The organism is Pseudonocardia sp. DR1-2, assembly GCF_023717215.1.
Classification (GTDB): Bacteria; Actinomycetota; Actinomycetes; order Mycobacteriales; family Pseudonocardiaceae; genus Pseudonocardia; species Pseudonocardia alni.
The window spans coordinates 279838-394307 of record NZ_JAMQOF010000002.1 but is presented as its reverse complement, the minus strand read 5'-3'; the positions used below and the strand labels follow the sequence as shown (position 1 = coordinate 394307).

Sequence of the window (114470 nt, the reverse complement as noted above, 5' to 3'; positions counted from 1 at the left end):
CCAGGAAGCGTCCGGGCTGGTCGACGGCGATGCGGTAGTGGCCGTCGCCGTCGGTCGTGGTGCGACCGACCTGGTCGCCGGACAGCCGGGTGACGGTGACGACCGCCCCGGTGACCGGCGTGCCGGTGCCGCCCTGGACCCGTCCGGTGACGGCCGGGCCGTCGCCGCCCGCGGAGTGCAGGTGGTCCAGGCCCGCGGCCGCGGCGGCGTCACCGACGGTGCCGTTGTGCGGCCGCGACTGGGGCTTCGGCCGGGGCGCCGGGTGCGGCGGCTCCTGCCGGGCGACGACGGGCAGCGGCGTGGTGGGCGGCGCGATGTCCGCTCCGCGCCCACCGCCGTCGACCCGCCCGGCCGGGGCGGGGGCCGGGGCGACCGTCCCGAGCGCCTCGGTCGGGACCGACGCGGCGGCGGCACCCTCGCCCGCGGCCTCGGCCCGGGCGGCCTGCGCACCGGACATGGTGCGCAGCGGCAGCTCCTTGACGAACAGCACCAGGACGAAGGCCACCGCGATCACGCAGGCCGCGATGAGGAACGCCAGCGTCATCGCGCTGGTGAAGCCCTCCTGGAACGGTGCGGCCAGCCGCGGGTCGATCCGCTGCAGGAACGAGGAGTCGGCCAGCACCGAGGTGGACAGGCCGCCGGCCTGACCGGACTGCAGCGCCCCGACGACCTGTGCGTTGGCCGGGTCGGCCGCGACGGCGGGGTCGGTCAGCGCGGCCCGGAAGGAGCTCGTGCCGAGCGCGGCGCGGATGGCGTCGGCGATCTTGTCGCCGGCGGTGGAGAACACCACCGACAGGAAGATCGCGGTGCCCAGCGTGCCGCCCATCTGCCGGAAGAACGTCACCGAGGAGGTGGTGACACCCATGTCGCGGGCGGGCATCGCGTTCTGCACGGCGAGCACGAGGGTCTGCATGCACAGACCCAGGCCGAGACCCAGCAGGGCCATGGTCAGGTCGAGCTGCCAGATCGGGATCGACGGCGTGACGGTCTGCCACAGCAGCACCATCGCGATCGTGATGAACGCGGTGCCGATCACCGGGAAGATCTTGTAGCGGCCGGTGCGCGAGGTCAGCTGGCCGGAGAGGATCGAGGCGACCATGATCCCGCCGACCAGCGGCAGCATCATGAAGCCGGCCTCGATGGGCGTCGCGCCGTGCACGATCTGCAGGAACTGCGGCAGCAGCGCGATGCCGCCGAACATCGCCATACCGATGAGCAGGTTGAGCACCGCGGACAGCGAGAAGATGCCGGTGCGGAACAGCCGCAGCGGCAGCAGCGCGGCGTCGCCGTAGGCACGCTCGGCCAGCAGGAACAGCAGCAGGCCGACACCACCGATGACGTAGCAGACGATCGACGAGGTGGAACCCCAGCCCCACTCGCGGCCCTGCTCGGCCACGATCAGCAGCGGCACCAGGCACAGCGCCAGCGCCAGCGCGCCGGGCCAGTCGATCCGTGCGGGCCGCGGGACGTGCGGGATGTTCAGCACCCGGTAGACGACGACCAGCGCGACGAGCCCGATGGGCACGTTGACCAGGAAGATCCAGCGCCACCCGTCGATGCCGGCGATGGTGTCCACACCGGACAGCAGGCCGCCGATGACCGGGCCGATCACGCTCGAGGTGCCGAACACGGCCAGGAAGAAGCCCTGGTAGCGGGCACGCTCACGCGGCGGGACGATGTCGCCGAGGATCGTCAGCGCCAGCGACATCAGGCCGCCGGCGCCGAGGCCCTGCAGCGCGCGGAACGCGGCCAGGGAGTACATCGACCAGGCCAGGGTGCAGGCCACGGACCCGATCAGGAAGATCGTGATCGCGGTCATGAACAGCGGCTTGCGGCCGAAGATGTCGGAGAGCTTGCCGTACAGCGGCGTGGTGATGGTGCTGGTGATGAGGAAGGCCGTCGTCGCCCACGCCTGCAGGTTGAGGCCCGACAGGTCGTCGGCGATGGTGCGGATCGCGGTCGAGACGACCGTCTGGTCCAGGGCGGCCAGGAACATGCCCAGCATCAGTCCACCCAGGACGGTCAGGATCTGCCGGTGCGTCAGCTCGCCGTCGCCGGAGGTGGCGGCGGGGCGCTGCGCACTGGCGGCAGCGGTGGACATTCTCAGGACTCCTGTGCTTCGAAGGTCTGGTAGTCGTCGAGGAAGCGGCCGAGCAGGCCGGTGAGGGCCTGCCGGTCGTCGGGGCTCCACGCGGCCAGCACGGTGGCGATGACGTGCGCGCGACGACGTCGCTCGGTCTCGATCACGCGGACGCCCTCGTCCGTCGCGGCGAGGAGGGAGGCGCGGCCGTCGCCGGGGTCGGCGCGCCGCTCGATGAGACCCGCCTTGACCAGGCCGGACACCTGACGGCTGATCGTGGAGGGGTCGGAGTGGAAGGTGGCGGCGACCTCGCCGGCCCGTTGCGGGCCGCCGAAGTGGAGATGGGCCAGCACGTGGTACGCGGCCATGTCGACGATCATCTCGGGGCGGTGCCGTTCACCTGACCGCTTCACCTGGCGGACCAGCAGGAACAGCTCCCGGACGATCGAGTCGGCGAGCTCCAGGTCGGCGTCGGCGGGCTCGGCGGTGGCAGCCTGAGCGGTGCTCATCGCGGACCCCCTCTCGGTAGTGCATGTATCACGCAACTAGTTGACTCGCGCAAGCGTGCGCCGATGCGTTGCGCAATGCAAAGCGATTGGCCGTGAGCTGCGCCACCTGATTACGGTGCGGATCGTGAGCACTCCACAGCGGATCCGGCTGCGTCGCACGAAGGGGTGGCGCAAACCGGACGGCGCGGTGCTCGTCACCCGGCCCGGACCGTGGGGCAACCCCTTCGACGTGCGCGAGATGGGGCGGGCACCGGCCATCGCCGCGCACCGCCGCTGGCTGCTCGACGAGCGCCCCGACCTGGTCGAACGGGCCCGGACCGAGCTAGCAGGCAAGGACCTGTGCTGCTGGTGCGCCGAGGACGTGCCCTGCCACGCGGACACGCTGATCGAGGTGGCGAACCGGTGAGCCGCCCCGATGGGGTCGACCCGGTCGGGATCGACACCGATGTGTTCGACCCGCGCGTGTTCGCCCGCGGGGTGCCGCACGATGCGCTGCGGCTGCTGCGCGACGCGGCGCCCGTCTCCTGGCAGGACGAGCACGCCGTCGGCCCGTGGCCGGCCGGACCCGGGTTCTGGGCCGTCACCCGCTACGACGACGTGCGGCACGTCCTGCGCAGCCCGGCCGACTACTCGTCGTCGCTCGGGGCGACGCAGATCCGCGACCCCGACCCGGCCGACCTGCCGTTCCTGCGCCGGATGGTGCTCAACATGGACCCGCCGGAGCAGGTCCGGCTGCGGACGCTGGTCACCGGGGCGTTCACGCGTCGCCGGCTGGAGGGGTTCGCCGCCGCGGTGCAGCGCCGCGCCGACGCGCTCCTGGACGCCGTGCGCGACGACGGCAGCTGCGAGCTCGTCGGGCGGGTCACCGACGAGTTCCCGCTGCAGAACCTGTCCGACCTGCTCGGCGTGCCGGTCGAGGACCGCCCGATGCTGCTGCACTGGACGAACCGGGTGATCGGCTACCAGGACCCGGACCACGCGGCCGAGGGTCCACCGGTGAACCCGCGCTCCCCGGCCGCGCTGGCCGACATGTTCGGCTACGCCGACGCCCTCGCCGAGCGCAAGCGCGCCGAGCCCGGCGACGACGTCATGACCGCACTGGTGCACGCCGAGGTCGACGGTCGCGCACTCACCGGACCCGAGCTGCACATGTTCTTCTTCCTGCTGGTCATCGCGGGCAACGACACGGTGCGCAGCGCGTTGCCGGGCGGGGTGCTCGCGCTCGTCGGGCACCCCGACGCCTACGCCCGCCTGCGCGCGGAACCGGGGCTGCTGCCGTCGGCGATCGAGGAGATCCTGCGCTGGCACCCGCCGGTGCTGACGTTCCGCCGGACCGCCACCCGTGACCACGTCCTGAACGGGGCGGAGATCGCGGCGGGGGACAAGGTCGTCGTCTACCACTGCTCGGCGCACCGCGACGAGCGCCGCTTCGCCGACCCGGACACCTTCGACATCACCCGCTCCCCGAACGAGCACCTGGCGTTCGGGCAGGGGCCGCACCTGTGCCTGGGCGCGCACTTCGCCCGGATGCAGATGCGGGCCTTCCTCACCGCGTTCCTGCGCCTGCCGCCGGCCCGGCTCGACGGGGAGGTGCGCCGCCTGACCTCCAACTTCATCAACGGGACGACCCGGCTGCCGCTCGCGTGGTGATCGGCCACTAGCGTGCGGTGCGATCACGCATCGCGCCCGGAGGGACACCGCCCGTGCCGCTCGCCCGTCACCTTCTCGGACCGGCCCTGCTGGTCGCGACCGCCGCCCTGCTCGCGGGGTGTGCCCAGCCGGGGCAGCTCGGCCACGAGTCCGACGCCGCACCCTCCGACGGGACGACCGTCGAGATCCTCCCGGCCGACCGGTCCGCGGCGCCGACCACATCCGCGGCCGGTGGCTCCGAGGTTCCCGGCGCGACCGCGGCCCAGGCGGGTTCCGACGCGGTGGGGCGCCTCGACCGCCCCGTCGACATCTCCACGCCCGGCCCCGCCGAGCTGCTCGTGCGCACCGAGGTGCTGCAGCCGGGCCAGGCGAGCGGCTGGGTCCGCCACCCCGGCACGGTGATCACCGTCGTGCGGTCCGGCACGGTGACCGTGCAGCGCGCCGACTCCTGCGAGCCGCGCCCGTTCGGCCCGGGGGAGGCGTTCTTCCTGGAGGACGGCAGGCCCAACGAGCTGCGCAACGACGGCCCGGACCCGGTCGTGCTGACCCGCTCGGAGCTGCTGGCCCCCGGCGCCCCGGAACGCGAGCCCGCCGAGCCCGCCTGCTGACCCACCGCAGCGCCCTCCCCGGGCCGGCTCTCGTGTCCGTCCGAGCGGGCCGTTCGCACGAAAGGTTCGTACGGGCGGCCCGTTCGTGGGGGACGGGGGATCGCGACGCGGCGGCGGGCGCGTGAGGTCTCGGATCTGTCGGTGGCCTGTGGGAACATCGTGGGCGGTACCGGGGCAGGGGAGCGGACACCTTGACGACGAAGACGGTCATCGCGGCGGACTACCGCGAATGGCAGGTGAGCCGGCGGATCGAGTGGACCACGCCGGCGGTCGGTGACGAGTTCGAGCACGACGTCGACGCGGGTAACGGCGCGGTCGTGCTGATCCTCGGCACGCTGGTGTTCTTCTGGCTGGTCCTCGTCGTCTGGGTGCCCGGCGGAGTGGTCTTCCCCTGGTTCTACTGGCTCGTCGTCATCGTCGGACTGGGTTTCTTCCCGTTCCGCTGGCTGCTGCGCAGGCCGTTCACGATCACCGCGAAGACCCAGGGCGGCTACGACCTGCCCCCGGAGAAGTGGACGGGCATGGTGCGCGGGCTCGCCACCGCACGCGAGGAGACCAAGGTGGTCGTGCGCAGCCTCAAGAACCGCTCGACGCCCGGCCACGCGGACAGCCCGCTGCAGCCGATCAACTAGGAGTCGCGGTGCCCGAACTGCCCGAGGTGGAGGCCCTGGCCCACCACCTGCGTGAGCACGCCGTGTACCGCCCGGTGGCCCGGGTGGACCTGGCCTCGATGAGCGCACTGAAGACGTTCGACCCACCGGTGTCGGCGCTGGTGGGCCGGGTGGTGACCGGGGCGTCGCGGTTCGGGAAGTTCCTGTCGGTCGACTTCGACGACCGCCCCGACTCCGGCCCGCTGCACCTGGTCACGCACCTGTCCCGGGCCGGCTGGCTGCGCTGGCACACCACCGCGGGCGTCACCCCGCCCAAGCCGGGCCGCGGCCCGTTGCAGCTGCGGGTGCACCTCGACCAGGTCGGCGGGCCGGGCTTCGACCTCACCGAGCAGGGCACCCAGAAGCGGCTCGCCGTGTACCTGGTGGACGACCCGGCGCAGGTCCCGGGCATCGCGAAGCTGGGTCCGGACGCGCTGGAGCTGGGCCGGGCCGGTCTCGACGAGCTGCTCGACGGCGACAACCGCAGACTCAAGACGCTGCTGGCCGACCAGTCCACGCTCGCCGGCATCGGCAACGCCTACTCCGACGAGATCCTGCACACCGCGCGCCTGTCGCCCTACGCCACGGCGTCCCGGCTCGACGCCGCGGCCCGGGACACCCTGTTCGAGTCGCTGCACGCCGTGCTGTCCGACGCGGTGGCCCGCTCGGTCGGCCAGGGCGCCGCGGAGCTCAAGGGGGAGAAGCGTTCCGGGCTGCGGGTGCACGCCCGCACCGGGCTGCCCTGCCCGGTCTGCGGCGACACCGTGCGCGAGGTGTCGTTCGCGGAGAGATCGTTCCAGTACTGTCCGACCTGCCAGACCGGGGGGAAACCGCTCGCCGACCGCCGCCTGTCCCGGTTGGTGCGCTAGTGGCGGGCGCGGGAACGGGGGTGCTCGCAGTCGTGGACGGATCCACCACGCTCACCCCGTCCATGGCGCTGCTGCTCGTGGTGGCGGTCGTCGTCGGCGTGGTCGCGGTGTTCTTCTTCCTGTGGCAGCGCAACCGGCGCAACACGATGGTCTCGCCGCTGGCCAAGGCCACGTTCTCCGCGCTGCACACGATCGCGCTGGCCGCGCCGGTGCTGCGCGAGGGGCTGTCGTCGCGCTCGGCGTCGCAGGCGCTGCCGTACCTGCGCCAGCTGCTGGAGACCACGGCGATGGCGATGACCGACTCCCGCGGGACGGTCCTGGGCTGGGACGGCACCGCCGACCAGCACCAGCAGGACGTGCAGACGCTCGCCGACACGGTCGTCCGGACCGGCCGGATGGAGCTGATGAGCCACACCTCCATCAAGTGCAACCAGCCCGGCTGCGAGGTGCGGGGGATCGTCGTCGTCCCGCTGGAGAGCGACGGGAACATCATCGGCACGCTCGCCGCGCTGACCCCGTCGACGGCGGGCCCGCCGGTGCTGCGGGCCACCGGTGAGGTCGCGCGCTACGTCTCCAGCCAGCTGGAGCTCGCCGAGCTCGACGACTCCCGGGCCCGGCTCAACCGCGCCGAGGTCCGCGCCCTGCGTGCCCAGATCTCCCCGCACTTCGTCTACAACGCACTGACCACGATCGCCTCGTTCATCCGCACCGACCCGGCGCGGGCCCGTGAGCTGCTGATCGAATTCGCCGACTTCACCCGGTACTCGTTCCGCTCGGCCGGCGAGTACACGACGCTGCTCGACGAGCTGAACAACATCGAGCGCTACGTCCGGCTGGAGAAGGCCCGCTTCGGGAACCGGCTCAACATCAAGCTCCAGATCGACCAGGAGGTGCAGAACGTCGTCCTGCCCTTCCTCGCGCTGCAGCCGCTGGTGGAGAACGCGGTCCGGCACGGGTTGTCCGGCAAACCCAACGGCGGCACCGTCACCATCCGGGCGGAGAACGCCGGGTCGGAGTGCGTGATCGTCGTCGAGGACGACGGCGTCGGCATGGACCCGGCCCGGCTCAACGAGGACCTCGACGACGCCCACCTCTCCGGCGCGCACGTCGGCCTCGGCAACGTCGACGACCGCATGCGCTCGGCCTTCGGCGACAACTTCGGCCTCGTCGTCGACACCAACATCGGCGCCGGTATGAAGATCACGCTGCGGGTGCCGAAGTTCCGGGCGGGCATCCGGGCCTGACCGGCGGGCATCCGTGGGACCCTCCGGCGATCGGCTGGGCCGTACGGGTGAATCTAGTGGTCGCGAGCTGTGCCGATCCGGTCACACCACGTCACCCTGTGCTCGCGCGTACGGTGGGACGGCATGGACGTCCTGCGTATTCCCGCGGCGGTGACCTCCCGTCTGCCCGGAAGGCTGGGTGAGTCGGTCGGCCCTCCGGTGGTGTCGGTCGTGCGGATGCAGGGCGTCATCAGCGCTCAGGCCGCGCCGGTACCGCGGCAGGTGCTGAGCATCTCGTCGATGGAGAAGGTGCTGGAACGGGCGTTCGCGCCCGAGCGGCTCGCCGCCGTCGCGCTGGTGATCAACTCCCCGGGCGGCTCGCCGACCCAGTCCCAGCTGATCGGGGACCGCATCCGCTCGCTGGCGGCGGAGAAGGACGTGCCGGTGCTCGCGTTCTGCGAGGATGTCGCCGCGTCCGGTGGCTACTGGCTGGCCTGTGCCGCCGACGAGATCTACGCCTGCTCCACCTCGATCGTCGGCTCGATCGGCGTGATCAGCGCCGGGTTCGGGCTCGACCGCCTGATCGAGCGATGGGGTGTCTCCCGGCGGCTGCACACCGCGGGCGGGTCGAAGTCGCGGCTGGACCCGTTCCTGCCCGAGCGGTCCGAGGACGTCGCCTGGCTCACCGGCCTGCAGGAACAGCTGCACGACCGGTTCACCGGATGGGTGCGTGAGCGGCGTGGCGACCGGCTCGCGACCGACACCGAGCTGTTCGACGGCGAGGTGTGGCTGGGTGAGCGGGCCCGCGAGCTGGGCCTGGTGGACGGCATCGGCAGCGCCCACGACGTCCTGACCGAACGTTTCCCCGACGCCGAGCAGCGCCCGGTGGAGCAGCGCAGGCCGCTGCTCGCCCGCCTCGGCGCCGGCGGGTCCGCGGCCCAGGCCGGCCTCTCCGGCGGCATCGCCGGGGCCGGGCACGAGCTGCTCTCCGCCCTCGAGACGCGGGCGGCGTGGGCCCGTTACGGGCTGTGACACCGGTGACCGTGCGTACCACGGCCGAGCTGCACCCCGTGTCCGGACGGTCACCGATCCGGTTCGTGCCCTGGCATCACGCGCGTCGGCACGTCACCATGGTCGCGGCGCCGGGCGATCATCGAGCGGATGGGCTTCCCGGCGCAGGCCCGGAAGCAGGATGAGGAGATCGTGGACAGCAACGACACCACTCGCGGACTGGTCGTTCTCGCGGTGGACGACGAGCAGCCCGCGCTCGAGGAGATGGCCTACCTGCTCGACGAGGACCCGCGCGTCGCGACGGTCCTCAAGGCCGGCGAGTCCACCGAGGCCCTGCGCATCCTGAACGGCCGCCGGGCCGGGGCGGCCGCGGGAGCCGGCGCGGGGGGCGGCGCGGACGTCGCCGAGCAGACCGACATCGACGCCGTGTTCCTCGACATCCGCATGCCCGGTCTCGACGGCCTGGAGCTGGCCCGGGTGCTGCAGAACATGGCCGTGCAGCCGGCGATCGTCTTCGTCACCGCGCACGACGACCGCGCGGTCGACGCCTACGACGTCGGTGCCATCGACTACCTCCTCAAGCCGCTGCGCACCGAGCGCCTCTCCGCCGCGCTCGACCGGATCCTGTCGACCCGTCGCAGCGGGCCGGTCGAGACCGTGCGTGAGGAGACCGGCGGCGACGACGAGGTCATCCCCGTCGAGCTGGCCGGCACCACCAAGCTGGTACCGCGGTCCGCCGTGCGCTACGTCGAGGCGCAGGGCGACTACGCCCGGCTGCACACCACCGAGGGCAGCCACCTCGTCCGGATCCCGCTGTCGGTGCTCGAGGACCGCTGGCGCGACGCCGGCTTCGTGCGCATCCACCGCTCGTTCCTGGTGGCGCTGCCGCTGGTCACCGAGCTGCGGCTGGCCGGGTCCGGCTACGTCGTGCGCATCGGATCCGGCCCGGAGACCGCGGAGCTGCCGGTCAGCCGTCGGCACACCCGTGAACTGAAGGACCGCCTCGTCCGCGCGACCAAGCAGGCGTGGAGCCAGAGGTGAGCAGGTCCACCGGCGGCGTCTCGCCGTCGGTGCGTCCGCAGTCCGACCGGGCCGCGGACGATCTCGACGGGTCCGACCGGCCCGGCACCGAGCCCGACGCGACGGCCGCCGGGGCCCGGGCGGACCAGGGCCCCGCCGCGCCCGAGGAGCGTCCGGACCCCGCACGGTCGCGCCCGTACCCCGACGGCGCCGTCGCCGGTCTCGACGCCTGGAACCCGGCGCTCGAGCACCGCAACCGCCGCGTCGCCCTCGCGCCGGAGCCGTCCGGGAACGCCATCCCGGCGCAGCCGCGTGGCTCGTTCGCGTCCGGTCCGCACCCGCGGCCGGCCGGTGGCTACGGCGCGCCCGGCACCGGGGGAGCGCCCGCCGCCGCGTTGCCGCACGGCCCGGTGCCGGGGCCCGGTGCGCCCGACGACCGTGGGCGGCCCGCGCCAGCCCGGCCGGTCGGCGGTGCGTCCGGTCCCGAGCGATCGGGCCCCGAGCGGTCCGGGTCCGCCCGCGCCGGTGGCGGCTCCGTGCCGGGCACCGGCCCCCGGCCGAGCCCCCGCCCGGAACCGACCGCCGGTACGGGACCGGGACCCGAGGCGGCCGGTGCACGCACCGGTGGTGCTGCTCCGGCCGCGCCTGCACCCGCGGTCGGCCCGACGTCCGGCGGCCCGACGCCCGACAGCGCCGCGCCCGGTGACACCGCCCCTGCCCCCGGCACCCGGGCGCCCGGCACCCACGGACCGGGCAGCCAGGGTCCGGGCAGCCAGGGACCCGGCGCCCAGGGGCCCGGTGACCCGGGCTCCGGCGACCGGGACGCGACCGCGGCGACCGGGGGCCGCGCGGCCCGCCGGGCCCGCCGTGCGGTCGAGGAACCCGCCGACGACAGCGGCGCCGGCTGGCTCCAGGCCGAGATCGCCCGTCGCGTCGCGGACCGGGCCGGGGGGACCGGCCGGCACGCCCGCGTCGACCCGGGCGGGACGCGGCCGCGGGACGGCGGGCAGCCCGACCACCACGACGCTCCCGCCCCCGATCCCGACCAGGCCGACCCGCCCCGCGGTGCGGCCGCCCGTGGCGTCGCGAACCCGGCCGGGACCGCTGCGGCCGCCGCGCCGTCGCGCACCGCCCCCGCGCCGGCCGCCCCCCGCACGCAGGACGACCCCCGCCCGCAGGACGACACCCGGCGCGACGGCGTCCCGCGCGACGGCGTCCGCACCCCCGACGTCCGCGACCCGGATGCCCGCGACTCCGACGACCCCGACGCGCGTGAGAGCTACGCCCGGCCGGTCCACCCCACCCGCTCCCGGCCGGCCCGGACCCGCGCGAACCTCGTGCCGGACCCCTACGCCCCGGAGGGTGTGCGCCCCGGCGACGGCTGGCCGTCCGCCCCGGGCGTGACCCCGGCCCCGGACGTCGCCGACAGCGGGAAGCAGTGGCCCCCCTCGAGCGGCGGCTCCGGCCTGCCCCAGCGCGTCCCGGGCGCGACCTCCTGGTCGAACACCTGGTCCCCCGACCGCAGCGCGCTCCTGGCGGGCACCACCGACACGACCGGCGCCCCCGGGACCGCGGGCGCGACCGGCACGGCAGGCGCCGCGGACAGCGCGGCCGGCACCGACACGGCCCGCCGCCCGGACACGGCCGACACCCACGGCACGGACGGCGCCGGGATCCCGCCCCGGACCGGGACCGCGGACACGACCGTCGTCGCACCGGCCGAGCGGCCGCGTCCCGAGGAGTCCCCCGAGACCCGTCCGGTCCCCACCCGCTGGTCCGCGGCGGGACGCCGCGGCCCCGTCGCACCGGCGCCGTACCGCCCCGCGGACCCCGACGACCGCCTCGGCGTCGAGGCCGCCGACCGTGCCGACGACGACCTCCCCGACGAGGACGAGCTCGACGAGGAGCTCGACGAGCTGCGCGGCGGCCCCCTCGAACGCACCGAGGTCATCTGGCGCGCCCCCGAGGTCGACGTCGTCGCCCCGGCTCCCGAACCCTCGGTCGAGCCCGCGCCGGAGCCGTTCGCCCCGGCCGCCGCGGCGCCCTACACCGGGGCCCGCCCGCGCCCGTTCTCCGCCGAGCCGACCGACCCGCCCGCGGCCGTCGAGGAGCTCGACGACGCCGACGGCGAGGGGCCCGGCGCCGGGCGCGTCCGCGTCGTGCTCTCCGAACGCCGCTCGACCGCGCAGTCCTCGCGCGGGCTGTCCGACGTGCAGGACCCCGGCGCCGTCGGCACCCTGCTGCGCAACTCGCTGGTCCGCACCCAGCTGCTGCTCGCGCTGCGGGTCAGCGTCGTCGCGCTGATCGGGCTGGGCGTGCTGCCCGCGCTGTTCATCGCGGTCCCGGTGATCGGTCAGGTCGAGGTGCTCGGCATCCGGCTGCCCTGGCTGCTGCTCGGCGTGCTCGTCTACCCGTTCCTGCTCGGCCTGGGCTGGTGGTACGTGAGCTCCGCGGAGGCGGCGGAACAGGACTTCGCCGACGACGTGGCCGATCGATGAGCCTGACCGCGATCCTGTCGCTGGTCGCGATCGTCCTGGTGGCGGTCGCGTCCGCCGTGATCGGCTCCGTCGCCCACCGGACCCGGCTGACCTCGGACTTCCTCGTCGCGTCCCGGTCGGTCCCGTCACGGCTCAACGCCGGCGCGATCTCCGGCGAGTACCTGTCCGCGGCGTCGTTCCTCGGCATCGCGGGGCTGATCCTCGTCCAGGGCGTCGACGCGCTCTGGTACGCCGTCGGCTACACCGCCGGCTACCTGTTCCTGCTGCTGTTCGTCGCCGCGCCGCTGCGCCGGTCGGGCGCCTACACCGTCCCCGACTTCGCCGACGCCCGGCTCGCCTCGCCGATGCTGCGCAAGGTGTGCGCGGCCGTCGTCATCGTCATCTGCTGGCTCTACCTGCTGCCGCAGCTGCAGGGCGCCGGGCTGACCGTCGGCATCGTCACCGGTCTGCCCGACTGGATCGGCTCCGGAGCGGCCGGGGTGATCGTGGTCGCCACCGTCGCGCTCGGCGGGATGCGGTCGGTGACGTTCGTGCAGGCGTTCCAGTACTGGTTCAAGCTGACCGCGCTCGCCGTGCCCGCCGTGATCGGCCTGGCCGTGTGGCTCGGCGACGGCCACACCTTCGCCCGCGACGAGCCGCCGGAGTTCCGCGAGCCCACGACCGTCTCGGTCGCCACACCGGTGACGCTGGAGGCGCGGCTGGCCGTCGACGTCGTCGCCCGCGGCACCGTCGACGGGCAGGCCGTCGACGGTCCGCTGCGCTGGGTCGCCGGGTCCACCCACGAGGTCACCGCCGGGACCGAGCTGCGCTTCGCGGCGGGCGACCCGGTACCGGTCACCCGCGGCGCCCCCACCGACGACGAGAGCTGGCTGCGCCCGTTCACCGGCTCCGAGCAGCACCAGCTGCTCGCGACCTACTCGCTGATCCTCGCCACGTTCCTCGGGACCATGGGCCTGCCGCACGTGCTCGGCCGCTTCTACACCAACTCCGACGGCCGGGCGGCCCGGCGCAGCGCCGTGCTCGTCCTGGCGATGCTGGGCGGCTTCTACGTGCTGGTGACCCTGCTCGGCGTGCTGTCGCGGGTCTACACCCCGCAGCTGCTGGTCACCGGCCGCACCGACGCCGCGGTGCTGCTGCTCCCGACCGCGATCCTGGGCAGCGGGCTGCTCGGTGCGCTGGTGGGCGGCCTCGTCGCGGCGGGGGCGTGGGCCGCGTTCCTGTCGACGGCGTCGGGCCTGCTGGTCAGCCTGGCCAGCGTCGTCTCCACCGACGTGCTGCCCCGCCACGGCCGGATGACCCGGCGCTTCCCGCTGGCGACGGTGCTCGCCGGGGTGCCGCCGACCGTCGTCGCGCTCGTGCCGACCGGCCTGAACTTCGCCGAGGCCGTCGCGCTCGTGTTCGCCGTCGCCGCGTCCACGTTCTGCCCGCTGCTGGTGCTGGGCATCTGGTGGCGCGGGCTGACCGACGTCGGCGCGATCGCCGGGGTCGTCGTCGGCGGGGTGGTGTCGGCCGGGGCGGTCGTCGCCGCGCTGGCCGGCGCCGACGTCTCCGGGCTCGGCCCGTCGGCCGGCTGGATCGGGGTCCTGCTGTACCGGCCGGCGATCGTCAGCGTGCCGCTGGCGTTCGCGACGATGGCGCTGGTCTCCAGGTTCACCCGCGCGCGCCGCCCCGCCGACGCCGGCCAGGTGCTGCTGCGCCTGCACGCACCCGAACGACTGGGTCTCATGCGGGACCGATTGGACGACAGAGCCTGACGGGTCTCCCCCGAACGGATCTACACAGCGTCACCGTTCGGACGGGTCGGTTCGTCCGGACCGGGGTTCTTCGTCGGTAACGGCACGCAACGACGTTCCCCGATGCGATACCCGGTCGTTGTTCCGGGTGAAGTGTGTCCCCCGGGGGCGCGCCGCGGTCCCCCGGCCACGACGCGGCCCGGCTCCCCGCAGCACGACCCGAAAGGAACCGGCGCCATGAGCAGCCCCGCAGAGCGCTCGGCCGGCACGATCTACCAGCAGGTCCAGGCGAGTCCCGAGTTCCGGGCGTACCGCAGCCGTCTCCGGCGCTACGTGTTCCCGATGACCGCGATCTTCCTCGCCTGGTACCTCGCGTACGTCGGTCTCGCCAGCTACGCCCCCGAGTTCATGTCCATCCGGGTCGTCGGGACGATCACGGTCGGGCTGCTCGTCGGCCTCGGCCAGTTCGTCTCCACCTTCCTGATCACGACCCTGTACGTCCGGTTCGCCGAGCGTGAGATCGACGGCCCGACCGCCGAGCTGCGCGCCCGGGTCGAGCAGGCGGAGGTGCGCGCATGACCACGTCGGTACTGGCCCAGGCCGAGTCGGTCGGCTCGGTCACCGCGAACCTCGGGTTCTTCCTGCTGTTCGTGATCGTGACCCTGATGATCGTGCTGCGGGTCAGCCGCACGAACGCCACGCGCGCCGACTACTACACCGGCGGCCACGCGTTCACCGGCCCGCAGAACGGCACCGCGATCGCCGGTGACTTCCTGTCCGCGGCCTCGTTCCTCGGCATCGCCGGGGCCATCGCGCTCTACGGCTACGACGGCTTCCTCTACTCCATCGGCTTCCTCGTCGGCTGGCTGATGGCGCTCCTGCTCGTCGCGGAGCTGCTGCGCAACACCGGCCGCTTCACGATGGGCGACGTCCTGGCGTTCCGGATGCGCCAGCGCCCGGTCCGCGCGGCCGCAGCGACCTCGACGCTGGTCGTCTCGCTCTTCTACCTGATCGCGCAGATGGCCGGGGCCGGCGGGCTGATCTCGCTGCTGCTGCAGATCCCGAAGACCGACACGCTGTCGCAGGCGCTGGTGATCGTCGTCGTCGGCGGCCTGATGGTCGTCTACGTGCTGTTCGGCGGCATGAAGGGCACCACCTGGGTGCAGATCATCAAGGCCGGTCTGCTGCTCACCGGTGCCGCCGTGCTCACCACCTGGGTGCTCGGCCGCTACGGGTTCAACCTGTCCGCGGTGCTGGAGCAGGCCACCCAGAACTCCGAGCGCGGCGAGGCGATCCTCAACCCGGGCCTGCAGTACACGAACAAGATCGACTTCATCTCGCTGGGGCTCGCGCTGGTGCTCGGCACGGCGGGTCTGCCGCACATCCTGATGCGCTTCTACACCGTGCCCTCGGCCAAGGAGGCCCGGCGCTCGGTGGTCTGGGCGATCTGGCTGATCGGCATCTTCTACCTGTTCACGCTGGTGCTCGGCTACGGCGCGACGGCGCTGCTGCCGCCGGGGACGATCACCCGCGCCAACCAGAACGACGCCGCGCCGCTGCTGGCCTACGCCCTCGGCGGCGAGATCATGCTCGGCCTCATCTCGGCGGTGGCGTTCGCGACGATCCTCGCGGTCGTCGCGGGTCTGACGATCACCGCGTCGGCCTCGTTCGCCCACGACGTCTACGCCAACGTGCTCCGCCGCGGCAACGCGACGCCGGAGGCCGAGGTGAAGGTCGCCCGGACGACCGCGCTGGTCATCGGCCTGGTCGCGATCGGCGGCGGGATCGTCGCCAACGGCCAGAACGTCGCCTTCCTGGTGGCGCTGGCGTTCGCCGTCGCCGCGTCGGCGAACCTGCCGACCATCCTGTTCTCGCTGTTCTGGAAGCGGTTCAACACGACCGGCGCGCTGTGCAGCATCTACGGCGGCGTGATCGTCTGCGTGGGTCTCATCGTGATCTCCCCGGCCGTGTCCGGGTCCCCGACCTCGATGGTGCCGAACGCGGACTTCGCGTTCTTCCCGCTGTCCAACCCCGGTCTGGTGTCGATCCCGGTGTCCTTCGCCCTGGGGATCATCGGCACCTTCCTCGGCGGCCGCGAACGGTTCAACGCCGCCCGCTACGCCGAGATGGAGGTCCGCTCGCTCACCGGTGCCGGTGCGGTGCGCGCGACCACCGCGCCGAAGGAGGCGCCGAAGCCGACCGCCGTGCCGGCCGAGGACCTCATCGGGATCCCCCGGCGCGAGGCCGAGGGATCCGGCCGGCACCGCTCGCAGCCGCGTCCGCAGCCCCGGCCGAACCCGGGGCAGCAGCGGCCGCAGACCAGCCGCCAGGCCGGCGAGCTGTTCGGCAACACGGGGCTGACCGGCACCCAGCCCGCGGTCGGGGCCGACGGGCGTCCGGACCGGTTCGGGACCGGGCGCAGGCCCGGGCCGCAGGGCACCGGCGGGTACCGCCCCGCGCAGGCCACCGGCGGATACCGGGCCGTCCAGCCGCCGCTGGACCCGAACGAGGTGACGATCCCGCACGGGTCGCTCTACCGCGACGACGGCCGCTGACCCGCGCCGCTCACGGCGGGTTGACGGGGCGGCGTGGCAGGATGGCGCCATGTCCGACCCGGTTCCCGCCGTGAGCGTGTCCGATCTCCCCGCCGACGCCCCGATGCTGGACGTCCGCGAGCTCGACGAGTGGACCGCAGGGCACGCCCCGCACGCCCGTCACCTGCCCATGTCCGAGCTGGCCGGCCGGATGGGCGAGGTCCCCGCCGACGACCCGCTCTACGTCGTCTGCCGCTCCGGTGGCCGGTCGGCCCGGGTCGTCGCCTACCTGGCCCAGCAGGGCTTCCCGGCGGTGAACGTCGAGGGCGGCATGCAGGACTGGGCCGCCCAGGGCCGCACGGTCGTGACCGACGACGGCAGCGCCCCCCGGATCGCCTGACCCGTGTCCGCGCCGGCGTCCCGACGGCCGGGCCCGCCGTGCCCGCGCTGCGGCCGGACGGCGCCCCCCGGCGGGGGTGCGTTCTGCCCGTGGTGCGGCCGGTACCTGGCCGCGCTGGACTGGGTGGCGACGACGCCCGGTGGGCCGGCCGCCGAGCCCACGGCCCGGCGGGACCGCTACGCCGGCCCGCCCCGCTACCGCGCCGTCCCGCGCTGGGGTCTCCCGGTGGGGCCCTGGCGGATCGCGCCGGTCCCCGGTGAGGGCCCGCTCCGGCCGGTCGACCGGGCCCGCGCGCTGGCCGCGCAGCTCGTGCCCGTGCTGTGGGTGGTCGTCGTCGTGTCGGGGGTCGCTGCGGTCGCCGAGGTGTGGCGGTACGTGCTCCTGCTGTTCAGCCGGTCCGACGCGTTGTCCCCGGAGGCCGTCGGGGTCTCCGACGCGCTGGTGTGGTTCGGCGGCTGGTCCTCGGTGGTGGCGACGATCGCCGCCGGGGTGTTGATGATCTCGTGGAGCCTGTGGACCTACCGGGCCGCCGCGGACCGCGCGGGAACGCGCGCCTGGCGAAGCCGCCGATGGGTCGTCGCGGGCTGGGTGGTGCCCGGCTGGAACCTGGTCGCGCCCGGTTCGCTGCTGGCCGAGACCGAGCACGCCGCGCTGGACCTGCCGCCGGAACGGCGGCCGTCGCCGTCGCGGGAGCTGCTGGTCTGGTGGGCGCTGTGGGCGGCGTGCGTGGTCCTCGGCGCGGTCGTCGGGGTCTGGCGGTTCCGCACCGGCACCCAGGCGCTGGCCGACGGGGTCGTCCTGCACGCCTGGGCGGACGTGCTCGCCGCGGTCACGGCGTGGCGCACGATCCGGGTCGTCCGCCTGCTCACCGCTCTGCTGGCGACGCGGCCGCAGGGTCCCCGGCAGCTGCTGGTGTCGGCGACGGCGGGTACGGCCGGCGCGGAGCCGGCGGCCCCGGCGGGAGCGGCGTCCCCGCGGGCAGTGCCGACGGCGGCACCGGTCCCGACCACGGCGGCGGACCGGGCGGGCTGAACCCGGGCGGAGCCGGCACCCGGGGGGCGTCCGGCCGCACCACCGGTGGGGGTGCCGGTGCGGGTGTCGGGGGGGGCGGCGGCGGCGCGGGAGCGACGGGCGTGGCCGCCCAGCCCGCCGAGCCGGGGCGGACCGCCGTCGACGGGCCCGCGGTTAGCGCGGCGTCGGAGACCTCCTCCAGCAGCTTGCGGACCCGCCGCACGGCCCGGTCGGGACCGCGCACGACCACCGACAGGGCCAGCCGCCCGCCGTGCGGGTCGGCGACGGTGCGCAGCACGTGCCGGTCGGGTCCCGCCTCCAGGACGAGCCCGAGCCGCCCGCCCGCGTGCGGGGCGAGGGCCAGCGCGATCCGGACGAGCTCGGCGTGCGCCGCGCCGCGGACCTCGTCGCGGTGGTCGTGGGCCGCGGGGACGCCCCGGCCCGTCCGCCCGACGGCGGTGTCGGGCCCGCAGACGTCGAGGACCATTCCGCTGTCCACGTCGAGCAGGGCCGCCGAGCGGATCCGCGGGTCGAAGAACAGCGGCCCCAGTACGGCGGCCAGCCCGTCGGTGCGTACGGCGACGGCGTGCCGGTGACGTCCCATCGGTCGTGTGGGTCGCGGGGGCCTCAGCGCTGCTGGGCGGGGAAGAACGCCTGGCCCTGCTGCTGCGGCGCACCGGCCTGCGGCGAGGTCATCGCGAACTGCTGCTCGATGACGCGCAGGTCGCGGCGGGCCATCGCCAGGTTGGCCTGGGCGCGGTTGAGCACGAGGTAGAAGAACAGCTGCTCGTCGGTGCCGCGGATGATCCGGATCAGGTGGTACTGGCTGTCGAGGGTGATCAGGATGTCCTCGATGTTCTCGCGCAGCCCGAGCTTCTGCATGACCTCGAGCTTGGTCCGGACGACCTCGGAGTTCCCGGGCGCGGCGACGTCGAGGTCGAACTCGGGGCTGCCCCCACGCGACCCCAGGGTCATGCCGCTGTCGAAGTCGACGATCGCGACCGCGAACGCGCCCTTGATGTTGGCGGCCATGTCCAGGGAACGATCGATGTTGTTCATCTCAGGAGCCTTCCGCGCGGCAGTCGCCGCGACGATCTCGGGGAGCCCGCGCCACGATCCCTTTCCGCATTCCGCGGAAAATGATCTCAGTGCTTTCCGGCGCCGGGGCGGACAACGATAACGCGCAATTCCGGAGCGTCAACATCCTGTCGTGGACGACGGATCGAGGCGGCGCAGCGCGGCGAGGATCCGGGCCATGGTGCCCAGGTCGTCGGCCCACCGGCCGCCCTCGGGGACGGCTCCGGCGTGCGCGTCGTCACCGTCGGCCGCGGCAGGGGGCTCCGCCGGCTCGGAGGGCTCGGTGGGGCCGGGCGCGCGCCGGGGGAGCGGGACGGCCGGTCCCGGGGTGCGCTCGGCGTCCGGCACCGGCGACGGCCTCGGCACCGCGATCGTCGCCGGTGCGGTGTCCGCGGGCCCGGGCGGCGACACCACGGGCGCGGCCGGGCGGGCCCGCATCACCGGACGTGCCGGGGCCTCGGCCGGATCGACAGGAGGCGCCGTGACCTGCGAATCCGTGCGTGCCGGGGCTGTTGCGGATGGGCGCAGTGCCCGCCGGAGGAGCGCGACCGGGCTGCCGGACCTGTCGAGGTGGGCGTAGGCGAGCAGCGGGGCCGCGCCGTCGCGGGGCAGCGCCCGCAGGAGGTGGTGGTCGCCCTCCCGGGTGGTGATCACCGCGTCCTCGAACACCGGTCCCTCGGCGACGACCTGCGCCGCGCCCCAGCCGAGCACCTCGGCGAGGCCGGGCACGGCACGCCCGCCGGCGTCCGCGACGAGCTCGCCGGTGACGGGGTCGGCGACGCAGGTGTACCCCGTCCCCGGCACGCCGAGAACGGTCCGCAGCAGTTCCGACCACGATTCCATCGTCGTCGATTCCACCACGTCGCCCGAGGGTCGTCGACGTCGGTTCCGGTCGTTCCTGCCGTCCCTTTTCCGTCGCTGATTGCGCGGCGCCGTCGACAATTCGCCGACGGCTCCCGGGAATGGGCCGTTCGGCTCTCGGATCATTGCGGCATTCGGTTCATCGGACGGTGTGGACGGTCAGCCGCAGCTCCGCCCAGCCGCGCATGACGAACCGTGGCCGCCGGACCGGCATGCCGTCGACGACGGCGTCGGGCAGGCGTTCCAGCAGTGCGCGCAGCACCTCGGCGATCTCCAGCCGGGCCAGCGGGGCGCCCAGGCAGTAGTGCACCCCGGCCCCGAAGCCCAGGTGGGGGTTGGGGGAGCGGCCGACGTCGAGGCGGTCGGCGTCGTCGCCGAAGACGGACGGGTCGCGCCCGGCCGCGCCGAGCAGCGTCGCGATCCGGGTGCCCGCCGGGACCGGGTGGCCGGCCACCGTGGTGTCGACGACGGCGGTCCGCTCGAACAGCTGCAGCGGGGCGTCGAAGCGGATCAGCTCCTCGACGGCCGTTCCGACCAGTCCGGGGTCGTCGAGCAGCCGCTGCCACTGGTCCGGGTGCCGTAGCAGGGCGTGCACGCCGTTCCCGACGACGTTCACCGTCGCCTCGTGCCCGGCCATCAGGAGCAGCACCGCGGTGCCGACGAGCTCGTCCTCGTCGAGCCGGACGGACGGCGACCCGGCGTCCCGGACGGCGAGCAGGTCGGTGATCAGGTCCGGTCCCGCGCCGGTGTCCCCGGCGGGGGCGGCGTGGCCGGACCGGCGCTCGTCGACCAGCTCCCGCAGCAGCGCCGTGAAGTCGGCCGACGCCCGCTCGGCCGCGCGACGGCCGTCGTCGCCGGGGTCGGGCTCGTACATCCGCACGATCGCGTCGGACCAGTCCCGCAGCGGCGCCCGGCGGTCCTCCGGCACGCCGAGCAGGTCGGCGATCACGGCGACCGGCAGCGGTGCGGCGACGAGCTCCACCAGGTCGGCGGGGACGCCGTCGCGGATGCGGGCCACCAGGTCGTCCACCAGGGCCCCGGCCCGCGCCCGTACCAGCGGGGCCAGCCGCTCGGTGTGGCCACGGGCGAACGCCGAGGCCACCAGGCGTCGCAGCCGGGTGTGCGGCTCGCCCTCACGCTCCAGCAGCGAGTTGCGGTGCAGCAGGTTGAACGCGGCCAGCTCGGCCGCGGGCTCGGCGTCGGACCAGATGCGGCCCAGGCCGCGGTCGCGCAGCACGGCCGAGCAGGCCGCGTGCGTCACCGCGACCGGGACGCCCAGACCGGGGTGGTCGTGGACCGGCCCGGCGGCGCGCAGGGCCGCGTAGGCGGGGTAGGGGTCGGCGAGGAAACCGGGGTCGGCCGGATCGAAGACATGCACGACCCGCTACCTTGCCCGGCGATGGGTAAGAAGACGCGCAACCGTGCCAGCACCGCCGACGCGGGGGACAACCCGCGCCGGCCGTGCCCCTGCGGCTCCGGCAAGCGGTACAAGGCCTGCCACGGCGCCGGTGACGACGTGATCGTCATCCGGCCGTTCGAGGGCCTCGCGGCGGAGCCCGACCTCGTCGCCATGCGGGAGTTCCTCCCCTCGGCGACGGCGGCCCTCCCGGTCCGCTCCGGCGGTCCGGTCACGCTGGCCTCGGTGCTGCCGGGTGCGTCCGCCGCGATCGTGCGCGACAACGGCGAGGTCCTGCTCGGCATGCAGGTCCAGACCCGCTCCGGGGACCTCTCGGCCGACCTGGCCGGGGCGCTCGCCTGGGCGCGCTCCGCCGAGCCGGGGTCGTCGCTGCCGGTGGTCGGCGCCGGGCGGCACACCGGCGAGCGGCTGCAGGACGTACTGGAGCCCGGTACGCCGCTGGAGCCGACGGTGCACGCCGACTTCGCGTGGTGGCTGCCGTCGGAGAGCCCGGACCCCGAGGCCCAGGCGATGCTGGAGCGTGCCAACTCGGTGATCATGCCGACCGAGGCGGTCACCGCCGACGGCGTGCGCGGCGCGTACTGGGTCGACACCGGATCCAAGGCGCACGTGCGCTGGGTGCGGACCGAGGACGAGACGACGTTGATGGCGGCGCTGGCGCGGCTGTCCGGCCAGGGCGGCCTGGAGCTGGGCGAGGGTTCCCGCTACGCCGGGTCGTTCCGGGCGCACGGGCTGCTCGTGCCGGTCTGGGACGTCGACCGGGAGATGCACTCCTCGGAGTGGGCGGCTCCCGCCGCGGAGTTCGCGAAGCGGCTCGACGAGGCGGTGGCCGGGCTGGACGGCACGCCGCTGACCGAGTCCGAGCACCGGGCGCGCGACGTGCTCGCGGGCAAGCAGATCACCCTGCGCTAGACGGCCGCGGGCCCGGCGCTCCTGCGAGGGAGCGCCGGGACCCGGGCCGGACCGACGAGGGGGTCCTACAGGGCGCCGCCCGCGGCGGCCGGGGCGGTCGCGTCGGCGGCGTCGCCGCGCGCGAGCTCGCGGGCCACGAAGTCCTCCACGTGGAACAGGTCGTCGCCGGCGCGGCGGACGATGGTGAGCAGCGTCGTCATCGAGGCGACCTCCTCCACCTGCTCCTTCAGGAACCACTGCAGGAACTGCTCGCCGAGGTAGTCGTCCTCGTCGCGGGCGGTGCGGGCCAGCGTGGTGATCTGCTCGGTGACCTGCTTCTCCTGGGTCAGCGCGAGCTGCACGAGCTCCTCGACCGAGGCGAAGTCGTTCTGCACCTCGCCGACCGAGGGGATGGTCGCCGTGAGGTCGTTGTCCAGCTGGTACCGGACCATCATCATCGCGTGGTTGCGCTCCTCGACGGCCTGCGCGTAGAAGTGCGCGGCCAGCTGCGGGAGGTCGGCGTCGTCGAGCCAGACGGCGATCGCGAGGTACTGCTGGGCGGCGGTGAACTCGCTCCGGACCTGGTCGCGGAGCAGGGCGTGGAACTTGGACTCGTCGGTCATGTCGACCAGGCTAGCGACGATCGGACTTTTCTGGAACTTCTCCAGAACTGGTGTCGGTCTCAGTTGGACAGGGTCACCTTTCCCCTGGTGAGGGGCACTTCGCCGGTCAGAAGGGGAGGCTCCTGCCGAGCACGGCGTAGCCGACGAACGCGACCACGTCGATCAGCAGGTGGGCGCCGACGAGCGGCCACAGCCGGTTCGTCCGCTGCCAGTAGCGGGCGAACACCAGGCCCATGACGAGGTTGCCGACGAACGCGCCGATCCCCTGGTAGAGGTGGTAGCACCCGCGCAGGACCGCGGCCGCGAACGCCGACCGGTTCTCCGACCAGCCGAGCCGCCGCAGCCGGGTGAGCAGGTAGCCGATCATGACGACCTCCTCAGCCCAGGAGTTCGCCGCCGCGGACAGCACCAGCACCGGGATCCGCCACCACTGGTCGGTCAGCGTGCTGGGCGCGACGTCCGGGGTGATCCCGGCGAGCCGTCCGACCAGGTAGAGCCCCAGCCCGGGGAGGCCGATCAGCGCGGCCAGGCCCGCGGAGTGCGCCGCGTCGCGCCACGGCCGCCGCCCGTCGAGCCCGACCCGGCGCAGCGCGATGCCCGCCCGCAGCAGCAGGAAGGCGGCCAGGGCGCCCCATCCGGCCAGCTGCAGCGCGCGGACCAGCTGGAACGCGAGGTCGATCCAGGCGTCGGTGGACGCGGGCGCGTTCAGGGTGACCTGCTGGTCGGCCAGCGGGGCGGGGTTCAGCAGGGCCTCGAGCAGCGACAGCGCGCTGCGCACCGCGGAGAGGCCCAGCGTCACGGTCAGGACGACGGCGATCTCCAGGCCGATCAGCCGTCGCTCGCGGGGGTCGGTGGCGACGCCCGGGAACGACGGGGGCGCCGGGCTCAGCCAGTCCCGCAGGGCCCCACGCGGTCGTGCCGGGACCGGTCCGCTCGTCATGGGCCGATCATCGCACCGGGTGCCGGAGGGCCCCGCGGGCCGAGTCGCGGGGTTGCCGGTGGGGCCTGGGCAGCCGATCCGTACCGCGCGCTCATCCGTGCCGCGCTGATCGGCATCGCGCTGATCGGCATCGCGCGCGCTGATCCGCGGCTTGCGCGCGTACGGACACGCGCGGTCCGCGGATCACCGCGCGGACCGAGGATCACCGCTGGGAGCCGACCGGGTGGGCGAGACGGCCGGAGGGGGTCCATCGGGCTGGCGAGGGAGCGCCGGGGACCACCGGACGGGCGAGTGACCGAGCGCTCGTCGGGGCCCGGCCGTGGCCACGCCGGGGTGCGTACCCTGGTCGGCGTGATGCGGCTGCTGCTGTCCCCGAGGTGGATGGTCTGGCACGTCCTCACACTCGGCGCGATGGTCGCTTGCACCTGGCTGGCCGTCTGGCAGTGGGGACGGGCGGGATCGGCGATGGGCTCGGCCCTCAACGTGGGCTACGGCCTGCAGTGGCCCCTGTTCGCCGTCTTCTTCGGCGTCATGTGGTGGCGCTTCCTGAGCATGGAGATCGCCGACCTGAAGGCGGCGGGCGCGGCCGGACCCGGCGGGACCGCGGGGACGCCGGACAGGGCGCCGTCGGCTGCGGAGGCACCCGTCGCCGGGTCGGGGACGGCGGTCGCGGGGACCGTGCCGTCCGCGGCCCCGGCCACTGCGCCGGCCTCGGAGTCGGCCGCTGCGTCAGCCTCGGAGCCGGCCGCTGCGTCGGCCTCGATGTCGACCCCCGAGCCCGCCGTCCCGGCGCCCCCGGCCGGGCCGTCGCCGTTCACGTCCCGCCCGGCGAACGCCGCCCCGCCCCGCAGCACCGACCCGCAGCTGCGGGCCTACAACGAGGAGCTGGCCCGCCTGGCGGCCCGGCACCGGGAGGAGTCCACCCCGTGACCGTCGCGACCGCTCTGAAGGCCTACCGGATCTCCGCCTGGGTCACCGGCGTCGGCCTGCTGCTGCTGACCTTCTACGCGATGCCGGCGAAGTACCTGTTCGGCGACCCGCGGCCGGTCGCGCTGATCGGGATGGTGCACGGCTTCCTGTACATGATCTACATCGTGTGCACGCTGATCCTGGCCGAGCGCTGCCGGTGGAAGCCGGTGTTCGCCGTGGTCATCCTGGCCGCGGGAACCATCCCGGTCGCGTCGTTCGTCGCCGAGCGGAAGGTGACCCGGAAGGTGCAGGCCGAGCACCTGGCACCCGCCGGTCCCTGACCCGGCTCAGCGGCCCCCGGCCGCCGGGCAGCCCACCAGCTCGGCGAACCGGCGCTGCAGCTCCTCGGGCGTGTCCGCGGGCGCGGAGAACGCCAGCCGCACGTCCTGGGTGCCGGTCGCGGTGGGCACCCGCACGCGGAGCCCGAAGCGGTCCACGCCGACCGGGCGGACCCGGCCGCCGGTGAACCCCAGCCCGTCGGGCAGGTGGCGGCGCAGCGCGCACAGCATCTCCGGGTGCGCCCGGTCCAGATGCTCCAGCCACACCTGCTCGACCCGGCAGAACGGGTCGGGCTCGGCGGCCGCGAGCTCGGTCGGCGAGACCGGCGCGCAGCCCTCGGCGTCGGAGTAGACCGCCGACGACGGGTGCAGCCGCAGCAGGGTGGCGCCGCGCCCGGCGTCGAGGAGGTTGGGGTGCGGGGCCTTCTCGGCGAGCCGCAGCGCCCGCTCCCGGCCGGTGACCGGGTCGGGCTCGTCCAGCGTCCCGACCAGCCACAGCAGCTCCCGGACCGGCTCGTCGAGCGGCACCGGTGTGCTGCCGGTCAGCTCGAGCATCACCGGGAGCCCGCCGAGGGTGAGCCGGGCGCGTTCGCGGAGCACGTGGTCGTCGGGCAGCAGCAGGTCGGTCGTGCCGTCCGGCCAGGTGTGGTGCATCAGCGGCGCACACGGTTCCGGCTCGCCGGTGCCGACGAGTGCCGCGCGGCCACCACGGGTGACGAGGCTGCGGGCTCGCTCGGCGACGGCGGGCGTCGGGGGGCGGCGCACTCGGGTCGTTCCCACTCTCACCTCCGATTAGGTAACCCTTACCTAAGCAGCCGGAGGTATCGCCTGTCCAGTGGCTGCGGACACAGGGGGCAACCCCCGTTGATGGGCCGCCGTGACCCGACCGTTAGCGTCTGTCGACGTGATGACCGTGCCCTCGGGTTCCTCAGCCGACCCGTGGCCGATCCGTCCGCTGCTCGCCGCGCTGGTCGACGACACCAGCCTGCTGCAGCCGAGGACCGTCGCACCGGGCGTCGACGCCGTCGTGTCGCGCTATCTCGCCGCCCGCGACGGCCACTACGGAGGCCTCGTCGGACGGCTGGTCTGCCCCGCGTCGCAGCTGCCCGCCGTCGTCACCGAGCTCGCCCGTTCCGCGCCGAGCCGGCCGGCGGAGCTGGCCCTCGTCGTCGACACCGGGCTGGGTGCGGTGCCGAAGGCGCTGTCGACCGTGTTCTCCCGCTCCAGCCTGCTCACCCCGAGCACCGTCGAGTGCGCCGCACCGCCGGACGTCGACGGCATCTGGCTCGAGCGCGTCTCGGAGTTCGTGCCGGACGAGGTGACCCCGGTCGTGGAGCCGCGCCGCCCCGTCGAGGGGGACGCCGACGGCACGCTCGCCTGGCTCGCCGCCGTCCGCAAGGTCGCCGAGCACGGCTGCACCCCGAAGATCCGCCTCGGCGGGCCCCGCGCCTCCGACGTGCCGGAGATCGTGGACGTGCACAAGTTCCTGCTGGCCGGCATGGAGAGCGGCACCGGCGGGATCTCGGCCCAGGGCATCGACCGGATCGTCCGCGAGGACCCGTCCGCGTCGACGCCCCGCGGCCGCCACGGCCTGCTGAACCTGATCGCCGCCGTCGCGCGGATGACCGGGGTCAGCGCCTCGCCCGACCCGGCCGAGGATGCCCTGGCCTGCACCGACGGCGAGAAGCTGGCCCGGGAGCTCGACGAGCTGCCCGAGGCCGCCGTCGAGCAGGTCCGCACCGTCCTGCCGCGCTGCGGCGTCGACCCGGAGCCGGTCCCGATCGCCGACCTCGTCGCCCTCGGGCTGCTGGACTGATCAGGACGGATCGGATGCGGATCGGATTCCTGGGGCCGCACGCCACGTTCACCGAGCAGGCCCTGCTGACCCTGCCCGAGTCGCGTGGCGCGGAGCTCGTGCCGCTGCCCGGCGCCCCCGCGGTGCTGGCGGCCGTCCGCGACGGGTCCGTCGACGCCGGCTGCGTGCCGATCGAGAACACCGTCGAGGGCGCCGTCCCGCCGGTGCTCGACGGGCTCGTCGCCGACCCGCCGCTGGTGATCGCCCGTGAGGCCCGGATCGCGGTCCGGTTCTGCCTGATGGGCCGCCCGGGCACCACGCATGACGCGATCCGCTCGGTCGCCTCCCACGGCCACGGCATCGCCCAGACCCGCGGCTGGCTCGCCGAGCACCTGCCGGCCGCCGAGGTCCGGGTCAGCTCCTCCACCGCGGAGGCCGCGGCCCAGGCCGCCCGGGGCGAGGTCGACGCCGCCGTCGCCGCCCCGCTCGCCGCCACGCAGCACGGCCTGGAGGTGCTGGCCGACGACATCGCCGACAACGCGGGCGCCGTCACCCGCTTCGTGCTGCTGACCCGCCCCGGCCCGCCGCCGGCGCCGACCGGCTGGGACCGCACCACCCTCGCCGCGACGACGACGAACCGCCCCGGCACCCTGCTCGGCCTGCTCACCGAGATCGCCGTCCGCGGCATCGACCTGACCCGGATCGAGTCCCGCCCGGTGAAGGACCGCCACGCCGAGTACTGGTTCCATCTCGACTGCTCGGGTCACGTCGCCGACCCGGCGATGGGGGAGGCCCTGGCCGCACTGCACCGTCGCTGCGACCGGCTGATCTACCTCGGGTCGTTCCCGCGATCCGATCCCGCACCGGACGCCCCGGCGGCCGGTGTGGGGAGCCCGGTGGCGGCGCTCGGTGTCGCCACCGCCGACGACTACGCCGCGTCCGAGCGCTGGCTCGCCGCGGTCCGACGGGGAGCCGACACGTGAGCCACCAGACCGACGACGAGCACGACGGCGCCGCCTCCTTCGCGGCCGTCGGCACCGGCGACCGGGCCGCGCAGGTCCCGCCGGACGACGGCGCGCTGCGCCTGGTGCTGGTCCGGCACGGCCGCACCCCGTCGAACGTGCGGCACCGCCTCGACACCGCGCTGCCGGGCCCCGGGCTGGACGAGCTGGGTCACGCGCAGGCCGGGGAGGTCGCCGGGCTGCTCGCCGGGTGGCCCGTGCGGGGCCTGTACGCGTCACGGGCGACCCGGGCACAGGAGACCGCCGCCCCGATCGGCCGCGCGCTCGGACGCGGGGTGGAGCTGCTCCAGGGCCTGCACGAGGTGTTCGTCGGGGACCTCGAGGGCCAGGAGGGCGACGACGCCCGCGCCGCGTTCGACGAGGTCTTCGAGGCCTGGTGGGACGGCGACGTCGACCGCGCGATGCCCGGCGGCGAGTCCGCCCGCGACGTCTGGGACCGGGCGCTGCCCGACCTCGCCGCGGTGACCTCCGGCGTGGCGGAGGGGGCGGTCGTCGTCGTCAGCCACGGCGCGGCGATCCGGATCCTGTCGCTGGCGCTGCTCGGCGGGCACGACGGCTCCGGACCCGGCCACCCCGACGTCACCTACGGCCGCGAGCGCCCGGTCCCCAACACCGGCCGGGTCGTGCTGCGTCGCGACCCCGGCGGCTGGGTCCCGGAGCTGTGGGACGCGATGCCCGGTGGGCGGCGCGCCACCCACCGGTAGGGGTCAGCCCCAGCCGAGTTCGTGCAGCTTCTCCTCGGAGATGCCGAAGTGGTGCGCGATCTCGTGGACGACGGTGATCGCGACCTCGTCGACGACCTGCTCCTCGTCCTCGCAGAAGTCGAGGACGGCGTCGCGGTACACGGTGATCCGGTCCGGCAGCTCGCCCGCGTAGTCCGCCGTGCGCTCGGTCAGCGCGACGCCCTCGTAGAGCCCGAGCAGGTCCGGCTCGTCGGGGTGGCGCGGCTCGACCAGCACGACGACGTTGTCCATCGCCGCGGCGAGCTCGGCGGGCACGAGGTCGAGCGCCTCGCCGACCAGCTCGTCGAACCGGTCGGCGGGCATCGCCACCGGCACGTCAGTTGCCCGAGAGCCCGGGCAGGCCGGGCGGGATGTCGAGTTCCGGCTGTCCGGCTCCGCCGTCGGGGGCGGCGGGCTGCTCGCCGTCGGGCTGCTCGACCGGGGCCTGCGAGCCGGGGGCCGCGGGGGCCGACCCGTCGGCCGGGGCACCGTCCGGACCGGCGGGCGCACCGGGCGCGGACGGTGCCGGGGCGGCGGGCTGCCCGGAGACGACCAGGTTCCCCTTCACCGAGCCGGTGATCGAGGCGAAGCCGCTGTTGTCCGGCAGCAGGGTGCCGATGTTGCAGTTGACCTTGCGGCTGCCGGCCTTCCAGGACTCCTCGGAGAGGTTGCCCCAGTAGACGGTGAGGCCCTTGGCGCCGATCACCTGGTCGTTGCCGGCGAAGGTGTTGGCGGCCTCGGTGCAGGCGGGCTGGAGGAACTTGTCCTGGTCCTCGACGGCCGGCCAGTCCCCCGTGAACTCGGTGCCCAGGTCGACCAGCCCGACGGCCTCGACGGCGTGCGGCCCGGCGCAGTCGGTCGGGTCGCCGACGGTGCGGCCGTCGATGCCGAGGCAGGTGCCCACCGGCTGGACCGCGGACTGGTCCTGCGCGGCGACCTTGCCGGTGATCGGGAACATCTCCCCGCTGCGCGAGGCCATCTGCAGGCCGCAGCGCATGCCCTTGTCGCCGCCGTCCCAGCGCTGCTGCGACGGCTTGAGCGCGCCCACCCGGAACTTCCCGTCCGGGTCGAACTTGCCGTTCAGGTACTTCGTGACCACCGGGGTGCAGCGGTCGGCGACGAGCTTCTGCCAGGCCCCGTCGGCCGGGAACGTCGGCTGGTCGGTCAGCGCGACCCGCCCCGCCTGCTCGAACAGGTGCGGCCGGGCGCAGTCGACGGCGGCGGTGTCGGTCGCGTCGGAGCGGGTCCAGTTCAGGCAGGTGCCCGCGGTGTCCGGCGGGGGCGGCAGCGGCGGGGGCTCGTCCACCTTCGGCACCCCGGAGGACGCGAACGAGCCCAGCACCGGCACCTCGGCGCCGAGCAGCGAGTCCACCGACGCGACGGTCAGCATCAGCAGTGCGCCGACGAGGATCCCGACGCCGACCCGGCGGGCCCCGAGGAGCCCGCCCCGCCCCGCGCCCGCCCGTCCGGAGGTCTCCGACGACCGTCGCCGACGGGTCGGGACGACCGGGGTGGCCGACGGCCGGGACAGCACCGAGGTCGTGCCCTGCCCGCCGTGGACGGCGGTGCGGCCGGTCGCGTCGGGCCGGTCGGAGCCGGCGGGGGAGCGGGAATCCATGACGTCCCCCATCATGCAGCCGGGGTCGGCGCGGCTTCACCCGGCCGGTGCCCCGGCGCGGCGGTCGGTCGGCCGGATGCTGTGAACGTGCAGGTCCGCCCGGTGCGACGGGGAGCCGGGACCACTCGTCCGGGCGGACGTGGGTGAAACGCAGCCGAATCGTCATCCGGGAACGGCCGGTGGTCGTCGGCCGCTCCCGGTACGGTGCGCGCGGGGGACGGGAGTGACGATGGGGGATCAGCGATGACCGACGGACCGCGCGCCGGCGGCGGCCCGGACGACAGCACGCCGCCCGCCGGTACGCCGAGGGCGACACCGGGCGGCGCGACACCGGAGCCGCAGCCGACGACGCCGACACCGCAGACCGACGGACCGGCGACGGCGCCGTGGGCGAACGCGCCCGCCGAGCAGCCCGCCGAGGCCCCGCGCGGCCGGATCCGGCAGCAGGACGGCAGCACCACGCCCCGCGAGCCCACGCTCGCCGAGAAGCGGGCCCGCGAGCAGAAGCTGCGCGCGGACCGCGAGGCGGTGCGGCTCAAGGAGGCCCGCTCGAAGACCACGAAGCGGGTGCTGATCGGCGCCGGCGCGACCGTCGGCGTCGTCGCCCTGATCGCGGCCGTGTACGCCGGGTCCGGCGGCGGCAGCGAGTCGGTCGAGGCGCGCTGCGTCGACGACCAGGGCGTCGTCGTGCCGGACGACAACTGCAGCGGCCCGGAGAGTCAGGGCCAGGTCTCCAACGGGGGCGGCGGCTTCGCCTTCGTGCCGATCTTCCTGGGCGGCGGCGGCCGGCAGTACCACTACAACTACGGCGGCAGCGGCGGCGTCGGCCAGGTCGCGACCGGCGGGAACGTGTCCCCGCCGCCGAGCGGCACCACGGTCCGCAGCGGCACGACCGGTTCGACCATCGGCTCGGCGAACCGCAGCGGCACGATCTCCCGGGGCGGTCTCGGCGTCGGCGGCGGGTCGTCGTCGTCCTCGGGCGGGTCCGGCTCGTCCAGCGGGAGCTGAGGCGTGCGACGCGAACGCGGCACCCCCCGTCCGGACTGGCAGCGCACCGTCGCCGAGCAGGGCCTCGCCTTCGGCACCCCCGGCCGGGACGGTTCGGGCAACGAGCGGCCCTACTGGGACGAGTCGGTGCACTACGTCTTCGAGATGGACGAGGTCCTGTCCCTCGAGGCCGACGTCGAGGTGCTCCAGTCGATGTGCCTGTCGGCGGTCGACCACGTGGTCACCACCGAGCGGTTCCGGGACTTCGCGCTGCCCGAGTGGTGCTGGGAGCAGGTCGCGCAGTCCTGGCGTCGCTCCGACCCGCACCTCTACGGCCGCTTCGACCTCCGCTACGACGGCTCCGGCCCGGCCAAGCTGCTCGAGTACAACGCGGACACCCCCACCTCGCTGCTGGAGGCCTCGATCCTGCAGTGGCACTGGCTGTCCGACGTCCACCCCGGCGACGACCAGTGGAACTCCCTGCACGAGAAGCTCGTCGAACGCTGGGGCGAGATCAAGGGTCTGCTGCCGTCGTCGGAGGTGCACGTCACCTGGTCCGGCGCCGAGTCCACCGGCGAGGACCACATCACCGTCGGCTACCTGCAGGAGACCGCCGCCGAGGCGGGCCTCGACACCGTCGGACTGTCCATCGAGGACATCGGCTGGGACTCCGCACTGGACCGCTTCGTCGACCTCGAGGAAGCTCCGATGTCGACGGTGTTCAAGCTCTACCCGTGGGAGTGGATGCTGTCCGACGAGTTCGGCAAGCACGTCACCCGCAGCCTGCCCGAGACGCTGTGGCTCGAACCGCTGTGGAAGACCCTGCTGTCGAACAAGGCGCTGCTCGCGGTGCTCTGGGAGATGTACCCCGGGCACCCGAACCTGCTGCCCGCCTCGCTCGGCAACCCCGGCATCCTCACCGAGTACGTCCGCAAGCCCCTGCTGGGCCGCGAGGGCGCCAACATCCAGATCGTCGCCCCCGGCCACGAGACCGCCACCGGCGGCGTCTACGGCGACGAGGGCTTCGTCTACCAGATGTTCGACCCGCTGCCCGAGTTCGACGGGTTCCGTCCCTGCCTGGGCGCCTGGCTGGTCGGTGACACCGCCGCCGGGCTCGGCATCCGCGAGACCGCCGGCCTGATCACCGACGACGGCGCGGCCTTCGTGCCGCACCGCATCCCCGAGTCCTGACCCCCGTTCCCGCACCAGTTCCTGCACACCCCCGCTCCCCGGAGGTACCTCCCGTGATCCTCGCCCAGGCGTTCGACGCCACGTACTGGGGCTTCCTCGGCCGCGGTGTCGGCGCGATCCTGCTCTACGCCGTGATCGGCACCCTGCTCATGCTGGTCGGCTTCTGGGCCATCGACCTCACCACGCCCGGCAAGCTCCCGGCGATGGTCCGCGGCGGCCTGCCGAACGCGGTCACGATCACCTCGGCCGGGATGCTGTCGATGGCGTTCATCATCGTCACCGCGATCTACGGCTCGTACGGCTCGCTGCTGCAGGGCGTCGTGTCGTCGCTGGTGTTCGGCCTGATCGGGATCATCGCCCAGGTCGCTGCGGTGCGGCTGCTGGAGTGGGTGACCGGCATCGACATCGGCGAGGTCATCCAGTCCGACGAGCCGCGGGCGGTGGCGAAGGTCGTCGCGGCCGCGCACGTCGCGCTCGGCCTGATCGTCGCGGTCGCCGTCTTCTAGACCCTCGGTCCCGGCGCCGCTCAGGCCAGGGCGGTCAGCACCTCGACCCTGGCCTGCGGCGTCGGCATCGCGGCGATCTCGGCGCGGACGTCGCGGGCGGCGGCCGCGAGCTCGCCGTCGTGCAGCAGCCTGCGCAGGGTGTCGGCGGTGAACGGGCCGCCCAGCCCCGCGCCGCGGGCGGCGACCAGCTCGGCGTTGTGCCGCCGGTCGCCGGGCCCGGGCAGCGCGAGCTGCGGGACGCCCGCGGCGAGCGCGGCCAGCACGTGCGCGGCGCTGCCGTCGTGCAGCACCGCCGCGCAGGCCGGCAGCAGCTCGTCCAGCGGGACCCGCCCGACGGTGCGCACCCCCGGCCCGTGGTGGTGCAGCAGCCGCGCCGGGGGACGGACGAGCACGAGCTCGCAGTCCGTGCCGTCGGCGCGGACGCCCGGCAGCGCACGCACCGCGGAGGACTGCAGGTCCCCGCGCACCGGTCCGCCGCCGCGCAGCACCAGCACCCGCGGGCGGACCGAGGGGCCGCTCAGCCAGGCGGGCAGCGAGGACCGGCCGGGGCCGCGGGCCCGGCCCGGCCGCACGGCCAGCGCGTCGCGCGCCCCGACCAGGCTCGACGGGGCGATGGTCAGCGCGATCGCCGGTGGCGGGACCCCGCGCAGCCCGTGCCGCAGCCGGGCACGCTGCAGCGGGCGGGAGTCCAGCAGCGTGCGGACCAGCGCGAACCCGTCGAGCAGACCGTTCTCGTGCAGCACCGCCGGGACGTCGTGCCGGGCGGCCGCGAGCGCCCCCGCGACCGCCAGGGGCTCGTACACCACGACGTCGGGCCGCCACTGCTCGGCGACGGTCACCAGCGCGTCGGTCAGCTCCTCGTTCACCGGGCCGAACAGCGAGCGCACCCCGGCGTCGCCGCCGCGCCCGGCCAGCTCGGCCCGCGCGATCACCGGGTGCGCGACGAGCGAACGCGCGGCCAGCCTGCCCACGCGCAGGCTGCGGGCGACGTCGATGAACGGCAGCGGGTCCGTCCCGGGGAGCGGGTGCGCGTCGCCGCCGCCGGCGAGCAGCACCTCGTGCCCGGAGTCCCAGAGCGCGTGGGCGAGCGGCAACAGCGGTGTCAGGTGTCCCGACAGCGGGGCCGCCACCACCAGAACGCGCACCGTTCGAGGGTAACCGCCACGCGGTCGTCCGGGGGCGGTCTCCGCGCGGTTCCGTACGCTCTGGGTGTGATCGTCGAGAACGCGCCCCGGCTCGTCGCCACCGACGTCGACGGGACCCTCCTCGACGACGGCGGCGCGGTCACCCCGCGCACCGTCGCCGTGCTGGAGCGGGCGGTCGCCGCCGGCGCCGGCTTCGTGCTGGTCACCGGCCGCCCGCCGCGCTGGATCCCGCCGGTGCTCGCGCGGCTGCCCGAGGGACTGGTGCGGCTGTGCGTGTGCGCGAACGGCGCGGTGCTCTACGACGCCGCCGACGACGTCGTGCTCGGCGCGCACACCCTGGAGCCCGCCACGATCCGCGAGCTCGCCGGCCTCGCCGCGGAGCTGTTCCCCGGCTGCGGGTTCGGCGTCGAGCGCGTCGGGAACGCCGAGGGCGACGACGGCGTGCGGGGCGTCGTCGACGAGTTCCTCACCGACCCCGGCTACGTACACGCCTGGGGCGAGCACGACGGCGGCTCCACCAGCCGCGAGGACCTGCTCGGCCGCCCGGCGACGAAGGTGCTGATCCGCTCCCCGGAGCTGACCAGCGAGCAGATGATGGACGCGCTCGCACCGAAGGCCGGCGGGCTGGCCGACCTGACGTTCTCGCACTCGTCGGGGCTGCTGGAGGCCTCCGCCCCCGGGGTCACCAAGGCGACCGGCCTGGCCGAGGTCGCCCGTCGTCTCGGGGTGACCGCGGCGGACACCGTGGCGTTCGGCGACATGCCCAACGACCGGGAGATGCTGCGCTGGGCCGGGCTCGGCGTCGCGATGGGCAACGCCCACCCGGACCTGGTCGGGCTCGCCGACGAGGTGACGGCACCGCACACCCACGACGGGCTCGCCGAGATCCTGGAGCGCTGGTTCTGAGCGCACCCGGCGCCGTTCACCCGCCCGTCGACGAGTGGTCATGCCCGGTCCCACGGGCCGCCCCGACCCGGCCCACGACACCGCCCGCGCGTACCATCACCGGCTGTCATCGCCCGCGAGCCGGGTGCCAGCGCCCGCGCCAGGAGGCCCCCACCCGTGGCTGACACGGCAGACACCCTGGACCGTTCCGGTCCGCAACCGCCCGCCGACGTCCCGCCCACCGGCGAGGTCGCCGTGCTGGCGTCCGTGCAGGGCGCTCTCGGATGCGACGCCACCGTGCGGGTCGCCCGCGGGATGTCGCTGTTCGGCGAGCACGCCGCGGGCTGGCTGGCGATCGGCGTCGTGGGTGCCGCGCTGGACCGCCCCCGCCGTCGCGAGTGGCTCGGCTCCGCCGCGGCCGTCGCGTTCGCGCACGGTGCCTCGATCGGGATCAAGCGCGTCGTCCGGCGCCGCCGCCCCGACCACCCCGCGGTCCGGGTCCTGGTGGGCACCCCGAGCCGGCTGAGCTTCCCGTCCTCGCACGCCACGTCCACCACCGCCGCCGCCGTGCTCTACGGCGGCCTGCTGGGCAGGCGCTCCCGCCCGGTGGCCGCGGCGGGTGTGGGCCTGATGGCGCTGTCGCGCCTGGTCCTCGGCGTGCACTACCCGACCGACGTCGCCACCGGCACCGCGCTCGGCGCGGCCGTCGCCGGTACCGCGCGTCGCGTGATCTCACGCAACCCCACCACCGGAGGGTGAGCGCATGACCAGCACCGACCCCACGAAGGTCGACCGCGACGACTCCGAGAAGGAGAAGGTCGCCCGGGCCGCCGACCCGCAGACCCCCGTCGTCCCGGACGCCCCCGACGACGCAGGCGCCCCCGAGGGCCACGAGGCCGATGCGGCCCCGGCGGCCGTCGCCGCCGAGCACGCCCCGCACGTGCCGATGGACCCGTCCGAGCGCACCACCACGATGGTCGCCCGCGGCCTGCTCAAGACGATGCGCCCCCGCCAGTGGGTGAAGAACGTCCTGGTCTTCGCCGCGCCCTTCGTCAGTGGCCAGCTGTTCGACGTGCCGGTCCTGATCGACTGCGTGATCGCGTTCGTCGCGTTCTCGCTGGCCGCGTCCGGCGTCTACCTGGTCAACGACGCGCTCGACGTCGAGGCCGACCGGGCGCACCCGACCAAGCGGCGCCGCCCGATCGCGTCCGGCATCGTCCCGGTGCCGCTGGCCTTCGTCGCGGCGGGCGTGCTGTTCGCCGGGTCGATCGCGCTGTCGTTCGCGGTGACCTGGCAGCTGATCATCGTCCTCGCCGTCTACGTGGCGGTGCAGCTGTCCTACTGCCTGTGGCTCAAGCACCAGCCGGTGCTCGACATCTGCATCGTCGCCTCCGGCTTCCTGATGCGCTCCATCGCCGGTGGCGTGGCCACCGGCATCCCGCTGTCGCAGTGGTTCCTGCTGGTCACCGGGTTCGGCTCGCTGTTCATGGTCGCCGGCAAGCGCTACGCCGAGATCAACCTCGCCGAGCGCACCGGGGCCAAGATCCGCAAGTCGCTGGAGAACTACACGGCGTCCTACCTGCGCTACATCTGGTCGCTCTCGGCCACCGTCATGATCGTCATGTACGGGCTGTGGGCGTTCGAGATCCGCGAGGACCACAACTCGGTGTGGTCGGTGCTGTCGATCGTGCCGTTCGTGATCGCGGTGCTGCGCTACTCGGTGGACGTCGACCGGGGCACCGGCGGCGAGCCCGAGGAGATCGCGCTCGGCGACCGGGCGCTGCAGGTCCTGGCGCTGGCCTGGATCGCGATGCTCACGCTGGCCGTCTACAGCTGACGTCGCCCACCCCGGGCCCGGTCCCCCGCACGGGGACCGGGCCCGGGGTGTGTCGGTGCCCGGTGTCTCAGCGCCCGGTGTGCCAGGCCCAGGTGTGCGCGAGGCCCTCGGCGAGCGGGGTCGGCGCGGGCAGACCGAGCGCGGCGATCCCGCGCGACGGGTCGAGGCAGCTACGGCGCAGCTCCCCGGCCCGGGCCGGGCGGAACTCCGGCGCGAACGCCTCCGGGGCGAGCCCGGCGATCTCCCCGATCGTCGCGGCCAGCTCGACGACCGTGGACTCGGTGCCGGTGCCGACGTTGAACACCTCGCCGGCCAGCTCCCCGGCCGCGAGCCGGTCGGCGGAGGCGAGCGCCGCCCGGGCGACGTCGCCGACGTAGAGGAAGTCGCGGGTCTGGCCGCCGTCGCCGAACACGGTCGGCCGCAGCCCGGTGCGGGCCCGGTCGCAGAACAGCGAGACGACCCCGGCCCCGCCCGCCGGGTGCTGGCGCGGCCCGTAGACGTTCGCGAAGCGCAGCACCAGCGCCGGGAGGCCGTGCGCCCGCACGAAGAACCGGGTGTAGCGCTCCGCGGCGAGCTTGCTCATCCCGTACGGCGACTCCGGCTCGGCCGGCTCCGCCTCGGTCGTCGGCAGGGGGGCGCCGTCGCCGTAGATGGCGCCGCCGGTGGAACAGACGACGACCGCGCCCGCGCCCGCGTCCCGGGCCGCCTGCAGCACGCTCAGCGTGCCGAGGACGTTGACCGAGGCGTCGTGCACCGGGTCCTCCATCGAGCGGCGTACGTCGATCTGGGCGGCCAGGTGGAACACCGCGTCCGGGCGGTACTCCGCCGCGGTCTTCGTCAGCGCCTCGGTGTCGCGGATGTCGAGCTCGGCCACCGTGACACCCGGGGCGAGGTTGTCCCGGGTCCCGGCGGAGAGGTCGTCGACGACGAGGACGTCGTCGCCGCGGGTGAGCAGGGACTCGACCAGGGTGGAGCCGATGAAGCCGGCTCCGCCGGTGACGAGCGCGCGCATACCTGCCTTCCTCCGGGGCGGACGGTGTGTGCACCCGGCTGCGCGCACACGGTAACCGCGGGTGCCCGGGGCGCCTCAGCCGGTGGAGCGGGCGGGGCCCGCGCCGCAGGCGGTGATCCGGTAGAGCGTGCTGCCGCCCCCGGAGAGGACGGGCTCGAACCCGGGTGCACGGTCGATCTCGGACAGTCCGGGGTAGGTGTCGGCCCGCGGGTCCCACGGCCACCAGGTGACCGGGCCGTCGATGACGTAGCCGACGCCGGTGGCCCGCAGGGCGGGACAGACGACGGGGTCGCGGGCGACGTCGTGCAGCCGCATCCGGACCAGCTCCTGGTCGGGCGTCCAGGTCCCGGACAGGTGCGGGAAGAGCACCTGGCGCCCGGTCAGCGGGTACAGCAGCCCGTTGCCGGTCCACGGGTTCGCCGCGACGACGGCACCCGGTGCGGTCGCCCGGCCCGCCGCCTCCAGGAACTCGCGCTGACCGGGCTGCAGCACCCGGCCGGTCTCGTAGCGGTAGGCGTCGGCGATCACGGCGGCGTGCACCCCGATGCGGAACCCGTCGGTGAGCAGGACCAGCGCCGCGGCGAGGACGGCGACGGCCGGGAGGGCCAGCAGCCGTCGTCGCTCCGCGGTGGTCTCCGCCCGCCTCAGCGCGGTCACCGCCCGGACCGCCAGGCCGGCGGCGCCGAGCACGCCCAGCGTCGCCAGCGGCACCCCGGTGATCGGGACCATCGCGGCGAGCCGGTGCGAGTCGTTGTACCAGGCACCGGTCAGCGCGGTGACCAGGTCGCCCTCGCGGGCCACGGCGAGGGTGTAGAGCAGCGCCGAGGTCAGGTGCGCCGGCACCAGCCACGCGGTGCGCGCGTGCCGCAGCGCCAGGACGGCGCCGACCACGACCAGCACCGACACCACGACCAGCTCGGGCCGCTTGTTCGTCCCGTTCCACAGCACACCGGTCAGCGCCTCGCGCGCCCCCATCGAGGCCTGCCAGTCGAACGCCCGCACGCCGTCGAGGTAGGGCGACCACGCCAGCAGCCAGACGACGGTGGCGACCGCGGCCAGCGCGCCCGCGGGGGCGAGGGCCGCCGTGGCGAAGCGGCGCCGGCGGACCTGCCGGACCGTGGTGATCGCGGCCGCGACCACCACGGGGGACAGGGCCAGGACGAGCAGGCTGACCGCGGCGTTGGGGTGCGCCAGCGCCAGCGCGGGGACGGCCGCGGCCCCGAGCAGCAGCGCCCGGAACCGGCCGACCGCGCTGTCGCGGGTCAGTCCCAGCACGGTGACGACGGCGGCCAGCCCGGCGGGCACCAGCGCCAGCCCGAGCAGGTTGGGCCACAGGACGCCCCAGTTCAGCAGCAGCCACGGCATCGCGGTGAACGCCGTCGCGAGCACCGGGGTGACGAGCAGGGCCCCGGCCCGGCGCCCGACGACCTGGCGGACGAGCAGCGTGCACGACAGCGGCCACACGACGGCCGCCGCGGCGAACGCGGCGAGGTTCGACGCGGCCGGGATCGACGCGCCGGTGCTCGCCACGACGAGCGAGACGACGTCGTGCCAGGCGGCGGGGTAGGCCGAGGGCCGACCCGGGCTGTTCAGCTCACCCAGCGTCAGCGACGACGCGTCGCCGGTCTGCACGATCCGCGCGACCGCGCTGTAGTGGTAGATCGCGTCGTAGGTCGGGGAGATCGCGTCGACGGGCCCGAACGCGAGCATCACGGTCAGCCAGCCGATCGCGACGGTGACGGCCGTCCCGATCGCCAGTGCGATCCCGCCGAGCGGGCCGTCGGGTCCCGCGCGCAGCAGGAACGGCGGACGGTCGCCGGGGTCCGCACCGGGCTCGGCCCGGTCCCGGCGCACCCGCCGGACGGCGGCGCTCACCGCGGCGCAGAGCAGCGCGAGCACGGCGGTGACGCCCAGCACCGGCCCCGGTCCCCACGGGACCCCGGCCCGGCCGGCCAGTACCGCGGTGGTCGCGATCAGCGCGACCGACACCAGCGGCCCCGCGCCCCAGCAGACCGCTCCGCGCAGTCCCGCGGCGCGGGCGACGAGCGCCCCGGGCAGTACGCACCACGCCGCGGTCACCAGTGCCACGGGGACGGCCTGGGCCCACGTCATCCCCGGCTCCGCGCGTCGTCGATCGGCAGCCGCATCCGGCGCACCCTACGAGCGTCGGGCCGCAGGCCGTGACGCGCGGCCGACGTGTCACCGTCTGCGACCGATTCGTGACCCGCGCGGATCGTCGCTCAGCTCCCGGTGGAGCGGGCCGTCCCCACCTCGTCGGCGGCTGCGGTGGCGGCGGGCTCGGTGGCGGCGGGCCGGTGGCCGTTCGTCGTCGCCTGCTGCTCGAGCGCGGTCAGCCGCTGCTCCAGGTCGTTCTCCCGCCGGGTCAGCTCCGCGTCCCGGACGGCGATCTGGCGGGCCAGGTTCGTCAGGTGCTGGCTGATCTCGCGGTCCCGCAGGTAGGTGTTCAGCATCCCGAACACGAACGCGACGACGAGCAGGTAGACCAGCAGGTCGGTGCCGCGGCCGATGCCCACCGCCCGGGCCAGGTAGGTGAGGTCGTCGGGGCGCAGGACCGCGTAGATGTTCAGCACGATGAACGCGCCGAAGGCGATCCGCTTGCTCGCCCGCACGCCGACGCTCTGGCCGCTGCGCACGAAGTAGACGAGCGCGCCGACCGCGGCGGCCAGGAGCAGGATCTGCAGGATCACGGTGTTCGCCTCCTGGGTCATCGCTGCCGTACCGACAGGTCGAACAGGATGTTCACCCCGTTGAACAGCGACTGGCCCTTGGATCGTGAGTACTCGGTGTAGCGGATCGTGACCGGGACCTCGCGGATCCGCCACGACGACCGGGCCAGCGACGCGACGATCTCCGACGCGTGCGCCATCCCGTTCATGGTGATCCGCAGGTCCTCCGCGACCGCCCGGTTCATGGCCCGCAGCCCGTTGTGGGCGTCGGTGAGCTTGAGCTTGCGGCTGGCCGGGGACAGCGCCGCGACGGTGCGCAGCACCAGCCGCTTGAGCGGCGGGACCGGTTCGGTCGACTCCAGGAAGCGCGACCCGAGGACGACGTCGGCCTCGCCGCTGCGCAGGATCGCGGCCATCCGGACGGCGTCGGCGACGTCGTGCTGGCCGTCGGCGTCGAAGGTGACGATCCGCTCGGCGCCGCAACGGAGTGCGTAGTCGATCCCGGTCTGCAGCGACGCGCCCTGCCCGAGGTTGATCGGATGCCGCACCAGGTGCGCCTCGGTACCGGCGATGCGTTCGGCGGAGGAGTCCCGGCTGCCGTCGTCGACGCACACGACGTTCGGGAAGCTCGTGCGGATCTCCGCGACGACGTCGGCGATGACGGTGTCCTCGTTGTACACGGGGACCACCACCCAGGTGCCGGTGTCGGCGACCACGTCCCACTCCCTCGTCACTGACCGGCGGCCGTCCACAGCCGCACCGCAGAGGCTATCGGTCCGGGGATCCGGGCCGTGCGACGGTGGGTCACGATCGGGGCGAAGGTGATGTTCCGTACCGTTCGTCACATGGACCCGAGGACGCTGCTCGAGCTGATGCTGGCCGACCTGGACAGCGCGCCGGAGCTGTACCGGCCGACGGACTTCTGGAGGACCGGCCTGGAGAAGGTGGTCGCCGACCTGCGCGAACGCGGCTTCGCGGAGTTCCGCAGGCACCCCTCGGCCACGTTCTTCTACGCCCCGCAGTACGCGCCGGTGTCCCGCCCGGCGGCCGCCCTGTCGCGGGCCTTCGGTCTGGCGGGCGGCCCCGGGACGCTGCTGCGCGAGCGGATCGACCAGGTGCCCGTCGCCCGGGCCCACCACGCCACGGTGACCGCCCTCGACCCGGCCGACCGGTCGCCGTCGCTCGCCGGGTTCAGCGAGTCGGCCGCCGGCGCCCCGGCCGAGCAGCTGGTGTTCGACGGCCGCCGGTTCAGCCGGTCGTCGCTGAACTACCTGCGCGGGCTGGTCATGCTCAAGCGCGCCGTACCGGACCTCGACGTCTCGACCGTCCTGGAGATCGGCGGCGGGTTCGGCACGCTCGGCGAGATCCTGCTGTCGGGCAACCCCGGGCTGCGCTACATCGACGTCGACATCCCGCCAGTCGCCGCCGTCGCCACGCACTACCTGCGCGAGGCGCTCGGGCCGGAGAAGGTCCTGGACTACGCCGCCACCCGCGAGCGCGAGAAGATCGTGATCGACGAGCTGGAGCAGCCGGCGACGGTGCTCTGCTCCTGGCAGCTGCCCCGGCTCACCGGGACCGTCGACCTGTTCGCCAACTTCATCTCCTTCCAGGAGATGGAGCCCGACGTCGTCGCGAACTACGCGAGCCTGGTCACCGACCTGGGCGCCCGCTGGTTGCTGCTGCGCAACTCCCCGACCGGCAAGCCGAACGTCCGCGAGCCCATGCTGCGCCACCGCTACCTGGAGATGTTCGACCGGTTCGAGCTCGTCGACTCCGACGCCGGGCTCTACGGCCAGGACTCCGAGGGCACGGTGTCCGAGGTGATGGTGCTCGCGCGGCGCTCGTAGGGTGGCGCGCATGCGCACCCCGGACCCGATCGAGATCGGCGGCCACCGCGTGGGCCCCGGCGAGCGACCGTTCGTCATCGCGGAGGTCTCCGGCAACCACAACGGCTCGCTGGACCGGGCGCTGGAGATCGTCGACGCGATCGCCGGCACCGGGGCGCAGGCGGTGAAGTTCCAGACCTACCGGGCCGACACGATCACCATCGACGCCGACGGCCCGGCCTTCCGGATCCGCGACGACCACGGTCTGTGGGGCGGCCGGAACCTGTACCAGCTCTACGAGCAGGCGCACACGCCGTGGGAGTGGCACGAGCCGCTCTTCGCCCGGGCGCGTGAGCACGGGCTCGTGCCGTTCTCCTCGCCGTTCGACCCGACGGCGATCGAGCTGCTGGAGTCCCTCGACGCGCCGGCGTACAAGGTGGCCTCGGCCGAGCTGGTCGACCTGCCGCTGATCCGGGCGATGGCCGCGACCGGCAAGCCGATGGTGATCTCCACCGGGATGGCGACGCTGGCCGAGATCGACGCCGCCGTCGCCGCCGCCCGGGAGGGCGGTGCGACGCAGATCGTGCTGCTGGCCTGCACCGCCTCGTACCCGGCGGACCCGGTCGACGCGAACCTGCAGACGATCCCTGCGCTGCGCAAGGCGTTCGGCGTCCCGATCGGGCTGTCCGACCACACCCCGGGCATCGGGGTGCCGGTCGCCGCGGTGGCGCTCGGTGCGGTCGCGATCGAGAAGCACGTGACGCTGCAGCGCGCCGACGGCGGCGTCGACTCCGACTTCTCCCTGGAGCCCGCCGAGCTGGCGTCGCTGGTCACCGAGACCGACGTGGCACGACGCGCGATGGGCCCCGCCCGGTTCGGCCCGCGCGAGTCCGAGCGCGACACCCTCGCGCTGCGCCGCTCGCTGTGGGTGGTCGCCGACGTCGCCGCGGGCGAGGCGGTGACCGCGGACAACGTGCGGTCGATCCGCCCGGCTGGTGGTCTGCACACCGACACGATCGGCACCGTCCTGGGCCGGACCTTCACCCGCGACGTCGCCCGCGGCACCCCGCTGACCTGGGACCTGATCTGAGCGACCCGCTCAGTGCAGGGTGCCCAGCGCCGCCTTGGTGAAGGGCACCAGCTCGGACTCGCGACCGTCGAGGACCTTGCGGCCCCACTCGGGGTCGGCGAGCAGCGCACGGCCGACGGCGACGAGGTCGAACTCGTCGTCCTCCAGCCGGTCGAGGAGCTTCTCGACGCCGCTGACGTCGGCGTGCGCGTCGCCGCCGGAGAACATCTCCGGGGCGAAGACCTGGTCCAGGCCGACCGAGCCGACGGTGATCGTCGGCAGGCCGGTGACCTTGCGCGTCCACCCGGCGATGTTCAGCTCGGCGTCGGCCTCGGGGAACTCCGGCTCCCAGTAGCGGCGCCCGGACGCGTGGAACGCGGTCACCCCGGCGTCGGCGAGCGGGGTCAGCACGTCGGCCAGCTCGTCGGGGGTCCGGGCGAGCTGCGCGTCGTAGGCACCGGCCTTCCACTGGGAGAACCGGAACACGACCGGGAAGTCGGGGGCGACGCGCTCGCGGACGGCGGCGACGATCTCGGCGCCGAAGCGGGCCCGCTCGGCGGCGCCGCCGGCGTAGCCGTCGGTGCGGCGGTTGGTCCGCTCCCACAGGAACTCGTCGATCAGGTAGCCGTGCGCGCCGTGCAGCTCGACACCGTCGAAACCGATCCGCTCGGCCTGCGCGGCGGCCTCGGCGAACGCGCCGACGATCCGGTCGATCCCGGCGAGGTCCAGTGCGGTGCCGGCACCCTCGGTGCCGTCGAGCGCGATGCCGGACGGGCCGACCGACGGCGCCTCGGGAAACGGCGGCTTCCCGGCCTCGCGGGTGATCCCGACATGCCAGATCTGCGGCATGATGCGGCCGCCCGCCCCGTGCACCGCCTCGACGACGTCCGCCCACCCGGCCAGCGACGCCTCGCCGTGGAAGCGCGGGACGGCGGCGACGTCGCCCGCGGAGGGGTCGTCGATGTAGGTGCCCTCGGTGATGATCAGGCCGGTGCCCGCGGCGGCGCGCCGCGCGTAGTAGGCGGCCACGTCGGCGCCGGGGACGCCGCCGGGGGAGAAGGCCCGGGTCATCGGGGCCATGACGATGCGGTTGGGCAGCTCCGCGGAGCCGAGGGTGTACGGGCGGCCGAGAAGCCGTGCGGCGCGGGTGGACACGGGGCACTCCTGTGGGGTGGGCCGTCCAGGCACGTCGGCGGGTCCGGGCGGAGACGTCAAATGGTTCTGATCAAAGATACATATGACACCACGAAGTGCAACAGTGACCACCACCTTTTCGGTGCGACGGGTACGCTGACGGCCCGGGACGGGAGGTGAGGTCGTGCTGGACATCCGGTTCTCCAGTGCCCTGCAGGCGATGCTGTACCTCGCCGCCGCGGCCGAGGGCGACAGCCCGACGGTCAGCTCCGGACGGCTCGCCGAGGCACTCGGGACGAACGCCAGCGTGGTGCGCAAGCTGCTGGTGCCGCTCGGGGTGCACGGCCTCGTCGAGTCCAGCAGGGGGCGCAGCGGGGGTGCCCGGCTCGCCCGGCCGGCCGGGGAGATCACCCTGGCCGAGATCTACCGCTGCGCGGTGGGGGAGAAGCCGCTCTGGGCGTGCCGCCCGGAGAGCGAGCACGTCTGCCCAGTGACGACGAACGCCGCGGAGTACTTCGCCCGGCTGACCGCCGAGGTGGAGGGGGCGGTGCTGCAGTCGCTGGGGTACCGGACCCTCGACGACGCGCTGCGCGAGATGCGGGGCCTGGACCGCGCTGCGCCCTAGCCGTCGAGGAACTCCCTGACCAGCGCGTTCACCTCGTCCGGGGACTCCCGGTTGGACCAGTGCCCCCGGCCGGGCAGCACCACAAACCGTGCGCCAGGGACGGCAGCGGCGGCCGCGCGCGTCGTCGCGACGGGGACGCCCGCGTCCCGGTCGCCCTGCACGAACAGGGCGGGGCAGCGGATCTCCGGGAGCCGGGGGCGCAGGTCGACCCGCATCCTGCGGAACCCGATCGAGTCGTTCTGCCAGTCGGAGCTGCCCGCGTTCCCGGCCCGTGCCTCGGCCAGGATCTGATCGACGATCCCGTCGAGGTCGGCCACGCGGCCCGCGTCGCCGAAGAGTGCGCGCCGGGTGAACGCGGTGACCGCCGATCGGCTCCGGAACACCAGGTTCGGCAGGGTCCGCGAGAGCAGCGGCACCCGCGCGGTCAGCCACAACAGCTGGTGCAGCCCCGGCGGGAAGCTCAGTGTCCCGGCCGGTGCGAGCGCCACCACGCGCTCCACCCGCTCCGGGTGCTCGATCGCGGTGGCCAGTGCGAGGGCGCCGCCCTGGGAGAGCCCGACGACCGCAGCACGCTCGACGCCGAGGTCGTCCAGCACGTCGACGACCGTCCGGAGCAGCACGTCGTGGCCGGCCCGGCCCCGCCACGGCCGGCTGCGCCCCTGCTTCGGCCAGTCGGGGGCGATGACGCGGTGGTCGCGGGCGAGGTCGGGGATCAGGTGGTGCCAGCTGAGCAGCGCGTTGTCGAGGCCGGCCCCGGACAGCAGCAGCACCGGGGGGCCGGACTCGCCCGCGAGGTGGACGTGCAGGTCGCCCTCGGGGCGGGGGATCACGTGGTCGCGCAGTGCCGTCATCGGTCGTCATCCTCGTCGCCCCACCCGCGCGCGGCCAGTGCCTCACCGAGGGCGTCCGCGTGCCGCAGCGTCCGCACCAGGAACGGCACCGCGAACGCCGTCGGGGAGCGGTCCGCCCCGCGCGCCTTCGCCGCGGCCCGGACCTGTCCCGCGATGCCGGACAGTGTCCCGATCGACTGCACCGTCAGCCCGACGAGAAGACCGAGGCGCTCGGGTGCGAGACCGAACCGGCGCAGCGGGCCGAGTCCCCGCTCCACGGCGCCGACCAGGTCGTCCACCCGGGTGGTGAGGGTGAACAGGGTCGCCGCGCCCATCGCGGCGACCAGCCGGAGCACGATCACCAGCGTCCGTTCCGGGCCGAGCAGCCACCACTGGACCGCCCCGAGCAGCACGGCCAGCAGCACCAGCGTGCGCAGCACCGGCCGGACCCGGTGCCACGGGATCCGGGCGACCAGGTAGCCGGCGGCGACGGCCAGGCACAGCCCGCCGAGCACCCGCGGGTCCTCGGTGAGCACCGCCCCGACCGCGAGGGCCAGCACCACGAGCAGCGACGGCCCGGCGGGCGCCCGGTGCAGCAGGCTGTCACCGGGCGCGTAGAGCCCCAGCGGGGTCACGAGCCGCAGAGCCTGCGGTAGTACGCGACGGCCGGACCGGGCTCGTCGTCGGCGACGACCCGCCCGCCGTCGAGGACGACGACGCGGTCGAAGCCCGTCAGCAGGTCCAGGTCGTGAGTGGCGAGCAGGACCTGCTGGCGCAGCCCGGCGAGCCGGTCGGCGAAGGCGCGCTTGTTGCGCAGGTCGAGCAGGGTGGTCGGCTCGTCGCAGACCAGCACGTCCGGATCCAGCACGAGCACGGCGGCCAGCGCGAGCAGCTGCTTCTGCCCACCGGAGAGCTGGTGCGCGGGGTGCTCGACGTGGTCGCCCAGCCCGAACCCGGCCAGGGTCTCCGCGGCGAGCCGGGCGCGCTCGGCCCGGTCGCGCACGGTCCGGCGCAGCGAGAACGCGACGTCCTCACCCGCGGTCGGCATGACGATCTGGGAGTCCGGGTCGCTGAAGACGAACCCGACCCGGCGGCGGACGGCGGCACCGTCGCGGGCGGGGTCGCGGCCGTCGACGGTCACGGTGCCCTCGGTCGGCGCGACGAGCCCGTTCACGGTCCGGGCCAGCGTGGACTTGCCGGAGCCGTTCGCGCCGACCAGCGCGACCCGGGGCTCGGCGAGGGTGAGGGTGACGCCGTCGAGGACGGTGCGTTCGCCGTAGCGGTGCCCGACCGCCTCGAACTCGATCACCGGACCACCCGCCAGCTCGTCGCGACGCCGAGGCCGCCGCCGGAGGACAGCGCCGCGATCCCGGTCTCGCCGCGGCCCTGTACGACGAGCCGGTGGAACAGCCGCACGACCAGCACCGCGCCGGAGGCGCCCCAGGGGTGACCGAGCGCGATCGCGCCGCCGTCCGGGCTCACCCGGTGCTCGTCGATCCCGGCCGCGTCGAGGCAGGCCAGCGCCTGCCCGGCGAACGCCTCGGTGAACTCGACGGCGTCCGGGGACCGCGGCCGGTCGCGGAGCGCGGCGAGGGCGGGGACGGCGCCGAGACCGAGGTCGGCCGGGGGGCAGCCCCGGGTGGCGGCCGAGACCAGCGCGAGGCCGGGCACGCCCAGCTCCCGGCGTCGCCACTCCGGCACCAGCGCGACGGCGGCGGCCCCGTCGTTCAGCCCGCAGGAGTTCGCGGCGGTGTGCACACCGCCGGGGGTGAACGCGGGCCGGAACCGGGCGAGCCGCTCGGGGGTGAAGCGGTCGCGGGGACGCTCGTCGGTGAGCACGGCACCGACCGGGACCAGCTCGTCGCCGAAGCGGCCGGAGCGCTGCGCGTCGACGGCGCGGGCGTGGCTGCGGGCGGCGAACGCGTCGAGCCGCGCGCGGGACAGGCCCGCCCGGTCGGCGACGTCGTCGGCGGCGGGCCCCATGTCCGGGTCCGGGTCGCCGGCCGGGGCGAACGGCGCGCGGGTGTAGACGGTGCCGTCGGCCCACGTCCGCGCAGGCGCGGTCGACGGAGACTCGGCGCCCCCGGCGAGGTAGCCGGTGCCGTCCCCGGCGCGGATGCCCGCGGCGGCGGTAAGGATCGCGGCCAGTCCGCTCGCGCACTGCCGGTCCACGGTCATGCCGGGCACGTCGTCGCCGAGCCCGGCGGCGAGCGCCGCGACCCGGGCCGGGTTGCCGCCGGGGCCGAAGACGTTGCCGAGCAGCACGTCGTCGACCGGGCCGCCGAGGGTCCCGGCCAGCGCCGCGAGGACGGGCGCGGCGAGCGCGTCGACGGTCACCGCGCGCAGCGCGCCGCCCGCGGTGCCGATCGGGGTGCGCCGCGCGGCGACGACGACCGGGGTGCCGGCCGTGGTGCCGCCGCCGGGGCCGGTCACTCGGGCCCTCCGAGCGGGACGGCGTCGAGGGTCCCGTCGCGCAGTGCGGCGTCGACGGCGGCGCGGGCGGGTTTGCCCGAGCCCAGCCGCGGCAACGCGCGGGTGACCAGCCAGCGGCGCGGGCGCTTCGCCGGGGACAGTCCGGCCCGCGCCGCGGCGCGCAGCGCCCGCCGGTCCGGGACGCCGTCGCGGGCCTCGACGACCGCCGTGACCACCATCCCCAGCGACGCGTGCGGGGTCCCGGCGACGACGACGTCCCCGACGCCCGCGACGCCGCGCAGCACCTGCTCGACCTCCTCGGCGGCGACCAGCGTGCCGCCGGAGGAGATGGTGGTGGCGGCGCGGCCGAGGACGGTCAGACCGCCGTCGTCGGTGAGCTCGGCGCGGTCCCCGACGGTCGTCGGACCGGGGCCGGCCGGGACGAGTGCGCCACGGGTGAACCGGCCGTGCACCGACTGCGGGCTGTCCACCCACAGCACGCCGTCGCGCACGGTGAGGTGCACGTCCTCGACCGGGCGCAGCGGGCCGTCGTCGCGGCGGGTGGCGATCAGCGAGTGCTCGGCCGAGCCGTAGTACTCGAGCAGCGTGGTGCCGGGCAGCAGCCGCGCGACCCGCTCCCGCATCCCCGGCGCGACGTGCGCGCCACCGCACACCACGACCCGTGGTGCGGGGCCGCCCGGGCGACGCCGGCGCTCGTCGAGCAGGGCGGTGAGCTGGGCGGGGACGAGGTGGACCGAGCCGCCGTCGGGCAGGTCGGTCGGGTCGAGCCGGCCGCGGGTGACCAGGCCCAGGCCGTGGTGCAGCGCGTGCAGCGCCCCGAACAGGTACAGCGTCGAGGACGGCGGCCCCGGCACGAGGACCGGTCCGGGAAGTGCGCCGAGGATGTCGAACCCGATCCGCCAGGAGCGCCGGTCGCGGGCCAGCACGGTGGGGACACCGGTGCTGCCCGAGGTCGTCGGGAGCAGGAACAGCCCGGGCGTCCGCGCTCCGCCGTCGGCGGTCGCGGCCCGGCCGTCGGTGCCGACGACGTGGTGCGGCGCGGCGTCGGCGAGCACCGCGTCGCGTTCGCGGCCGGTCCAGCCGGCGTCGGCCAGCAGCGACGCAGCGCCCAGCCGGTCCGCGGCGAGCAGGTAGGGCAGCACCGCCCAGCGGGCCCGGGTGGGGGTGTCGAGCACGACGCGTTCCCCGGCCCGCACCCCGAGCCGGGCGAGGCGCTCCCCGGCCGCGGCGACGGCGTCGGCGAGACCGCGCGGGAGCCAGGGGGCGGGGACGACGGGCGCGGCCGCGTCGTCGGCGGTCTCGCGTTCCGCCCCGCTCACCGGACCCGGGGCTCGGACGACGCGGAGCGGACCGGCAGCAGGTCCGGCAGGGCCCGGTGCACCAGCGACGCGATCAGCGCGGCCAGCACGATCTTGATCAGGTCACCGGGCACGAAGACCAGGGACTGCACGATCCCGCCGGTGACGTCGCCGATGTAGGCGCCCAGCCACGGCATGCCGATCACGTAGTCGGCGAGCAGCCCGGCCAGGCAGGCGAGCAGCAGCACGGGCAGCGACCGCGACCGGAACCGCGCCACGACCAGGCCCGCGACCAGCGCGGACAGCAGCCAGCCGACGAGGAACCCGCCGCTGGGGCCGAAGAACGCGGCGCCGTTGCGGCCGCCGGACAGCAGCGGCAGCCCGACCGCGGTGAGCACCAGCAGCAGCGCGACCGAGGCCGTGCCGAGCCGCCACCCGAGGATCACACCGGCCAGGATCGGGCCGACGTTCTGCAGGACGATCGGGACCCCGGCCACTCCGGCGAAGCCGGGGAACAGCCCGAGGACGGCGATGAACGCGGCGAACACGACCACGCGGGCGAGGTCGGCCGCGGGGAGCGCGGGACGGGATCCGGACACGCGCGAAGGGTAGGCCACCGGTACCGGCCCCAGGCAGGTGTTGCGCGCGGCGTCACCCCGGGCCGGGTGACGGCCGGGCGGCACCGGGGCGGCCCGGTCACAGCGAGAGCTTGTTCCGGATCCGCTGCCCGCGGCTGAGCCGGGAACTCCGCTCCCGCTCCTGCAGCGAGGTCGCGTAAACCTGCTTCGCCCGGTCGATGTGGTGCCCCAGCACGGTGACGAGACCGGTGACGTCACGGCCGGCCACCAACTCGACCACGGTGTGGTGCTCCCGCATCGACTCGTCGAAGGCGCCCGCGGTCCGGACCGACAGGTGCACCCGGATCGCCGAGATCTGTGCGTAGATCAGGTCGTAGGCGCTGCGCAGGTAGCGGTTGCCGCAGCAGTCCAGGAACGCCAGGTGGAACTGCGCGTCGAGCTGGTTGTAGCGCAGGAAGTCGGCGGCGTCGAGCGCCTCGCGCATCGGGGCCAGCAGCCCGTCCAGAGTGGACCGCAGCCGCTCGGGATCGGTCCCGAGGGCGAGCTCGATCGCCGCGCACTCCAGTCGCAGGCGGCACTCGCACAGCTCGTGGAGCTGTTCGACGCTCGGCCGGAAGATGTAGGTCCCCGATTTCGGCACGATCTCGACGAGCCCCTGGGTGCGCAGCGTCTTGAGCGCCTCGCGGACCGGGGTCCGGGAGACCCCGAACGCGGAGGAGACGAGGTCCTCGGACAGGGCCTCGCCCAGCTCGAAGGCCCCGTCCATGATCGCGGTACGGAGCCGGGCGGCGACGTCGGCGGCCAGCGATCCGGAACCGTCGGAGCGTCGCGCTGGCATCGCTGGTGTCCCTTGCTCGACCGCGGTGACCGCGGTGCCGGATCTCGGCCCCATCATCGCATCACTACTTGCATCCTAGTTTTCTCCTATCTAGGGTCTCAGTCGCCCGGCGGGATGATCCCGTCGTCCGTGTCGCCGTCGAGCAGCACCGGGCCCGGGTGCACGACGACGATCCGCCCGCCGACGATGGCGTGGCTGTAGGAACGGATGGGGCATGGACGCCGCAACCTTCAGTCCCGAGGACAACCGCCGGGCCCGCCGGGCCGCCTTCGGCAGCTTCGCCGGGGCGGTGATCGACTGGTACGACTTCATCCTGTACGGCCTGGTCGCCGCCCTCGTCTTCAACTCACAGTTCTTCCCCGGGATCAGCCCGGTGGCCGGCACCCTGGCCGCGTTCGCGACCTTCGGGGTGGGCTTTCTCTTCCGCCCGCTCGGCGGCGTGGTCTTCGGGCACTTCGGCGACCGGATCGGCCGGAAGCAGATGCTGGTCCTGACCATGATCCTGATGGGGTCGGCCACCACGCTGATCGGTCTGCTGCCGACCTACGACTCGATCGGCTGGTGGGCTCCCTTCCTGCTCGTCGTGCTGCGGGCCGTGCAGGGCTTCGCGGTCGGCGGCGAGTGGGGCGGCGCGGCCCTCATGGCGGTGGAGAACGCCCCACCGAAGCGGCGGGCGCTCTACAGCAGCGGTGTGCAGGTCGGCTACTCCGTCGGCCTGATCATCGCCACCGGCCTGATCCTGCTGATGCGGGCGGTCACCACCGACGAGCAGTTCCTGGCATGGGGCTGGCGGGTGCCGTTCGTGGCCAGCGTCCTGCTCGTGCTGGTCGGGCTCGTCGTCCGGGCCCGGGTCCAGGACTCCGAGGAGGTCGCCGAGCGGGTGGAGCGGGCCGAGCGGGTCGCGGGCGGCCGCCGGATCCCGCTGCTGGAGGCGCTGCGCAGCCACCCCGGCGCCTTCGGCCGGATCTTCGGGCTCCGCCTGGTCGAGCTGGTCTCCGGCTACATCGTGATCACGTTCGCGGTCAGCTACGCCTCCGACGAGCACGGGTTCTCGAAGGACTTCATGCTCAACGTCGGTCTGCTGGTCGGCGCCCTGGGGATCGTGTCCATCCCCACGTTCGCCTGGCTGTCGGACCGGTTCGGCCGACGCCGCATCTACCTGACCGGGTCGGTCGTCGGCGTGCTCGCGGCGGTGCCGTTCTTCCTGGCGATCGAGAGCGGTTCGCAGATCGCCGTCGCGCTGCTCGCGGTCATCCTGTTCAACATCGCGCACGACATGGCGGTGAGCGTGCAACAGCCGCTGTTCACCGAGATGTTCGGCGCGGAGTTCCGCTACAGCGGCGCCGGGGTCGGCTACCAGGTCGCCAGCGCGATCGCCGGTGGGTTCACCCCGTTCATCGCCGCGGCGCTGGTCGCCTCGACCGGGGGCTCCTGGTACCTGGTCGCCGCCTACCTCCTCCTCAGCTGCCTCGTCTCGGCGGTCCTGGCCTGGCGCATCGAGCGTCCCGCGGCCGCGACCACGCCCACCGCCGTCACGGCGGCCTGACCCACCCCGGAAACGGAGAGCCATCATGCTTCCCAGCCCCGCCGGCGCGCTGCGCCGGCTGCTCGCCGGGCCGGACATCGTGCTCGCCCCCGGCGCGGCGGACTCGGTGACCGCCCGCCTGGTGCAGGCCGCCGGCTTCCCCGCCGTCTACCTGACCGGCTTCGGCGCGACCGCCAGCCGTCTGGGCACCCCCGACATCGGCCTGCTCAGCCAGACCGAGATGACCGAGCACGCCCGCAACATGACCCGGGCGGTCGGGATCCCGGTGGTGGCCGACGCCGACACCGGCTACGGCGGTCCGTCGAACATCGAGCGCACCGTCCACGAGCACCTGCAGGCCGGGGTGGCGGCCATCCACCTGGAGGACCAGGTCGCGCCGAAACGGTGCGGCCAGATGGCCGGTGTCCGGCTGATCGACGCGGAGGAGAACGCGGCGCGGCTGCGCTGCGCCGTCCGGGCCCGCGGCGAGCACGACCTGGTGATCATCGGCCGCACCGACGCGTTGCAGTCCGCCGGTGTCGACGAGGCGCTGCAGCGCGCCGCCCGCTACGCCGACGCCGGGGTCGACCTCGTCTTCGTCGACGGGGTGAAGACCGTCGCGGAGGTGGAGAAGATCGCCGCCGGGGTCCCCGGGCCGAAGGTCGTCTCGCTCGTCGACGGGACCGACGCCGCCCGGCTCACGGCGTCGGACCTGCAGGAGCTGGGCTTCGACCTGGCGCTCTTCGCGGTGACCACGCTGTTCGCCGCCACCCGCGCCGCCGCGGACGCGCTCGCGGGCATCGCCGCCACCGGCTCCCTCGCCGGCGGGCCCACCCGGCACACCTACGACGAGTTCACCCGCGTCGTCGACCTCGCCCACCACCAGGACCTCGACCACTCCTTCGGAGCGTGACCGCCGTGCCCACCGTCGTCGTCACCGACTACGAGTTCCCCGACCTCGACCTGGAGCGGACCCTCGTGGAGGATGCCGGGCTGCGGTTCGTCGCCGCCCGCACCCGCACCCCGGACGAGATCGTGGCCGCCTGCGCCGGTGCGGACGGCATCATCAACCAGTACGCCCAGCTCACCGCCGACGTGATCGCCCGGCTGCCCCGGACCCGGGTCATCTCCCGCTACGGGATCGGGCTGAACACGATCGACGTCGACGCGGCGACAGAGGCCGGCATCCTGGTCGCGAACGTGCCCGACGGCTCGCTCGACGACGTCTCCGACCACGCCGCGGCGATGATCCTGGGGCTCGCCCGCGGGCTGGGCCGCCAGGACCGGTCGATGCGGGCGGGGGGCTGGGACTACGCGGCCTCGGGACCGCTGTACCGGCTGCGCGGCCGGGTGCTCGGCCTGGTCGGGTTCGGCCGGATCCCGCAGCGCCTGGCGGTCAAGATGCAGGCGTTCGGGATGCGCGTGCTGGCCACCGACCCGCACGCCGACCCGGCTGCCGCCGCGTCCGCCGGGGTCGAGCTCGTGAACCCCGGGGAGCTCTACCGGCGGGCGGACGTGGTGTCCGTGCACGCCCCCCTCACCCCGGAGACCAGCGGGATGGTGGACGCGGCGGCGTTCGCGGCGATGAAGCCGACCACCTACCTGGTCAACACCGCGCGGGGCCCGGTCGTCGACGAGGCCGCCCTGGTGGAGGCGCTGCGCGCCGGCCGGATCGCCGGCGCCGGGCTCGACGTCTTCGAGAGCGAGCCGCTCGCCGCCGACCACCCGCTGCGGGGGCTGGACTCGATCCTGCTGAGCCCGCACTGCGCGTGGTACTCGGTCGACTCGGAGGCCGAGATCCGCACCAAGACCACGCAGAACGTCATCGACGTCCTCACCGGGCGGGAACCGGCCTACCCGGTGAACAGGCCGGCGACCCCGCGGGCCGCGACCGCGGGCGGCTGACCGGGCCGGGCGGGCTCACAGCGTGCGGTGGAGTGTCCGGAAGCCGTCGGCGTCGGGACGGGTGGGATCGGTGTAGCCCGCCCGGGCGAACAGCCGGGCCGAGGCGTCGTTCCCGGTGTGCACGACGGCGGTCACCGGGGTCCCGGCGCCGGTGCGGGCCCGCAGGGCGTCCTCCCCGGCCCGCAGCAGCGGCCCGGCGAGACCCTCCCCGCGGCGCTCCGGCGCTACCGTGATCGACACCTCCCAGGCGGCGTCCGCGCGGTCCCAGCGGACGGTGCCGACCGGGCCGCTGGTGTCGTCGACGACCAGGAGCAGCCGGTCGTCGCGGTCCAGCGACCCGGCGAGCCAGCGGCGGTGCGTCGCGAGGTCGACCTCGTCGTGGCTGCGCGACCAGCGACGGGTGCCGGGGTCGTTGCGCCAGGCCAGGAGCAGCTCGGCGTCGTCCGGCCGGGCGCGGCGGGCGCGGAGCACCCCGGCGAGCACCCGCTCCTCGGCGGCGCCGCGTGCCTCCCGGCCGGAGGACGTGCCCACCGCGGTGGCCAGGGCGTCCACGACCCGGCCCGCGCCCTCGCCGTCGACGACGGTCGCGGCCCGCCGGGCGAGCGCGGCGCGGGCGTCCGGGCCGGTCAGCAGGGGGCGCAACACGGCCGCGGCTCCCGCCGGGTCGGCGAGGTCCCCGGTCCCGCCCAGCCCGGCGGCGGCACCGGCGTCGACGACGGTCCGGTAGCCCTCGGTCTGGTTGTCCGCGGCCCGGACCAGCGCCATCGGGACGCCCACGCAGCACAGCTCCCACACCGTCGTCCCGGCCGCGCTGACGACGAGGTCGGCCTCGGCCATCGCGGCGGGCAGGTCGGACAGCGGTGGGACCGCGCGGAACGTGGCGGGACCACCGGCGGGCAGGTCGAGCGGCCGCCCTCCGGGGACGACGACGTCGACCGCGGCGGGGGCGTCCGCGGCGGCGAGGGCGGTGACCACCCGGGGCAGCAGCCCGGCGGCGTCGGTCCCGCCCATGACGACCAGCACGCGGGGCGGCCCGGTGCCGGGGGCGTCGGCGGTGCGCAGGGCCCTCCGGGTGCGGGCACGGCGGACCGCCAGCCGCAGCGGGGCGTAGCCGGGGCCGCGGAGCAGGACGGGGGAGCCGTCGTCGGGGCGGGGGTGGTCGTCGGCGCCCATGTTGGGGTCGACCACGACGTCGCCGGGACGCCGGCCGGTCGCGAAGTCCTCCACCGTGGACAGCACGACCCCGGCGTCGTGCAGGGCCGGACGCAGGTCGTCGCCGAGCAGGTAGTGGTCGACGTGCACGGCGTCGATCCGGTGCTCACGGGCCAGCGCCGCGAGTCCGCCGGCGGTGTCGGCCGGGGGCAGCACGGGTCCGGGCTCCCGGACCAGCCCGGACCACAGCCAGTCCAGCCCGTCGAGCCGTCCCGACCAGGACACCTCGTGCCCGGACAGCACGGCGGCCTCGGCGACCGCGGCACACCGGACGGCGTGCCCCACCCCCGTCGACGGTCCGGCGTCGCAACGCAGCAGCAGACGCACGGTCAGCCCTCGGCGAGGGACTTCTGGCGGACGTGCGCGTTGCGCTCCACCAGGTCGGGTCGTGACCGCAGCACCGCCACCACCGACCGCCAGTCGCTCCGGCCGCCCAGTGCTTCCACCAGGCCCTGCAGGGCGTGCAGGTCGTCGGCGGTGTCGAGGGTGACGCGCAGGTCGTCGGCCGCCGGGGCGACGACGAGCCCGAGGCAGCGGAACCGCTCCGGGGCGCCGTAGAGGCCCGACGTCACGTGGATCCGGTCGTAGCCGGTCGCGGTGCCGGCCAGCTCGCGCAGCGCACCGGTGCGCGCCAGCTCGACGTCGAGGCCACGGGGCAGGGTGCGCACCAGGGTGGTCGCGACGTAGTCGTGGTCCGGGGCGTCCCGCCAGGTCGCGGCGACCAGCGACACCAGCGCCGGGTCGAGCAGCGGGCAGTCCGCGGTCAGGCGCACCACGGCGTCGCAGGGGTGCTCGTCGGCGGCCTGGACGAAGCGGGCGAGCACGTCGTCCTCGGAGCCGCGCACCACCGGGGCGCCGAGCGCCGCGGCCCGCTCGGCCACGGCGTCGTCGCCCGCGGCGGTCGAGGTCGCGACGACCACGCGGTCGACGCCCTCGGCGGCACGGGCGGCCGCGACCACCCGGTCGAGCACCGGTGTGCCGCCGAGATCGGTGAGCACCTTGCCCGGGAGCCGCGTCGACCCCGTCCGCGCCTGGATGACCGCGTTGACCCGCACCCGTACCTGCTTCGATTCGTCCGGTTGAGCGCGTGCCATCATGCCGGGCGGAAGAAATTCCGCAGATCTGGAGGCGTGATGTCGGTACTCAAGGGCTCGTCGGTCCTGGTCACGGGCGGGACGGGGTCCTTCGGGAAGGCCTTCGTCCGCACCCTGCTCGACCGCTACGAGCCGCGGCGGCTGGTGATCCTCTCGCGTGACGAGCTGAAGCAGTACGAGTGCCGCTCGCTGTTCGAGAACGACCCGCGGCTGCGCTGGTTCCTCGGTGACGTCCGGGACCAGCCGCGCCTGCGCCGCGCGATGCACGGCGTCGACTACGTGGTGCACGCGGCCGCGCTCAAGCAGGTGGACACCGCCGAGTACAACCCGTTCGAGTTCATCCGGACCAACGTCGAGGGCTCGCAGAACGTCGTCGAGGCCGCGATCGACGCCGGGGTGAAGAAGGTCGTCGCGCTGTCGACGGACAAGGCGTCGAGCCCGATCAACCTCTACGGCGCGACCAAGCTGTGCGCCGACCGGCTGTTCGTGAGCGCGAACCACTACGCCGCCGCCTACGAGACCCGGTTCGCCGTGGTCCGCTACGGCAACGTGCTCGGCAGCCGCGGCTCGGTGGTGCCGCTGTTCAAGAAGCTCGCCGCGGACGGGCAGTCGCTGCCGATCACCGACAAGCGGATGACCCGGTTCTGGATCACCCTGCCGGACGCGGTGCAGTTCGTCATCGACTCCTTCGACGCGATGCAGGGCGGCGAGCTGTACGTGCCGCGGATCCCGTCGATGCGGATGACCGACCTCGCCGAGGCCATCGCGCCCGGCGCCGCGACCCACGAGATCGGGATCCGGCCGGGGGAGAAGCTGCACGAGGAGATGATCGCCGCCGACGACTCGCGGCGGACCCTCAAGCTGGCCGACCGCTACGTCGTCGAGCCCTACATCGCCGGCTGGGGCTACACCTCCCCGGCCGACGGCGAGCCGGTCCCGGACGGGCAGGCGTACCGGTCGGACACCAACGACCTGTGGCTCTCGCCCGAGCAGCTGCGCGCGATGGTCGAGGCGCTCGACTGATGCTCCCCTACGGCCGGCAGTCGATCTCGTCGTCCGACGTCGAGGCGGTCACGGCGGTCCTCGGGACCGACTGGTTGACCACCGGCCCGGCCGTGACCCGGTTCGAGGACGACCTCGCCGCGGTCTGCGGGAACCCCGCGGTGGCCGTGACCAGCGGGACCGCGGCGCTGCACGTCGCCTACGCCGCGGCCGGGGTCGGCCCCGGCCAGGACGTCGTGGTCGCCCCGCTGACGTTCGTGGCGACGGCGAGCGCCGCGGCGCTGCTCGGCGCGAACGTCGTGTTCGCCGACGTCAGCCCCGACACCGGCAACCTCGACCCGGACGCGGCGAAGGCCGCGCTCACCCCGGACACCACCGTCGTGGCCGGGGTCGACTACGCGGGCCACCCGATCGACGCCGAGGCGCTGCGCGCGGTCGCGCACGGGGCCGGTGCCCTGCTGCTGGAGGACGCCGCGCACTCCGTGGGCGGCACCTGGCACGGCCGCCCGGTCGGTGACCTGGCCGACCTGACGACGCTGAGCTTCTTCCCGACCAAGAACCTCACCACCGCGGAGGGCGGCGCGGTCGTGTCCCCGCGGTCCGACCTCGTCGCGGGCGCCCGGTCGTTCCGCAACCACGGCCTCGTCCGCGACAAGGACGCGCAGCGGTTCCCCGACGAGGGGCCGTGGCACCAGGAGGTGCACGCGTTCGGGCTGAACTACCGGCTGCCCGACCTGCTCGCCGCGCTCGGATCGTCGCAGCTCACGCGGCTGGCCGCGTTCACCGCGCGGCGCAGGGAGATCCACGCCCGCTACGACGCCGCGCTCGCCGACGTGCCCGAGGTCCGCACCCCGGTCCGCCGCGACGGCGCCGAGCCCGCCTGGCACCTCTACCCGCTGCGCGTGCTCGACGGCCGCCGTCGCGCGCTGTTCGACCACCTGCGCGAGCGGGGCATCGGGGTGCAGGTCAACTACATCCCCGCCTACTGGCACCCGGTGTTCGCCGACCTCGGCTACCGCCGCGGCCTGTGCCCGAACGCCGAGGAGTACTACTCGCAGCAGCTCTCGCTGCCGCTGTTCCCCGATCTCACCGACACCGACGTGGACCGGGTCTCCGCCCTGGTCCGGGAGTTCTTCGGGCACTCCGCGTGAGGGAGACGTGAGCGTGGACGCCAGCCGGGAGGTACTCGGGCGCGGCTCGCTCTACACCCTGGGCAGCGTCGCCCCGATCCTGGCGAACGTCGTCGTCACGCCGTTCGTCACCCGGCTGCTGGGCGACGCCGAGTACGGCGTCGTCGCGGTCGGGCTGATCCTGGTGCAGGTCGGGGCGATGGTCGTCGGGTTCGGCCTCGCGTCGTCGATCACCCGGCACGGGATCCTGGAGAGCTCCGGCACCGACGGCGCGCGGGCGCTGGTGCTGCAGGGCAGCGCGCTGTCACTGGTCGTGGTCGTGCTCGCGGTGCTGGCCGGGCCGTGGTGGAGCGGACCGGTGCTGTCGGTGCCCTGGCGGGCCGGGCTGGTCTTCGCCGGGCTGGCCGCGGCCGGTTTCGTCGTGGTGCTCAACGCCCAGGCGTTCCTGCGGGTGCAGGACCGGCCGGTGCCGTTCGTGGTCATGTCCGGGGTGGCGACGCTCGGCGGCCCGCTCGCCGGGCTCGCGCTCGTCGCCTGGCGGGCGAGCGACGCCGACGACTACCTGTTCGGGCTGCTGCTCGGCTACCTCGCCGCCGCGGTCATCGGGCTGGTGCTGGCCCTGCGCGGTGGCCGTCCGCGCACCGCGCGGGGTGACTTCGGCCGGGCGCTGCGGATCGGGCTGCCCGCCGTCCCGCACCTGGTCGCGCTGCTGCTGGTGCAGAACGCGCTGGTCCTGATCGTGAACCGGTACTTCGGCGTCGCCGACGGCGGCCGCATGCAGATCGCGCTGCTGCTCGGCTCGGCACCCGCCATGATCGTCTCGGCGCTGAACAACGCCTGGGCACCGGTGATCTACCGGACGCCGCCCGAGGCCCGCGGCGCCGCCCTGGAACGCACCGCCCGTGACGTCGGCGTCGTCACCGCCGCCCTGGCCGGTGGGGTCGGGCTGCTCGCGCCGTTCCTGCTGCGCATCCTCGCCCCGGCCTCGTTCGCCCCCGGACAGCTGGTCCCGGTCACCGCGGTCGCGACACTCGGCGCCGTGGTCAGCGTCGTCTACCTGGCCAACGTGCACCTGGTGTTCGCGTCCGGGCGCAGCGGCGGGCTGGCCTTCGCGAGCCCGGTCAGCCTGGTGCTCGGGGTGGTCGCGGCGGTGCTGCTCGCCCGGACCGGGTCGCTGACCGCCGTCGCCGCCGGGTTCCCGCTGATCTACCTGGCCCTGGCGGCCGGGACGTCGCTGCTGCGCCGTCGGGTGTCGCCGACCCGCTGGCGGGAGGCGGTGCTGGCCGGGCCGCTGGCCGTCGGCGTCGTCGTGTGCGGGGCCGGCGTGCTGCTGCCGTCCGAGGGCGTGCTGTGGCTGTCGGTGCGGTTCGTGCTGGCCGCGCTGCTCGGGGTGGCGCTGCTGGTGCTGGTGCGCCGGATCTTCCGACCGGCCTGACCCGGCGTGGTCAGGCGTCGAGGGGTTCCTCGGTCGTGACCGGCGTGGGCAGACCGTGCGGCAGCGGCTTCGGCAGCGCGGCCAGCGGGTGGCGCAGCCACAGCAGCGGGTTCGAGCTGCCCGCCGACATGGCCTGCGTGCTGGCCTCGGAACGCTTCGTCAGCCCCAGCACCATCGCGGCCTTCGCCAGCGGCGACGCCGCGTAGTACTGCAGACCCGGCCCGACGCCCGGGGTGCGGCCCCAGCCGAGCACGGAGCGCAGCGCGGCGGGGTCGAGCAGGTGCTCGGCGCCGAGCTCGCGGCGGGCCAGCGCGGTCGCGGCGGCGTCGGCCTCCGCGGCGCCGGTCTCCGGGCGGGCCCCGTCGGCGGGATCGACGGTGTGGAACTCCGGCCAGGTCGCGCGCAGCTCGTCCACAGCCGACGACGACTGGGCCCCGAACGTCAGCGGATCCCCCCACACCGCGGCCGGGGTGCCGACGGCGGCCGCGTACAGCACGGCCGTCGACAGCCGGTTCGACGAGACCCGGCTCGCGTTCCCGACCAGGTGCATGATCCGCAGCAGGAAGTGCGGGTCGTCGCGCCGTCCGGCGGTGACCAGCGTGTGCCCGGCGTCGCGCCAGGCCGTGGTGATCTCCGGGTCGGTCATGTCCTCGTGGTGCAGGCACACCGTCGAGGGGCCGTCGACCTTCGCGACCTGGCGGGCCAGGTCGGCGTGCGCGCCGGTCACCCGGACCAGCCGGGTGCCGTGGAACGGGACGAACACCGGCCCGAGCCGCTCCGACGGCGTCCACCCCTGCGAGCGCAGCAGCGCCTCCAGGTAGAGCACCGGGGCGCCGACCGGGGTGGTCGTGCGGTCCTCGTCGGCGGGGGACCAGCCGCGGCAGCCGTGCGACCACACCAGCAGACGTCGCTGCCGGGGGTCGGTGCCGACCTTCGGGAAGTCCGCGAAGTGCGCGGCGACGGGCGAGACCGCGGTCCAGCCGTGCTGCAGCAGACCGGCGATGTGCCGGGGCCGGGACAGTCCGGCGTAGGCGGCGAGGACGGCCGAGTGGCCGTAGTAGTGGTTCTGGATGTCCATCGCCGTGCTCCGGGTCGTCGCTGGTGAGGCCGGGTGATCCTAGCCAGGGGGCGCCTCGCTACCGTCGGGTGCGTGCCTGTCGACGTGATGCTCCCCTTCTACGGCGACCCGGAGCTCCTGCGCCGCGCGGTCCTCAGCGTGCAGGACCAGCGCCGTACCGACTGGCGGCTCACCGTCGTCGACGACGGCTACCCCGACGACACGATCGGCCCCTGGTTCGCGGCACTGGGCGACGACCGGATCCGGTACCGCCGCAACCCCGAGCGGCTCGGCGCGCAGCCGAACAACCGGTACTGCATCGAGGCGGTCGAGCTGCCGTACTTCGTGATGATGGGCGCCGACGACCTCATGGAGCCCGACTACCTCGACACCGTCCTCGCGCTGCACGAGCGCTGGCCGGACGCCGCGGTGGTGCAGCCGGGCGTCGCCGTGATGGACGCCGACGACCGCCCGGTCCGCCCGCTCGCCGACCGGGTCAAGGCGCTGCTGGCGCCGTCCGGGTCGGGCCCGCGCCCGGTCGGCGGCGAGGACCTGCTGGTGAGCCTGCTGCGGGGGAACTGGCTGTACAACCCGTCGCTGTGCTGGCGGACCGACGCGGTGGCGCGCGTCGCGATGCCGGAGTCCGCGGACGTGTTCGACCTGGCGCTGCCGGTCGCGGTGATCGCCGACGGCGGCACGATGGTCGTCGACGACCACGTCTGCTTCCGCTACCGGCGCCACCGCTCCAGCGACTCGGGGTCGGGCGCCGTCGCCGGGAACCGCTTCGCCGAGGAGCGCCGCTACTTCGCGGCGGAGGCGGACCGGATGGACGCCCGGGGGCTGCCTCGGGCCGCCCGGGCCGCCCGGGCGCACGTGTCGTCGCGGCTCAACGCCGCCGTCCAGCTGCCCGGCGCGGTCCTGCGTCGCGACGCCGCCGCGCTGCGCGCACTCGGCGGGCACGTGCTGGGGCGCCTCAGCTGAGTCCGAGGATCCGCTCCAGCCAGCGGGAGTAGCCGGGGTCGAGACGGGCGTCGGTGACCGCGCGGCCCTCGGCGAGGCGCCGGTCCAGCGCCGCCCGGACCTGGGGGGCGACGTCCGGCTTCGCGAACACGAGCTGGAAGTACTCCGGGCGCATCTGCGCGACACCGACGAGCTCGTGGCCGGCGAGCACCCGCGGCAGGTCGGTCCGCCACGACCCCGGCGGCGGCACCGGCGACCCGCTGGTGACCACCACGACCTGCGGGTCGTCGGCCAGCAGCACGTCGGTGGGGTTCGCGCCGTGGGCGATCCGCTCGTCGTTGAGACCGATGTAGTCGGTGGTCCGCCAGCCGGAGAAGTACGGCATCGCGCCGGCGTCGGTCACCGCGAGGGTCCGCTCGCCTGCGGGGAGGTCGGTGTCGGCGAGCGCGAGACCGATCGCGATGTGGGAGCGGCGCAGGTCGTCGCCGTAGTTGACCAGGGTCCGGGCGTCCGGGGCGAGGACGCCCGCGGCCGCCGTCCACACGACCCCGACCGCGGCGGCACCGGCCGCGACCCGCCGTACCTCGACGGTGTCGAGCGCCCACGCCGCGGCCAGGCACAGCATCGGGAAACCGTGCCAGGCGAACCGGGACAGGTAGTCCATGGCGGGCGCCGACAGCGCCGGGATGATCCACAGCGCGGTGCAGCTCGCCAGCACCAGCGCGGCCGGGGCGGCGGTGCGCGGCCGCAGCAGCGCGGCGACGGCGAGTGCCAGCAGCGGCAGCAGGGTGGCCGCCGTCGTCTGGATCCAGCGGCCGTCGGTGGCCGCCTCCACGCCGACCTTCACGTAGAACGTGTTCGGCAGCAGGTGACCGAAGTACGCCCGGCGTGCGGCCAGGTACACACCACCGACGACCGCGGCGACCCCGGTCGCGACCCACACCGACCGGTCGGTGCGCCGCACCCACAGGAACACGGCCAGGGCGGGCAGCACACCGAGCACGCCGTCCGGGCGCAGCGTCCCCGCGAGCAGCAGCAGGGCCGGGATCTCCCAGGTCCGCACGGCCGCGTCCCGGTCGCGGAGCAGCCGGGCGGCGAGGACCGTCGCGCGCAGCACGACCAGCGCGAACGGGGCGGTCTCCAGGCCGGAGTCGACGTGCACCCAGGTCGGCAGGAACAGCACGAACGACCCGGCTGCGAGCACCGCACCCGAGCGGGTCCGCGGCTCGGTGACGAGCAGCCACACGATCGCCGCCGCGCAGGCGGCCGCGGTCAGCTTCGACACCACCGGCAGCGGCACCCCGAGCCACACCCACGGCGCGTGCCACACCATCCAGGTGAAGTTCGTGAACCCCTCCACCGGGTCCTGGCCGGGGTTCCAGGTCGGCCCGGAGCCGTGCGCGAGGTTCGCGCTGTACCGGTAGGTGATGTAGGCGTCGTCGACGGTCACCGACCAGCAGGCCCACACCCCGACCGCGAGCGCGGCGAGCGCTGCGGCGAGCAGCACCGGCCGGTCGGTCGCCCACCGGCGGGTGCGCGTGACCGGGTCGCGACGGCGCCCCCTCGGCCACCCCTCGTCCGTGGGGTCCGCGGTGTCGCGGTCGTCGGTCGCGGTCGACATGCACGCGATTCTCGCGCACCGATGAGTTCGCGCCCGCGCCGCGGTCGTACCGGGCATGAGCACACCCACACAGCGCCCCACCACCCTGAACAACATCGGCGTCGTCATGTTCACCGTCGCCGACCAGGACACCGCCCTGGACTTCTACACCCGCGTGCTCGGGTTCGAGGTCCGCGGCGACACCCGGTTCGGCGAGAACGGCGAGCACCGCTGGCTGGAGGTCGCGCCGCCCGGCTCGACCGCGCGGCTCGCGCTCAACCCGCCGATGTTCGAGGAGCCCGGCGGCAGCGCGATCGGCGTCGAGACCTCCGACCTGGCCGCCGAGCACGCCCGGCTGACCGAGATCGGCGTCGCCGACCTGGAGCCGCTGCCCACCGAGGACACCCCCGGCGCGCCGCGGCTGTTCATGCTGCGCGACCCGGACGGCAACGTGATCACCGTCGTCGAGGTCTGAGCCGTCAGGGCACCGGGGGAACCCCGGCCCGGACCAGCACCGCGTAGGGGCCGACGTCGCGGCGCTGCCAGGCCGGGTCGTCGAACTGCTGCGGGGCGAACACCGCGGGCTCGGCGCCCTGGCGCGGGTCGGGGAACCGGTCCTGCGACAGCGGCAGCCGCAGGGTCCCGTCCGCGGCCCGGTCCAGCACGAACACCGACGGTGCCCGCTCCGGGGCCCGGTCCAGCGCGTCGAGCAGCCGGCCCGGGTCGGCCGCGGCCGCCCAGCGGCGGGCCTCGTCGGTGCGGGCCGGGTAGTCCGCGAGCGGGTTCGCGTACTGCGGCTGCGACGCCTGGAACGCGAAGTACGGCACGTAGCTGAGCAGGGTCGCGTTCGCGCTCGCGACGACGACCTCCCGCGGCGGACGGCCGGTGAGACCGTCGATCGTGCTGCGCAGGTCCCCGAGCCAGGCGTTCGCGTCCGCCGGGTCCCGCGAGCCGTCGGGCCGCGTCCCGTCGGGCCGGTAGTCCTGGGCCGTCCCGGTCCACCCGTAGTCCTGCGGGACGGACTGCACCTGTCCGACGACGACCGCCGCGGCCAGCGCCGTCGCCACGGCCGCGCAGGTCCCGGCACGGACGCCCCGGTCGCGCAGGACGCCGGTCAGTGAGGCGACCGCCCAGACCGCACCACAGGCCAGTGCCGCGGTGAGGATCGGCTGGATGCGGAACGCCAGCAGCGTGCTGCCGAACGCCAGCGCCGCCGTCGACAGCAGGTACCAGGCGTAGCCGCAGGCCACGGTGATCCCGAGGCCGCGGGCGACCGGCGAGGATCGGAACCGCGCCACGATCCAGACCGTGCCCAGCAGGCACAGTGCTCCGACCGGGGTCGCCTCCAGCATCGGCAGCGGCCAGCGCGACCCCGCCTCGGCGAGGAAGTGCTGGCCCGCGCTGTAGGTGGGCTGCCCGGCCGAGGCCAGCAGGTACGGCAGCCAGTGCACCAGGGCCGGCGGCAGCGCCGCGGCGACGACCACGACGATCGTCACCGCGAGCGTCGCGGGCCGGGTCGTCCGCGTCACCAGGCCGTCGACGGCCAGCACCGTGAGCACGAACCCGGCGAACACCAGGATCTGGGTGTGGGTGACCGCGGCCAGCCCGAGGACGAGACCGGTGAGCAGCGCCGTCCGGACCCACGAGCCCCCGTCCCGGCGCACCAGCCGCAGCCCGAGCACGGCCAGCGGCGGGACGAGCGCCGCGGTCAGCCACGAGTACGGCGAGTACGCGGCCAGCGTCACGAACCCGGCGAGGGTGGTCGCCACGGCTGCCCCGACCGCCCGCGGGCGGGACGTCACCAGTGCCCACAGGGCGTAGGTCAGGACGGCGGTGACCGCCAGCGTCGCGATCGAGAACGGCTTGTGGAACGCCCAGGCGTCGACACCCAGCAGCGCCGCGGCCCGCCCACCGAGCCAGAACCACGCGGCCGGGTAGTACGGCGGCATGTCCGCGTAGGCGAAGTCCGCGAGCCGCGCCGAGTCCGCGAACCGGGTCAGGAACGCGACCCGGAACTGCTGGTCGCCCCCGACCCCGAACAGGTAGTGCGGGGTGTTCGCCAGGAACAGCGTGAGCGGCAGCGCGGGCAGCGCCGCCAGCCCCACCCACGCCAGCGGCGCGGCGACGAGCGGCGACCGGCTCCACGCGGCGGCGGCCAGCAGCGCGGCGACGAGCGCACCACCGGTCGCGGTGAGCGCCAGCCCGACGTTCGACCCGGCCGGGACCGTGACCCGGTCCGCGAGCAGCAGCCCCGCGGCGACGACCCCGACGGCGACGACCGGGCCCACGACCAGGTCGGCCGCGGCGAGGAGCCGTCGCGCCACGGTCAGGGCTTCTTCTTCACGGCGACGACGAGGAACGCCTTCGAGATCGCCCACAGCGCCGGGAAGCGACGCAGCGCCGAGACGCCCAGCGAGTACAGCCGCGACCCGCCGCCCTCGGCCAGGCTGACGTCGCCGGGCACGGTGAAGCGGGCGTCGAGGTCGGGGCGGCGCGCGAGGAGCCGGCGCATCCGCAGGTAGCTCGGGGCGTAGCTGGCGTCGGTGTAGTCGCTGCCGCGCCCGGACCAGCGCAGGTAGCGGGTCGCGAGCGGCAGCGGCAGCCACGCCAGGAACGGCAGCGCGTAGTGCGCCTCGATCGGCCACCACCGGTTCGGCACCAGGATGTAGGCGACGCCGCCGGGCCGCAGGCAGGACGCGATCCGTTCCAGCGCGTCGGGCTGGTCGTCGAGGTGCTCCAGGACGTTGTCGAGCACGGCGACGTCGAAGGAGCCGGCGTCGTCGCCGTGGCCGAACTCGCCGATGCCCTGGACACGGAACGTGAAGTTGTCGGCCCCGCCCTCGGCGGCCAGCCGGGTCGCCTCGGCGGCGAGCGCGCCGTTCGGCTCGATGCCGACGACCTCCCGGCACAGCCCCGCGAGCTCCAGTGCGGTGTAGCCGTAGCCGCAGCCGAGATCGACCACCCGTGCGTCACGGAACGGCAGGTCGAGGAAGGGTTCGGTGGTGATCGCGATCTGCCGGGCGAACCCGGTGGCGAGCGTCCGCCGCTCCACCATGCGCAGGGAGCGTTCGTACTCGGGGAGGTCGGTCACGTGGTCTCCGTCGAGGGCGTCGGGGGGTCACCCACCGTACGGGGACGAGGGCGCACCGTCCGGACCGGGCGGGGCGAACGCCTGCGCCCCGGGGGTCACCGGCGCGCCCGGGGCGCAGGCGGTGAGCCGCCACAGCTCCTGGCCCCCGCCCGTCGCGACGAGCTCGAACCCGGGCACCGGGGCGATGTCGTGCAGCCCCGGGTACCAGCGGGCGCCCCCGTGGTTCGGCCAGAACGTGATCGGCCCCGTCAGGAGCCAGTCGACGCCGAGGTCGGCGGCCGCCGTGCAGATCGTCGGGTCGGTCCCGACGTCGCGGAACCGGGTGGCCAGCAGGATCTGCTCCGGGGTCCAGTTCCCGATCAGGTGCGGGAACAGCACCCGGCGCCCGGTGAGCGGGAACAGCAGGGAGTTGCCGGTGAACGGGTCTGCGGCCACGACGTCGTCGGGGCCGACGATCCGCCCGACCTCGTCGAGGAACTCGCGCTGCCCCGGTTCGAGGATGGCGTCCGACGGCCGCTGGTACGGCCCGGCCAGGACGTCGGCGTGTGTCGCCACCGACATCCCGCCGGTCGTGGCGACGACCACCGCGAGCAGCACCGCCGCGAGCGCGGGCGCGACCACCCGCCGACGGGCCAGGGCCGCGGTGGGCGGGATCCGCAGCAGCACGTGGCGCACGACCGACGCGACGGCGCACAGCCCGACCACGGCCAGCACGGCCCCGGTGACGGGCACCATCGCCGCCAGCCGGTAGGAGTCGTTGTACCAGGCACCGGTGAGGGCGGCGGAGGTCGTGCCGTCGTCGGCCGCGGCCAGCACGTACAGCGCGCCGGAGGCGACGTGCGCGGGCACCAGCCACGACGTCGCGACGTGCCGCAGCGCGGCCACCGCGCCGATCACGACCAGCACCGACAGCACGACGAGGTCGGGACGGCCGTTGGAGGAGTTGAACAGCACCTGACCGATCGCCGTCGGAACGTCGGTGAACGCGGGCCAGTCGAAGCTGCGGACCCCGGCGGTCAGCGGTGAGGCCGTCATGAACCACAGGACGGCGGCGACGATCCCGGCGACGCCGACCACGGCCACCACCGGCTGCCAGAACCGGCGGGTGAGCAGCCGGCGCCGGGCCAGCACGCCGATGCCCCACAGCACCGGGAACAGGCCGAGCACCGCGAGGCTGAACAGCGCGTTCGGGTGGGCGAGACCGAGCGCGGGCAGGGTCAGGACCAGGGTGGTCGCCGCGCCGGCCGCGCCGATGACGCTGCGCTCGGCCACCCCGACGACGGCCAGCAGCAACGTCAGGTACCCGGGCAGCAGTGCCACCCCGAGCAGGTTCGGCCACAGCACCCCGAACGACATGAGCGCCCACGGCAGGGCGGTGAACCCGGTGGCCAGCACCGGCGCGACCAGGGCGGCACCGGGCGACGGGCCCATGACCTGGCGGCTCAGCGCCGCCACGGACAGCGGGAACACCACCCCCGCCACGACCCAGGCCGTCAGGTTGGTGGCGACCGGGACCCCGCTGCCGGACAGCATCGCGACCAGCGACACGAGGTCGTGCCAGCCCGCCGGGTACAGCGCCACCGCCGACGACGGGTTCGTCAGCGAGCCCAGCGTCAGCGACGACGCGTCGCCGGACTGCAGGATGTGGGCGACGGCGTTGTAGTGGAAGACGCCGTCGTAGGTCGAGGACAGGGCGTCCACCGGGCCGAACCCCAGCACCACCGTCCACCACGCGAGCCCCGCGGCGACGACGACACCGGCCGCAGCGGCCACCCCGGCCCGGCGGCCGTCGGTGCCCGCGCGCTGGGCGGAGGTCCGCCACACCTGGGGCATCGCGGTCGTCATCGGTTCGGGGCGCTTCGCGAACCGGCCCTTCGGGGCGCGGAGGCGGGCCAGCGAGGCCCGGATCCGCCGGCCCGGGGTCCACGACCGCAGCGCCGTCCGCCAGCCCCGGTGCAGCGCGCTGCCGGCCGGGCGGCGGGCGACGAAGGCCCGGAACAGCCCGCCGAGCAGCGCGAGCACGACCGCGGCGCCCAGCGGCACCCACGGCCCCCAGCGCACCCCCACGAGCGGCGCGAGCACGGCCGAGGACGAGACGACCGCGGTCGACACCAGCGGGGACAGGCCCCAGGCGGTGATCCCGCGGACCCCGCACGCCCGCAGCACGAGGAGACCGGGCCCGACCACCCAGAACACCGCGACGAGTGCGGTGGGCAGCGCGGACAGCCAGGTGGGTCCGGCCATCGAGGTCGCGGCTCCTCTCCCGGCGCCGAACCCGGAGCCGTCGACGACCCACCGGACCCGATTCACCGGCGCTGGCCGGTCTCGGAGACTACCGGCGGTCCTACGGCCCCGCCGGTCCCGTGCCCGACCGGGTGATCAGGACCCGACGACCCGGCCCGCGTCGCAGGCGGTGATACGCCACAACGCGTTGTCGCCGTCGCGGGCGAGCAGCTCGAACCCGTCGGCGTCGGCGAGGTCGTCGAGGCCCGGCCACTGCGCGGCCAGCGGGTCGGGCTGCCAGAACGTGGGCGGCGCCGTGATCACGTAGCCGGTGCCGGTCTCGGCGACGGCCGCGCAGACCGCCGGGTCGTTCGAGGCGTCCCGCAGCCGCTCGGCGATGATCCGCTGGTCCGGTGACCACACCCCGGTCAGGTGCGGGAACAGCACCTGCCGGTCGGTGAGCGGCCACAGCATCGCGGTGCCGGCCCACGGGTTCTGCGCCACCACCGCGTCCGACGGCAGCAGGTCGCCCGCCTCGCGCAGGAACCGGGCCTGCTCCGGACCGACCAGCACCTCCTCCGGGGTCTGGTAGATCGCGGCGAGCGAATCGATGTGCGAGCGCTGGTAGAGCCCGCCCGAGGTGACGACGACGGCGATCACCCCGATCGCGACGAGCACCGCGGCCCGGGGCCGGGGCAGCCCGGCGACGGCGGGCGCGGCCCGGGTGAGGCGGTCGCGGACCGGGCAGGCGAGGGTGCGGGCCAGGGAGCACAGCGCCACCAGGCCGAGCGCGGCCAGCGGGGCCGCGGTCACCGGGACGAGCGCGGCGATCCGGGGCGAGTCGTTGTACCAGACCCCGGTCCACACCGAGGACCACGTGGTGGCGCCGACGACGTAGAGCGTGCAGACGAGCAGGTGCGCCGGGACCAGCCAGGACGTGCGGGCCCGGCGCAGCGCCCACACCGCCCCGGTCACCGTGAGGACCGCGATCGACCACGCCGGGGCGTTGTCCTCGGGATTGTGCAGCACCGCGTTCCACACGGCGTCGGTGACCGAGACCTCCGGCTCCCAGTAGTAGCCGCGGATGCCGTCGAGGGCGGGGGAGACGAACATGAACCAGGCGACGCCGCCGAGCGCGGCGAGCACGACCGGTACCGCGACGACCGCGCGCACCGTGGGCCACACGCCGCCGCGCAGCCCACGGCGCACCGCGCCCGCGAGGCCCCACAGGATCGGCGGTACCGCGACGACCACGGCGCCGAACAGGGCGTTCGGGTGCGCGAATCCCAGCGCGACGACGGCGGCCCCCGCCGGGAACCAGCGCGCCACCCGTCCCGGGGGGTACGGGCCCGGCCGGGCGGGCGACACCGGGTCCGGCCCGAGACCCGGCCGCGCGGCGAGCGCTGTCGCGGCCAGCGCGGCAGGCACCAGCGAGACGCCCAGCAGGTTCGGCCACAGCGCGCCGTAGGTGACCAGCGTCCACGGGAACGCGACGAACCCGAGTGCGAGCACCGGCGCGGCCAGCGCGGCACCGGCCGAGCGCCCGACCAGGGTGCGGACCAGGAAGAGCACCGACAGCGGCCACACCAGCAGCGTGGTGACCAGCGCGACCACGTTCGACGCGACGACGATCCCGCCCGGCCCGGTGGCCAGCGGCGCCACCAGCGAGACGACGTCGTGCCAGGCCGCGGGGTAGAAGCCGGGGGAGTTGACCAGGCCGCCGACGGTGAGCGACGACGCGTCCTGCGTCCCGAGGATCCGGGCGACGGCGTTGTAGTGGAAGTTCGCGTCGAAGGTCTGGGACAGCGCGTCGGGACGGTCCATCCCGCGCAGCACGGCCCGCAGGCCCAGCACCGCGGCGATCGTCAGCCCGCCGAGCGCGGCGAGCCCGGTCCAGCGCCGGTCGGGCCCGCCGCGGAGCAGCGTCCGGACCGACTCCCCGGCGGCGGCCCGCACCACGGTGGGCCGCGGCAGCAGCGGGCGGCGCAGCACCAGCCGTCGCACACCCACCACGAGCAGCGCGAACGTGGCCGCCGCGGTGACCGGTGCGACTCCGCTCCAGGGCACGCCGAGCATGCTCGCGCCGACGGCGGACCCGGCGATCACACCGACCGACAGCATCGGGGCGGCGCCCCAGACGGCGATCCCGCGCAGGCCGGCGGCGAGGCCGACGACCAGCCCCGGGAGCGTGACCCAGGCAGCGGCGAGCACCACGAGGGGGACGGCGGACAGCCAGCTCACGCCATCTTCTCCTCGGGCCCACGACGGTGCCGGATACGTCCGCTTCTCCGACCTGCCCGCGAGGGTACCGAAGCCGCCGGGTGCCCCGGATCACGCCTGCCCTACCCTCGATGGCCGTGAGCGTCGACAGTGCCGACCTGAACGGTTACGACCTGAGCAGCTACGACCTGATCGTCGTCGGGTCCGGGTTCTTCGGACTCACCGTGGCCGAGCGCGTCGCCGACGGCCTCGGGAAGCGCGTCCTGGTCCTGGAGCGCCGGAACCACATCGGCGGCAACGCCTACTCCGAGGCCGAGCCGGAGACCGGGATCGAGATCCACCGGTACGGCGCGCACCTGTTCCACACCTCGAACGAGCGCGTGTGGGCCTACGTCAACCGGTTCACGAGCTTCACGAACTACCAGCACCGCGTCTTCGCCCGGGTCGGCGAGCAGGTCTACGCGTTCCCGATGAACCTCGCGCTGATCAACCAGTTCTTCGGGAAGGCCCACACCCCCGACGAGGCGCGCTCGCTGATCGCCGAGCAGTCCGCGGAGGTCGAGACCGGGCGGGCCGCGAACCTCGAGGAGAAGGCGATCTCGCTGGTCGGGCGCCCGCTCTACGAGGCCTTCGTCAAGGGCTACACCGCCAAGCAGTGGCAGACCGACCCCACCGAGCTGGACGCCTCGATCATCACCCGGCTCCCGGTCCGCTACACCTACGACAACCGCTACTTCAACGACACCCACGAGGGCCTGCCGACCGACGGCTACACCGCCTGGCTGGAGCGGATGGCGGACCACGGGAACATCGACGTCGTGCTCGACACCGACTACTTCGCGGTGCGCGAGCAGCTGCCCTCCGACGTGCCGGTCGTCTACACCGGACCGCTGGACCGGTACTTCGACCACGCCGAGGGCGAGCTGGGCTGGCGCACCCTGGACTTCGAGATGTCGGTCGAGCCGACCGGCGACTTCCAGGGCACCTCGGTGATCAACTACAACGACGCCGAGGTCCCCTTCACCCGGATCCTCGAGTTCCGCCACATGCACCCCGAGCGGGACTACCCGAAGGACAGGACGGTCATCGTGCGGGAGTACTCGCGCTTCGCCGAGTCCGGGGACGAGCCGTACTACCCGATCAACACCCCCGACGACCGGGCGAAGCTGGACCGCTACCGCGAGCTGGCCCGCAAGGAGACCGCGAACCGGGGCGTGCTGTTCGGTGGGCGGCTGGGGACCTACAAGTACCTCGACATGCACATGGCCATCGGGTCGGCGCTGACGATGTACGAGAACCGTCTCGTCCCGCACTTCACCGAGGGGCGCCCGCTGTCGGGCACCGAGGCCGAGGACTGATCACGGGGCGGAACGCCCCGGCGTCCACCCCAGCTCCGCCGACACCGCGGCCGCGGCGGCCGCCGTCGCCCGGCCCGTCTCGTCGAACCGGCCGTCCAGCCGGGCGGTCGGGCCCGAGACGTTGAGCGCCGCGACGACCCGGCCGCGGAAGTCGCGCACCGGTGCCGAGACCCCGGCCACGCCGGGCTCGAACTCCTCGTGGGACACCGCCCAGCCGCGTTCGGCGGCCTCCTGGATCGCCTGCCACAGCTGCGGGACCGTCCGGACCCGGGAGTGCGGGTAGTCCGGCACCAGGTCCTCGACGGCGCCGAACCGCACGAACAGCTCGTCGGGCGTCGCGTCGGAGAGCAGCACCCGGCCCGCCGACGTGCACGGCAGCGGCGCACGCCTGCCCTCCCAGCCGGTCGTGCGGAACGAGTGCCCGGACACCGTCCGCGCGGTCAGCAGCGCGTCGTCGCGGAGCACGCACAGGTGCACGGTCTCCTCGGTCTCGGCGGCCAGCCGGTGCAGCACCGGCTCGGCCACGGCGGTCAGCCGGCTGTCGGTGCCCCGCGCGGCCAGCGAGAACAGCCGCCACCCCAGGCGGTAGACGAGCGTGTCCTCGTCCCGCTCGACCAGCCCGGCGTCGGCGAGGGCCCGCAGCGCGCGCGAGACCTGGCTCTTCTCCCGCCCGGTCAGCCGGGCGACGGCGGCGACGCCCAACCCGTCGGTGCGCACGGCCTCGTCCGAGGCGAGCGCCTCCAGCAGCGCGACGTCGCGGCCGAGCCCGTAGCCGTTGTGCACACCGGTGACGCTAGTCCCGGTTGCCCTCAGCGCAACGATGATCTCGATTCCCGGTGGCCCCTGGCCGCGGCCGTGCCGACTTCCTACATTCGGGGACCAACCGGCTCGGGGTGCACCGCCCCCGATCGCGCCCCGAGCCGGAACCAGCTCCCGACACCACCCGGACCCGATGAAGATCACCGACATCACGCTGGACCGGGTGCGCCTCCCGCTCGACCCGCCGCTGCGCGCCGCCTGGGACCCCGAGCCCCGCACCGTGTTCGACGCGACGATCGTGCGCGTCCACACCGACGACGGCGTCGTCGGCATCGGCTCCGGCGACACCATGGACGGCTTCGACGCCTACCGGCACCTGTTCGTCGGCACCGACCCGCTCGCGATCGCCCGGCACGTCCGCGCGATCGAGACCTGCGCGCTGCACGGCGGCCACTACTGGCCGCTGGAGGCGGCGTTGTGGGACCTCGCGGGCAAGGTCGCCGGCCTGCCCGTCGCGACCCTGTTCGGCGGTACCTACGACGCCGTGCCCGCCTACGCGTCGTTCTGCGTGCTGCGCCCGCCCGCCGAGCGCGCCGAGGTGGCGCACCGGGTCGCGGAGGAGGGCTTCCGTGCGGTCAAGATCCGGATCGACCGGGACCGGGTCGAGGAGGGGATCGGCGCCGTCGCGGCCGTCCGGGAGGCGCTCGGCGAGGACTTCGCGATCATGGTGGATCTCAACCAGGCGTGGCGGATGGCCGGCGACGTCGCCCCGGCGACCGACCTCGCCGCGACCCGCCGCCTCGTCCGGCGACTCGCCGACCTGGGGGTCTTCTGGGTCGAGGAGCCGCTGCCCTACGCCGACGCCGACGGCATGCGCACCCTGCGCGCCGACAACCCGGGCCTGCGGATCGCGGCGGGGGAGATGCAGCGCTCCTTCGGTGAGCTCCTGCGGCTGCTCGACGACGACGTCCTCGACGTTCACCAGCCCGACGTCGTCCTCGCGGCCGGGATGAGCCGGGTCCGCACGCTCGCCGAGCTCGCGCTGCTGCGCCACCGCGCGTTCACCCCGCACAGCTGGACCAACGGCATCGGCGTGCTCGCGAACCTGCACGTCTCCGCCGGCGTCGGCGGCGGCCCGTTCTTCGAGTTCCCCTACGACCCGCCGGACTGGACCCCGGCGCGTCGCGACTTCCCGCTGGCCGAACCCCTGAGCGTCGGCGACGACGGCATGCTGGCGGTCCCGAGCGCCCCCGGCCTCGGGTTCACCCTCGACGAGGAGGCGATCGCACGGTGGCGGGTCCGGTGAACGGGTTCACGGTCGAGGCGACCTGCGCCCTGGAGTTCGGTCCCGGCGCGGTCGCCCGGGTCCCCGCGCTGGTCGACGGCCTCGGTGGGCCGGCGGCGTTCGTCGTCACCGACGCCGGGCTGCGCGCCACCGGCATCGTCGACCGGGTCGTCGGCGACCTCACCGCCGCCGGGCTGTGGACCGAGGTGTTCGACGGCATCGGCCCCAACCCGTCGACGACGGCCGTCGAGCACGGCGCGACGGCGCTGCGCGCGTTCGGCTCCTGCGTGGTCGTCGCGATCGGCGGCGGCTCGGTGCTCGACGCGGCCAAGGGCATCGCGCTGCTCGCCACCCACCACGGCGCCCGCGCGACCGACGACCTGTGGTCCTCCCCCGTCGCGGGGCTGCCGCTGATCGCGGTCCCCACCACCGCCGGGACGGGCGCGGAGACCAACGGGTTCGGCGTCGTCGAGGACACCTGCGCCAAGCGGAAGGTCTACCTGGGCCACGCCTCGGTCCGGCCGCGCGTCGCCGTCCTCGACCCGGAGCTGACCGTCGGCCTGCCACCCGCGGCGACGGCCGCCACCGGCTTCGACGCGCTCGTCCACGGCGTCGAGTCGCTCGCCTCCCGCGGCGCGAACCCGGTCTCCGAGGCCGCCGCCGCCCAGGCCGTCGCGCTGGTGGGCCGGTGGCTGCCGGTCGCCGTCGACGACGGCGCCGACCTGGAGGCCCGCGCGCAGCTGCTGCTGGGCGCGCACCTGGCGGGCCAGGCGCTGACCGTGTCCGGGCTGGGCCTGGTCCACGGCATCGCGCACGCGCTCACCGCGCACACGGGCACCCCGCACGGTGTCGCGCTCGCGTCGGTGAACGAGCAGGTCATGCGCTGGAGCGCCGGCGCGGCGGCGGAGGCGTACGCCCGCGCCGGGACCGCGCTGGGGACCGCCGACGCCGTCGCCGGGATCGCCGCGCTCGTCGAGGGCATCCGGGTGCGGCGACCGCTGCACGAGCTCGGCGTGGACCGGGAGCTGCTTCCGGTGCTGGCGGCCGCCGCCGTCGTCGACCCGGTGACGGCCAACGCGCCGCGCACTCCCACCGAGGACGACGTGCGGGAGATCCTCGACGCGGCCTGGTAGGGCTCAGAGCCGGGCGGCGACCGCGGCGGCGAACGCGTCCAGGTCCGACAGGTCCGCGAGCCGGGCGACGTCGACGCAGCCCTCGATCGCCGTCACGAACAGGTACGTGACCCCGCTGAGCCACAGCCGGTCGGGGTCCGCGGCCGACTCCGCCCGCAGGACGGCGAGGTCGTCGGTGACCGACCGGAGCAGCCGGGCCACCCGCGCCTCATCGACCATGCCCACCCCGCACGGCATCGAGGAACTCCCGGTGTGCCCGGCTGCCGTGGACGAACGCGAACCGCGCCCCCGCGCCGCGCAGCACCGCCGCGACCTGCGCACGCCGGGCCGGTTCGTCCATGGCGCCGGTCAGGCACACACAGCGGCGGGGAACCGGACGATCCACACCGCTTCCCCGCCGCACCCGCCCGCCTCCCGGCTCCCGCACCGCCCGCGGCTACGCTCGCGCACGACTCCACCCGGACCCGGGCGGACCGGCAGCGCCGCCGCCCGGGACCCCCGCGCCCCCGCGACGACAGAGGCAGCTCCTGCGATGACCACGACGGACCAGCGAGGTCAGGTGTCCCCCACCACTCCGGCGACGACCAGCGGCGAGACGCTGCTGCAGCGGGTGGTCCTGCCCCGGCCCGCCGACCCGACCGCCGTCCGCGCGCTCTACCTCGACGAGCGCCCCGGCACCACGCTCGCCCCGGTCGAGCCGCTGGCCGACGAGGACGCGCGTCCGCTCTCGCTGACCGTGTCGACCATCGGCGGCCGCCGCACCCGGATCCTCGACCGCACCAGCGCCACCGTCCCCGCGGCCACCGAGGTCTCCTTCGGCGCCTACTTCAACGCCTTCGCCGCCGGCTACTGGCGGGCCTGGTCCACGCTCACCAGCATCGAGCTGCGCCTGGACCTGGAGGGCTCGGGCCGCGTCGACGTCTACCGCACCAAGGCCGACGGGTCGCAGATCGTCGTCGCCGGTGAGGTGGTCTCCGGGCGCCGCCGGGTCACCCTGGAACTGGACCTGCGCCCCTTCGAGGACGGCGGCTGGTACTGGTTCGACCTGTCCACCGACGACGCCGACCTGACCCTGCACGGCGGCGGCTGGCACGCCCCGCACGACGCGCCGGGCCGCGCGGCCGTCGTCGTCGGGATGCCGACGTTCAACCGGCCCGCCGACTGCGTCGCCACGCTCACCGCGCTCGGCTCCGACCCGCAGGTCCTCGAGGCGATCACCGCGGTGATCCTCCCCGACCAGGGCACCCGCAAGGTCCGCGACGAGGCCGGCTACGAGCAGGCCGCGGCCGCGCTCGGCGACCGGCTGCGGATCATCGACCAGCCCAACCTGGGCGGCTCCGGCGGCTACGCCCGGATCATGTACGAGGTCCTGCACGGCACCGGCCCGCACGCGGGCGGGATCGACTGCGAGCAGATCCTCTACATGGACGACGACATCCTGCTCGAGCCCGAGTCGGTGCTCCGCGCGATCGCGTTCAGCCGGTTCTCCCGCGAGCCGATGCTCGTCGGCGGCCAGATGCTGTCGCTGCAGGCGCGCTCGCAGCTGTCCACCATGGGCGAGGTCGTCGACCGCAACCAGTTCCTGTGGCGCCCCGCCCCGGACACCGAGGCCCACCACGACCTCGCCGCCCGCACCCTGCGCCAGACCCGCTGGCTGCACCGCCGCGTGGACGTCGACTACAACGCCTGGTGGATGTGCCTGATCCCGCGCCGTGCCGCGGAGCAGCTCGGGCTGCCGCTGCCGCTGTTCATCAAGTGGGACGACGCCGAGTACGGCCTGCGCGCCCGCGCCGCCGGGTTCCGCACCGCGACCGTCCCGGGCGTCGCGATCTGGCACATGTCCTTCATCGAGAAGGACGACTCCTCGGACTGGCAGGCCTACTTCCACTACCGCAACCGGCTCGTCGCCGCGGCCCTGCACGGCCCGGACGACCCGCGCGCGATGCTGAAGGAGACCTTCAAGCGGACCCTGCGCCACCTGATGCTCATGGAGTACTCGGCGGTCGCGCTGCAGATCAAGGGCTTCACCGACTTCCTGGCGGGGCCCGAGGCGCTGTTCCCGAAGCTGCCCGTGGTGCTCGACGAGATCCGGGCCCTGCGGGCGCAGTACGACGACGGCCGCCCGCTCGACTCGGCGACCGAGGTGCCGCTCGCCGACCTCGACGCGCTGGGCGCCCAGCTGTTCCCGAAGCCCCCGGTGGGCCGGGCGAAGGCCGCGGTCGGGCTCGCCCGCGGGGTGCTGCGCAACCTGCGCACCCCGGACCCGGCGCTGCGCGAGCGGCCGCAGCGCAACGTGCCGTGGAAGAACGCCCAGTGGTTCGTGCTGGCCGGCCTGGACTCCGCGACGGTGTCCACCCCGGACGGCCGCGGGGTGACCTTCCGCCGTCGTGACCCGGCGATGTTCAAGGAGATGGTCGCGGAGTCGTTCCGGCTGCACCGCGCCGTCGCGGCGGACTGGGACGGCCTGCGCGCCCGCTACCGGGCGGCGGCGCCCGTGCTGACCGGCAAGGACGGTTGGAAGCAGATCTTCGAGTGAGCCCCGCCCGCCGGGGGCCGCTGCTGCTCCTGCTCGGCGTCGTCACCTGCCTGCTCGGCCTGGCCGCCGCGCTCGCCCCCGTCGACGCCGAGGACCCGGTCGTCACCTGGCCCCGGGCGGGACAGGCACCGGCGAGCACGGTGCTGCCGCTCTCGCCGTACCGGCCGCTGGAGTTCTCCGCGACCGTCCCGTGCGCCGCGGCGGCCGCCCTGGGCGAGGGCGACGTGCTGCGGACGATGCCCGCCGCCGAGGAGAACCCGGTGACCGCGCCGGGCTTCGTCGCGAGCGTGGCCGGCGGGACGCTCACGCTGCGCACCGGCGACCGGGTGCTCGCCACCGCGCCCGCGGGGTCGGGCTGCGTGTTCGAGGTGACCTCCGCGGACGGGGGCACCGTCGTCGCCCGCGACGGCGCGATCCTCGCCGAGCGCCTCGACGTCGCACCGCCGCAGGTCGCCGAACTCGCCACCGACGTCACCGGGCCCGCCGCGGCCGGGCTCGCGGTCACGCTGCACACCGACGCGCGCTACGCGTCGTCGCCGTCGCCGCTGAAGGTCGCGCTGCTCGTCGCGCACCTGCTCGCGCTGGCCGCCACCCTCGCCGTCGCCGTGCGGACCTGGACCGGCACCCGCCGGGTGTTCGACGCGCCCGTCCGCCCCGGTCCGGCCGACCTCGTGGTGCTGGTCGTGAGCTGTGCCTGGGCGGTGCTCGGGCCGCTCAACATCGACGACTCCTGGTACGCGCTGATGGCCCGCCAGGGCGCGCGGACGGGGACGATCGGCAACGCGATCTACCAGCTCGACGTCACCGAGGCGCCGTTCGCGACCAGCCAGTACCTGCTGCAGTGGTGGGGGAGCCTCGTCGGCTGGGGCCTCGGGCCGCTGCGCGTGGTGCCGGTCGTGCTGGGTCTGCTGACCTGGGTGCTGCTGCGCTACACGCTCGCCGCGCTCGCGGGCCGGGCCGGCGTCCGGCCCGTGGTGGTCGCCGCGCTCGCCGTCGCGCACCTGGCCTGGTTCCTGCCCTACGGCATCGCGCTGCGCCCCGAGCCCGCCGGGACCGCGGCCGCCGCCGGGGCGCTGCTGCTCGTCGCCGCCGCCCGCCGCACCGGGGCGGTCGGGCTGCTCGCGCCGGCCGTCGTCGTCGCGGTGGTGGGGGTGACGACCGCGCCGACCGCGCTGGTCGCCGCGATGCCGCTGCTGCTCGCGCTGCCGCTGGTGTGGTGGCACCTCGCGCACGCGCCGTGGGCCACCCGGCTCGCCACGGCCGCCGTCGCGTTCGCCGCCGCGAGCGTGGTCGTGCCGCTCGGACTGGCCGACCAGACCCTCGCCGACGTGCGCGAGTCCGTCGCCGTGCACCGCTGGTACTACTTCCAGTACCAGTGGTACTCGGAGTACGTCCACTACGCCAACCTCCTCGGCCCCGACGACCAGGGCACCTGGGGACGACGCCTGCCGGTCCTGCTGACCGTCGCCGTCGTCGCGCTGGGCGCGGTGCGGCTCGTGACGCGCCGCGGCACCGGCGGCCCGCTCGGCTCGGCGCTCGGGTTCGCGCTCGCCGCCACCGCCCTCGGCCTCGTCGCCGTCGCCGTCAGCCCGACGAAGTGGGTCAACCACTTCGGCGCCGTCGCCGCCCCCGCGACGCTGCTGCTCGGCATCGCGCTCGCCCGCGGTCCGCTGCCGCGGCGCGCCCCGGCCCGGCTCGTCGCGGTGGGGACGGCCGTGCTCGGCGTCGTCTCCGCGGTGATCTACGCCGGCCCGAACCTGTGGCGACCGTTCTCCGACTGGGGGCAGCCGTTCGGGAACCACTCGGTCGTCGACGCGCCGATCCACCAGCAGGTCCTCGCCCCGCACCTCGGACCGCTGTACCTGCGCAGCCCGCTGCTGTGGCTGCTCGTGGTCGCCGCCGCGCTGTGGTGGGCCCGGCGGCGGGGGAGCACGCCCCGGCCGGACCGGGCGGTGCTGCGCGTCGCCACGGCGGGCGGCGTCGCGCTGATGCTCGCGGTGTTCGTCGTCGCCCCGGTACACCAGGCCCCCGGCGCGTCGGTGGCCTCGATGAACCTCGCCATGCTGACCGGCGACGGCTGCGGGCTGGCCGACGCGCTGACCGTCACCGTCCCCGGTGACGCGACGCCCGCGCTCCCGAGCGACCCGCCCCGCCTCACCGGGGTGATGCGGGACGGCCCGCCCCCCGACCGCCCGTCGATCCCGGGCCCCGTCTGGCACACCGAGGACGCCGGCACCGGCACCCTCGACGCCGGCTGGTTCCCCGTCCCGGCCGGGACCACCCGGCTGGTCCTGCCGCTCACCGGGGACCTGCGCGGCGACCAGGCCGTGCGGATCGAGTCCGGCGCCGGCACGGCCACGGTCGACCTACCGGGGACGAAGGTCGCCGACTGGCGGGACGTGGCGGTGACCCTGCCCGGCCCCGCCGACCGGGTCCGGGTCGTCGTGGACGACCGGATCGACGGGCCCGACACCTGGCTCGCCGTCGGCGCCCCGCGGCCCGCCCGCGACCTGCCCGCCCGCACGGTGCTCGGCGACGCCCCGGTGTTCGCCGACCAGGCCTCGGCGGTGCTGTGGCCCTGCCAGGACCAGATCGCGGTGCGCCACGGCATCGCGCAGGCCCCCCAGTGGCGGCTGCGCACCGGCGACGACCTGGAGGGCGCGACCGAGGCCACCGCCTTCTTCCCGGCGAACGGCGGGACCCTCGCCGGGATCGGTCGCACCGCGACCTTCGACGAGCTGCCCTCGCGGCTCGATCCGCCCGGCGGGCGCGCGATGTTCGCGCCCGCGCACGTCGAGCGGGTGCGCTACGAGCACCCGACCGACGGCTGGGACCTCACCGTCGGGACGCAGCGACGATGGGGCTGGGAGCGGCTGCCGACCCTGGCCGACAGGACCTACACGGGACGGGACTTCCTGGGCTGAACCGGGGGTGGCTCCGGGTGACCCCGGGAGCCGCCCGCCCGGCGGCGCTGTTCGGGGCCCACCACCTCGACGCCGTGCTGCTCGCCCCGCTCGCCGTCGGCGCCGCGCTGACCGGCACGGTGCTCGCCGCCGCGACGCCGGACGCCCGCGCGGACAGGTCAGACCGCGTCGTAGAGCCGCGCCCACGTCTCCCGCGACGTGAGCCGCGGTTCCGCGGCCTTCCACTCCCGGGCGACCTGCGGCCCCTCGTTCCACAGCCGGCGCACCGTGTGCACCCCGCGGGTGGTGAGCTCGCGCAGCCGCTCCTGGTCGCGGGTCCGGATGCGGACGCCGTTCTCGGCCATGTCGGTGACGATCGCGCGCTCGAACAGCGACACGTGCCACCAGTGCGCCTCACCGGCCGGGACCATCCCGGAACGGAACGGCACCCGCCCGGTGGCCTGCAGCAGGGCGCGCTTCACCCAGGTCCGCACGATCTTCGACGGCTTGCCCCCGGCGAGGTGCACCACGGACTCGCGCACGTCGAGCCCGGCCTCCGCCAGCGGCACGGCCGTCGTCTCGGGGTAGGCGGCGCGGATCCGGCGGATCTCCGCCGCCGCGGAGGCGGAGCCGTCGTCGAGCACCGACGGGCCGCGCAGGAAGTCCTCGACCGCCGTCAGCAGCGTCGCGGCCAGCCCGTACTGCATCGCGACCAGGTACTGGGCCAGCAGCTCGACGACCGTCGCGGACACCGTGCGCCGGTCGAAGCCGGTCCGCAGGGCGGCGGTGATCAGGCCGTTGCGCTGGTTGAAGTAGCGGTGCCACTCGTCCCAGTCCTTCCAGCCGAAGTCGGCGTGCCAGACGCCGGCCCCGGGCAGCGACACCGTGGCGAAGCCGCGCTCGCGGGCGCGGTAGCCGAACTCGACGTCGTCCCACTGGAAGAACAGCGGCAGCGGGTAGCCGATGGCCCGCACGATCGGTGCGGGGATCAGGCAGGACCACCAGCCGTTGTACTCGGTGTCGACCCGCTGCTCCTGCACGATCGGCAGCAGCCGCTCGTCGCGGCCGAGGAGGAAGCCCTCCTCCAGGGCACCGGGCACGGGCTTGCCGACGCGGAGCCTCTCGGGCTCGGCGTACTCGGCGGTGATGTGGACGTGGCCCGGGTGCAGCAGGTTCAGCATCTGCCCACCGACGATCGTCGGCGCGGTGGTGCAGGCGGCGAACCCGGTCAGCCGGACGACGATCTCCGGGTCGAGCAGCACGTCGTCGTCCATGAGCAGGACGTCGTGGTCGTCGGCCGGGTCGCCCGCGGTCGCCTCGTACAGGCCGCGGGTGAAGCCGCCCGCGCCGCCCAGGTTCGGCTGGCGCTGGTAGGCGAGCCGGTCGCCGAGCGCGGCCGCGAGCGTCGCGAACCGGTCGCGCGACTCCAGCGGGTCGCTGCCCTGGTCGACCACGCGGACGCATCCGACGCGGGCCAGTGCGGCCGGGTCGTCGAGCAGCGCCTGCAGCGTGTTCAGGCAGTCCTCGACGCGGTTGTAGGTGCAGATCGTGATCGAGGTGGGCCGCGGCGGGCGGGGCACCGCGACGGTCCACTCGACGTCGGTCACGGTCAGCGTGCCGGTGTCGGTCGCGAACTCCAGCCAGAGCCCGCCGCCGTCGACGAAGCGGTCGATCGCCCCGGTCAGCTCGACCGGGGTGCTCCCGGTGGCGTCGACCCCGGTGGTGGCGACGGCACGGGCGACCTTGTTCGTGTCCGAGGCCATCAGCCACACCCGGCCGCGGCCCGCGGCGCGCAGCGTCACCCGGACCTCGGGCACCGCGGTCCAGCGCTGCCAGTAGGTGGCGTGCAGCCGCCCCCAGTAGGTGTTGGTGGTGACGTGGGTGGCCGGGACCAGCTCGATCAGGTCCCGCTCGCGGCGGGCGGCGCCGCGCAGGACCTCGGCGTAGAGGTCCTCGGGCACCAGGTGCGTCGGCCCGGTGAAGGGGCCACGCTGCACGACCAGCCGTCCGGGGCGGGTCCCGCCGGCGGGGTCGTCGGCCGGGGCGGGCTCGCCCCCACGGAGGGGCCGGGCGGTGTCCAGCATGGCTCTCGCTCTCGCCTCACTTCTCGGATCGGACATCACGGAGTCTGCCGGGGCCTCAGCCCGGCAGCGGCGTCGGGTCCGACGACGGGGCCCCGGCCTGCCCGACCTGCTGCCAGCCCCACAGCGTCCGGTCGCCCTCCTGCACCGGGGCCGGGACCGCCCGCGGGTCGTAGGGCTCGACGAGCCGGACCTGGCCCCAGTCGAAGTCCCAGGCACCGGGCAGGTAGGTCGGGACGTAGCGCTGGGCGGCGGTCCGGAGCAGCCAGCCCTGGGGGCCGCCGAACCGGCTGCGGCCCCACTCGTCGGCGACGGTGCGCTGCTGCGGGTCGGCGAGCATCCGGAACACCGGCACGTCGGCGATGCCCCGGTGCACGCCGAAGCGCTGCACGCAGGGGTGCACGAACGACGTCGCCCAGTCCAGGTACGCGGTGCCGCGGGCGGCGATCGTGGTCAGCGGGGTCAGCCGCGGGACCCGGGGCTGGGCGACGGCGACCCACGACCCGGCCCCGATGCCGCGGTCGGACACGACCACCCGCACCCGGTCGGCGTCGGCGGCCGGGCGGCCCGCCAGGTCGACGCGCAGGTCCCGCCACGCCTGGCCGCCCGAGGCGCCGCCGGAGTAGTCCGACGTGCTGCTGACGGCCCCACCGGGCTCGATCTCGTCCACGACCGCGCCGTCGCGGGCGAACTGCAGGGTCACGGTGTTGCCGCCGCCGATCGTCCCGGCGACGCCGAGCACCAGCGGCGCGGAGCCGTCGCGGACCGCGGCGGGCAGCGTGTGCCACACCGAGCGGTAGTCGCCGACGTTCTCCGGGTTCGGCGACCAGCTGCCCGAGACCGGCCCACCCAGCGGGCCGGTACCGGTGACGCCGGGCCGGTCGTCGCCGTCGCCGCTGTTGTCGCGCAGCGACCCCGGTCCGGTCGGGGGCAGGCCGTCGGGCGTGAAGCCCTCGGCCAGGGGACCGGGGTCGGGGACGCCGGCCGGTTCCGGCGCGACGGGCAGCACGTTCGCGGCCGGGTCGGTCTCGACCTGGATGCGCCCGGCGAGCCCGCAGCGCGACCCGGTCGGGTCGGTCAGGACGTCGGCGCCCAGGGAGTAGGAGCCCTCCTGCTTCTCCATGCCCTTGGCCAGGGAGGCGACCTGGAACAGCACCATGAACGCGCAGATCACCGCGAGCGGCGCCGACCCGAGCCGGACGGCCTGGACGGTGCCGATCCGGCCGCGCCGACGCCCGAGGGTCCGCCGGACCGGGCGCGGCACCCCCGAGGTCGAGCGCAGGTGCTCCACCCCGGCGACGACGAGCGACAGGAACGCCAGGACCAGCAGCACCGTCGTCGCCTGGATCCCGCTGACCGACACCGGCTTGTCGAACCACGGCACGCCCCAGTTCGAGACGTACCACCAGGTGTTCGGGCCGCGGAACGCCAGACCGGTCACCGCGAGCACCGCGCCGAGGAACAGCGCCTGGTTGCGTCGCGAGCGCAGCACACCGGTGCTCGTCGCCAGCGCGGCCAGCGCCGCGACGCCCGAGGCGAGCGCGGCGAACGCGCCGAAGTGGTGCGTCCACTTCGTGGGGGTCAGGGCCAGCACCGCGAACGACAGCGCGGTGCTCGTGAGCAGGCGCCGGGAGAACCCGAGCGCGGCGCCCGGGATGCGGCCGCGGCGCAGCAGCACGATCGTCGAGACGATCATGCACAGCCACAGCAGCAGGACCGGGAAGCGGCGTTGCAGCGAGCCGTCGCGGCTGTCGCTGAACAGCAGGTCGTAGCGCGCGAGCTCCTGGTACCAGGGCAGGTTCGGGCCGATGTCCTGACGGACCCGGGTGGCCTCGGCGACGGTGGCGAGGGTCTGGTCGCCGAAGACGGCGGTGAGCACGATCAGACCGGCCGCGAGCAGCGGGCCGAGGGTGGCCGCCCACCCGGTGGTGCGGATCCGCTCGGTGAACAGCCGCAGCAGCGGCCGGGCCGCGGCCAGGAACGGGGCCAGCGCGATGAGACCGGTCGGCGTCGCCGCGACGGCGAACGCCCCCGCGACGAGTGCCCCCGCGACCGGCAGCAGCCGCCGGGTGGCCAGGGCGCGCTCCAGCATCACGAACGACACCAGCGCCGCGATCACGACGACGGTCTCCGGGCGGAGCCCGTTGTTGAACGGCAGCCAGAAGCACAGGAACACCCCGGCCGCGGCCCAGCCCGCGGAGCGGCTGCGCCGGACCCGGGTGCCGAGGCGCGGCAGCAGCGCCCGGCTGATCAGGAACCACGACGCGACGCCCATCGCCAGCGCCGGGACGCGCAGCCACAGCACCGACTCCGAGACCCCGCTCCACAGCGAGTACAGCTGGTAGAACCAGCCGAACGGCGCCTCGGGGACGTCGAACCAGCGGTGGTAGTTGCCGATGTAGCCGGCGGTGTCGTTGCCACGGGAGATGTCGAGGATGTAGCCGTCGTCGCTGGTCATCGACCCGATGAGGGCCCACACGACCAGCACGCCGACGACGACGGCGTCGCGCAGGTCGTCCTGCCCGCGCAGCCGGCGCGCCAGCCGGCGGCCGTGCACGACGCGGCGGGCGTCGGCGTCGTCGATCCGGCGCAGGAAGAACAGCGAGCCGAACAGCGCGACGATCGCGACACCGCCCGCGACGAGCTTGAGCGTCGAGGCGTCGGTGTCGTAGCGGTTGTCGGTGTCGAACCGGACGCTCGTGCCGCCCATGGGGTCGCGGGCCGCGTCGAGGTCGGAGTGGATCCCGGTGAGCTGCGGACGGCCGTCGCCGGCGAACTCGTAGAGCGTGGCCCCGGCCAGGGTCGCCGTCGTCGCGTCGAAGTCCGAGGTGAACGTGAGCGCGCAGGGCGCGCCCGGCGGGGGCAGCGGCGCGGTGGCGATGCGCTGACCGCGGTTGTCGAGGGTGACCACCCCGTCGGCGACGGCGATGCGCAGCCCGACCGTGTCGCCGTCCGGGGCGCCGGTGGGCGTCGTGGACAGCACGGTCGCGCGGCCGGGCCCGCGGTCGTCGAGGCTGCGGATCGCGTCGCAGCCGATCGTCGCCGTCAGGCTCTCCGGCCGGTACGCGACCAGGGGGGCGTTCAGCGGCGCGGTGCCGGTCGTGGCGTTCGGCCAGCTGACGGTCGCCGTGTTCTGCACGACCGGCAGGAACGGGATCGCCAGCGCCAGCACCGCCGAGAGCAGGCCCAGCGCGGCGGCGAGCAGGCGGTCGGTCGGACGCGACCGGCGGTCGGTGGGGCCGGATCCCGGACGGGGATCCGCCTCCGTGTCGGCGGTCAGCACACGCCCGAGGCTAGACGCCACCCGGTGATCAACTGTGATCCCCCCGTGACCCCCGGCCGTCCACCCGTCCGGCGTAGTCCACCCACCCGGGGTCTCAAGGTCGGTCACTCCGGGTTCTGATCACCGTGTGTGACCAGCTGCGACATTCGGGCACTGTTCGGGTGTCACCGGTGACGGTGGTGATCTCGCCTCGTTGGCCCCCGTGTGAGCATCTGCACCGATTCGCGAGCGACGGCCGACGACCCGGCCACCGCCGCGCCCGCCGCCGGCGGAACCACTCCCGAACAGGGTGGTTCGTCCGTCCGATGTGGAGGCAACGGTGGCGGTGAGGTGCTCGCGCTGACGGGGCTGCGGATCGTCGCCGCGCTCTGGGTCGTCGCGTTCCACTTCCACTTCACCCCGATGGCGGGTGTGGAGACGGTGAACGGCTGGCTCGGACCGCTGATCACACAGGGTGCGCTCGGCGTCGACCTGTTCTTCGTCCTGAGCGGCTTCGTCATCGCCTGGACCTACCTCGACCGGCTCGGCCCGCGGCTGCGACTGCGGGACGCGGGCGGGTTCGTGTGGGCCCGCGCGGCGCGGATGTGGCCCGCCTACGCGGTGGTGTTCCACCTTTTCGGCGTGTGGCTGGTGGCGCGACTGCTGTTCGGGTCGACGACCGACGTCGCCTACCAGGCGGTCCAGCCGTCGATCGGCGTCGGCGCGTGGCTCGAGCAGCTGTTCCTGGTGCAGATGTGGGACGAGCAGTACCTCGACGGCGCGTCCTGGGTCGGCCCGACGTGGTCGATCAGCGCCGAGTGGCTGGCCTACCTGCTGTTCCCGCTGCTGGCGCTCGGGTTCTTCCGGCTGCGGAACCTGCCGTTCGCGGTGCTGGCGGCGGGGTCGCTGCTGTGCACCGCGCCGATGGCGGCCGCGTTCCTCGTGGTCGGGTCGCCGTACTACCCCTACAGCTGGCTGGTCCGGATCCTCGGCGGGTTCTCCGCCGGTGTCCTGGCGATGCTGGCCGTGCGGCGGCTGCGCACCACCGAACGGGTCCGCTCCGCGGCCTCGGCGACGGCGACGGCGACCGTCGCCGCGGTGCCGTTCGTCCTCCTGGCGGGGTCCGTCGTCGGCGGCGGGCTGCACGGCCTGGCCGTCGTCGCCTTCCCGGTCCTGGTCGGAGCCCTCGCGCTCGCCGACCGCGGACCGGTGCACCACCTGCTGACCCGTGGCCCGATGGTGCACGGAGGGCGGATCTCCTACGCCCTCTACCTGGTCCACATCCCGATGTTCGAGATCTTCTGGTTCCTGAGCGACTCCGGTGTCCTCCCCCGCGGCGGGGAGACGGGGCACCTGATCGCGCTCACCGTCTTCGTGGGGACTCTGCCCGTGGCACACCTGCTGTACTCGCTCGTCGAACGTCCCGCGCGCCGGTGGATGCGGGGCCGGACCCGGCCCGCCCCCGAGGCCGTCGAGGCGGTCGTCGCCCCCGACCCGGTCCCGGCCGCCCGCCGCGTCGTGGACAACGACGCGGCGCGCCGTGACCCGGAGACCTCCGTGCTGCCGATGATCACCGACGAGCCGGTGACCTCGGTGCTGCCGGTCGTGTCCGCCGCCCCGGTCACCGCCGGTCCCGCCGCCGCGGCTCCGGCCGTGCCCGCCCGGCGGGTGGCGCCGCGGTCCGTGCCGTCGCAGCCGTCGGCCTCGGCGCAGCCGTTCGCGCCGGTCCAGCAGGGCGACGTGCCCTCGGTGACGGAGGCGCTGCCGGTGGTCCGCCGCCGCTCGGCGGGCCCCGCCGTCGCCACGACGTCGGGCTGGACCCCCACCACGGCGCCGGAGCAGGCCCCGGCCGACGACGCGCGGACCGCCGCCCTGCCGGTCGTCCCGCCCGTCGCGGCCCCGTCCGCGCCGGTCGCCGAGCCCGAGCCCACCGCCCCGGCGTCCGAGCCGGCCCCGGCCGACCCGATCGTCGTCCCGGCGCCCGCGCTGCCCACCCGGGCACCGCGACGCCCCGAGGCCGACCCCGCCGACGTGCCCGCCGCGGCCGAGATCGACGTCCCGGCCCCGGCCGGTTCGGCCCGCTGGGTGCTCGAGCGCCTGGCCGCGGCCCGCGCCGCCGACTTCGACGGCGCCGGGCGCAGCGACCTGTCCGCCGACCTCGTCGCCGTCGCCCGGATGCGCAGCGGCGGCGCCGGCACCGGCGGGGACCTGTTCACCCCGGTCGTCGAGGGCACCGGCACCACCACCGGTGCCGACCGGATGGAGCGGCTGCGGTCGCTGCACATCGCGGCCCGCGGGCTCGCCGACGACCGCGGTGTCGTCCCGGCACCGCGGGCGATGCGCTCCGCGTCGGCGCTGCCGGGCACGCGGACCGGCGCCGAGAACTGCGGGCGGGCCGCCCGTCGTCGCGACGACGCCCACGCCAGCGCCGCGACACCGATCGTCGCCGCCTCCGGTGCCGCCGCGGCCCGGCGCCGCCGGAAGAAGCCGGCTCACGGGGCCTGAGACTCCGCTGGGGAGCGGGTGACACGGCCGTGCCCCCGGACCACCACCGTGGTCCGGGGGCACGGCCGCGTCCGCCGATCCTGTCCCGCGGGACGGGGAGACCGGCGGTGGTCCACGCACCGGGGGAGCGGTCCGGTGCCGCCGCATCCCGGTGCCCGGGACGTGACGCCGGTGCCCGGACACCGCGGCAGGCCGCGTCGGCGACAATGGACGGGCCCGCCCGTCGCGACCAGGACGGGCCCCGCCCACCGACGCGATGGACCGATGATCCCCACGACCCCGCCCCTCGCCGACCTGCCCGAGCCCGCCGGTGCCGCACCGCCGGAGCGGGCCGCGCTGCACTGGTACCTGCGCCTGGCCCGCCACCACCTGGGCCGCGGCCCCTACCTCGACGTCGCGGGTGCCGGCGGGGTCCTGCTCGCCGGGCTGGCCCGGCTCGGCCCGGTCTCGGGGCTGGCCGGCTCGGAGGCCGAGGCCGGGGCGATGCGTGCGGGCGCGCCGGGATGCCCCGTGCACCTGACCCTGGATGCCCTGCCGGGGCCGGTCGCGTCGCTGACCGCGGTGGAGGTGCTCGACCGGCTCCCGGACGCGGCGCTGGCCGGTGACCTCGGCCCGGGCGGCTGGTTCCGGGCGCTCGAGCCGGGCGGGCGCGCACTCGTCGTCGCCGCCGACGCCGAGGGCCGCGGCCGGGAGCTGGCCGGTGCCCGCTGGGTGCCGCCCCGCGTCCCGCGCGGGCACCTGCGGATCCGGGAGATCCTCGTCGACGCCGGGTTCGAGATCGTCCGGGAGGGCTCCGACGGGCTGACCCGCGGCCCCTACGGCGGTGTCCCCACCTGGGCCGACCCGCGTCTGGCCGCGACCCGTGCGCAGCGGTCCGCGGGGCGCCTCACGTGCGAGGTGGGCGCAGGGGAGCGCGCGGTGATCATCGCGAGGAGGCCGGCGGCGCCGTAGCGTGCAGGGCATGAGCGATGTGCTGCCACTCGGGCCCGACGAGCTGCTCACCACCACCCGATCGGTGCGCAAGCGCCTGGACCTGGAGCGTCCGGTGCCGCTGGAGGTGGTCCGGGAGAGCCTCGAGGTCGCGTTGCAGGCCCCGAGCGGCTCCAACCAGCAGGGATGGCACTGGCTGGTGCTCACCGACGCCGAGAAGCGCAAGGCCGTCGGCGAGTACTACCGGAAGGCGTTCACCGCCTACCGGAACTCCTCGCAGTACCCGACGACCCGCTCCCACGGCGACGCCGACCGCGACGCCACCCAGCTCCGCGTCGCGGACAGCGCGCAGTACCTCGCGGACCGGATGGGGGAGGTCCCGGTGCTGGTCATCGGCGCGATGAACGCGAAGGCCGAGCTGCCGGCGTCGAACCAGGCCGGGATGTGGGGGTCCCTCCTCCCGGCCGCGTGGAGCCTGCAGCTCGCGCTGCGTGCGCGCGGCCTGGGCAGCGCCTGGACGACACTGCACCTGCAGTACGAGAAGGAGATCGCCGAGCTGCTGGGCATCCCGGAGAACGTGCGGCAGGGCGTCCTGCTGCCGGTCGCGTACTACACCGGCGACACGTTCAAGCCCGCGAAGCGCCAGCCGCTCGACACCGTCCTGCACGTCGACGGCTGGTAGGCCGCCCCCGGATCAGATCGGGAGCCTGCGGAAGATCGGCCGGGGCACGTGGCGCAGTGCGCTCATCACGAAGCGCATCGGCGCCGGTGCCCACACCAGCTCCTTGCCCGTCCGCACCGCGTCGACGATGACGTCGGCGACGGCCTGCGGGGTCGTCGCGAGCGGTGCGGCGTCGAGGCCCTCGGTCATCTTCGAGTGCACGAAGCCGGGCCGGACGATCGTCACGGTCACGCCGAACTCGCGCAGCGCCTCGGTCAGCCCGGTGTAGAACGCGTCCATCCCGGCCTTGGTGGAGCCGTAGACGAAGTTCGAGCGGCGGGCCCGCTCCCCGGCGACCGAGGAGATCGCGACGAGCGAGCCGTGGCCCTGCTCGCGGAAGCGCTCGGCCAGCGCGACCCCGGTGGAGACGGTCGCGGTGTAGTTGACCTGCGCCAGCTCGACGGCGTGGTCGACGTCGGTCCAGGCCTTCTCGTTGTCGCCGAGCAGCCCGAACGCGACGACGGCGACGTCGATGTCCCCGCCCGCGAAGGCCTTCTTCACGACCTCGGGGTGGGTCTCGATGCTTCTGGCGTCGAACTCGATGGTCTCCACCCCGCACCCGAGCGCCTCGAGCTCGGCGCGGGCGGCGTCGAGCCGGGGGCCGGGGCGGGCGGCGAGCACGACCCGCAACGGGCGGTCCGCGGCGAACGCGCGCACGGTGGCCAGGCCGATCTCGGAGGTGCCGCCGAGGAGCAGGATGCTCTGCGGATTGCCGACTGCGTCGATCATGATGGTGCTGGCTCCGGACGTCAGAGGGTCAGTGCGAGGCGGCGGGACATGTCGGAGGCGAAGACGCCGGTCGGGTCGACGCCGTCGCGGACCGCCTTCCACTCGGCGAACCGCGGGTAGCCGGCGGCGAAGGCCTCCGGCGACGTGCGCGACTCCTTCGCCAGGTACAGCCGCCCGCCCGCGGCCAGCACCATCTCGTCGAGCTCCGTGCAGAACCGGGACAGCCCGTTCGCGATCGGGAAGTCGACGGTGATCGTCCAGCCCTCCGTCGGGAACGACAGCGGTGCGTCGTTGCCCGCGCCGAAGCGCTTGAACACGTTCAGCCCGGACTTGTGCGGCGAGGCCGCGATCTTCTCGAGGATGCGGCGCAGCTCGGTCTCCGCCCCCATCGGGACGACGAACTGGTACTGCAGGAACCCCTTCGAGCCGTAGACCCGGTTCCAGTCCCCGAACACGTCGAGCACCTGGTAGAAGGCCGTGATGTTCTGCACCGAGCCGCGCTGGCGCTTCGGTGCCTTGCGGAACCACAGCTCGGAGAACGCGGTCAGCGACAGCTTGTTGGCCAGCCCGTTCGGGAAGACGTCCGGGAAGGTCAGCAGCTGCGGCGCGTCGAACTTCAGCGGCTCGGAGCGCAGCTTCGCGGGGAGCTGGTCGACGGTCGCGAGCGAGCCGCGGGTCAGCACCGACCGGCCCATCCGGGCGCCGGTCGCGGTGGTGTCGAACCAGGCGGCCGAGTAGCCGTAGGTGTCGTCGGAGCCGTCGGTGAGCAGCTCCAGCAGGCCGTCGAGGTCGTCGGTGCGGTCGGTGTCGACCACGAAGTACGCCGACTCGGTCCGGTGCAGCCGCACCCTGGCCCGCACGATGACGCCGGTCAGGCCCATCCCGCCGACGGTCGCCCAGAACAGCTCCGAGTCCGGCCCGGACGGGGTCAGCTCGCGGACCGAGCCGTCCGCGGTCACCAGCGCCAGCCACTCGACGTGGTTGCCGAAGCTGCCCTTGGTGTGGTGGTTCTTGCCGTGCACGTCGGCGCCGATCGCCCCGCCGATCGTGACCTGGCGGGTGCCCGGCAGCACCGGGACCCACAGCCCGAGCGGCAGCGCGGCGCGCATGAGCTGGTCCAGGCTGACGCCCGCGTCCACGTCCGCGACGCCGGTGTCCGGGTCGATGGCGTGGATCCGGCTCAGGCCCGGCATGTCGAGGACGACACCGCCCGCGTTCTGCGCCGGGTCGCCGTAGGAACGGCCGAGCCCGCGGGCGATCACGCCGCGCTCGCCCGCCGTGCGGACGGCCTCGGCCACGTCCTCGGCGTCGCGCGGGGTGACGAGCTGGGCGACCGTCGGCGCGGTCCGTCCCCAGCCGTGCAGGGAGGCGGTCCGTCGCGCCGGGGCGTCGGTCCTGGTGCTGCTGGGAACGGTCGTGTCCGTCATCGTCGCCAGGGTAGCGAGGGCCACCGACGACGACGGGTGCGACCCTGGGCGGGTGCTCGACGAGCGGCAGGTCCGCCTCCCGCTGCCCCCGGCACGGCGCCGGGGCGCGACCGCGGGGCTGTACGTGCTGCTCGGGCTCGGCTACCTGCTGGTCTCGCTGTGGCTGCAGCGCCGGGTGCTCGCCGACCCGGGCGGTCTGCTGATCGGGCACGTCACCGCCGACGCCGACATGTTCGCCTGGTGGCTCCACTGGTTCCCGTTCGCCGTGACGCACGGGGAGAACCCGCTGGTCACCGACTGGATGCACTGGCCGTACGGGCTCAACGCGCTGTGGAACACCGCGGTGCCGCTGCTGGCGCTGGCGCTCGCCCCGGTGACCCTGGTCGCGGGCTCGGTGACCGCGTTCAACGTCGGGCTGGTCCTCGGCCCGGTCGTGTCCGGACTGGTCCTGGTCGCCGCGCTCGGCCCGTACGTCGGCGCGGGCTCCCGCGGCTGGGTCGCCCGCGGGATCGCCGGTGCGCTCTACGCGTTCTCCCCGTTCCATCTGGCGCACGCGATCGCCGGGCACCTCAACCTCACGTGGTCGCTGCTGCCGCCGCTGCTGCTGCTCGTCGCGCACCACCTGTTCGCGCGCGGCCCGCTGCGTCGCCCGTGGCTCGTGGGGGCGCTGACCGGACTCGCGCTGGTCGGGCAGCTCGTCCTCTACACCCAGACCCTCGCCATCGGCGTGATCTTCCTGGTCGTCACCGCGGTGGTGCTCGCGCTGCGGTTCCCCCGCCGGGTCCGCGCGCACCTGCCGGGGCTGGTCCGGGCCGGCCTGGCCTGCGTCGGGGTGTTCGTGGTGCTCGGCGCCTATCCGCTGTACCTGGTGCTGGCCGGGCCGAACCGCCCACGCGGCGCGATCCGCAACGTGCACGCCACCGGCGCGGACCTGGCGAACCTGCTCGTCCCGACGCGGCTGACCGCCGTCCGGGCGGTGCCCGACGGCGCGGGCACCGAACTCGGCGGCCACATCGGCGAACAGGGCGGCTACGTCGGCGTCGCCGTGCTGGCGCTGGTCGTCGTCGCGGTGCTGGTCGTCCGGTCGACGACGCTGCGGGTCGTCGCCGCGGTCGGGTTCCTGTCCTGGGTCGCCTCGCTCGGCACGAGTGTCGTGCTGCTGGGCGACTACACGGGGATCCCGCTGCCCTGGCTCGGGTTCGCCGAGGTCCCGCTGCTGTCGGAGGTCGAGCCGGTCCGGATCCAGGTGGTGACGGCGCTGTGCGTCGCCGTCGTCGTCGCGCTCTGGGTGGACCGGATGCCGCTCGACACCCCGGCGACGGCGGTCGGTGCCGTCGCCCTGGCCGCGCTGGCGGTGGTGTCCTGGCTGCCCGCCGACGCCCAGGAGGTCCGGCCCGCGCCGGTGCCCGCCTTCTTCGCGGCCGGGGCGGCGCCGCTGGGCCCGGCCGACGTCGTCGAGATCTACCCGCGGATCACCGCGGCCTGGGACGACGGCGCGCAGGGCCTGCGCTGGCAGGCCGCCTCCGGCCCGTCGTTCCGCATCCGCGGCGGCTACTTCATCGCCTCCGATCCCGAGGACGACGTCGCCATCCAGTCCCGCTGGAACCGGTACCAGATCGGGGCGCAGTGGGTCGCCGACGGCAAGAACGACCCCAGCGACGACTACACCGCCGCCGCCCATCGCGAGCTGCGCGACCTGGGGATCACCGCGGTCGCGTTCGTCCCCGGGTACGCCGGCGGCGACGACGCCCGTGCGCTGGCCTGGACCCGTCGGGTCACCGGCGACCCCGGCCGGTTCGACGGCGGGGTGTGGCTGTTCCGGCTGCCGGACGCCGCACCCGTCGGATAGGTGTTTACCCTGGTGGGGTGACCGGTGCGCGGCTACCCGGAGAGGGTCGGGAGATCAGGATCTCCGACGCCGACCGCGAGCGCGCCGCGACGCGGCTCAACCGTGCGATGGCCGAGGGCCGGATCTCGGTCGAGGAGCTGCAGGAGAGGCTGTCGGTCGTCTACGGCGCCCGGTTCGGCTCCGAGCTGCTCCCCGTGCTGTCCGACCTGCCCGGGGACCCGCTGGACCTGTCCGCGGACGTCCTGGCCACCCCGGTCGGCCCGCCCACGGTGCTGCGCGGCGGCGTCGGCGGGGTCAAGCGCCGCGGCGACTGGGCGGTCCCGGCCCGGCTGCGGGTGCAGACCTCGCTCGGCGCGGTCCTGCTGGACTTCTGCGACGCGCAGCTGCCCATGCCCGTCGTCGAGGTGGAGCTGGAGCTCGGCGCCGGGTCGGCCCGGCTGCTGGTCCCGGAGAACGCCACCGCCGACGTCGACGGCCTCGTCTCCCAGTACGGCTCGGTCCGCTCGAAGATGCCCAGCCGGGCCGTCCACGGCCGCCCGCACTTCCGCGTCTACGGCCGGACGGCCGCCGGCTCGGTCACGGTGCGGACCCGCTACACCTTCGCCGGCCGCCACTTCTGAGCGCCGGCCCCGGGCTCACCGGAAGCGGCGCCCCTCGTCGCGGCGGTACGCCCAGCCCACCAGCAGCGCCAGCCCGACCGTCCACACCGCGAACGCGCCCAGCGCCAGACCGCTCGGGACCGGCCCGCCGAGCGACCACAGCAGCAGGTCACGGGCCCCGCGGGTGGGCAGCACCTCAGTGGCGCGGGCCAGCCAGCCGGGGAACAGCTCCGGCGGCAGCAGCAGCCCGCCACCGAAGGCCATCGGGAAGAACGCCAGCTGGGTCACCGGCAGCGCGGCCTTGGTCGGCAGCGAGTAGCCGATCGCGAGCCCGCCGAACAGGAACGGCAGCCCGGCCACCAGGAGCGTCACGAGCGCGAACGGCAGCCGTGCCGGTTCCACGTACGCCGGCGTGAGCAGTGCCCCCAGCACGACCACCGGCAGCATCCCGAGCAGCGCGAACAGCACCCCGACCGCGAGCCTGCCGACCACCCGCGCCGACGCGGGGGCGGGCAGCGTGCGCAGGTAGGGATCCCACGGCTTCTCGCGGTCGTCGGCGACGCCCACGCCGAAGGTGAACAGGAACCCGCTAAGCACGCCGAACAGCGCGAGCTGGGCGACCGAGCGGGTCACCGCGACCGGGTCGTCGCCCCAGTCGAACGGCAGCACGAAGAAGCACAGGGTCAGGGCCGGGAACAGCGCGGTGGACAGCACCGCGACGGGGATCCGCAGCTGCTCCACGATCAGGTAGCGGGCGTGCGCTGCGACGATGCTCACGACGGGCCTCCGGTCAGGGTCAGGAACGCGTCCTCCAGCGACGCCCGGGACACCGACAGGCCGGTGAAGGGCACGTCGTGCCGGACGAGGGTGCGGACCAGCTCGTCGGCGTCGGCGGTGTGCAGGGTGACGTGGTCGCCGTCGCGCTCGGTCCGCTCGACGCCGGGCAGATCGGGAAGGCTCGCCGTGCGGAAGGACACCCGCCCCACCCGGACGGCTCCGCGGACGGCGTCGACGTCGCCGTCGGCGCGGATCCGCCCGCCCGCCAGGACGACGACGCGCTCGGCCAGCGACTCGATCTCGTCCAGGTAGTGGGTGGTCAGGAGCACCGTCCCGCCGCCGGCGTGGAACGCGCGCACGGTGTCCCACAGGGCGCGGCGGCCCTCGACGTCCAGGCCGGTCGTCGGCTCGTCGAGCAGCACCAGCCGGGGGCGGCCGATGAACGCGAGCGCGAGCGCGAGGCGGCGCTTCTGGCCACCGGACAGCCCGCCCGCCTGGCGTCGTTCCAGCCCGTCGAGGCCGAAGCGCTCCAGCAGCTCACCGGCCCCGACCGGGTCGGGGAAGTGGGCGCCGACGAACCGGACGATCTCCCCGACGCGCAGTGTGTCCGGCAGCCCGGTCTGCTGCGGGGTGGTGCCCAGCGCGACCCGGTTCGCCGCGTCGCGCGGATCCCCGCCGAACAGCCGCACCGTGCCGGCGTCCGGTCGGCGCAGCCCGGACACGAGGTTGACCAGCGTCGACTTGCCCGCCCCGTTCGGTCCGAGCAGGCCGGTCAGGCTGCCGGGCTCCAGGACGAGGTCGACGTCGTCGAGGGCGACGGTGTCGCCGTAGCGGCGGGTCACCCCGTGCAGCTCCACCGGTGGGGTCACGACGGCACCTCCGACGGGTCGGCGGCCGGGTCGAGCAGCGCCCGCAGCGCGGCCGTGTAGTCCTCGAAGGCCCGCCTGCCCGTTCTCGTCAGCTCGACGAAGGTCACCGGGGTGCGCCGCTGGTGGGTCTTGGTGATCGCGACGTAGCCCGCGTCCTCCAGCTTGCGCAGGTGGGTGGACAGGTTGCCCGCGGTCATGCCGAGCAGCTCCTGCAGGCGCGGGAAGGTCATGCGGTCGCCGTCGTCGAGGGCGGCGAGGGTGGCGGTGACCCGCAGCCGGGCCTGGGCGTGGATGACGGGGTCGAGCTCGGTCACCGGACCGCCCGCGCCCGCGTCCACAGCCCGGTGGCGACCAGCGCGCCACCGCCGACGAGCGCCAGTGCCAGCGCGTGCCACGGCGCCGGGACGAACGGCAGCGCCGCGCCGAGCACCACCAGGCCGAGCCCGAGCGCGTAGTCGGGGATGTCACGCCGGACCGCGGCCCCGACCGCGAACAGGCCGCCGGTGACGAACACGAACAGTGCGGGCATGGCGAACCCGACCGGCGCCCCGAGCCGGCCCAGACCGACCGTCAGCGCGACGACGCCGATCATCGCCACCGGCCACACCCAGCCGTAGAGGGCGCCGTGGAGCTGGCTCGGACCGGCGACGCCGCGTCCCATCCGGGCGCCCACCAGACCGCTGCCGATCGACCCCCCGGCGATCGCCAGCCCCGTGAGGACACCCGCGGTCACCCCGGTGACCGCGCCGGTCCCGTTCGCGAACCAGGCGAGCCCGATGACCGCCCAGGCCGCGCCCCAGATCAGATAGAAGATCCAGTACGGCGGGATCTGCCGGGCCTGCTCACGCTCGATGATCGCGAGCGCGTCGGCCGGTGATCGCGGCGGCTGGTCGTCGACGTCGGTGTCCGTCCGGTCCTGCATGTTCCCCCCACTGCCAACTGGTTTGCTCTGTCGCTCACTTTGTACGGCAAAGTACCTTGCCTTGTCCACGGTCGCGGACGGATCGGCAGGTCGGAGGGACGCGACCTGCGCTCCGGTGGGTCGACGCGGTCGTTGCGGCGCGCGCCGCTACCCTCGATGGGTGACCGCCACCGAGCCCACCCGGGCCGAGCCCCCGGCCACCGGTCCGGCCGACGCCCCGGCCCCGCGCCTCGGCCTCGTCCGCCAGCTGGGCAGCTTCGTCGCGATCGGTGTGCTCTCCGCGATCGTCGACTTCGGCGTCTACCACCTGCTCCTGAGCGCGGGCCTGTGGGTGCCGTTCGCGAAGGGCATCAGCTTCATCCTCGGTACGACGACGGCGTACCTGCTCAACAAGCGCTTCACCTTCACCGGCGCGAACACCGGCGGCCGCGCGAGGTTCGCCGGCTTCGTGGCCCTCTACGGCACGACCTTCGCCGTGAACGTCGGTGTGAACTCCTTGGTCCTGCACCTGCTGCCGCCGCTGACCTACGACACCAGCCTCGCCTGGCTGGTCGCGCAGGGCACCGCCACCGCGATCAACTTCGTCATGCTGCGCTGGGTCATCTTCAAGAACTGACCTCGGCAGCGACACTCGTTGTGGGGCGTCCACACCCGTCGCAACGGGTGTGAGGACCTTACAGGGGGTGTGGATCCGTCAGGTCCGGAGCGCTCGGCGGAGGGCGGCGACCATGCCGTGCGGGCCGGGGTCGGTGATCTCGTGCCAGGTCCAGCGGACGACGACGAGCCCGGTGCGCCGGATGCGGTCCTCCCGGCACTTCTCCTCCCAGAGCGCCTCGGTGGGGTCGGCCCCGGTCCGCAGGTCGCGCCCGTACTTCATCCGCCCGTCGAACTCCCCGACGAGCCCGAGGTCCGGCCAGGCGAAGTCGGCCCGGTAGGGCGTTCCGGGCACCGGCCACTGCGTCACCGGGACCGGCAACCCGGCGAGGTGCATCCGGAAACGGCTGCGCGACTCCCCGGGGCTCTCGCTCGCCGGGTCGGCGAGGGCGAGCGTCCGGCGTGCCGCTCCCACCCCGCTCCTGCCGGTGGCCCGGGTCAGCGCCGTCGCGATCTCTCCGGTCGTCGTCGCGCCCGGGCCGGGTCGACCGATGCGCGCGGCGACGACCCCGGCTTGCAACGCCCCGTCCGCGACGACCAGCGCCTGCTCGGTGGGCACCGACCGGGCCAGGTCGACCAGCGTGCGGGCGGGAGCGGTGACGCGCAGCCCATCGCCGTCGACGATCTCGTCGGGGAGGAGTGTGCCGCTCCGCACGACCAGGTCACCGCGGGTCCGGGCCCCGGTCGGACGGGATCGGACGATGTGCAGCCGGTCGAGCGGTATGGCCCAGATCGGCAGGCCGAGCAGTACTCCCGCGGTGACGTGGTCGAACACCGCCTCCGACGACAGCCCCGGCGCGGCGGCACGGGCCCGCAGGGCGTGGTCGACGACGGTCGAGCCCGGTCGCTCCCCGTCGGTGAGCCGGTAGACCCCGCGCCGCACACCGGTCAGGACACCCGTGCGCCGCAGCCGGTCGATCTCCTCGTCGGAGAAGCCCTGGTCGCGCAGCGCACTCCGCCGGACCAGGCCGTGGGCGTCGGTCGGGGGCACCTCGAGCGTCATGCCGACGACCCTGACCGACCGCAGCTGGGCACAGCCCCCGATCTCCGGTCTGTGGACAACTCCACCGGATGTGGACACGGCATCCACACCTGTTCCCGGGCATCCACACCTGGTGCGACAGGTGTGGACGGCGGTCAGGGGGTGTGGATGCTCAGGGGGCGCGGTGGAACTGCTCGCGGCGGCCCTGGCGGAGCAGGGTCAGCCAGTCGCGGAAGGCGCGCGGGTCGCGTTTCGTCACCAGGAAGTACCAGGCGAACCTCGGCAGCTCCAGGAGGCCGATCCTCCGCATCCCGGGCTGGGACATCAGGTAGCCGCGGTTGCGGTAGGTGTAGTAGCGCTTGACCTCGTCGCCCGGGTCCTGGGCGTGCAGCCGCCCGCCCAGCATCGGCTTGAACTCGTCGGAGCCGTAGGGGTGCAGGTAGGTGGCCTGCAGCGCGGTGCCGAAGGGCAGCCCGGACCGGACCATCCGGCGGTGCATCTCCACCTCGTCGCCGCGGACGAACAGGCGCAGGTCCGGCACCCCGATGACCTCCAGCGTGGAGGCCCGGAAGAGGGCGCCGTTGAAGAACGAGGCGATCCCGGGGAGCAGGTCGTCGGGGCCCAGTGCCGAGCGGGACCGGTGCCAGGTGACGCCGCGGCGCAGCGGGAAGGCGAGGCGGTCCGGGTCGGCCTTGTCGGCGACCACCGGTGACACGGCGGCGAGCCCGTGCCGCGACGCGACGTCGAGCAGCGTGGCGAGGGTGGACTCGTCGGCGGCGTGGCCGTCGTCGTCGGCCAGGAAGATCCACTCCGCGCCCATGGCGAGTGCGTGCAGCATCCCCAGGGCGAAACCGCCCGCGCCGCCGAGGTTGGACCACGAGGGGAGCCACGTCGTCGGCAGCGGACAGGCCTCGACCGCGTCACGCGCGGGCAGGTCCGGCCCGTTGTCGACGACGATCAGGTGCGCCAGCGGGTGGGTCTGCTTCGCCATCGCCGCGAGCGAGTCGACGAGCAGCTCGGCCCGGTGCCGCGTGACGACGACGCCGACGACCGAGCCGGGCGGGAGCGGTCCGGTCACGACGGGGTCCGCCCCTTGTAGTGGTCGAGGACCTCGTGCAGCGGGCCGTACTCCTTGATCGTCCCGTGCTCCATCCACAGCGCGGTGTCGCACAGGTCGGCGAGGAACTCGTCGGAGTGCGAGGCGAAGACCAGGATCCCGGAGCGGTCGACGAGCTCGTGGAGCCGGTCGCGGGCCTTGTTCAGGAACTCCGCGTCGACGGCGCCGATGCCCTCGTCGAGCAGCAGGATCTCGGGGTCGATCGAGGTGACGACGCCGAGAGCGAGCCGCACCCGCATACCCGTCGAGTACGCCCGCAGCGGCATCTCCAGGTAGTCGCCCAGCTCGGTGAAGGCGGCGATGTCGTCGATCCGCGCCTCCATCTGCTTGCGCGTCATGCCCAGGAACAGGCCGCGGATCAGGATGTTCTCGTAGCCGGAGATCTCCGGGTCCATCCCGACGGCGAGGTCGAACACGGGCGCGACCTTGCCGCGGACCAGCGAGCGACCGCGGGTGGGCTCGTAGATACCGGCCATCAGCCGCAGCAGCGTGGACTTGCCGGCACCGTTGTGCCCGACGAGCGCGACGCGGGCGCCCTTGTCCAGGCTGACCGTGATGTCGCGCAGCGCCTCGATGATCGGCACCTTGGCGTCGGTGCCGATCCGGCCGCCCGCCTTGCCGAGGACGGCCTTCTTCAGCGACCGCGTCTTGGCGTCGAAGATCGGGAAGTCGACGGCGGCGCGGTCGATCCGGATGCGGGGTTCAGTCACAGAGGTTCACACCCAGTACGCGACGCGGGAGCGGTAGTTGCGCAGGCAGATCAGGGCCGCGGCCCAGCCGACGATCGTGATCACGCCCGTGACCAGCCAGTACCGGCCGACGATCTCCTGGCCGAGCAGCGGCTGGCGCACGATCTCGACGAAGTGGAAGACCGGGTTCAGCTCGACCAGCTGGGCGCGCTCGCGCGCGGCCGGGTTGTCGCTCAGGATGTCGACCGACCAGACGATCGGGGTCAGGTAGAAGACCAGCTGGGTGACGCTGGCGATGATCGGGGGGATGTCCCGGAACCGGGTCGCGAGGATCCCGGCGAGGATCGCGACCCAGGCGCCGTTGACCGCCAGCAGCGCGAACGCCGGGATCGCCAGCAGCGTCGACAGCCCCAGCGGATGCGGGAACACGATCATCAGCACGACCCAGACGACCAGGTTGTGCAGGAAGAACAGCGTCTGCCGCCACACGAGCCGGTAGATGTGCAGGCTCAGCGGGGCGGGCAGGAACTTGATCAGGCCCTCGTTGGCGATGAAGACCTCGCTGCCCTCGAGGATGCAGCCGGACACGAAGTTCCAGATCAGCAGCCCGACGGCGACGTGCGGCAGGAACGTCGCCAGCGAGATCTGGAACAGCGCCGAGTAGAGGATCCCCAGGCCGAGGGCGATGACGCCCATGCTGATCGAGATCCACAGCGGTCCCAGGACGGAGCGGCGGTAGCGCTGCTTGATGTCCTGCCAGCCGAGGTAGCCCCACAGCGGCCGTTGCCGCCAGCCCTGGGCGAGGTCCGCGAAGGCCCGCCGCCAGCTGCGCGGGCTCGACACCTCGGACGGGTCGACGACGTCACCCGGCTCGTCGGTCACGGTCACGGCCACCCGGTGAGGGTACTCAGACGCCGTCCGCGGGCCCGGCAGGGGAGGCCCCGGCCGGGACACCGCGAAACCGCAGGTCGTCGTCGTGCGTCAGAGGTACTGCCCGGTTCCCCGGCCCATGCCCTCGGGGACGCCGCCCTGCTCCGGCCCACCGCCGACGCCCGGGGGCAGCCCGCGACGCATCTGCTCCAGCTGTGCCCGCGCGGCCATCTGCTGGGCGAACAACGCGGTCTGGATGCCGTGGAACAGGCCCTCCAGCCAGCCGACCAGCTGGGCCTGGGCGATCCGCAGCTCACCCTCCGACGGGACCTTGTCCGCCGTGAACGGCAGGCTGAGCCGCTGCAGCTCCTCACGCAGCTCCGGCGCCAGGCCCTCCTCGAGCTCCTTGACGGAGTTCTCGTGGATCTCCTTGAGCCGCTCGCGGGACGCCTCGTCCAGCGGTGCGGCCTTCACCTCCTCGAGCAGCTGCTTGATCATGGTGCCGATCCGCATGACCTTCGCGGGCTGCTCCACCATCGACGCGGGGCTCTGCCCCTCGTCGTCCTGCGGAACCGAGGCCATGCCCACCGGACGCCCGTCGGCGCCGACCACCACGACCCGGTCCCCGGGGGTCTCCTGCTCGTCGCTCATGCCCGCCATTCTGGACCCGCCCGCTCAGGAGTTCACGAGGAGGAGCTTGCCGGTCACCCCACCGGCGTCCAGCCTGCGGTGCGCGTCGGCGGCGTCGGACATCGCGAACCGCTCGAAGATCACCGGCTTCACCCGGCCGTCGGCGAACAGCGGCCACACGTTCTCGCGGACCCCGTCGACGATCTCGGCCTTCGAGTGCGGACCGTCGACCGGGCGGCCGCGCAGGCCCATCGCCGAGACGTGGCCGCGCTTGGCCAGCAGCGCGCCGATGTTCAGCTCGGCCTTCACCCCGCCCTGCATCCCGATGATCATCAGCCGGCCGTCGCGGGCCAGCGCGGACAGGTTGTTCGCCAGGCCCTTGGCACCCATGTTGTCGAGGATGACGTCGGCGCCGTGGCAGTCGGTGGCCTTCTTCAGCTCCTCGGCGATGTCGTCGTGGTAGTCGATGACGATGTCGGCGCCCAGGTCGCGGCAGAACTGCAGCCGGTCGGCGTGGCCCGCGGTGGCGGCGACGCGCGCGCCGAGCGCCTTCGCGACCTGGATCGCGTGCGTTCCGATACCCGACGAGCCGCCCTGGACCAGGAACGTCTCGCCCTCGGCGAGCCGGCCCTCCAGGAACACGTTCGACCAGACGGTGCAGGCGACCTCGGGGAGGCCGCCCGCCTCCTCCAGGGAGACGCCCGCGGGAACGGGAAGCAGCTGCGGGGCCGGGACGGCGACCTTCGTCGCGTAGCCGCCGCCGGCGAGCAGGGCGCACACCTCGTCGCCGACCGACCAGCCGGTCACGCCGTCACCGAGCGCGGCGATCCGGCCCGCGCACTCCAGGCCGAGGATCTCCGACGCGCCGGGCGGGACCGGGTAGTTCCCCTGGACCTGCAGGAGGTCGGCCCGGTTGACGGCCGAGGAGACGACGTCGAGTACGACCTCGCCCGGGCCAGGCTCGGGGTCGGGCACCTCCGCCCACGTCATCTGCTCGGGTCCGCCGTACTCGGTCAGGGTGATCGCCCACATGGGAGCCGACGGTATTCCGTGGCGCGCCCGTCGGCGATCCGGCACGGTCGACCGATGGACGTGCTCCCCGCGCCGATCGACCCGGTGCCCGACCCGTGGCCGATGTCCGGGCTGACCCTGCGGACCCCGCGCCTGGAGCTGCGCGTCGAGGACGACGCGTCGGTCCGGGAGCTGATCGCGGCCGTGCACGAGAGCGGGATCCACCCGTCGTCGGAGATGCCGTTCCGCGTCCCGTGGACCCGGGCCGACCCGCGGCACCTGGGGCGCGGCATCGCGCAGTACGTCTGGTCGAACCGCGCGAAGGCGTCACCGGACTGGTGGACGCTGCAGTTCGTCGTGCGCGCCGAGGGCCGGGTGGTCGGCCTGCAGGACGTCGTGGGGGACCGGTTCGGCGTGCGTCGCGAGGTCGCGACCGGCTCGTACCTGGTGCGACGGGCGCAGGGGCGCGGCTACGGCACCGAGATGCGGGCCGCGGTGCTGGCCTTCGCCTTCGACCACCTCGGCGCGCTCGTGGCGCGCTCGGAGTACGTCGAGGGCAACCCGAGGTCGGCGGCCGTGTCGGCCCGGCTCGGGTACCGCGACGACGGCACGGCCACGATCGACCACGGCGACGCCCGGGTCACCGAGTACCGGGTGCTGCTCACGCGGGAGGCGTTCGTGCGGCCCGGGTGGGAGCTGCGCGTCGCCGGCTACACCGACGATCTCGCGGGGTTCCTGGCCGCCGATCCGCCGGCCGGGCGGCCCTAGTCGAGGCTGCGCGCGGCGAAGGTGTCGCAGGAGTCGGGGTTGCCGCTCTGCAGGCCGGTGGTGAACCACTTCTCGCGCTGCGCGGAGCTGCCGTGCGAGAACTGCGACTCGTCGACCCGGCCGCCACCCAGGTTGGACTGGATGTAGTCGTCGCCGATCCGGGACGCGGTGTCGAGGGCGGCGTCGATGTCGGACTGGTTCAGCTCGCTGATCAGCGGCCGCCCCGACGGGCCGGGCGTCGTCGTGGCGTGGTTCGCCCAGACGCCCGCGTAGCAGTCGGCCTGCAGCTCCAGGCGCACCGAGCCGGAGGTGGGGCCGGTGTCGTTGCCGGCCCTGCGGTTGGTGCCGAGCAGGTTCTGGATGTGGTGGCCGTACTCGTGGGCCATCACGTAGGCCTGCGAGAACGGCCCGCCCTGCGCACCGAAGCGGGTCTGCAGCTCCTGGAAGAAGGTGAGGTCGATGTAGATCTCGGAGTCGGCCGGGCAGTAGAACGGCCCGCTGTCCGACGAGGCCGAGCCGCAGCCGTCGGTGCTCACCCCACCGGAGAAGAAGTTCGTCCGCGGCGTCGTGAAGCCGGAGGAGAACTGGGTGGCCCAGAAGTCGTCGAGGGAGTTGACGACGGCGACGACGCGGCAGTCCGTCGAGGTGTTCGCCGAGGCGCCGGTGGCGCAGTTCTGCTGCAGTGACGAGTTGTCCGCGGTCTGGCCGGAGCCGACCTGGTCGAGGCCCGGGTAGCCGCCGCCCGCGCCCATGCCGGACATGTCGACGCCCGCGAAGTTCGACAGCAGCAGGTACAGGATGACGCCGACGAGGCCCAGGCCGCCGCCCGCGCCTGCCACCCGGCCGCCGACCCCGCCGCCCCGGCCACCGCCGGATCCGCGCAGGTCGTCCACACCGGACGTGTCGAGCCGGGCGTTCTCGTCGAACCGCACGTCGTCCTCCCGAGATGAGACCGGGGGAATCCCACCACACCGCGCCGGACCGCACCGGCGCGGACGTCCCCCGCCACCCGTCAGGGGGCCCCGGAGCCGGCCCGCCAGGTCGCGGCGCCGATTCCGTGCGCGGCCCGGAAGCGGCGGGCGAAGTAGCCGGGGTCGGGGTAGCCGACCCGGGCGCCCACCTCGGCGACCGGGAGGTCGGTGGAGGCGAGCAGCCGCCGCGCCTCCCGCATCCGGCGCTCGGTGATCCATTGTTGGACGGTCCGCCCGGTCCCGCGCCGCACGACGGTCGTCAGGTGCCCGGGGGTGAGCCCGACGGCCGCGGCGACGTCGCGCAGCGACAGCCGGCCGGCGAACCGCTCCTCGACGACGGCGAACACCGCCGCGAGCAGCGGGTCGCCCGACTCGGCGGGTACGTCGTCGACGAGCCGGCCGAGTGCCACCAGCAGCAGGGTGAGGTGGGCGCGGGCGGCCTCGGCGTGACCGTCGCGCCGGCGGGTCAGCTCGTCGTCGAGGTCGACGAGGCGGGCCCGCCAGGTCGCCCGGTCCGCCGGTGGGACGCCGATCCGCTGCCCGCCCCCGCGGTGGCGCCCGACGAACGGCGCGAGCAGCGGATGGTCCTGCCAGGACGCGGGCGCGACCGCCTCCGCGGGGAAGACGACCGACCACAGCTCGCCGGGCGGCGTCGAGGTCTCCGCGGCGTGGTCGACCACGGCTCCGGGTGCGATGACGAACGCATCGCCCTCGGCGAGCCGCCAGACCTGCCCGTCGACCTGGTAGGTACAGGAGCCGCGCACGACGTGCACGAGGGTGAGGAAGTCGTGTGCATGCGGTCCCTGCACCCGCGGAAGCTGCACCGGACCGTCGACCCGGTACGCCGCGATCGGTACCGGCGTGTGTGCGAAGCCGATCAGCGGGATGTCCGAACTTCGTCCCATCACGGCCACGGATAGTGCCTTGTCGCCTGTTCGGTGGCCAGGGAGAGTCGCTGGAGAACACGAAGTTCGTCCGAGGGGATCCGATGACCACGCACGCCCACACGCCCGCGCTCGTCAGCTCGCGGCTGCTGCCCGGCTACGACACCGTGGCCCGGCTCGGTGGCGCCGTCCCGATGTACTGGCGTCTGCTGGCCCAGGCCGGCATCGGCCCGCGGGACCGCGTGCTAGAGATCGGCTGCGGGACCGGGAACGTCCTGCTGCGCGCCACGGAGGCCGTTCCGACGGCCACCGTGCGCGGCGTCGACCCCGACCCGGAGGCGGTCGCCATGGCCCGCCGCAAGGCCGCCGAGGCCGGCGTCGAGCTGGAGCTGCAGGTCGGTGTGGCCGAGGACCTGCCCCTCGACGACGGCAGCGTCGACCGGGTCCTCTCCTCGCTGATGCTGCACCACATCGCCGCCGACGCCCGGGTCGCGGCGCTGCGTGAGGCGCACCGCGTCCTGGCGCCGGGCGGGAGCCTGCACCTGGTCGACCTCGACCACGACCCGCGCACCGGCGGACGGATGCGCACCGTGAACAGGATGCTGTCGCTGCTGGCCCGCCTCGACCCGGCCCACCGCCGCTCCCGGCACGGCGCCCGCAGGGATCACGGCGGCCACGGTCCCGGCGGCCACGGCCATGGCGGCCACGGCCACGGGGCGCAGCAGCCGGTGCCGGAGCTGCTCGCGGCCGCGGGGTTCACCGACGCGACGGTGGTCGGGCACGGGACGACCAGGATGGGGCCGGTCACCTACTACCGCGCGGAGCGCTGAGCGGTCCCGTTACCCTCCCGTGCGGAAGCGTGGCAGAGCGGCCGAATGCACCCGCCTTGAAAGCGGGCGTCCGAAAGGACCGGGGGTTCGAATCCCCCCGCTTCCGCCACGGCCGCCGCCGATCACCCCCGCCGCCGGACCGCGTTCCCGTGCTTGCGGACGGCGAAGTCGTTCGCGTCGTCGAGCAGCTCCCGCACCCGCGGCCAGGTCGTGTCCGGCTCCACCACCGCCACCCAGTGGTATGCCGCGTAGACGGGATGCGGGAACAACACGTCGCGGGCGGCCGGGTCGATGCCCGGATCGGTCGGGAACAGCTCCCGGTAGCGCGCGGTGGGCAGCCCGATGTTGAGCCGGTACGCCCCCGGGCGGTCGAGGTCGGACGCGGTGTCGTTCACGTCGGACCGCACCACGGTCGCCCAGCCCTGCCGGGGACGCTGCTCGTAGTCGTGGTCCGGGTCGTGGATCGCGAACGCGTCCCCGTTGCCCTCGACGATCCGTGTGCCGGGGAACCCGGCCAGAACGGTGATCACCTGCTCGGCATCCATGCCGCCAGGTCAGCACCTTTCCATGATCGTTCGTCCGTTTGACGTGTCACGGATCACATCTTCTCGGCGACGACGGCGAGCCGATCGAGCGAGGCGCTCAGCCGGTCGGCGGTGGTGTCGCGGGCCCGCTTCTGCCGGAACGTGTCGTCCGGGTCGAGGCCGGTCCAGTCGTAGGTGCAGGTCACCCGGGTCGTGGCGTCGTCGACGGGCTCCAGCTCCCAGCGCCACAGGTGCCCGGGCGGCGGGCTCCCCGGCTCCGAGGGCAGCCAGGCGACCAGCCGTCCCTCGGTGAACTCGACGACCCGGTTCTCCCGCACGGTGCCCTGCGTCAGCAGCATCGAGAACACGTCGCCGACGGCGCGGACCCGCTGGCCGGGGGCGGCCTCGGCGAGGTTGTCGTTCCCGTCCCAGGACGGCTGGCGGGCGGGGTCGGCGATCAGCTCGAAGATCGTCGCGGGGTCGGCGGCGACGGTCCGGCTGCTGCGTACCACGGTCGGCGAGGTGTCGGTCACGACCGCAGTGGACCACCGCCCGGCCGGGAGCGGAAGATGTCGGACCCCGCTGCCACGATCACCGGCATGACCGACCGCGCCTACCCCCCGATGCAGGCCGACGCCCTCACCACGCTCACGGCCTGGCTCGACTTCTACCGCGCCACCCTGGCCGGGAAGTGCGACGACCTGACCGACGAGCAGCTGCGGACGGCGTCGGTGCCGCCGTCGTCGCTGACCCTGCTGGGGCTGGTGCAGCACCTGGCCGCCGTCGAACGGAACTGGTTCCGGCAGGTCCTGGGCGGCGAGGACGTGCCGCCGCTGCACCCGCGCGAGCCCGGGACCGGCCACGACGGCGGGTTCGAGCTCGGGAGCGCGGGCATCGTCGAGGCCCGCGCCGCCTGGGAGGAGGAGGTCGGCCGGGCCCGCGAGGTCGTCGAGGAGGCCGGGCCGGACGGAACCGGCTCCCTGGGCGGGAACGCGGTGTCGGTGGTCTGGATCCTCACCCACGTCATCGCCGAGTACGCCCGCCACGTCGGGCACGCCGACCTGGTCCGCGAGCGGATCGACGGGAGCACCGGCGTCTGAGACGGCCCGGCCGCGTTCCGCGGAACGCGGGTCAGCCGCCGCCGGGGTAGGTCGCGAAGGTCCAGAGGTTGCCCTCGGGGTCGGCGACGGTGCAGGCCCGTGTCGGGCCGCCCGCCGCGAAGGAGGTGGGGTGCGGCGCCTGCACGACGGTCCCGCCCGCATCCGCGGCGCGCCGGTGGACGGCGTCGACGTCGGCGTCGGAGCGGCACGCCACGTACACGGCGCCGGCGTGCAGGCCGGCGTGGACGCCGTCGTCGTGCTTCGTGCCGCCCAGCAGGACGGTCCCGCCGTCGCGGGTGAGCTCGGCGTGCACGACGTCGCCGACCTCGTCGTGGACGACGACCGATGCGGCGAACCCGGCCGCCTCGACCAGGAAACGGACCGCGGCGCCCGGGTCGTCGTAGTGCAGCACCGGCCAGACCGTGGAACTCACGACGCCGACGGTAGCGGCGTTCAGCAGAACCCGCGGAAGGTCCGGTCGGGCTGCAGCTCCGCGTGGTCGGCGTGGTCGGCGAACCCGGCGCGGGGCGACGGGAAGCCGGAGAGCACCGCGGCGGCGATCCGGAACGTCCGTCCCGGCTCCCCCCTCAGGTCGGCGACGACGACGGGGAAGTCGTGGTCGGCCAGCGCCCGCTCGTCGACGACGAGCAGCAGCGGGTGCCGCACGGGCAGCCCGTCCTCCAGCGCGAACGCCACCACCCGCTCCACCGACCAGTCGGTGAACATGTCCTCCATGACGACGTCGAACGACGTGCCGGTCGACAGCAGGATCCCCAGCAGCTCGTTCCACAGACCTTCGCCGGTGTCGGTGCACGTCCGGACCAGCGGCGTCCGACGCGTCTCGGGGAACTCCACGGTCGTCATCCTCCGTGACAGGGTGTCCGGGTGAGCAGCGCACCCAGCGTGGACGGCCGCCGGTTCGCCGGCGTGGACAACTCCGGTGACGGCGAGGTCGGGCGGACCACGGTCTTCGACTACCACGAGGCCGACGGCCTGGTCTGGGCCGAGTACGCCGGTGGCGCCGTCCGGCTGGGCCGGCTGGCCGGTACCCGCGACGGCGACGTCCTGCGCTTCCGCTACGTCCACGTCTCCATCGACGGCACCTCCAGCTCGGGTCGCTGCGAGGCCCGCCTCGAGGTCCTCGACGACGGGCGGCTGCGTTCCCACGAGACCTGGGCCTGGGAGTCGCGGCCCGGCACCGGGCACAGCGTCGTCGAGGAGATCACGGGACGAACGTGAGGCAGGCACCGGACGGGCCGTCGTCCTGCGGGGTCGGCCGCGTTCCGCGGAACGCGACGCCGACCTGCCCACCCGGCCGGGCGGGTCACGGGCCCTCGGTCACGCGGATCCCGCTGCGGCACGGCTGGTCCGCACCAGTCGTCGCGCCTCCTCGATCTCCGGCGGCCCCGGCACGTCCGGCAGCACCCCGGTGGCGGTGCGGAGCCCGCGCAGCGTGAGCGTCGTGGACCAGTCGGTCGTCGGCAGGCCGGGCAGTCCGTAGAGGCGCCGGGCCCAGCGCGGCAGCGTCGCCAGGGCGAGGGTGGACAGGCCGGCGATCCCGAGCCGGACCTGCAGCGGCGCCGCGCCCTGCGGGGCGAACAGGTTCCCGGCCGCGCGACGGGCCTCGTCGGTCATCCGCAGCCGGGGACGCACCGCGGCCATGTACTCGGCCATCTCGGCCACCGACGACGGCACGGTCGCCGGGTCGATGCCGACCACCTCGGCGGCCCGGACGCTCTCGGCGACGTAGGCGTCCGCCGAGTCGTCGTCGAGCAGGCCCGCGCGGCGGGCGACGTCGGTGTAGGACTCGATCTCCGCGGCGTGCACCCAGAGCAGGCCCTCCGGGGCGTCGATCCGGTAGCTCTCGCCGCTGTCCGGGTCGTGCCCGCGCAGCCCGGCGTGCAGTCGGCGGACGCGGGCGCCCGCGCGGTCGACGTCGGCCCGCGGTCCGAACGTGCGGGTCCCGACGAACTCGACCGTCCGCTGGAACCGGGCGTAGGACTTCTTCGGGTCGAACAGCGCCGAGTTCTGGTACGTCCCGCGCATCACCCGCGGGTCGAGCGACTGCAGCAGCAGCGCGCGCATCCCGGCGACCCACATCACGGGTTCGAGGTGCACCCGCCAGGTCACCGAGCGGGGGCCGAACAGACCGTGATCCACCATGTGCTCCAGGACACCCCGCCCGGCCGCGGACCGCACGTCGATCATCGGAACCCCGGGGGCGCCTCCGGGGGAACCCCGAGGGGGACCCGCACGATCCGGGCATCCTGGAGGCATGCTCCGCCTCGTCCTGAACGTGATCTGGCTGGTCCTGTCCGGCTTCTGGCTGTTCCTCGGCTACATGGTCGCCGGCGTCGTCGCCTGCCTGCTGGTCGTGACCATCCCGTTCGGCGTCGCCGCGTTCCGGATCGGGCTGTACGCGCTGTGGCCGTTCGGCCGTGAGGTCGTGCGCCGCCCCACGGCGGGGGCGGCGTCGACGATCGGCAACGTGCTGTGGATCGTGCTGTTCGGATGGTGGCTGGTCATCGGCCACATCGGCACGGCGATCGCGCTGGCGGTCACCATCGTCGGTCTGCCGCTGGCCTGGGCGAACCTCAAGCTGATCCCGGTCTCGCTGGTGCCGCTGGGCTCGCAGATCGTCGATTCGGGCCGGTACGTGCCGGCCGGTCGTCTCATGTGACGCGGGCGGCCGCCTCCACCGACCTGTCGGCGGTCCGCGGGGCGCGCGGCACGAACACCAGCGCCACCAGCGACACCACGCAGCACCCGACGATGTACCAGCTGATACCGGTGCTGGACCCGGTGCTCTGCAGGATCGCGGCCGCGATCAGCGGGGCGGGCCCGCCTGCCAGCACGGAGGCGAACTGGTAGCCGATCCCCGCGCCGGTGTAGCGGATGTTGGTCCCGAAGCTCTCCGCGATCAGCGCGGCCTGCGGGCCGTACTGCATGTCGTGGAAGACCAGCGACAGCACGATCGCGAGCACCACGAACCCGCCGACCCCCGTGTCGAGCAGCCCGAAGTAGGGGAACGCGAACAGCCCGGTGCACACGATGCCGATGCCGTACATCAGCCGCCGCCCGATGACGTCGGACAGGTGCCCGAACAGCGGCACGCTGACGAGCCCGACCGCCGACGCGACCAGCGTCGCGTTCAGCAGCTGGCCGCGCGGCAGGTCCAGCTGCTTCGTGCCGTAGGTGAGCACGAACGTGATGAACAGGTAGAACGGCGCCTGCTCGGAGATCCGGACGAACGCCGCGGTCAGGATCTCGCGCCACTGCCCGCGCAGCGCGAGGGTGAACGGGTTGCGCACGACCTCCCGCTTCTCCCGGACGGCGGCGAACTCGGGGCTCTCCAGCACCCGTAGCCGCACGTAGAGCCCGACGGCGACGAGCAGCAGGCTCACCAGGAACGGGATCCGCCAGCCCCACTCCAGGAACGCCGGCCCGGTCGCCGCCGAGGTCACCTGGACCACGGCGGTGGACAGCAGCAGGCCCAGCGGCACGCCCATCTGCGGCCAGGACGCGTAGAACCCGCGCCGGCGCACCGATCCCCACTCCATCGCCAGCAGCACCGAGCCGCCCCACTCGCCCCCGACCGCGATGCCCTGGGCGATCCGCAGCACGGTGAGCAGCAGCGGCGCGGCGACGCCGATGGCGGCGTAGCCGGGCAGCAGGCCGATCAGCGCGGTCCCGACGCCCATCAGCAGCAGCGTGACGATCAGCGAGGACTTGCGGCCGAGCCGGTCGCCGTAGTGCCCGAAGACGGCGGCGCCGATCGGGCGGGCGGCGAAGCCGACGAACTGCGAGCCGAAGGCCAGCAGGATGCCGGCGAACTCGTCCTCCCCCGGGAAGAACAGCTGCGGGAACACCAGCGCCGCGGCCGTGCCGTAGAGGAAGAAGTCGTACCACTCGATGGTCGTCCCGACGGTCGACGCGAACACCGCACGCCGCCGTTGCGACCGTTCGAGATCCGTTGCCTGCGCCATCCGTGTGCCCCCGGTCCCCGGCCCCGTTGCCGACGGCGAGCACTGTCACCCGGAAGCGTTGCGCAAGTCAACGTTGCGACAGGCAACGAACGGGTCTCGGTCCGCGCCGGGACCGGAAGGCGTTCCGCGGGACGCTCAGCGGAGGTCGACCTGGTCGTGCCGCCGGGCGACCGCGTCGACCTCCTCCTCGGACGGCGGTACGTCCCGGGCTGCGAGCTCCGCCATCTCCCGGCGACGGTCGCGACCCGGTGGCCCTGGAACCGGCCCGGCCGCGTCGACCGGGCCGCGCATCACTCCGGGTCGGTCAGGAACGCCACTCCGGCACGGGCGAGCAGGCCGGGGTCGTGGACTCCGCAGAGCTCGCGCGCCGAGTGCATCGACAGCACCGGGATGCCGACGTCGACGGTCCGGATCCCCAGCCGGGTCGCCATGATCGGACCGACGGTGGACCCGCACGGCACGGTGTTCTTCGAGACGAACACCTGGTTCGGCACGTCCGCGGTGCGGCAGGCCCGCTTCCAGGCGGCCGCGCCCGGTGCGTCGGTGGCGTAGCGCTGCACCGCGTTGACCTTCAGCGACGGCCCCCGGTTCGGCACCGACAGGTGGTCCGGGTCGTGCTTGTCCAGGTGGTTGGGGTGCGCGGCGTGCGTGACGTCCACCGACAGGCAGCGCGAGCGGGCGAACACCGCGTGCCGGGCGTCGAAACCGCCGGCCAGCCGGGTCAGCACCGTCTCCAGCAGCGGCCCTGCCGCGCCGGTCGCGCTGGCCGAGCCGATCTCCTCGTGGTCGAAGCCGACGAACACCGGGACGGTTCCCGGGGCCTGCTCGACGGCGGTGAGCAGCGCGCCGATCCCGGCGTGCACCGAGGCCAGGTTGTCCAGCCGCGGGGCGGCGAGCAGCTCGTCGTCGCGGCCGAGGGTGGCCGGCGGCGTCAGGTCGTAGGTGAACAGGTCGTGCGCCGCGACGTCCTCGGGGTCCTCGCCGACGCGCACGGCGAGGAACTCCACCAGGTCGCCGCCGTCCGGGTCGCCGAGCCCCCAGATCGGGAGCAGGTGCCGCTGCGGGTCCAGGGTCAGGCCCTGGTTCACGCCGCGGTCGAGGTGGATCGCCAGCTGCGGGATGCGCAGCAGCGGCCGGTCCACACGGACCGGGACGACCCGGCCGTCGTAGAGCGCGAGGCGCCCGGCGAGGCCGAGGTCACGGTCCAGCCAGGAGTTCCACAGCGCGCCGCCGTAGACCTCCACCCCGACCTGGCGCCACCCGGCCACACCGACGTCGGGGTTCGGCTTGACCTTGAACCCGGGGGAGTCGGTGTGCGCGGCGAAGATCCGCAGCGGGGCGCCCGGCCCGGACGCGGGCTGCCACCAGGCCAGGATCGTGCCGTCGCGGACCAGGTAGCGCCCGCCCGGCCCGTCCGCCCACGGCTCGTCCTCGCGCTGCTCGGTGAAGCCCGCCGCGGACAACC

Annotated in this window: 109 protein-coding genes, 1 tRNA gene and 1 pseudogene (2 of these 111 only partly in view); 54 read left to right on the top strand and 57 right to left on the bottom strand. The window is 74.6% G+C overall.

Going from position 1 to position 114470, the window contains the following annotated elements; all coding sequences use genetic code 11:
• Positions 1-2101, bottom strand: the 5' portion of a protein-coding gene (locus tag ND486_RS06655; protein ID WP_251783273.1) for an MFS transporter. It extends 713 nt beyond the left edge of the window; 2101 of the gene's 2814 nt are visible here — the first part of the coding sequence; it begins with the start codon at positions 2099-2101; its stop codon lies beyond the left edge, outside the window.
• Positions 2102-2103: 2 nt separating this feature from the next.
• A complete protein-coding gene (locus ND486_RS06650) occupies positions 2104-2589 on the bottom strand; it encodes a MarR family winged helix-turn-helix transcriptional regulator (protein WP_178376572.1) in 486 nt (161 codons plus the stop codon).
• A 124-nt stretch (positions 2590-2713) separates the two neighbouring features.
• Between ND486_RS06650 and ND486_RS06645 the strand changes: the two genes are divergently transcribed.
• The 14 genes and pseudogenes from ND486_RS06645 to ND486_RS29600 all read left to right on the top strand — a co-directional run bounded on the left by ND486_RS06645 (position 2714) and on the right by ND486_RS29600 (position 17817).
• Entirely contained in the window at positions 2714-2995 is a 282-nt protein-coding gene (locus tag ND486_RS06645) for a DUF4326 domain-containing protein (RefSeq protein ID WP_226354515.1), read from the top strand.
• Positions 2992-4239, top strand: a complete 1248-nt coding sequence (locus tag ND486_RS06640; protein WP_251783272.1) for a cytochrome P450 — start codon at positions 2992-2994, stop codon at positions 4237-4239. The genes ND486_RS06645 and ND486_RS06640 overlap by 4 nt, the downstream gene beginning before the upstream one ends.
• 53 nt (positions 4240-4292) lie before the next feature.
• Positions 4293-4847 (top strand): cupin domain-containing protein, encoded by a 555-nt coding sequence (locus ND486_RS29605; protein WP_251783271.1) that lies wholly within the window; start codon positions 4293-4295, stop codon positions 4845-4847.
• A gap of 191 nt (positions 4848-5038) precedes the next feature.
• Complete coding sequence (locus ND486_RS06630; protein ID WP_073573757.1) at positions 5039-5479, top strand: hypothetical protein; 441 nt, start codon at positions 5039-5041, stop codon at positions 5477-5479.
• 8 nt (positions 5480-5487) lie between these two features.
• On the top strand, positions 5488-6366 hold the full coding sequence (locus ND486_RS06625; RefSeq protein ID WP_224401014.1) for a DNA-formamidopyrimidine glycosylase family protein: 879 nt from the start codon (positions 5488-5490) through the stop codon (positions 6364-6366).
• Between the two features lie 32 nt (positions 6367-6398).
• Positions 6399-7610: a sensor histidine kinase gene (locus tag ND486_RS06620; RefSeq protein ID WP_251783270.1), complete on the top strand. Its 1212-nt coding sequence runs from the start codon at positions 6399-6401 to the stop codon at positions 7608-7610.
• Between the two features lie 123 nt (positions 7611-7733).
• On the top strand, positions 7734-8621 hold the full coding sequence (locus ND486_RS06615) for a S49 family peptidase (RefSeq protein ID WP_251783269.1): 888 nt from the start codon (positions 7734-7736) through the stop codon (positions 8619-8621).
• 171 nt (positions 8622-8792) lie between these two features.
• A complete protein-coding gene (locus tag ND486_RS06610; protein WP_208820466.1) occupies positions 8793-9641 on the top strand; it encodes a LytTR family DNA-binding domain-containing protein in 849 nt (282 codons plus the stop codon).
• On the top strand, positions 9638-12118 hold the full coding sequence (locus ND486_RS06605) for a hypothetical protein (protein WP_251783268.1): 2481 nt from the start codon (positions 9638-9640) through the stop codon (positions 12116-12118). The genes ND486_RS06610 and ND486_RS06605 overlap by 4 nt, the downstream gene beginning before the upstream one ends.
• Entirely contained in the window at positions 12115-13872 is a 1758-nt protein-coding gene (locus tag ND486_RS06600; protein ID WP_208818730.1) for a cation acetate symporter, read from the top strand. The genes ND486_RS06605 and ND486_RS06600 overlap by 4 nt, the downstream gene beginning before the upstream one ends.
• Positions 13873-14088: 216 nt before the next feature.
• The gene (locus tag ND486_RS06595) at positions 14089-14430 is read left to right on the top strand and encodes a DUF485 domain-containing protein (protein ID WP_062399142.1); all 342 of its coding nucleotides are present in this window, start codon (positions 14089-14091) and stop codon (positions 14428-14430) included.
• Positions 14427-16019 (top strand): annotated as a pseudogene (locus ND486_RS06590) (cation acetate symporter); the annotation flags it as partial. The gene ND486_RS06595 and the pseudogene ND486_RS06590, both read left to right, overlap by 4 nt.
• A gap of 436 nt (positions 16020-16455) precedes the next feature.
• Positions 16456-16785 (top strand): rhodanese-like domain-containing protein, encoded by a 330-nt coding sequence (locus ND486_RS06585; RefSeq protein ID WP_251783267.1) that lies wholly within the window; start codon positions 16456-16458, stop codon positions 16783-16785.
• A 3-nt stretch (positions 16786-16788) separates the two neighbouring features.
• On the top strand, positions 16789-17817 hold the full coding sequence (locus ND486_RS29600; RefSeq protein WP_308215817.1) for a DUF4328 domain-containing protein: 1029 nt from the start codon (positions 16789-16791) through the stop codon (positions 17815-17817).
• Between the two features lie 606 nt (positions 17818-18423).
• Here ND486_RS29600 and ND486_RS06575 read toward each other — a convergent pair.
• The 3 genes from ND486_RS06575 to ND486_RS06565 form a co-directional block, all read right to left on the bottom strand.
• The gene (locus ND486_RS06575; protein WP_251783266.1) at positions 18424-18855 is read right to left on the bottom strand and encodes a hypothetical protein; all 432 of its coding nucleotides are present in this window, start codon (positions 18853-18855) and stop codon (positions 18424-18426) included.
• 138 nt (positions 18856-18993) lie between these two features.
• Positions 18994-19716: a hypothetical protein gene (locus ND486_RS06570; RefSeq protein WP_251783265.1), complete on the bottom strand. Its 723-nt coding sequence runs from the start codon at positions 19714-19716 to the stop codon at positions 18994-18996.
• 157 nt (positions 19717-19873) lie between these two features.
• The gene (locus tag ND486_RS06565; RefSeq protein ID WP_251783264.1) at positions 19874-21112 is read right to left on the bottom strand and encodes a cytochrome P450; all 1239 of its coding nucleotides are present in this window, start codon (positions 21110-21112) and stop codon (positions 19874-19876) included.
• A gap of 21 nt (positions 21113-21133) precedes the next feature.
• On the opposite strand from ND486_RS06565, the gene ND486_RS06560 reads away from it, so the two are divergent.
• Complete coding sequence (locus ND486_RS06560; protein ID WP_251783263.1) at positions 21134-22063, top strand: DUF5926 family protein; 930 nt, start codon at positions 21134-21136, stop codon at positions 22061-22063.
• A 65-nt stretch (positions 22064-22128) separates the two neighbouring features.
• On the opposite strand, the gene ND486_RS06555 is transcribed toward ND486_RS06560, so the two are convergent.
• Complete coding sequence (locus ND486_RS06555; RefSeq protein WP_062399158.1) at positions 22129-22665, bottom strand: ferritin; 537 nt, start codon at positions 22663-22665, stop codon at positions 22129-22131.
• Between the two features lie 106 nt (positions 22666-22771).
• The gene (locus tag ND486_RS06550) at positions 22772-23605 is read right to left on the bottom strand and encodes a CPBP family intramembrane glutamic endopeptidase (protein ID WP_251783262.1); all 834 of its coding nucleotides are present in this window, start codon (positions 23603-23605) and stop codon (positions 22772-22774) included.
• A gap of 354 nt (positions 23606-23959) precedes the next feature.
• On the opposite strand from ND486_RS06550, the gene ND486_RS06545 reads away from it, so the two are divergent.
• Complete coding sequence (locus tag ND486_RS06545) at positions 23960-24535, top strand: hypothetical protein (protein ID WP_251783692.1); 576 nt, start codon at positions 23960-23962, stop codon at positions 24533-24535.
• The gene (locus ND486_RS06540; RefSeq protein ID WP_020625020.1) at positions 24532-24855 is read left to right on the top strand and encodes a DUF3817 domain-containing protein; all 324 of its coding nucleotides are present in this window, start codon (positions 24532-24534) and stop codon (positions 24853-24855) included. Before ND486_RS06545 ends, ND486_RS06540 begins: the two co-directional genes overlap by 4 nt.
• 6 nt (positions 24856-24861) lie before the next feature.
• Here ND486_RS06540 and ND486_RS06535 read toward each other — a convergent pair whose 3' ends face one another.
• A complete protein-coding gene (locus ND486_RS06535) occupies positions 24862-25632 on the bottom strand; it encodes a DUF2470 domain-containing protein (protein ID WP_224403962.1) in 771 nt (256 codons plus the stop codon).
• Positions 25633-25759: 127 nt separating this feature from the next.
• Here ND486_RS06535 and ND486_RS06530 point away from each other — a divergent pair, with 127 nt between their 5' ends.
• Genes ND486_RS06530 through ND486_RS06520 form a run of 3 tightly spaced genes read left to right on the top strand, consistent with a single transcriptional unit; the run spans position 25760 to position 28373 of the window.
• The gene (locus ND486_RS06530) at positions 25760-26668 is read left to right on the top strand and encodes a hypothetical protein (RefSeq protein WP_251783690.1); all 909 of its coding nucleotides are present in this window, start codon (positions 25760-25762) and stop codon (positions 26666-26668) included.
• Between the two features lie 14 nt (positions 26669-26682).
• The gene (pheA, locus tag ND486_RS06525; protein WP_251783261.1) at positions 26683-27630 is read left to right on the top strand and encodes a prephenate dehydratase; all 948 of its coding nucleotides are present in this window, start codon (positions 26683-26685) and stop codon (positions 27628-27630) included.
• Positions 27627-28373: a histidine phosphatase family protein gene (locus ND486_RS06520; protein ID WP_251783260.1), complete on the top strand. Its 747-nt coding sequence runs from the start codon at positions 27627-27629 to the stop codon at positions 28371-28373. Before pheA ends, ND486_RS06520 begins: the two co-directional genes overlap by 4 nt.
• 3 nt (positions 28374-28376) lie before the next feature.
• Here the strand turns inward: ND486_RS06520 and ND486_RS06515 are convergent, their stop codons facing one another.
• Together ND486_RS06515 and ND486_RS06510 are read right to left on the bottom strand one after the other, a co-directional pair.
• Positions 28377-28727, bottom strand: a complete 351-nt coding sequence (locus tag ND486_RS06515) for a metallopeptidase family protein (RefSeq protein WP_202968062.1) — start codon at positions 28725-28727, stop codon at positions 28377-28379.
• A 1-nt stretch (position 28728) separates the two neighbouring features.
• Positions 28729-30009, bottom strand: coding sequence for a septum formation family protein (locus ND486_RS06510; protein ID WP_251783259.1), 1281 nt, complete (start codon positions 30007-30009; stop codon positions 28729-28731).
• Positions 30010-30252: 243 nt separating this feature from the next.
• On the opposite strand from ND486_RS06510, the gene ND486_RS06505 reads away from it, so the two are divergent.
• From ND486_RS06505 to ND486_RS06495, 3 genes are read left to right on the top strand one after another with little or no spacing between them, the layout of a single operon-like run.
• Positions 30253-31017: a hypothetical protein gene (locus ND486_RS06505; RefSeq protein ID WP_251783258.1), complete on the top strand. Its 765-nt coding sequence runs from the start codon at positions 30253-30255 to the stop codon at positions 31015-31017.
• Positions 31018-31020: 3 nt separating this feature from the next.
• Complete coding sequence (locus ND486_RS06500; RefSeq protein ID WP_251783257.1) at positions 31021-32187, top strand: glutathionylspermidine synthase family protein; 1167 nt, start codon at positions 31021-31023, stop codon at positions 32185-32187.
• A 53-nt stretch (positions 32188-32240) separates the two neighbouring features.
• A complete protein-coding gene (locus ND486_RS06495) occupies positions 32241-32693 on the top strand; it encodes a DUF350 domain-containing protein (protein WP_083474448.1) in 453 nt (150 codons plus the stop codon).
• A gap of 20 nt (positions 32694-32713) precedes the next feature.
• Here ND486_RS06495 and ND486_RS06490 read toward each other — a convergent pair whose 3' ends face one another.
• Complete coding sequence (locus ND486_RS06490; protein ID WP_251783256.1) at positions 32714-33838, bottom strand: nucleotide disphospho-sugar-binding domain-containing protein; 1125 nt, start codon at positions 33836-33838, stop codon at positions 32714-32716.
• 66 nt (positions 33839-33904) lie between these two features.
• Here ND486_RS06490 and ND486_RS06485 point away from each other — a divergent pair, with 66 nt between their 5' ends.
• The 3 genes from ND486_RS06485 (at position 33905) to ND486_RS06475 (ending at position 36560) form a co-directional block, all read left to right on the top strand.
• Positions 33905-34744, top strand: a complete 840-nt coding sequence (locus ND486_RS06485) for an HAD family hydrolase (RefSeq protein ID WP_226354538.1) — start codon at positions 33905-33907, stop codon at positions 34742-34744.
• 156 nt (positions 34745-34900) lie between these two features.
• On the top strand, positions 34901-35482 hold the full coding sequence (locus ND486_RS06480) for a phosphatase PAP2 family protein (protein ID WP_224403957.1): 582 nt from the start codon (positions 34901-34903) through the stop codon (positions 35480-35482).
• Between the two features lie 4 nt (positions 35483-35486).
• Complete coding sequence (locus tag ND486_RS06475) at positions 35487-36560, top strand: decaprenyl-phosphate phosphoribosyltransferase (RefSeq protein ID WP_208818715.1); 1074 nt, start codon at positions 35487-35489, stop codon at positions 36558-36560.
• 67 nt (positions 36561-36627) lie between these two features.
• Here the strand turns inward: ND486_RS06475 and ND486_RS06470 are convergent, their stop codons facing one another.
• The 4 genes from ND486_RS06470 to ND486_RS06455 all read right to left on the bottom strand — a co-directional run bounded on the left by ND486_RS06470 (position 36628) and on the right by ND486_RS06455 (position 40975).
• A complete protein-coding gene (locus ND486_RS06470; RefSeq protein ID WP_251783255.1) occupies positions 36628-37572 on the bottom strand; it encodes an NAD-dependent epimerase/dehydratase family protein in 945 nt (314 codons plus the stop codon).
• A 75-nt stretch (positions 37573-37647) separates the two neighbouring features.
• Positions 37648-39684 carry a DUF6541 family protein gene (locus tag ND486_RS06465; RefSeq protein ID WP_251783254.1) on the bottom strand — a complete coding sequence of 679 codons (2037 nt, stop codon included), beginning with the start codon at positions 39682-39684 and terminating at the stop codon, positions 37648-37650.
• Between the two features lie 128 nt (positions 39685-39812).
• Positions 39813-40280, bottom strand: coding sequence for a DUF2304 domain-containing protein (locus ND486_RS06460; RefSeq protein ID WP_251783253.1), 468 nt, complete (start codon positions 40278-40280; stop codon positions 39813-39815).
• A 17-nt stretch (positions 40281-40297) separates the two neighbouring features.
• Positions 40298-40975, bottom strand: a complete 678-nt coding sequence (locus ND486_RS06455; RefSeq protein ID WP_083657989.1) for a glycosyltransferase family 2 protein — start codon at positions 40973-40975, stop codon at positions 40298-40300.
• Positions 40976-41104: 129 nt separating this feature from the next.
• On the opposite strand from ND486_RS06455, the gene ND486_RS06450 reads away from it, so the two are divergent.
• The gene (locus ND486_RS06450) at positions 41105-42106 is read left to right on the top strand and encodes a putative sugar O-methyltransferase (protein WP_251783252.1); all 1002 of its coding nucleotides are present in this window, start codon (positions 41105-41107) and stop codon (positions 42104-42106) included.
• A 10-nt stretch (positions 42107-42116) separates the two neighbouring features.
• Positions 42117-43175 (top strand): pseudaminic acid synthase, encoded by a 1059-nt coding sequence (gene pseI, locus ND486_RS06445; protein WP_251783251.1) that lies wholly within the window; start codon positions 42117-42119, stop codon positions 43173-43175.
• Between the two features lie 9 nt (positions 43176-43184).
• Here the strand turns inward: pseI and ND486_RS06440 are convergent, their stop codons facing one another.
• A complete protein-coding gene (locus ND486_RS06440) occupies positions 43185-44309 on the bottom strand; it encodes an NADH:flavin oxidoreductase (RefSeq protein WP_251783250.1) in 1125 nt (374 codons plus the stop codon).
• Positions 44310-44472: 163 nt separating this feature from the next.
• Here ND486_RS06440 and ND486_RS06435 point away from each other — a divergent pair, with 163 nt between their 5' ends.
• Entirely contained in the window at positions 44473-44913 is a 441-nt protein-coding gene (locus tag ND486_RS06435; RefSeq protein ID WP_251783249.1) for an Rrf2 family transcriptional regulator, read from the top strand.
• Here ND486_RS06435 and ND486_RS06430 read toward each other — a convergent pair.
• From ND486_RS06430 to ND486_RS28880, 8 genes are all read right to left on the bottom strand, one after another.
• A complete protein-coding gene (locus ND486_RS06430; protein WP_251783248.1) occupies positions 44910-45764 on the bottom strand; it encodes an alpha/beta fold hydrolase in 855 nt (284 codons plus the stop codon). The two genes, ND486_RS06435 and ND486_RS06430, sit on opposite strands and share 4 nt — an antisense overlap.
• Positions 45761-46378, bottom strand: a complete 618-nt coding sequence (locus tag ND486_RS06425; RefSeq protein WP_251783247.1) for an energy-coupling factor transporter transmembrane component T — start codon at positions 46376-46378, stop codon at positions 45761-45763. The genes ND486_RS06430 and ND486_RS06425 overlap by 4 nt, the downstream gene beginning before the upstream one ends.
• Entirely contained in the window at positions 46375-47052 is a 678-nt protein-coding gene (locus tag ND486_RS06420; protein ID WP_251783246.1) for an ABC transporter ATP-binding protein, read from the bottom strand. The genes ND486_RS06425 and ND486_RS06420 overlap by 4 nt, the downstream gene beginning before the upstream one ends.
• Positions 47049-48176: a thiolase family protein gene (locus tag ND486_RS06415; protein WP_251783245.1), complete on the bottom strand. Its 1128-nt coding sequence runs from the start codon at positions 48174-48176 to the stop codon at positions 47049-47051. Before ND486_RS06415 ends, ND486_RS06420 begins: the two co-directional genes overlap by 4 nt.
• Entirely contained in the window at positions 48173-49495 is a 1323-nt protein-coding gene (locus ND486_RS29595) for a hypothetical protein (protein ID WP_208818700.1), read from the bottom strand. Before ND486_RS29595 ends, ND486_RS06415 begins: the two co-directional genes overlap by 4 nt.
• Positions 49492-50073 (bottom strand): biotin transporter BioY, encoded by a 582-nt coding sequence (locus tag ND486_RS06405; protein WP_224403944.1) that lies wholly within the window; start codon positions 50071-50073, stop codon positions 49492-49494. The genes ND486_RS29595 and ND486_RS06405 overlap by 4 nt, the downstream gene beginning before the upstream one ends.
• Positions 50074-50170: 97 nt before the next feature.
• A complete protein-coding gene (locus ND486_RS06400) occupies positions 50171-50890 on the bottom strand; it encodes a GntR family transcriptional regulator (RefSeq protein ID WP_251783244.1) in 720 nt (239 codons plus the stop codon).
• A 98-nt stretch (positions 50891-50988) separates the two neighbouring features.
• A complete protein-coding gene (locus tag ND486_RS28880; RefSeq protein WP_255625202.1) occupies positions 50989-51117 on the bottom strand; it encodes a hypothetical protein in 129 nt (42 codons plus the stop codon).
• Between ND486_RS28880 and shiA the strand changes: the two genes are divergently transcribed.
• Genes shiA through ND486_RS06385 form a run of 3 tightly spaced genes read left to right on the top strand, consistent with a single transcriptional unit; the run spans position 51105 to position 54320 of the window.
• The gene (shiA, locus tag ND486_RS06395; RefSeq protein WP_251783243.1) at positions 51105-52436 is read left to right on the top strand and encodes a shikimate transporter; all 1332 of its coding nucleotides are present in this window, start codon (positions 51105-51107) and stop codon (positions 52434-52436) included. The genes ND486_RS28880 and shiA overlap by 13 nt on opposite strands.
• A gap of 25 nt (positions 52437-52461) precedes the next feature.
• Positions 52462-53328 (top strand): oxaloacetate decarboxylase, encoded by an 867-nt coding sequence (locus tag ND486_RS06390; RefSeq protein WP_251783242.1) that lies wholly within the window; start codon positions 52462-52464, stop codon positions 53326-53328.
• Positions 53329-53333: 5 nt separating this feature from the next.
• On the top strand, positions 53334-54320 hold the full coding sequence (locus ND486_RS06385; RefSeq protein WP_251783241.1) for a C-terminal binding protein: 987 nt from the start codon (positions 53334-53336) through the stop codon (positions 54318-54320).
• A 15-nt stretch (positions 54321-54335) separates the two neighbouring features.
• On the opposite strand, the gene ND486_RS28875 is transcribed toward ND486_RS06385, so the two are convergent.
• Positions 54336-55859, bottom strand: coding sequence for a bifunctional UDP-2,4-diacetamido-2,4,6-trideoxy-beta-L-altropyranose hydrolase/GNAT family N-acetyltransferase (locus ND486_RS28875; RefSeq protein WP_308215816.1), 1524 nt, complete (start codon positions 55857-55859; stop codon positions 54336-54338).
• Positions 55860-55861: 2 nt separating this feature from the next.
• Positions 55862-56626, bottom strand: a complete 765-nt coding sequence (locus ND486_RS06370) for a cytidylyltransferase domain-containing protein (RefSeq protein WP_073573846.1) — start codon at positions 56624-56626, stop codon at positions 55862-55864.
• A gap of 39 nt (positions 56627-56665) precedes the next feature.
• Between ND486_RS06370 and pseB the strand changes: the two genes are divergently transcribed.
• Genes pseB through ND486_RS06355 form a run of 3 tightly spaced genes read left to right on the top strand, consistent with a single transcriptional unit; the run spans position 56666 to position 60193 of the window.
• Positions 56666-57649, top strand: coding sequence for a UDP-N-acetylglucosamine 4,6-dehydratase (inverting) (pseB, locus tag ND486_RS06365; protein WP_062399211.1), 984 nt, complete (start codon positions 56666-56668; stop codon positions 57647-57649).
• Positions 57649-58779, top strand: a complete 1131-nt coding sequence (locus ND486_RS06360) for a DegT/DnrJ/EryC1/StrS aminotransferase family protein (protein WP_251783240.1) — start codon at positions 57649-57651, stop codon at positions 58777-58779. Before pseB ends, ND486_RS06360 begins: the two co-directional genes overlap by 1 nt.
• Positions 58780-58792: 13 nt before the next feature.
• A complete protein-coding gene (locus ND486_RS06355) occupies positions 58793-60193 on the top strand; it encodes a lipopolysaccharide biosynthesis protein (RefSeq protein WP_251783239.1) in 1401 nt (466 codons plus the stop codon).
• A 10-nt stretch (positions 60194-60203) separates the two neighbouring features.
• On the opposite strand, the gene ND486_RS06350 is transcribed toward ND486_RS06355, so the two are convergent.
• On the bottom strand, positions 60204-61271 hold the full coding sequence (locus ND486_RS06350; RefSeq protein ID WP_251783238.1) for a hypothetical protein: 1068 nt from the start codon (positions 61269-61271) through the stop codon (positions 60204-60206).
• A gap of 72 nt (positions 61272-61343) precedes the next feature.
• On the opposite strand from ND486_RS06350, the gene ND486_RS06345 reads away from it, so the two are divergent.
• A complete protein-coding gene (locus tag ND486_RS06345; RefSeq protein WP_251783237.1) occupies positions 61344-62231 on the top strand; it encodes a glycosyltransferase family 2 protein in 888 nt (295 codons plus the stop codon).
• Here the strand turns inward: ND486_RS06345 and ND486_RS06340 are convergent.
• Positions 62224-63831 (bottom strand): hypothetical protein, encoded by a 1608-nt coding sequence (locus ND486_RS06340; protein ID WP_251783236.1) that lies wholly within the window; start codon positions 63829-63831, stop codon positions 62224-62226. The genes ND486_RS06345 and ND486_RS06340 overlap by 8 nt on opposite strands.
• 55 nt (positions 63832-63886) lie before the next feature.
• Between ND486_RS06340 and ND486_RS06335 the strand changes: the two genes are divergently transcribed.
• The gene (locus ND486_RS06335; protein WP_251783235.1) at positions 63887-64285 is read left to right on the top strand and encodes a VOC family protein; all 399 of its coding nucleotides are present in this window, start codon (positions 63887-63889) and stop codon (positions 64283-64285) included.
• Between the two features lie 4 nt (positions 64286-64289).
• On the opposite strand, the gene ND486_RS06330 is transcribed toward ND486_RS06335, so the two are convergent.
• The 4 genes from ND486_RS06330 to ND486_RS06315 form a co-directional block, all read right to left on the bottom strand.
• Positions 64290-66134, bottom strand: coding sequence for an arabinofuranosyltransferase (locus tag ND486_RS06330; protein ID WP_251783234.1), 1845 nt, complete (start codon positions 66132-66134; stop codon positions 64290-64292).
• Between the two features lie 2 nt (positions 66135-66136).
• Positions 66137-66901, bottom strand: coding sequence for a class I SAM-dependent methyltransferase (locus ND486_RS06325; protein ID WP_178376613.1), 765 nt, complete (start codon positions 66899-66901; stop codon positions 66137-66139).
• 27 nt (positions 66902-66928) lie between these two features.
• Positions 66929-69145 (bottom strand): DUF6541 family protein, encoded by a 2217-nt coding sequence (locus tag ND486_RS06320; RefSeq protein WP_251783233.1) that lies wholly within the window; start codon positions 69143-69145, stop codon positions 66929-66931.
• 135 nt (positions 69146-69280) lie between these two features.
• Positions 69281-71365, bottom strand: a complete 2085-nt coding sequence (locus ND486_RS06315) for a DUF6541 family protein (RefSeq protein ID WP_251783232.1) — start codon at positions 71363-71365, stop codon at positions 69281-69283.
• Positions 71366-71475: 110 nt separating this feature from the next.
• Between ND486_RS06315 and glf the strand changes: the two genes are divergently transcribed.
• Entirely contained in the window at positions 71476-72702 is a 1227-nt protein-coding gene (gene glf / locus ND486_RS06310) for a UDP-galactopyranose mutase (protein WP_251783231.1), read from the top strand.
• Here glf and ND486_RS06305 read toward each other — a convergent pair whose 3' ends face one another.
• Positions 72703-73485 carry an IclR family transcriptional regulator gene (locus ND486_RS06305; protein WP_251783230.1) on the bottom strand — a complete coding sequence of 261 codons (783 nt, stop codon included), beginning with the start codon at positions 73483-73485 and terminating at the stop codon, positions 72703-72705.
• A 169-nt stretch (positions 73486-73654) separates the two neighbouring features.
• Here ND486_RS06305 and ND486_RS06300 point away from each other — a divergent pair, with 169 nt between their 5' ends.
• Both ND486_RS06300 and ND486_RS06295 read left to right on the top strand, forming a co-directional pair.
• A complete protein-coding gene (locus tag ND486_RS06300) occupies positions 73655-74767 on the top strand; it encodes a mandelate racemase/muconate lactonizing enzyme family protein (RefSeq protein ID WP_251783229.1) in 1113 nt (370 codons plus the stop codon).
• Positions 74764-75879: an iron-containing alcohol dehydrogenase gene (locus ND486_RS06295; protein WP_251783228.1), complete on the top strand. Its 1116-nt coding sequence runs from the start codon at positions 74764-74766 to the stop codon at positions 75877-75879. The genes ND486_RS06300 and ND486_RS06295 overlap by 4 nt, the downstream gene beginning before the upstream one ends.
• Before the next feature lie 3 nt (positions 75880-75882).
• Here ND486_RS06295 and ND486_RS06290 read toward each other — a convergent pair whose 3' ends face one another.
• A complete protein-coding gene (locus ND486_RS06290; RefSeq protein WP_251783227.1) occupies positions 75883-76098 on the bottom strand; it encodes a hypothetical protein in 216 nt (71 codons plus the stop codon).
• Between the two features lie 313 nt (positions 76099-76411).
• On the opposite strand from ND486_RS06290, the gene ND486_RS06285 reads away from it, so the two are divergent.
• Both ND486_RS06285 and ND486_RS06280 read left to right on the top strand, forming a co-directional pair.
• On the top strand, positions 76412-78415 hold the full coding sequence (locus ND486_RS06285; protein ID WP_251783226.1) for a glycosyltransferase: 2004 nt from the start codon (positions 76412-76414) through the stop codon (positions 78413-78415).
• Positions 78412-81339 carry an arabinosyltransferase domain-containing protein gene (locus ND486_RS06280; protein WP_251783225.1) on the top strand — a complete coding sequence of 976 codons (2928 nt, stop codon included), beginning with the start codon at positions 78412-78414 and terminating at the stop codon, positions 81337-81339. The genes ND486_RS06285 and ND486_RS06280 overlap by 4 nt, the downstream gene beginning before the upstream one ends.
• A gap of 158 nt (positions 81340-81497) precedes the next feature.
• Here the strand turns inward: ND486_RS06280 and ND486_RS06275 are convergent, their stop codons facing one another.
• On the bottom strand, positions 81498-83402 hold the full coding sequence (locus tag ND486_RS06275; RefSeq protein ID WP_251783224.1) for a glycosyltransferase: 1905 nt from the start codon (positions 83400-83402) through the stop codon (positions 81498-81500).
• Positions 83403-83457: 55 nt separating this feature from the next.
• On the bottom strand, positions 83458-86682 hold the full coding sequence (locus ND486_RS06270) for an arabinosyltransferase domain-containing protein (protein ID WP_251783223.1): 3225 nt from the start codon (positions 86680-86682) through the stop codon (positions 83458-83460).
• Positions 86683-87012: 330 nt separating this feature from the next.
• Here ND486_RS06270 and ND486_RS28870 point away from each other — a divergent pair, with 330 nt between their 5' ends.
• The 3 genes from ND486_RS28870 to ND486_RS06250 all read left to right on the top strand — a co-directional run bounded on the left by ND486_RS28870 (position 87013) and on the right by ND486_RS06250 (position 90778).
• Positions 87013-89166 (top strand): acyltransferase family protein, encoded by a 2154-nt coding sequence (locus ND486_RS28870; RefSeq protein ID WP_308215815.1) that lies wholly within the window; start codon positions 87013-87015, stop codon positions 89164-89166.
• A gap of 264 nt (positions 89167-89430) precedes the next feature.
• Entirely contained in the window at positions 89431-90117 is a 687-nt protein-coding gene (locus ND486_RS06255; protein WP_251783222.1) for a hypothetical protein, read from the top strand.
• A 10-nt stretch (positions 90118-90127) separates the two neighbouring features.
• The gene (locus ND486_RS06250; RefSeq protein ID WP_062404007.1) at positions 90128-90778 is read left to right on the top strand and encodes a nitroreductase family protein; all 651 of its coding nucleotides are present in this window, start codon (positions 90128-90130) and stop codon (positions 90776-90778) included.
• A 12-nt stretch (positions 90779-90790) separates the two neighbouring features.
• Here ND486_RS06250 and ND486_RS06245 read toward each other — a convergent pair whose 3' ends face one another.
• The gene (locus tag ND486_RS06245; RefSeq protein WP_251783221.1) at positions 90791-91546 is read right to left on the bottom strand and encodes a decaprenylphospho-beta-D-erythro-pentofuranosid-2-ulose 2-reductase; all 756 of its coding nucleotides are present in this window, start codon (positions 91544-91546) and stop codon (positions 90791-90793) included.
• Between the two features lie 20 nt (positions 91547-91566).
• On the bottom strand, positions 91567-92973 hold the full coding sequence (locus ND486_RS06240) for an FAD-binding oxidoreductase (RefSeq protein ID WP_251783220.1): 1407 nt from the start codon (positions 92971-92973) through the stop codon (positions 91567-91569).
• Between the two features lie 52 nt (positions 92974-93025).
• On the opposite strand from ND486_RS06240, the gene ND486_RS06235 reads away from it, so the two are divergent.
• Positions 93026-94822, top strand: a complete 1797-nt coding sequence (locus ND486_RS06235; protein WP_251783219.1) for a hypothetical protein — start codon at positions 93026-93028, stop codon at positions 94820-94822.
• 17 nt (positions 94823-94839) lie between these two features.
• On the top strand, positions 94840-95442 hold the full coding sequence (locus ND486_RS06230; RefSeq protein WP_062399264.1) for a DUF1707 domain-containing protein: 603 nt from the start codon (positions 94840-94842) through the stop codon (positions 95440-95442).
• 15 nt (positions 95443-95457) lie between these two features.
• Here ND486_RS06230 and ND486_RS06225 read toward each other — a convergent pair whose 3' ends face one another.
• From ND486_RS06225 to ND486_RS06210, 4 genes are read right to left on the bottom strand one after another with little or no spacing between them, the layout of a single operon-like run.
• The gene (locus ND486_RS06225) at positions 95458-96198 is read right to left on the bottom strand and encodes an ABC transporter permease (protein WP_251783218.1); all 741 of its coding nucleotides are present in this window, start codon (positions 96196-96198) and stop codon (positions 95458-95460) included.
• Positions 96195-97067 carry an ABC transporter ATP-binding protein gene (locus ND486_RS06220; RefSeq protein ID WP_251783217.1) on the bottom strand — a complete coding sequence of 291 codons (873 nt, stop codon included), beginning with the start codon at positions 97065-97067 and terminating at the stop codon, positions 96195-96197. The genes ND486_RS06225 and ND486_RS06220 overlap by 4 nt, the downstream gene beginning before the upstream one ends.
• A complete protein-coding gene (locus tag ND486_RS06215; protein ID WP_073573850.1) occupies positions 97064-97381 on the bottom strand; it encodes a transcriptional regulator in 318 nt (105 codons plus the stop codon). Before ND486_RS06215 ends, ND486_RS06220 begins: the two co-directional genes overlap by 4 nt.
• Positions 97378-97989: a hypothetical protein gene (locus ND486_RS06210; RefSeq protein ID WP_251783216.1), complete on the bottom strand. Its 612-nt coding sequence runs from the start codon at positions 97987-97989 to the stop codon at positions 97378-97380. Before ND486_RS06210 ends, ND486_RS06215 begins: the two co-directional genes overlap by 4 nt.
• 160 nt (positions 97990-98149) lie before the next feature.
• Here ND486_RS06210 and ND486_RS06205 point away from each other — a divergent pair, with 160 nt between their 5' ends.
• Positions 98150-98605, top strand: coding sequence for a GtrA family protein (locus tag ND486_RS06205; protein ID WP_308215814.1), 456 nt, complete (start codon positions 98150-98152; stop codon positions 98603-98605).
• Between the two features lie 78 nt (positions 98606-98683).
• Here the strand turns inward: ND486_RS06205 and ND486_RS06200 are convergent, their stop codons facing one another.
• From ND486_RS06200 to ND486_RS06175, 6 genes are all read right to left on the bottom strand, one after another.
• Positions 98684-99646 carry a type IV toxin-antitoxin system AbiEi family antitoxin domain-containing protein gene (locus tag ND486_RS06200; protein ID WP_251783215.1) on the bottom strand — a complete coding sequence of 321 codons (963 nt, stop codon included), beginning with the start codon at positions 99644-99646 and terminating at the stop codon, positions 98684-98686.
• A 151-nt stretch (positions 99647-99797) separates the two neighbouring features.
• Positions 99798-100703, bottom strand: coding sequence for a glycosyltransferase family 2 protein (locus ND486_RS06195; protein ID WP_073573814.1), 906 nt, complete (start codon positions 100701-100703; stop codon positions 99798-99800).
• The gene (locus ND486_RS06190) at positions 100700-101452 is read right to left on the bottom strand and encodes an ABC transporter ATP-binding protein (protein ID WP_062399276.1); all 753 of its coding nucleotides are present in this window, start codon (positions 101450-101452) and stop codon (positions 100700-100702) included. The genes ND486_RS06195 and ND486_RS06190 overlap by 4 nt, the downstream gene beginning before the upstream one ends.
• 6 nt (positions 101453-101458) lie before the next feature.
• Positions 101459-102325, bottom strand: coding sequence for an ABC transporter permease (locus ND486_RS06185; RefSeq protein WP_083474460.1), 867 nt, complete (start codon positions 102323-102325; stop codon positions 101459-101461).
• 87 nt (positions 102326-102412) lie between these two features.
• A complete protein-coding gene (locus tag ND486_RS06180) occupies positions 102413-102961 on the bottom strand; it encodes a bacterial proteasome activator family protein (protein ID WP_251783214.1) in 549 nt (182 codons plus the stop codon).
• A gap of 15 nt (positions 102962-102976) precedes the next feature.
• Entirely contained in the window at positions 102977-103963 is a 987-nt protein-coding gene (locus tag ND486_RS06175; RefSeq protein ID WP_251783213.1) for an NAD(P)H-quinone oxidoreductase, read from the bottom strand.
• A 54-nt stretch (positions 103964-104017) separates the two neighbouring features.
• On the opposite strand from ND486_RS06175, the gene ND486_RS06170 reads away from it, so the two are divergent.
• Positions 104018-104710 carry a GNAT family N-acetyltransferase gene (locus tag ND486_RS06170; RefSeq protein ID WP_251783212.1) on the top strand — a complete coding sequence of 231 codons (693 nt, stop codon included), beginning with the start codon at positions 104018-104020 and terminating at the stop codon, positions 104708-104710.
• Here ND486_RS06170 and ND486_RS06165 read toward each other — a convergent pair.
• Both ND486_RS06165 and ND486_RS06160 read right to left on the bottom strand, forming a co-directional pair.
• Positions 104707-105642 (bottom strand): neutral zinc metallopeptidase, encoded by a 936-nt coding sequence (locus tag ND486_RS06165; RefSeq protein ID WP_251783211.1) that lies wholly within the window; start codon positions 105640-105642, stop codon positions 104707-104709. The genes ND486_RS06170 and ND486_RS06165 overlap by 4 nt on opposite strands.
• An 80-nt stretch (positions 105643-105722) precedes the next feature.
• Complete coding sequence (locus ND486_RS06160) at positions 105723-106586, bottom strand: AraC family transcriptional regulator (protein ID WP_251783210.1); 864 nt, start codon at positions 106584-106586, stop codon at positions 105723-105725.
• Between the two features lie 83 nt (positions 106587-106669).
• On the opposite strand from ND486_RS06160, the gene ND486_RS06155 reads away from it, so the two are divergent.
• Positions 106670-107395 (top strand): class I SAM-dependent methyltransferase, encoded by a 726-nt coding sequence (locus ND486_RS06155; RefSeq protein WP_251783209.1) that lies wholly within the window; start codon positions 106670-106672, stop codon positions 107393-107395.
• A gap of 23 nt (positions 107396-107418) precedes the next feature.
• A tRNA-Ser gene (locus ND486_RS06150) sits at positions 107419-107504 on the top strand.
• Between the two features lie 13 nt (positions 107505-107517).
• Here the strand turns inward: ND486_RS06150 and ND486_RS06145 are convergent.
• Positions 107518-107940: a DUF6194 family protein gene (locus tag ND486_RS06145; RefSeq protein ID WP_251783208.1), complete on the bottom strand. Its 423-nt coding sequence runs from the start codon at positions 107938-107940 to the stop codon at positions 107518-107520.
• A 53-nt stretch (positions 107941-107993) separates the two neighbouring features.
• Positions 107994-108452 (bottom strand): SRPBCC family protein, encoded by a 459-nt coding sequence (locus ND486_RS06140; RefSeq protein WP_178376646.1) that lies wholly within the window; start codon positions 108450-108452, stop codon positions 107994-107996.
• A gap of 36 nt (positions 108453-108488) precedes the next feature.
• On the opposite strand from ND486_RS06140, the gene ND486_RS06135 reads away from it, so the two are divergent.
• On the top strand, positions 108489-109019 hold the full coding sequence (locus ND486_RS06135; protein WP_374231381.1) for a DinB family protein: 531 nt from the start codon (positions 108489-108491) through the stop codon (positions 109017-109019).
• 31 nt (positions 109020-109050) lie between these two features.
• Here ND486_RS06135 and ND486_RS06130 read toward each other — a convergent pair whose 3' ends face one another.
• Together ND486_RS06130 and ND486_RS06125 are read right to left on the bottom strand one after the other, a co-directional pair.
• Positions 109051-109452 (bottom strand): VOC family protein, encoded by a 402-nt coding sequence (locus ND486_RS06130; protein ID WP_062399291.1) that lies wholly within the window; start codon positions 109450-109452, stop codon positions 109051-109053.
• A gap of 20 nt (positions 109453-109472) precedes the next feature.
• A complete protein-coding gene (locus ND486_RS06125) occupies positions 109473-109883 on the bottom strand; it encodes a hypothetical protein (RefSeq protein WP_251783207.1) in 411 nt (136 codons plus the stop codon).
• A 21-nt stretch (positions 109884-109904) separates the two neighbouring features.
• Between ND486_RS06125 and ND486_RS06120 the strand changes: the two genes are divergently transcribed.
• On the top strand, positions 109905-110258 hold the full coding sequence (locus tag ND486_RS06120) for a hypothetical protein (protein ID WP_251783206.1): 354 nt from the start codon (positions 109905-109907) through the stop codon (positions 110256-110258).
• Between the two features lie 99 nt (positions 110259-110357).
• Here the strand turns inward: ND486_RS06120 and ND486_RS06115 are convergent, their stop codons facing one another.
• On the bottom strand, positions 110358-111227 hold the full coding sequence (locus ND486_RS06115; protein ID WP_251783205.1) for an oxygenase MpaB family protein: 870 nt from the start codon (positions 111225-111227) through the stop codon (positions 110358-110360).
• A 67-nt stretch (positions 111228-111294) separates the two neighbouring features.
• Here ND486_RS06115 and ND486_RS06110 point away from each other — a divergent pair, with 67 nt between their 5' ends.
• Positions 111295-111699 (top strand): YccF domain-containing protein, encoded by a 405-nt coding sequence (locus ND486_RS06110; protein ID WP_251783204.1) that lies wholly within the window; start codon positions 111295-111297, stop codon positions 111697-111699.
• Here the strand turns inward: ND486_RS06110 and ND486_RS06105 are convergent.
• On the bottom strand, positions 111692-113005 hold the full coding sequence (locus ND486_RS06105) for an MFS transporter (protein ID WP_251783203.1): 1314 nt from the start codon (positions 113003-113005) through the stop codon (positions 111692-111694). The two genes, ND486_RS06110 and ND486_RS06105, sit on opposite strands and share 8 nt — an antisense overlap.
• A gap of 290 nt (positions 113006-113295) precedes the next feature.
• Positions 113296-114470, bottom strand: partial view of a M18 family aminopeptidase gene (locus ND486_RS06100; protein WP_251783202.1) — the 3' portion only. The gene runs 82 nt beyond the window's last position; only the last 1175 of its 1257 coding nucleotides appear in the window; the start codon falls outside the window, past its right edge — the gene reads right to left on this strand; its stop codon occupies positions 113296-113298.

Excerpts from the sequence above, each read along its gene's own strand:
- ND486_RS06650 (WP_178376572.1), bottom strand. The coding sequence starts at position 2,589 with ATGAGCACCGCTCAGGCTGCCACCGCCGAGCCCGCCGACGCCGACCTG.
- ND486_RS06615 (WP_251783269.1), top strand. The coding sequence starts at position 7,734 with ATGGACGTCCTGCGTATTCCCGCGGCGGTGACCTCCCGTCTGCCCGGA.
- ND486_RS06600 (WP_208818730.1), top strand. The coding sequence starts at position 12,115 with ATGAGCCTGACCGCGATCCTGTCGCTGGTCGCGATCGTCCTGGTGGCG.
- ND486_RS06595 (WP_062399142.1), top strand. The coding sequence starts at position 14,089 with ATGAGCAGCCCCGCAGAGCGCTCGGCCGGCACGATCTACCAGCAGGTC.
- ND486_RS06585 (WP_251783267.1), top strand. The coding sequence starts at position 16,456 with ATGTCCGACCCGGTTCCCGCCGTGAGCGTGTCCGATCTCCCCGCCGAC.
- ND486_RS06575 (WP_251783266.1), bottom strand. The coding sequence starts at position 18,855 with ATGAACAACATCGATCGTTCCCTGGACATGGCCGCCAACATCAAGGGC.
- ND486_RS06570 (WP_251783265.1), bottom strand. The coding sequence starts at position 19,716 with ATGGAATCGTGGTCGGAACTGCTGCGGACCGTTCTCGGCGTGCCGGGG.
- ND486_RS06560 (WP_251783263.1), top strand. The coding sequence starts at position 21,134 with ATGGGTAAGAAGACGCGCAACCGTGCCAGCACCGCCGACGCGGGGGAC.
- ND486_RS06555 (WP_062399158.1), bottom strand. The coding sequence starts at position 22,665 with ATGACCGACGAGTCCAAGTTCCACGCCCTGCTCCGCGACCAGGTCCGG.
- ND486_RS06550 (WP_251783262.1), bottom strand. The coding sequence starts at position 23,605 with ATGACGAGCGGACCGGTCCCGGCACGACCGCGTGGGGCCCTGCGGGAC.
- ND486_RS06545 (WP_251783692.1), top strand. The coding sequence starts at position 23,960 with ATGCGGCTGCTGCTGTCCCCGAGGTGGATGGTCTGGCACGTCCTCACA.
- ND486_RS06530 (WP_251783690.1), top strand. The coding sequence starts at position 25,760 with ATGACCGTGCCCTCGGGTTCCTCAGCCGACCCGTGGCCGATCCGTCCG.
- pheA (WP_251783261.1), top strand. The coding sequence starts at position 26,683 with ATGCGGATCGGATTCCTGGGGCCGCACGCCACGTTCACCGAGCAGGCC.
- ND486_RS06510 (WP_251783259.1), bottom strand. The coding sequence starts at position 30,009 with ATGGATTCCCGCTCCCCCGCCGGCTCCGACCGGCCCGACGCGACCGGC.
- ND486_RS06505 (WP_251783258.1), top strand. The coding sequence starts at position 30,253 with ATGACCGACGGACCGCGCGCCGGCGGCGGCCCGGACGACAGCACGCCG.
- ND486_RS06475 (WP_208818715.1), top strand. The coding sequence starts at position 35,487 with ATGACCAGCACCGACCCCACGAAGGTCGACCGCGACGACTCCGAGAAG.
- ND486_RS06470 (WP_251783255.1), bottom strand. The coding sequence starts at position 37,572 with ATGCGCGCGCTCGTCACCGGCGGAGCCGGCTTCATCGGCTCCACCCTG.
- ND486_RS06465 (WP_251783254.1), bottom strand. The coding sequence starts at position 39,684 with ATGACGTGGGCCCAGGCCGTCCCCGTGGCACTGGTGACCGCGGCGTGG.
- ND486_RS06450 (WP_251783252.1), top strand. The coding sequence starts at position 41,105 with ATGGACCCGAGGACGCTGCTCGAGCTGATGCTGGCCGACCTGGACAGC.
- pseI (WP_251783251.1), top strand. The coding sequence starts at position 42,117 with ATGCGCACCCCGGACCCGATCGAGATCGGCGGCCACCGCGTGGGCCCC.
- ND486_RS06430 (WP_251783248.1), bottom strand. The coding sequence starts at position 45,764 with ATGACGGCACTGCGCGACCACGTGATCCCCCGCCCCGAGGGCGACCTG.
- ND486_RS06400 (WP_251783244.1), bottom strand. The coding sequence starts at position 50,890 with ATGCCAGCGCGACGCTCCGACGGTTCCGGATCGCTGGCCGCCGACGTC.
- shiA (WP_251783243.1), top strand. The coding sequence starts at position 51,105 with ATGGACGCCGCAACCTTCAGTCCCGAGGACAACCGCCGGGCCCGCCGG.
- ND486_RS06390 (WP_251783242.1), top strand. The coding sequence starts at position 52,462 with ATGCTTCCCAGCCCCGCCGGCGCGCTGCGCCGGCTGCTCGCCGGGCCG.
- ND486_RS06370 (WP_073573846.1), bottom strand. The coding sequence starts at position 56,626 with ATGGCACGCGCTCAACCGGACGAATCGAAGCAGGTACGGGTGCGGGTC.
- pseB (WP_062399211.1), top strand. The coding sequence starts at position 56,666 with ATGTCGGTACTCAAGGGCTCGTCGGTCCTGGTCACGGGCGGGACGGGG.
- ND486_RS06360 (WP_251783240.1), top strand. The coding sequence starts at position 57,649 with ATGCTCCCCTACGGCCGGCAGTCGATCTCGTCGTCCGACGTCGAGGCG.
- ND486_RS06350 (WP_251783238.1), bottom strand. The coding sequence starts at position 61,271 with ATGGACATCCAGAACCACTACTACGGCCACTCGGCCGTCCTCGCCGCC.
- ND486_RS06340 (WP_251783236.1), bottom strand. The coding sequence starts at position 63,831 with ATGTCGACCGCGACCGACGACCGCGACACCGCGGACCCCACGGACGAG.
- ND486_RS06335 (WP_251783235.1), top strand. The coding sequence starts at position 63,887 with ATGAGCACACCCACACAGCGCCCCACCACCCTGAACAACATCGGCGTC.
- ND486_RS06320 (WP_251783233.1), bottom strand. The coding sequence starts at position 69,145 with ATGGCCGGACCCACCTGGCTGTCCGCGCTGCCCACCGCACTCGTCGCG.
- glf (WP_251783231.1), top strand. The coding sequence starts at position 71,476 with ATGGCCGTGAGCGTCGACAGTGCCGACCTGAACGGTTACGACCTGAGC.
- ND486_RS06300 (WP_251783229.1), top strand. The coding sequence starts at position 73,655 with ATGAAGATCACCGACATCACGCTGGACCGGGTGCGCCTCCCGCTCGAC.
- ND486_RS06290 (WP_251783227.1), bottom strand. The coding sequence starts at position 76,098 with ATGGTCGATGAGGCGCGGGTGGCCCGGCTGCTCCGGTCGGTCACCGAC.
- ND486_RS06285 (WP_251783226.1), top strand. The coding sequence starts at position 76,412 with ATGACCACGACGGACCAGCGAGGTCAGGTGTCCCCCACCACTCCGGCG.
- ND486_RS06275 (WP_251783224.1), bottom strand. The coding sequence starts at position 83,402 with ATGCTGGACACCGCCCGGCCCCTCCGTGGGGGCGAGCCCGCCCCGGCC.
- ND486_RS06255 (WP_251783222.1), top strand. The coding sequence starts at position 89,431 with ATGATCCCCACGACCCCGCCCCTCGCCGACCTGCCCGAGCCCGCCGGT.
- ND486_RS06250 (WP_062404007.1), top strand. The coding sequence starts at position 90,128 with ATGAGCGATGTGCTGCCACTCGGGCCCGACGAGCTGCTCACCACCACC.
- ND486_RS06245 (WP_251783221.1), bottom strand. The coding sequence starts at position 91,546 with ATGATCGACGCAGTCGGCAATCCGCAGAGCATCCTGCTCCTCGGCGGC.
- ND486_RS06240 (WP_251783220.1), bottom strand. The coding sequence starts at position 92,973 with ATGACGGACACGACCGTTCCCAGCAGCACCAGGACCGACGCCCCGGCG.
- ND486_RS06210 (WP_251783216.1), bottom strand. The coding sequence starts at position 97,989 with ATGCAGGACCGGACGGACACCGACGTCGACGACCAGCCGCCGCGATCA.
- ND486_RS06200 (WP_251783215.1), bottom strand. The coding sequence starts at position 99,646 with ATGACGCTCGAGGTGCCCCCGACCGACGCCCACGGCCTGGTCCGGCGG.
- ND486_RS06180 (WP_251783214.1), bottom strand. The coding sequence starts at position 102,961 with ATGGCGGGCATGAGCGACGAGCAGGAGACCCCCGGGGACCGGGTCGTG.
- ND486_RS06175 (WP_251783213.1), bottom strand. The coding sequence starts at position 103,963 with ATGTGGGCGATCACCCTGACCGAGTACGGCGGACCCGAGCAGATGACG.
- ND486_RS06170 (WP_251783212.1), top strand. The coding sequence starts at position 104,018 with ATGGACGTGCTCCCCGCGCCGATCGACCCGGTGCCCGACCCGTGGCCG.
- ND486_RS06160 (WP_251783210.1), bottom strand. The coding sequence starts at position 106,586 with ATGGGACGAAGTTCGGACATCCCGCTGATCGGCTTCGCACACACGCCG.
- ND486_RS06155 (WP_251783209.1), top strand. The coding sequence starts at position 106,670 with ATGACCACGCACGCCCACACGCCCGCGCTCGTCAGCTCGCGGCTGCTG.
- ND486_RS06145 (WP_251783208.1), bottom strand. The coding sequence starts at position 107,940 with ATGGATGCCGAGCAGGTGATCACCGTTCTGGCCGGGTTCCCCGGCACA.
- ND486_RS06135 (WP_374231381.1), top strand. The coding sequence starts at position 108,489 with ATGTCGGACCCCGCTGCCACGATCACCGGCATGACCGACCGCGCCTAC.
- ND486_RS06125 (WP_251783207.1), bottom strand. The coding sequence starts at position 109,883 with ATGACGACCGTGGAGTTCCCCGAGACGCGTCGGACGCCGCTGGTCCGG.
- ND486_RS06115 (WP_251783205.1), bottom strand. The coding sequence starts at position 111,227 with ATGATCGACGTGCGGTCCGCGGCCGGGCGGGGTGTCCTGGAGCACATG.
- ND486_RS06110 (WP_251783204.1), top strand. The coding sequence starts at position 111,295 with ATGCTCCGCCTCGTCCTGAACGTGATCTGGCTGGTCCTGTCCGGCTTC.
- ND486_RS06105 (WP_251783203.1), bottom strand. The coding sequence starts at position 113,005 with ATGGCGCAGGCAACGGATCTCGAACGGTCGCAACGGCGGCGTGCGGTG.